We start from the raw sequence: 115,343 nt of genomic DNA on the forward strand, positions 1-115,343 counted from the left end.
CAAGGAGGGGAGCTAGTTTTAGCTCTAGCTCTAATCATCTCTATTTACTTAGCACCGCCACCCTGGCCGGGGGCGCCGTTTTGGGCCTGGGCTGGGTCGCCGGGCTGGATCTTGCCACCGTCGCGCAGGCGTTGGAGGCCTTCGGTTACTACTTGGTCGCCTTGCTTGAGGCCTTCCATCACCACAATCTGGTCGCGCAAGCGCGGGCCGAGCTGTACTTTGCGCTGGAAGGCCTTGCTGCTGTCACCGGCCACGAACACGAAATTTTCGCCCATTTGCTCCACAATGGCTTTGTAGGGCACCACCACCCGGCGGCCCGACTGCCGGTTGAGCACGCGTAGCACCGTGCTCATGCCATCCTTGAGCAGCCGTTTGGGGTTGCTGAATTGAACCCGAATGCGGACGGTGCCCGTCTGCTCGTTCACGCCCCGGTCGATGGCCAGGATGCGGCCTGGCTGGTTGTAGGCCGAGCCATCGGGCAGCACCAGGCGGAAGGTAGAGTCGTTGCGGCCCCCGCCCTGGCGCTGCAATTCGCCGAAGCGGGCCAGGTCAGATTCCGTAATCACGAAATCTACGCCCATCGGGTCTTCGCCGCTAATGGTGTTAAGCATCGTGGTGCCGGGGCTCACCTGGGCCCCGAGGCGTACCTGCGAAATACCGATGCGGCCGGTGAAAGGCGCTTTTATTAATGAATAGTCGAGGTCGGTGCGGGCCGAGGCTACGGCGGCCTGGGCTTCGGCTACCTGGCTCTGCGCCGTGGCGTAGGCTGTGGAAGCATTATCCACGATTTGCCGGGCAATAGCGTCCTGCTGAGCCAGACGCTCGTAGCGGTCCAGATTCACTTTGGCGTTCTGAACCGTGGCTTGGGTGCTGCGCAAACCAGCCAGCGCCTGCTGGTAGGAGGCCTGGTACTTGCGCCGGTCGATTTCGTAGAGCGTTTTGCCCTTGTTCACCACCTCGCCTTCCTTGAAGAAAATGCCCGTAATAAAGCCCGAAACCTGGCTGCGCAGCTCGACGCTGTTAATGGCCACCACGGTAGCCGGGTACTCGTCGTAGTAGATAGCGTTGGTGCTGCGGGCCGCTACCAGCGTCACGGGCGTGGCGGGCGGCGGACCAGCGGGCTTATCGGCCTCTTTATTGCCGCAGCTCACCCCAGCAAACAGGCCCGTGGCGTAACAAAGGGCAAGAATTATCTTCTTCATTTTGAGTGATTAGGTGATTTGGGGTGGCAGTTCTTTGGGTGACACGTGACAGATAAGAGGTGACAGGTACTTAGGGAGAAAGCGGGAGTCATGCCGAAATCAGAAAATGATAGAGTTAAGCGGGACTTATCTTCCTACAAGTCCTGGCGACTGCCTTATCACGTGTCACGTGTTATCTGAAAACCTGTCACCTAAAACCTGTTACCTCTCAATAAGCAACGGGCAAACTGCCCTGGGCACGTAGCAGGTCTACTTTGCTGCTCAGCACTTGAAATAAGGCGCTGTAATAGTTGAGCTGGGCCGTGCGCAGCGTGGTTTGGGCCACGATTACGTCGAGGTAGGTTTTGATGCCTTCCCGGTATTGCAGATTCACTACCGAATACACTTCCCGGGACAGCGCCAGGTTCGTCTGCCCAATCAGATATTCGGTGTAGTAACCTTTGTAGGTAGCCAGGGCCTGCTCAAACTCGGTGTTGATGCGGTTGCGCGTGGCTAAGATGTCTTGGTCGAGGCGCTGATCGGTGAGCCGCTCACGCCGCAGGTTTTGAAGGCGGCGCGTACCCTGGAAAATGGGCAAGGACAGTTGCAGACCGGCGTAAGAGTTGGGGAAACGCCGGCTGTACAGGTCGCTGAAGTTGTTGTTCTGAAACACCGCGTTATAGTTGCCGAAGGCCGAAAGCGTTGGCAAGAAGCCCCAGCGGTAGTAGCTGATCTGCGCACTCTGCAAGGCTTTCTGGGTCTGAAGCTGTTGCAGCTCGATGCGGTTGGCAGGTTCCAGCGTCAGGGTCGTGTCCACGAAGGCGTCGCGCATGAGTTGGATGGTATCGTATTGCAGCGTAAGTGGCTGCGGACCAGCCAGCCCCATCAACTCCTTCAGATAAGCCGACTTAGCTTTGATGCTTTCCTGGGCCTGTTTGCGCGCCGCAATGGAATTGTTGAGCAGGATTTCGGCCTGCTTGAAGTCGATTTTATCCACTACGCCCACCTCGTAACGGACCTTGGCGTCTTGCAAGCTGCGCCGCAGCCGTACAATATCCTCGTTGAGGGCGTCGAGCTGGCGCTGGGAGAGCAGCACATCATAGAACGCCTTGCTCACATCAGTCACCACGTCGATGCGGGCGCTGGTGGTGTTCTGCTTATACAGCTCCCGCGAGGGTTGGGCGCTGCGCAGGGCCAGCCGCACGTCGTTGTTATAGATGGCCTGGGTGGCGGCCAAACCTACTGTAGACGTGTTTTTCAGACCAATTTGGCGCGGCACGTTCACACCTTCCGCATTCGGAAACACCGTGAATGGCAGTTGGAAATAGTGTTGGCCCGTGGCATTGATCCCAATCTGCGGCAGCCAGCCGGCCAGCCCAATCCGAATGGTGGCCTCGTTTGCTTCCTCGTCGATGCGGGTCTGGCGCAGTACGGGCTGGTTTTGTAGCGCATACTGGAGGCACTGGTCTAGCGTCAGTTGCCCGGTGGGTGGCGGGGCCGTTGGCTGAGCCCGGAGCCCGGCCGGAACAAGCCACAGCAAACCAAGCAGCAGCCGAAGCGCCAAATTCATTCGTCTCATACAATAGGGTAAGGAAAGGCAGCTACCGCGTACGTAACGCGCGTGAGATGGTCCATCTTGAGCTCAACAATACTTTCAGCCGCGCCAAACATGCGCACGTACGCGGCCTGCGCAATGGGGGTTGTCCGGAATCACAAGGCCTATAACCAGCAAGTACCGGTTTTGATAGAGAGGGGAAGTTATTATTAACAGTTCGCGCACTGCCAGGGTCATCACTGAACAGCAACAGACACACCCAATAGCTGCGCAAAGCCAGCCAGGACTACTGATCCGGTACAAAAAACAACGGCGGGCCACCAGGGTTGCACGCCTGCTCCAGCAGCCTGTCTCACGCCGCAGGTAAACACCAAAGCGCAAAACATACTACTGGTACACTAACCTTGGTAGACACTAGTCGGAAAAAGGCAGAGCTGTCTACCAAATCAGAATGGTGCTTGCGCCAATGTGGACAGGTCTTTTTCGCCAGCACGAACGATGGTGCCTAAACCACAATAACGCGAAGCTCCGGCCTTCGCGCTGCTGGCTACAGCTCCGTTACGGTTACCAGCACGTCGGTATTGCGGCCGTGGTCGTCGGCGCAGGAGATTTTGAGCGGGCCGGGTGGGGGCCGGAAGAAGACTCGTTCCGTGGCGGCGGCAGCTTTTAGAAACTTGTCGTTGACGTACCAATACACCTGGCGCACCTCGCTGTCGGTGGTGCAGCTGAGCAGGAGCTGCTGCTTTTCGTGATGGTTGAGGACGTACTCGGTATTGGCCAGCGGCGAGGTGATGCTAGGCGCCCGTTCCGCGCCGCCGCGCACGAGCTGGCAAGCGGGGTTGTGCGCGGGCAGGCGGCGGTACGGAATGCCCTGCGCTTCCTTATAGGCGGCTACTTCGGGCAACAGGTTGGGGTACAGGGCTCGCCGGAAACCAGCCGCCGGAGCGCAGGCACGGCAATACGTGAAGCTGCCATCGGCCGAAACCAGTACTTCCCGCTGGTGCTGGCACCGCTGCCCCGACGACGCGCCCGGCAAGAAATAGTCAATCACCTGGTTGGGACAGTTCTCGCCCGGCACCAGCCCCGACTCGGTGCACACCAGCCGAAAATCCAGCGCGGCGGGCGGTATAAACCAATCGTTGGGCGAGTTGTATGCCACTGCATTGAATAGGTCGAAGAGCAGGGGCGTGGCTACATCGGCGCCGGTGAGGGCCGGGCTACCGTGGCCACTGAAGTTGCCGATCCACACACCAATGGTGTATTGCTTGTTGTAGCCGATGCTCCAGGCGTCGCGGCGGCCGTAGCTGGTGCCAGTTTTCCAGGCAATCTTAGGCAGGCGCATACTACTCGCCGCGTTGATGGGCAAATCGGGGCGCGTGAGCTGGGCGAGGATGTCGGTGGTGAGAAAGGCGGCGGCGGGGGATATTAGTTGGGTTTGTGCCTCACCCCCTAGCCCCCTCTCCTTCAGAGAGGGAGGACTAGTTTGTAGTTCCCTAGCTGTAGTAGCCTCATCCCCCCGGCCCCCTTCTCCCGTGGAGAAGGGGGAGCCAGACGACTTTTTAGCTTTAGAGCTAGTAGCTCCAGCACTAGTTTCTAGAGCTAGTCCCCCCTCTCCCTTAGGAGAGGGGGCTAGGGGGTGAGGCCCCTCGTCAGGGCCAGCCGAACCCGTCAACCTCAGAGGTGCGTACCGTCCTTCGTTTGCCAGGGCTACGTAGAGGTTGGTTAATTCTTCCAGACTCGCGCCGCAGCCGCCCAGGATGCTGCTCAGGCCGAGGCGGGGGGCGTTGCGGGTTACATTGCGGAAGCCGGCTTCTCGGAGCTTGTTCGTGAAAAAAGACACACCTACGTCCCGTAGCATGCGCACGGCCGGAATATTGAGGGACTGGGCCAGCGCGTGTTCCAGCGTTACTTCGCCGCTGCAATGCTTGTCGAAATTTTCCGGGCGGTAGCCCTGGAAGTTGGTGGGCACGTCGGGTAGCAGCAGCTTGGGCGTGGCCAGGCCTTTGTCCATGGCCAAGGCATAAAGAAATGGCTTGAGCGTGCTGCCCGGCGAGCGGACGGCCATTATGCCGTCGTTCTGGCCCTGGCTGCCGAAGTCGCGGAAATCAGCGGAGCCGACGTAAGCTTCCACCTGCCGGGTCTGGTTGTTGACGACCAGCACGGCGGCCTGCGTGATGCCCAGCTCGTGGAGGCGGCGCACGTAGTTGCGGGTCAGGTCTTCGGTTTTGGCTTGCTTGCTACGGTTGAGGCTGCTCTGAATGATGGCCTGGCTCGGGAACTGGCTTACCAAGCGCCGCGCGAGGTGCGGAGCCAGCGTGGGCGCGGCGTGGCGCTGCACGTTCAGCGGTTCCAGCAGCGCGTCGTCCACGTCCTGCTGCGGAAACAAGCCGGCGTCGCCGAACCGTTTCAGCCATCGGTTCCGCTCCCGCAGAATGGCGGCGTTGTGCCGGCCCAGCACCAGGCCCGTGGGACGATTTGGAATGATGGCCAGCGTCACGGTCTGGGCCAGGGAAAGGTAGTGGGGTGGCTGCTGGAAGTACAGCAGCGCCGCCGATTTCACGCCCTCCACGTTGCTGCCGTAGGGCACCAAGTTCAGGTAGAGTTGTAGGATTTCGTCTTTGCTGAAATGGGCTTCTAGCTGTACGGCGCGCAGCATTTCCAGCAGCTTATTGGCGAAAGTACGCTCCTTGGGTTCCAGCAGTCGGGCCACTTGCATCGTGATGGTGCTGGCCCCGGTGGTGCGGCCCGTCCCAAACACATTGCGCCCCGCCGCCTGCACCAGCGCCAATGGGTTCACCCCGAAGTGCCAGCGGAACCATCGGTCTTCTTTTTCGATGATGGTGCGGCTCAGGGTTGGGGTGATTTCGAGCAGCTCCGTTTTCATCCGCCACTTCTGGGTGGGGTTGAGGTAGGCGTGCAGCACCGAGCCGTCGGCGGCCAGTACGAGGGGCGAGTATTGCGGCGCGGGCGGCAGCGGAAACAGCCGGTCCAGGCCCAGCAACAGCAGCAGAAACAGCCCCAATCCTGCCAAAAACCGTATGCTGATGCGCCGCTTCATAGCGCCAAGATAAGGGGCAAGCAAGGTCAGTTTCAATCTTCTGCTCGGCTTCTTTACTGTATATTCGTTGGCTTTACCATCATTCTTGCTCATGGCACCCATCACCAGCTTCTCGCAGCTAGATCTTGATAAGAATTACACCTATGCTGATTATCTGACGTGGCAGCTAGATGAGTTTGTAGAGTTGATTCGTGGGAAGGTGAAACGCATGAGTCCGGCCCCTCGGGTTAGGCATCAGACTATTTCTTTCAATTTAGTCGGTAGTATTAAGCTAGCCCTGCGAGGTAAGCACTGTCAAGGCTTTGCCGCGCCATTTGACGTGCGCCTCACTACAACCTCACCCAATGGCGACGCGCAGATTACCACCGTGGTGCAACCGGATTTGTGCGTCATCTGCGATCCGCAAAAGCTGGATGAGTTTGGTTGCGTCGGGGCGCCCGACTGGATTATCGAAATCCTCTCGCCCGGCAATACCAACCACGACAGCAAAACTAAATTCGACCTCTACGAGGAAAATGGCGTGCGAGAGTACTGGATCGTTAATCCCGGCCTCAAAAACGTAGCCGTATACGTGCTCGAAGAAGGCCGTTACCAAGTGCGCGGTGAGTACTACCAGCCCGGCCCTATTCCGGTGCACACGCTAGGAAACCTCGCGCTGGAATGGACCGAGGTATTCGAAGGCGTGTAGCCACCCCGCCACTGTCATCCTTTATCTGACGTCCGCCTGCGAAGGACCTAAAGAAAGTAGAACGACTCGCGTAACAACGCCTTGTTCTTGATTTCATTAGGTCCTTCGCGCTGCTCAGGATGACAGGTTGTTTCGTTACCGCACCCGCACCACGCCGGCGCCGGCGTAGCTGTGATATTCGGCGTTGTACATGGCGTCGGCGCTTACCGGCCCTAGCCGGAACGTGCCTTTGGAAACCGCCCGCGCCAGGTAGTAGAACGATTTGGGCGAGCGATTGGCCGTGGTGAAGAAGTTGATTCGGTCGTCGCGGACATCGAGGTAGTCGGGTTGGGAGGCGTCCTTGGCCCAGGTGATTTCTCGCACGGCGCCGATGCGCGGGTTCTCGATTTCGAGGCCCGCGGGCAGCAGGTCGGTGATGGCCACGTTTTCCACGTCGCCGGCGCTTTCGGCGGCTTGAATCGTGATTTTGACGACTACCAGATCATTCTGCCGGAAGGAGGTGGAGCCCACTGAGTTGCCATTGCGGTCCAGGAACTGGCGGCGCACTTGCAGGTAGGCGTCTTCTTCCCGCACTTGGCCGGTGGGCGAAATGCCTTCCGTTTCCCAGAAATAGTAGAGGCTGCCTTTGCCGCTGGTACGCAGCGCCACCTGCCGGTTGGCCACGTTGCTCACTGTGAGGTCTTTGCCACTGAAGCTGCCAATGGCCTTACCATCGGCCAGCAGATTAGCTGTAACGGTGCTGGCGGCGTTTTTCTTAGCGAGCTTACCCAGGGCCAACAGCGCAAACGAGCGTTCCTGGGTGCTAAGCCACTGCGCCGATTTCACCTGGCGGCTCAGCTGCCGGGCCAGCGTATTCACCTGCGGGCTGGCCGGGTCGGCGGCGAGCAGGGCGTTGAGCACCAAGGCTTCGTCGCGGATGGGAGAAGAGAACGAGCCGGCCAGTTCGCGGCCGGCCATCACCTGCGTGCCGAAGCGCGTCGGCAGGGCTTCGCGGTAGCTGCGTTGGTTGCCGCTCAGCGCGTAGGCGCAGGCCAGCACCCAGCGCGAATCCTCGGCCAGCAGCTTGCGGTTGGCTTTGTAGTAGTTCAGCGCCACCGGGTCCGACTGGCCGGCCAGGGCCAGCACGTAGAGCGAGTAGGCGTTTTCCTTCTTCGCCAGCGTGAGCGGCTGAATCACGCCGCCGGTCTGGATGATGTTGTAGGTCTCGGTTTCGCGCTTCTTGACGCGGGTTTGTAAATAGCTCAGCACCCGCTCCAGCACTTTCTTGTTCACGTCGAAGCCGGCTTGTTTGGCTTCCAGCAGGAAGTGAGCGGCGTAGGCCGTGGCCCACCAGTTGTCGTAGTCGCCGCCGGGCCAGTAGCTGAGGCTGCCGTTGTACATCTGCTGGGCTTCCACTTTCCGAATGGCTTCCTGCACGTGGTAGTTGGGGTTGAAGAGACCCGCTTTGCCGGCCTTGCCAGCTTTTTGGCCCAGCGTAGCCGTCAAATCGCCATAGTAAAGCTGCGGGAAAGCCGCCGATACGGTTTGCTCCAGGCAGCCGTAGGGGTATTGCAGCAGGTAGCGCAGGTCTTTGGCAAACTCCGCCATCGGCGAGCGGCTCACTACTAGCTGGCTGCGCAGTGAGGAAGGCAGGAAATCAGTCTTCAGATTAAGCTGCTGGGTTGCGCCGCCCGCCACCACACCCGCACCGGTACGCTTTTGCAGCGGCGAAGCTGGCCGAACGGGAATCTCAATCTTCTCCGTAAATGTCTCGCTGGCGGCCTTCACCGTCGTCGTAACGCTGCCATTACCGATGCTGGCCGGCGCCACTACTCGGAACAGCACCCGCCGCTCCGCGTTGGCAGGCAAGCTGATACTCTGCGTAGCCTTGCCCACTAAGCGCAACGGGCCATCAACCGTCACGCTGGCCGTGCCCGTGGTGATTTTGCTTGTAGTGTTGGTGAGCGTAGCCGGCACATCAATAGTGTCGCCGGGGCTGAGGAAACGGGGGAGGCTGGTGCTGATGACTACCGGGTCGGCCACTTTCATGGTGTGCTCGGCGCTGCCGAAAGCGTCGTCTTTATACGCCAACGCCATTACGCGCAGGGCGCCGCTGAACTGCGGTACGCGCATTTTGTACAGCACCTTGCCGTCGCCGTCGGCCGTGAGTACACCGCTCCATTTAGCCACGAGCTGCACCCGGCGCGAAGGCACGGGCGTGGTGCGGCGAGACAGGTCGGAACCGTCGCCGCCGGTGCTGCTGGTGCCGAGTTCGGGCAGCAGGAAGGGATACACGTCGTAGGCCTGCACTTCGAGGGCGCGCTTTTGGTAGAAGTAGCCGTAAGGGTCGGGCGTGCGGTAGTCCTTCATCTGCAAAATGCCCTCATCCACCACGGCCAGCGTCACTTTGGCGTTGGGCGCGGTGTTTACTTCGATGGTTTGCCACAGCTGGGAGCGGCTCTGCTCGGGGGCCTTTACGGCCACTTGCAGCTTGGCGCCTGGTTTTTCCACCGTCAGCGGCACAAAGCCCCGAGCCACGGTGAGCGGCAGCCGGTTGTCCTTGATTTCGCGGATGGCGGTGGCCGTTACGTACACGTTCGGCACGTGACCAGCACGAATCGGAATGCTCACCCGCGCCGATTTCTCGTCGGTGTTCACGTAAAAATGGTCGAGCACGCGGTTGCGCTCCACGGTTACGAGCACCCGGCCGGGGAAAGGCGTTTTGAGCAGCAGATTGGCCGTCTCGCCGGGCTCATATTTCTCCTTATCGGCCTCAATGGTCACTTCGCCCTCGTTGTTCACTTCGAAGGAATTGCTTTGCGTATCGCCGTAGCCGTAGGCGTAAATGCGCTGGCTCACGAAGGTGCTGGCTCCCGGCCGCGCCACCCGAATCTCGTACTCGCCCGAATACGTGGGCACGAAACCCAGATTCGCATCCGAGTCGCTGTTGGCGTACACGTTGATTACGCGGTTGATGACAACTTCCTCGCGCTGCTGCGAATTATACACGTAACGGCCGCCTTGGCGCTCAATCACAGTTTCCCAGAGCAAGCGCACCACAGTTACTTGGGCCTCGGCGGTGGTAGGCTGGCCGGCAGGCGTAAGGGCCACGAGGCGCGTGGGCACGGGCTTACGGGTTTCCACCAGCTCGTCCATGTTCTTAATGCCGAACATCACCGGCTGAGTTTGCACTTCAAATGTAGCCAGACGATTTACGGGGCGGCCGGTCTCGTCGAAAACCGTAGTGAAAGCGGTGCCTTCCAGCGTGCCAAGGTCGGTGTAATCGGGCACCTCGTAGGTGGCGGTACCGCGGCCGGCCGCGTCGGTGGTGCCTTCGCGGGTGGTATTCTCGAACCGGTCTGAGAGGGGAGAAGACTCGCTGCTGTAGCGGCTGCGCCGCTGGCCGCTGTTCAGACGGAAATCGTAATCTGTATACTTGCTCGGGGCGAAGGTTTTGTCCTTCAGCGAAAACGCCACCTCAAACTTACGGTCGGCGGCGGGCGGCCCGAAAAGGTTCTGGGCCGTGATTTGCGCCGAAATCGTTTGACCCGGCTTCACCACCGACTTCGACGTTTTCACGGTCACCTTCATGCGGTCCGGGATAAACTCCTCCACGCTTACCTGGCGCGAGGTGAGCAGCACGTCGTTGCCGGTCAGCACTTCCAGCGTGTAGAGGCCCGTCATAACAGCCGGCGGCATAATGAAGCTGGCTTCGAAAGAGCCTTCCGCCGAAAGCTGCTTGCGCAGGCTGGCGTACTCCTTGCCGGTGGGCAGCAGCAGCCGAATCTTCACCGGCAAGTCTTTCGGCGGGGCCTGCCAGTTTTCGGTGCGCACCACCGTGTTGGTCCGAATGGTGTCGCCGGGGCGGTACAGATCCCGGTCGCCGTAGAGGAAGGCTTGGTAGTGGGCGGCGTTGCTTTGCAGCCCGCCTACCTCAAAGCGCGAGGTTTCGACGCGGCTGCGGCTCAGGTCCAGAAACGTGAAGTCGGAGCCTTGCTGCGCCATGATCATGCCCAGCTTGAACCGCCCATTCAGCCCCGTGCTGTCGAATTTGGCTACGCCGTCGTGGTTGGTCACGCCGGTGCTTATCACTTGGTTGTTGGTGCTGATGAAGCGGATTTCCGCGCCGCTCAGCGCCTTGGCATTCCGGATGGAGTTGGCAAATACGAGCGTGCTGCCGGCCGCGCCTTCTTTCACAATCAAGCCAATGTCGGACACCGCCACGAGCTTGCTTACTTGCAGCCACTGCCGCTCGGTATCCTGCACCTTCACGATGTAGAGGCCCTTGAGTCCGCCCGCGAATTCCAGGTCTTTCAGGTTCAGATTCAGCAGCCGCAGTCCTTGTTCCTTCTTCAGGCCCGCTACGGTGTAGGTGCGCTCCGTGAGCGCGTTGCCGAGGTTTTCCACGTCGTAGTACCGGAAGGAGTGGTCCACGTATTCCCCACCGTCTCCTTCTTCGTCTCCCTCGTAGCCGCCTTCTTCCTCGTTGTATTCGGGGTAGCCGTATTGGCTGCCGGACCGCAGCAGCTGCTGAATGTTGTTGGCGTAGACTTTGGCAATGGTCACTTTCACTTGTTGCACCTCGTTGATGCGCACGCCCAGGTTACGGGTGCCCAGAGCATCGAGGTAGAGGGCCTTCTCGGCGCTGGAAAACTCGATGGAGGGCCGCTCGTCGGAGAAGCTTACGGTTTCGGTGACATTCTCGGCCAGCTGGCCGCCGAGTCCTCCGCGCAACCCTTGGCGCAAGGTTACCTGGTAGCTTTTGCCCACCTCAAAGCCACCTTTCAGCCGGAAGCCGCTTTCCTGTTCCTCCACTTCATAAGCCACCGTTGGCGACACCGTGAGGCCACTTTGTAAATCCTGAATACTCACTGGCTGGGTGGTGAGGATGGTTACGGTGGGGTCGGCACCTTGCAGCGAGCCAGCTACGGAGCGAATTTCCAGCGCCTGTTGGTCGGGCACTTGTACCTGCTTTTCGTATTCGGTGGCAGACGCCTGGTCGCTGCCCACGGCGCGCAGGCCTTGGCCTAGCGCCACCGTCAGCGGGCTACCGGGCTGCACCTGCTGGTTGAGCGACACGCGTACTTTCTGGCCGGGCTCGTTGCCAATCACCTCAAAAGCCACCGGCTGCCCGTCCTGCGTCACGCGTAGCAGCGGCTTCACATCGGCGGGGCGCACGCTGTAGTTGAACGGCAATTCCACGCGCATTTCCGCGGTACCTGCCGCCCGGCTGGAGCGGCCCCAGAAAGCTTGGGGCTCTTCCATTTGAAGATAGGGCGTGTGAAACTTCTCCCGGTTTTCGGGCAGCTTCACGCCGCGCTTGTTGCTGGGCAACAACTCGGTGCGTAGCGAGGCTTTAAAAGCCGTGCTCGGGCGAAACGAAGTGCTTGGGGAAAAGATCAGCTCCCGGTCGGAGTTCCATTTGAATTTGCCGCGCATGGCGGGCTCAAACGCCACGTATTGCACCGTGTCCCAGCGGTCCTGCTGGCCAGGTTCTACTATGGCATCCGCGAACTGAAATACAAGGTTTTGATAGGGGTCGATTTCCTCGCCGTTGGGGTCGGCCGCGGCGTCTTGGCCGGTTTTGGAACAGGCGCACAATAAGGCCAGCACCAGCAGCAACGGCAGGCGGGAAAGGCTTCGGGAGAACATAAAGTAGGGAGGAGCTTTAAAGACGCCGGAAGGTATAGAAAAAGAGAATTGCTGCAATTAAATCTCTCCTAATTGAATGCTTATTTTTCAGGCTATAGATTGGGGGCAGATATTACTGCTGTCCTACACGATGCAAGAGCTTGTTTCTCCACCGCTGACCACGACGCCTAGTACCTGCCGAAATTGCGGCCACCAAGGAGCGGGGCGGTTTTGCCAGAATTGCGGCCAGAGCTACGCGACGCACCGTATCTCGCTCCATCATCTCAGCCACGAAGTTTTCCACCTCTTCACCCACCTCGACAAAGGCTTTCTGTACACGCTAAAAGAGCTGGCGCTGCGGCCCGGCGACATGCAGCGGGAATACCTGGCGGGGCGACGCTACCAGCACCAGAAGCCGTTCTCCATGTTTTTCGTGGCAGTTACTGTTACGGCGCTGGGGCAGTTCTTTATCAAGTCGCTCGTGTACAAGCTCTACGGCGTGAGCGACGAGTCGCAGGATTTTTTCCGGCACTACTTTGCCCTGATGCAGATGGGCCTACTGCCGCTCTACGCCGGCATTACGTGGCTGTTTTTCCGTAAGGCAGCCTACAACTACGCCGAAATAGCCGTGGTGGTGCTGTACAGTTTGTCGCTGGTGCTGCTGGTGGTGCTGCTGCTGAACGCGCTGCGGCTGCTGTTTCCGCACTTCCAGACACAATACGTGGAGCTGCCGTTTGTTGTCCTATATAACACCTGGACCTATTTCCGGCTGTTTCCTGCCACCTCGCGCTGGCAGCTTGTCGGCAAAAGTCTACTGATTAATATCGCCTGTTTTGCCATTTCCCACTATGCGGCCGAGCTAGCCGTGCACTTGCTCGAAAAGTAAGATTTGTGGCTAGCAAAGAGTATAGCTAGGTACCTCATAAGCCATCAAATATCTCATTCCATTCGATGCTTAATCCCGAGAGCGTGTGTGCTGGAATGGGGCCTGGCGTATAAAACTCGCCGCGCACCTGGTAGCGGCCGTCTTGGAGTACATACACCGCCACGCTTTGGTCGCCGGGCGAAACAATCCAGTATTCCTTCACCTCATTCTCTTCGTAGAGGTCAAATTTTTCCTTGGTATCCCGCGCCAGGTTGCCGGGACTCAAGATTTCAATAATCCAGTCAGGAGCACCGAGGCAGCCTTTTTCATCGAGCTTGGTTGGGTCGCAGACTATACAGATATCGGGTTGTACCACAGTTATAACCTCCGCGTCACCGTCAGGGCTAGCTTTAATTAAGCGCACATCGAACGGGGCGTGAAATACCTCGCAGGAGTGGGGTTTAAGTTGTGTATAGATACGACCTACCAAGCGGCTAGAAATACGCTGGTGTACCACCCGTGGCGCCGGACTCATAGGGCGCACCTTGCCCTTAATCAACTCCACCCATTCGCTGAGCTGCCAAGTGAGATAGTCAGCATAAGTGTAGCGTTTGTTGAGGTCGAGCTGGGAAATATCCGTGATGGGTGGCATAGCAGCTAGCTTAAGGTTGGTGATAAAGATACGTGAAGCTAGTGGGTGCAGCGCCGGCTATGCGGTAGCTTCTATGGGCGGAGCGGCCCCTATTCGCCGCAGCACGAACCGACGGGCTGGTTCTTCCAGGAGATGATACGAAGCCACTGAGGCTAGTAGAATTAGTCCTAATGTGCTAACAGTACTGAAGGGAAATTCTTTGCGAATCGGGTGCTCATGCCAGAGCGTATCAATCAGCATGAGCAGCGCCAATTGCCAGATGTAGAAGCCGTAGCTGATGCGCCCTAGATAATGTAGCAGACGCGTTGCTAACAACCGCGCCAACAGGCTTTGAGTTGGGGAAGCTAGGTGCATCACCGTGAGCACCAGCGCTGGGAGTACTAACACGTTATGGGCTACATAACCCTCAAAACGAGGCCCAATACGGGCTAAATAGATACCTGCTACTACCCAGGCCGCTGCCACGGTCCACCCCGGTAAGCGCCAGTTCCATTGAAACACCAATAGTCCCGCCACCATACCACTCACGAACTCGGGTAGTCGGGCCGGAGGAAAGGAGTAGACCCACCGAAACAGCGGCAACGCCGGAAACTTGGCAAAGAACAGCCCTGGCCCGCACGACAGCGCCCACAGCACTACCAGCAAAGCCAGCAACTGTTGTGGCTGGCGTACCCGCAGCAGCCAGGGCAATAGCAACGGAAACAGCAGGTAGAAAAACATTTCCACCGCTACCGACCACGAGCCGCCGCCGTACCATTCCATCGCTAGTGGTGGCAGCCAAGCATGCGTGAGCGTGAGGTTGAGCAGCAGCAGCCAGCCGAAAGAGGCGGGTTGCATGTTGGAGGCCACAACTACTGCCGCCGCTACTACCCAGCCGGCCACGTACACCGGGTACACGCGCGCCAACCGTTTAACTAGAAATTGTCGGTACTCTGGGCCGCTCGGCCACTGTCCTGAACGCGCATCATGCAAGTAGCTGTAAGTTAAGAGTAGTCCTGAAAGCACGAAAAACATATTCACCCCCAGCGCGCCCTGCGACACAATGTTGCGTAGAGGCAAAGCCAACTCAGGTAGCAGCGCGCGCTTGTAGAAGTGGAAGACTAGAACGTAAAAGGCGGCTACAAACCGCAGCCCGGTTAGGGCTCTCAGCTCACGCACGGCAGGAATAGGAGTTAGATTTTAGAAGTGCGCCCAAGAGGACAAGAATCAGCAGGGCTATTGCAGCTGAGCGTCAAAAGTTGCTTATGCGGTTCACACATCCTTAAATACCTTTTCCCATGACAGTTGCAAACCCGGTAACGTGCGGACCGGAATGTCGTCGGGGGCATAGTAGGTGCCTTGTAGCTCGTAAAGGCCCTGCTCTAAGGCGTACGCGGCAATGCTTTTCTCGCCCGGAAATACAATCCAGTACTCCGTTACGCCGCTTTCCTCGTACAGATCGAACTTGGTTTTCGTATCGTGAGAAGCTGTGCTTGGTGAGAGTATCTCAATGATCCAGTCGGGAGCGCCAAGGCAGCCTTGCTCATCCAGCTTGCTTGAGTCGCAAATGACGCATAAGTCCGGCTGCACTACGGTTTCGATATGGCCGTTGCCGTTGGGACCGGCGGTAGTTAGGCGCACGTCGAAAGGAGCGTGGTACACCTTACAGGAGCCCTCAAGCAAGTGCGTGTGTATAGTACCGAATAAATTACCCGAAATATCCTGATGAGCCCGCCGCGGGGCGGGGCTCATTAGGCGTACTTGGCCTTTGATCAGCTCAACAATCTCATTGAAGCGCCAGGTGAGATAGTCGGCGTAGGTGTAGCGTTTGTTGAGGTCGAGCTGGGAAATATCTGTGATGGGTGGCATGGCAGCTAGCGTAAGGTCGATGATAAAGATACGTGAAGCTGGTGGGCGCAAGCTATACGGGGGCTTGGCTCAAGATATTTAGCAACTCTCGTCCATCTAAACGGACGCCAACAGGCGGAACGCCTTGTGAGACATTCCGCCTGGGTAGCCTGCCTGTTCGGGCCGTTAGCTAAACAGCGCCTTATTGTTCGAAAGCCACTCTGGCACCGTTTGCGGCGCGTGGCCGATAAGTTGCTCTGCGTCGGGGGTGGTTGGAGAGAACCAGCCTTCCCGAATAGTACGCCAAATGGCAACAAACGCATCGAGCATGGGTGGCGGCAACTGCGAGCCGACTTGCTCTCGGTATGCTACTTCGTTTATTTCAGTGTAGCTAATACGCTTACCCAAAACCGAGGTTAACGTGTCTGCTACCTCGGTATAGGTATGGCTGGTGGTGCCAGTGAGCGGATAAATTTTCTGCTCATGGCCGCTGCTAGTTAGTACTTTGGCGGCTGCTTGCGCAATGTCGTGGCGGGAAATAAAGCCGACTTTGGCCTGGCCTGCTGGCACGTGAAAGCCGCTGGTAGCACTGACTTCGGCTGCCACCATAGCCAAGGCGTCGAGGTAGAGGCTAGGCCGCAAAATAGTCCAGGAGTCGGGAAAAAGCTCCCGTAATGCCTGCTCCGTGGCGGCGTGCGACTCCGCAAAAGGGAACGGACTGTCGCCGTCAGCTACCAGGAAAGACAAGTAGATAACGTGGCGCACTCCTGCGGCTTTGGCTGCCTGTAGGGCTTGCCGCTGCCGACGGATACGTACATCGTTGGGGTCGGGCGTGGAAATAAGCAGTAGCCGTTCAATGCCTTGTAGCGCAGCCGTGAGGCCCGCTTCGTCGTCGAAATCTGCTTGCACGAACTTCGCTTTGGCAACGGGGTTGACTTGCTGCGCTTCGGTGGGGTTGCGAGCCAATGCTCGGAAATGAGGGACAGTTGGGTCCGCGCCGAGCAGGCGGGTTACTTCGCGGCCTAATTTGCCATTGGCGCCGGTAAGAGCAATCATAAAGAAGAAGTAATGGTGAAAGGATAAACAAACCTACATAGCGGAGTTACCAAAAGTAAGTAGGTACTTTGCAGTAACCTTGTTACTTCATAACCAGCATCATGGGAATCTTCCACGCCAATTGCCCTACCCGCGACCTGCTCAATCTCATTGCCGACCGTTGGACAGTGCTGGTCGTGTACTTTCTGGCTCAGCGGCCCCAGCGCTTCAATGAGCTGCTGCGCAAAATCGAAGGTATTTCGCAACGCATGCTCACCGTTACGTTGCGCCGTCTGGAAATGGAAGGGCTGCTGACTCGCGAAGTGGTACCGGCTAGTCCGCCCCGCGTAACCTATGCCCTGACGCCTCTCGGCGAATCTTTGGTCAGCTTGGTACAGCATATTCAGGACTGGGCCGAAGCACACTCCGAAGAAGCTGCCCAAGCCAGGGCACAGTTTCTAGCGCAACAGCCGCTGACGCTGGAAAAGCAGCCATGAAGCAGTCAGAAGCTGCTAGCCGCCAACACTGTCCTTCAGCCTCCATTACACAGATGGCGCTTTGGCCTTCGTAGAAGTAGCTAGCTTTGGCATTACTATAGAGAGAAGCAGCCATTTCCTGGCCAACTGGACCTGAGACGATGATTAGAGACGCACGTATTATCAGCGTAATGACACGTAGGACATGCGCACGAGTATCTTCTTCTTTGTTGGTCTTGCGCTCCTGATAATCGGCTACCTAGCTTACCAGCGTAGACTGAGGCCGCATACGTCTGTTCCCTCACCACCTGTAAGTTCTATGGAAGCCAACCAACAGCGCCTGTACGCCGATGTGGAGTTTCTAACTTCGCTGCAACCAGCTCGCAACTACCGCAACCTGGTTTCACTCAACCAAGCCGCCGACTACATCAAAGCCGAGTTTGAAAAGTTGAGCGGGGAGGTGCAAGAGCAAACCTTCCGAGCTGATAGCCGGCTTTATCGCAACATCATCCTGACAACGGGTCCCGAAAATGCGCCGTGTTTGGTGATTGGGGCCCACTATGATGTTTGTGGCGACCAGCCCGGCGCCGACGACAACGCCAGCGCCGTAGCGGGCCTGCTCGAAACGGCCCGCCTGCTGCACGCGCACCGCCCAGTTCTACGCTACCGCGTAAAACTGGTGGCTTACCCAAACGAAGAGCCCCCCTACTTTGCCACCGAACAAATGGGCAGCTACGTGCACGCCAAATCTCTGCACGATGCGGGGGCGGCAGTGCGGGCCATGCTTTGCTACGAAATGATAGGGTACTTCCGCGACGAGCCTGGCTCCCAGCATTTTCCTAATGAGCAACTAGCGGCTCTTTATCCGAACACCGGCAATTTCATCACGGTAGTGGGCCGCACTGGGCAGGAAGCCTTCACGCAACAAGTGCAAAAACTCATGCAGACCAGCGCCGACGTGGATGTGCAACGCATCAACTTGCCCGCTAGCATGGGCCTAGCCGGCCTCTCCGACCATCGCAACTACTGGAACTTCGGCTACGAGGCCCTCATGATCAACGACACGTCCTTCCTCCGCAACCCCAACTATCACCAATCCACCGACACCATTGACACGCTGAATTTCCGCCGCATGGCGGAAGTGGTAAATGGCGTGTATGCTGTTATCGTGGGTTTGGAGTGAGGTAATTAGGTGACAGGTAACACGTGACAGGTGAAGGGGGATGCGCTTTTTAGTATAGATGAAGCACGAGCATTTCACCTGTTACCTGTCACTTAAAACCTGTCATCCCGCTGCTGGTACCCTTGGGTTCATTACCCGGAACCAGAGCGGCGGCAGGGCTGCTAGGAGCATCATGCCGGGGTAGCCGGTGGGCATTTGGGGGCTGGCCGGCTGAAAGCGGAGCGTGTGGTAGGGGCGGGAAGCGAGGTAGTGGTGGTCGGAATGCCGGGTGAGCTCGTAGAGTAAGATGCGGCCTACGGCGTGCTCCGAGTTCCAGGAATGGTGGGGCTGCACGCGCTCGTAGATGCCTTTTTCGGTACGACGACGCAGCAGGCCATAGTGCTCAACGTAGTTTACCAACTGAAACAACACCACGCCCACTGCCGCCGCTGCTACCCAGGCTAGCAGCGCCTTCGGGCCGAAAACCAGCCCTACTATTAGCAGCAGCGCCACTTGCGCCACTTGGAACTGTAGCATCTGATTTTGCCACGACCAAGCCGGAAGCTGCTGCCGCGTGAGGCGTTCCTGCTCCAGATGCCAGGCGGAGCGGTACTCGCCCCACACGGCGCGCGGCATGAAGCGCCAAAACGGCTCGTGCAGGCGGGCGGTGGCGGGGTCGAGGGGAGTGGCCACGTGACGGTGATGGCCGCGGTTGTGCTCGATGAAAAAGTGCAGATAAAGTGTGCTCAGCAGCAGCGCCTGGGCCAGTAGCTGCTCGTAGCGGCGCGGGCGGTGACCCAACTCGTGCGCCACGTTGATGCCCAACGCCCCGCAGCAAATCCCGATGCTGAATATCAGACCAGCAGTTTCCGCTCCGGTGAGTAAAGTATGCGTCATCACCCACAGAAACCAGCCCAACAGCCCTAACTGCAACGGCACGTTGAGGTAAAGCAGCGCATCGAAGAAGGGGTGACGGGCCGGGCCGGCGGTGGCGGGCTCATCGGAGCGGCCCGGAGAGGGTGGCGAAAGTAGCTCCAACAGCGGCACTAGCCCAAACACAAACAGCGGTGTTAGCCAGGCCCAGGGGCCCCGTAGGGCCAAGCCCGCCGCCGCGCAGGCGGGCACCAGGTAGGCCAGAAAATAGCGGAGGTCTTGGAATTGCATGGAGTGAGAAAAGAAAGTAGGGCACGGAAGATACAACACTACTGCCCGCAAATCAAGATGAAGCGTCAAGCCAAGGCTGAATGGTTTCGCCACGAAGTAGCCGAATGATGAGCTAAACTGCGTCTCGCCGCTGTGGCGCTTACCATTCCATAGCCCTGGCTTCGGGGCAATTGCGAGACATTGGCGGGCTTCACAACTACGCAATGAAGCCCGCCCTATCCTTCAACAGCGTCATTTTCAGAGTTTGGCTCTTCCGGGTCCGAGTCAAGTGGCAACGAACCGAGTGGTAGTGGTGCGAAACGGTCTTTAAAGCGGGCATACAGGGCATTCATGCCAAGCAGCAACAAGCCAATCAGAATGAAGACTATGGCGCGGGTGATGGTGCCGCTCTGGCGCAGGTCGAAGAACATCAGGCGTAGGAGGCAGATGGCAATGCCGGCCAGGGCCGCGTAGCGCAGATCCTGCCGGCGCAGCAGCAAGCTACTAACGAAGGCGGCCACAACTTCCATCATCAGCAGTACCGTGAGCACCGACCGGTCAAACGACTGGACTAGCAGCAGCGTAAGAGCCAAAAACGACGGGTACAACAGCAGCGGCACCAGCACTCGTTTCGACAATTGCCCCAAAGCGGCTAACGGCACCAACGCTGGCGGCCAGTAAGCATCTTCCAACAGTGGCCGTTGGTTGAAGAAGACGGCGGCGTAGGCGAAAAGCAGCGCCACCGCGGCGGCCGTAACCAACCAACGGGTCGTTAGAAGCTGGCCGGGGCTGAGGTAAGCCAGCGCCACGTAACTGCTCCAAAACACCGTCGCGCCAAAGAAAAACAGGCCGTATACCCGGACCCGCCGCAGCCGGTAAGGCAAGCGGCCGGCACCTAGCGTTAGGGCAAACGCCAGCAGCATCCACAGCAAGGTCTCCCATTCCACCCGGACTTCCCATTTCAGCGTGAAAACGGCTAGCAACAACGTCAGTTCCGGTAAGAAGGGATGCACGTACCGCCAGGACCGGTACACCGGCTCGGTTGTGGGAGGCCGTTGCCAGGCCAGAACAGCCAGCACCAATAGAAGCGCCCCGGCCGTGAAACGCCGAGCCGGAATGCCGAGCAGCGTATCGGTAGGTACTTCAAGCAGTAGTGCCAAATGACCGAAAAACGCAGCGGTGAGTAGGGCGAAGGTGAGGTGCAACAGGAAACGGTCGGGGTAGCCTTGGCGGGCTAGAGTAGCAGTTTCGGAGAAGCGCTGCCTTACGATGTGCGCAGCGGTGGCGGCTCCGGCTGCCAGCAAGGTCCAAAGCAGAACCGGGTAGGCTCCCGTGCGCGGGGCAAAGGCCGCCCATATGGCTACGGCCGCGTGCAGCCCCAGCAAGTACAGCCAGGGCCAGCGCACGTGTTGCTGCCGCGCCTCCCACCACGAGCAAGCCAAGCCCACTGCTGGTAGCACCAGCAGCGGCAGGAGGTAGCCTAGTACTGGTAGTGGCTGGAAAAGCAGATCCGCTGGCAACACGTGGCTCCATTGCAGCCCGGTATAGCTACCGGCCGCAAACAGCACGCCGACCCATAACCCTGGTATCACTACGAAGCGCCGGGCCAATAGCAATGTGCTGCCGAGCGCCACGGCAACCCAGCCGGCCCAGGTGTGTTCGTATACCAAGCCACCCGCCGCTAACAGGAGCAGGCCAGTCAGCGCACCTAGTAGCCGCAGGCGGTAGAGTGGGTTATAAGCCAGCGGCATTCCATCGTGCACCGGAGCACCGAGCCGATGAAGCAGCGCCTGCGTGGTGGCCGTGGCCAGCGCGGCCCCTACCAGCAGCGCGGCCCGTAAAGTATCAGGGAGAAGGTCGGGGCTAGTCCGGTACACCAGCAAGGGCAGCGCTATGGCCAGCAGCAGGGAGGTGATGAGCAGCAGGCGGTACACCAGCAGTTCGGCGCGCCAAGCCAGCAATAGCGTCATACCCAAGGTTTCGAGGTACAGCAGCGTAAGCGCGGCCGGCCAGGAAAGCCCGGCTTCGTGCAGTCCAAGGATGGCGAGAGTTAGTAGCAATTGCCCCAGTACCAGGTGCAGCGGCCGGAACCAACCGGGGCTGCCGCGCATCCACCAGGCCAGCCCGAACACCACGCCCGCCGCCGCCGCGGCACCTCCCACCAGAGCGGCTACCGATGGGGCTTCTACTTCAAACAATGCCCGACCCAGCAACCACAAGCCGCCCGCGTACAACAAACCAGTCAGCACCCGCAGGCCGCTGTGTAAGCTTCGGTCGTTGCGGTGTATGAGCAGGTTGGTCAGCCGGGGTAGGCGTACGGTGAGGTGCAGCGCCACGGAGTTAGCGAAGGCAGTGAAAAGTAGAATGATGGTATTGCGGTGCAGCACCAGAGGCATTGGCCGAGCCAGGAAAGCCGCGGCCGCCAGCAGCCAGACGCCGCTGAGCAGCGTAGCTACTAATAGCACGCGGTAAGCCGGCATCTCGGCGGCGCGACCCAGCGCCCCGGCGAGCAGCAGGCTTTCCAAATACAGCAGCATAGCCACGGCGGGCCAAACCAAGCCCGCTTCGTGCAGCCCCAGAATGGCTACCATCAGCAAAACCTGGCCAAGTAGGAGGTGCATGGTGCGGAACCACACCGGGGCCGGACGAAGCACCCAAGCCGCCGCAAACACAACTCCCGCTGCTGCCGCCGCGCCGCCCACCAAACCCGCGACGGGCGAATCTTCGACCCCGAAAAGAGCCCGCAGCAGCAAGGCCGCGCCGCCTAAGTACAGGGCCCCGACCATGCCGCCAAAGCCTCGATACAGCGCCAGGTCGTTGGTGTTTTCTTCGGTGTTAAGCAACGGCTGGCGCTGAACCAGGTAGAAATAGCCTGCTCCCAACCAGCCAACTAGCAGCAGCAGAAATGCGTTTCGATGTAGCTCCGTGGAAGTGTAAGAAGTGAGCTGGGCCACATTGAGGAGCAGCAGACCCATACCCGCCAGCAGCGCGCCGGCCGAAGCCACCTGAAACACCACCATTTCCCGCTCGCGGGCCATAATGAAGGCAATGAGCAAGGTTTCGAGCACCATAAATACGAGGATGAGCGAGCCAGTAGCGTGCCAGCCCTGCAACGAAAATGCCGTGAACAAGGCCAGCATCAAGGAAATGATGCTGTCGGTGCGGAATAGCCAGCGGATGCCCAGCTGCCGGGCCTGCCGCGCCACCCAGAACGTAAGCAGCGCACCGAGGCCCAGTGGCACCGTTTTCCAGGGCGAGCCGGTGCTGTATTGGTAGAGGTTGATGCCCAGGCAGGTCCAATTGAGCACGTGGGCCGAAAACAGCAGCGGGTCGAAGCGCAGGCTGGCGTACACGCGGCGGTATTGCACCACGGCCGCCACCACGCCCACTAGCAGCACCAGCCCCATTGCCGTCAGCCGCGTAGCGCCCGTGGCCGGACCAGCGTGGAAGTGCCAGAACTGGTGAAAGGCAAAAAAGCTGACAATGCTCAGCAGCAGCTGGTATTTCCAGCGCTGGCGGTAAGTGATGAAGATGCTGAAGGCCGTGACGCCCGCCGCTGCGGCCAACGGGAGCAGGGTAGCCGGCAGCACCGCCAACGCCACTAGACTCAGCACGCCGTGCAGCGTAGCTACCGCCTCGCGGCTGGCGCTCCAAGCCAGCCAGAGGTTCACAGCTACACCCGCTAGCAGCAGCACGTAGCTCAGCGGCGGCTCAGCCCATTGCAGACCCGGCACGTTCACGGCGCCCACGCAGGCAAACAGGAAAACGGCCGCCGCGCTGCTTTGCAGCCACACGTGCAGGCGTGCCGCAAATGGTTTGGTTTTCAGATAATGATGCCCACCCAGCAGGGCTGCCGCGAAGGCCGTAATCATCCCAAACCGAATGAGCGGACTCACGCGCAGTGCCGTGTAGATGCCCAGGAATCCAATGCCCGTCACGAGCACCACCGCTCCTAGAATGCCTGTCCAGTTGTCGAGCAGCACCTGCTCCGTGCGCTCCCACCACGTAGGCCCCGCAGGCTCGGCGGGCACCGGCGCCGGCTGCAGAATAGGCCGTGGTGGCGGCGGCGAAGGTGGTGTTGGAGCAGATGGGGTTGCCGGTGTCGCGGCTGCTACTGGTACTTTCTCTTCAACTGGGCGGGGTGCTACTACCGGTGGCACTGGCACCACTGGCGGTGTAGGCGCTGCTGGGTTTGGCGTAGCAGCCGGTACCGAAATCGGCGGAACGGCGACTGGTGGAGCTGGCACCGCCGGCTTCGGTACCGTTGGAACGGAAGCCACGGCAGGTGTTGCCGTTGCGGGCGGAATGATGGCGGCGGGGCGAGGTGGCGCTGCTACGGGCGGTGCCGAAGCCACGACGGGCGGGGCGGGTGCAACTGGAACTACCGGCGGGGTTGCAACGGGTGGCCGACTTGCCCGCTGCTGGCGTAGCTCCTCGCGCAGTTGCTCAACAAGCGTGAATAACTGAGCAAAGTCTTTTTCTCGTTGCGTTAAGCGTTGCGTGAGCCGAACTATCCGGTCAGCTAGCCTTTGATAAAACACTATGCCGAGCACACCTAGAACTAACAGTAAAAAGCTCTCCATTATTTGTGATTTGTGGTTCAATAAATAGTAAGCTGAAAGATGGTAATCTGAGCGGGCAAAAGTCAACTGAAACGACTGCAAGGCATCTGAAAGACACGCTCGCTGTATTTTGCGGTTATGCCTCAGGATGAAACTTAGTGATTTTATGACGGAAAACAGAGCGTCGACAGCACGCTAAGGCGACTTCGTACCTTTAGCGGCATCTTTTGCTTTTTCTCTTATGCGCATCCTGCACGTGTTATCTGCCAATTTCTTCGCTGGCTCGGTGAGCTATGCCGTGCATTTGGCCGAAGCACATCGGGCGCAAGGGCACGAAGTGTGGCTGCTTTCCGATGCCGCCACATTACCCACGGGTGGGCACGTAGAGCAATTGCCCATCAGCAACCGGCGGCACATGCAACGCCTGCGCAACAGTAGCCGCATCCGGGCGCTGGTGCGGACGCAGCGCATAGACGTTGTACACGCCCATTCCCGGGCCGCTAGCTGGGTGGCTTACTTCGCGTTGCGCGGCCTCAAAGTGCCGCTCGTCAGCACCGTGCACGGCCGCCAGCACCTGCACGCCAGCACCAGTCTCTTCGACATCTACGGCGACAAAGTCATTGCCATCTGCGCCAACTTGCGCACCCACCTAATTGAGGAGGTGAAGATGCGCCCGGAGAAAATAACAGCCCTTCCCAACGGAGTAGATTTCGGAGCCTCACCCCCTAGCTCCCTCTCCTTCAGAGAGGGGGAACTAGCCCTAGAACCTAGTGCTGACGCTAGCTCTAACGCTAAAACGTCTGGCACCCCCTTCTCTGAAGGAGAAGGGGGCCGGGGGGATGAGGCCACGCCAGCGCCGCTTCGTGTTTCCTTTGTCGGCCGTTTCAATGGTGGCAAAGGAGAACGGGCGGCGGCATTGCTGCAACAGGTGTTTCCGGTGCTGCTGGCGGAGTTTTCTACTCTGCGTTTGGCTTTGATAGGGGGAGAGATGGACCACCTGCCTGGCCTAGGAAAAATGGCGCTGGCAAACTTGCAAGCTCGTTTCGGCGAGCGAATTGAAGTGGTGGGTTTCACGCAGGACGTGCCGGGCTGGCTGCGTCGCTCCACGCTGGTGGTTGGAGCGGGGCGAGTGGCTATTGAGGCGCTGGGTGCTGGCGTGCCGGTGCTGGCCCTGGGTGAAGCGTCTTCCGAAGGCATCGTGACAGATGAAACCTACCGCACCGCCGCTGCATCCAATTTCGGCGACATCTCCCCGCGCTTCACCTCCACCGAAGTAGACTACGCAGCCTTGCTAGCCGAAGCACGCACCTTTTTGCAAGCCCCGCAGCCTGTACCAGAGGTGCTGGCCCAGCGCGTACGCACCGACTACAATCTGCCCCGCATCAGTGCCGAAGTGCTGGCTGTGTACCGTTCCGCTATCATGAAAAAGCGGGTGCCCGGCTTCATTCCGGTGCTCATGTACCACAAAATACCCGATGCGCCGCTGCAAACCAGGCACCGCATCTTCGTAACGAAGGACAATTTCGAGCAGCACCTGCGCTTCTTCCAGCGGCAGCAGTTTACGCCTATCACCTTCATCGACTACCTGGCTTTTGCCAACGGCGAAAAGGACTTGGCCGGCTTTCCCGCTCGCCCCATCGTCCTCACCTTCGACGACGGCTATACCGATAACTACACCAATCTGCTGCCGCTCATGCAACGCTACGGCTACCGCGGCGTGCTTTATCTGCTCGGCGACGCCAGTATCCGCTACAACCGCTGGGACGTGGACGCGGACCCCAACGAGCCGCGCAGTGAGATTATGAGCGAGGAGCAGAAGCAGGCATTCGTGGCAGCGGGCTGGGAGATTGGGGCGCACACCATGGGCCATGTCCGCCTGCCCGACCTGCCGCAGCCCCAAGCCGCCCAGGAAATTCGGGAAAGCAAAACCACGCTCGAAAAAGCATTAGGCATCACCATTGTCTCGTTCGCCTATCCCTTCGGGTCATTAGACGAAGCCACGAAGCAAGAGGTCCGGGAGGCTGGCTTTGCTTTTGGCGTGGCTACCGACACCGGCGGCATGCACATAGAAGACGACCGGTTTCAGGTTTTCAGGGTCAATATGTTTCCGGAGGAAACACCGGCTACGCTACGCAAAAAGACTTCCGGGTGGTACCGCGCCTACTACCGCTGGAAGCGCGGAAAGTAAAGCTACTCATCCTTCGAACTGATCCGCGACAACGTCAGCAGAACGTAGAAACGCGCTCCTTCACGTCTGCTTGTTGAAAGCCATTTGCTTCTGCGTCCTCTGCGCCAACTTCTGCGCCTTCTGCGGGCTAAAACACCAGCCGAATCGTAGGCTAATGCAAGCCAATGGCTGCTCATATAAGCAGGGCTTACGCACGGCGGCTTACGGGGAGCCCCAGCGGGGCGGTATATCGGTAGCAGCCAATGGACTATTAACCTGTAAGCCCCGTAGGGGCGACACCAACCGTTCAACGATTGGTGTCGCCCCTACGGGGCTTGGTTCAATAGCGCAGCTGTTTTTGCTACCGATATACCGCCCCTCCGGGGCTAAACAAGCGCCGCCGTGCGTAAGTCCTGAGTGAATAAGATGGTATTTGAAATAAGGGGGTAGAAAGTAGTGGTATGTGTTATTTTATATGATGATTTACCAAAATGCACCCTACAAAATAGGGTGGTGCTTGCAAAAATAACACGAGACAACGTATATTGACCTTAAATTTAAAACCTGGCTACTTTCGTGGTTATGATTTCTTCTGCCAAGCGCCGTACCAGCCTAAGCATGCTTGCCTTGGTGGCTTTAGTGGCCCTAACGCTGGTGTCGGCTTTCACGGAAGTTGCGCATCCATCTGCCGCACCCGGCTCCCTGAATGCCGCCGATGTAGCCTGGATGCTCACTGCCACCGCCTTCGTGCTGATTATGACGCCGGGCCTGTCGTTTTTTTATGGCGGCATGGTGCGGCCCAAGAACGTTATCAGTACCATGCTGCAAAGCTTTGTGGCGCTGGGCATCATCTCGGTGATGTTTTACTTCGTGGGCTTCTCCCTGTGCTACGGCGATTCCTGGCACGGCCTCATCGGCAATCCACTCACCTTCGCCCTGTTGCGCGACGTAGGTACGGCACCGCACCCACTGCTTTCACCCACTATTCCGTTCATTCTCTTTTTCGCTTTCCAACTCAAGTTTGCCATTATCACGCCGGCCCTTATTACGGGCTCCTTTGCAGAGCGAGTTCGTTTTAAGGGCTATTTGGCGTTTATGGTGCTCTTTGGCCTCTTTATCTACTGTCCGCTGGCCCACTGGACCTGGCACCCGGAGGGCTTCCTGCATAAATGGGGCGTGCTGGATTTTGCGGGCGGAACGGTGGTGCATATTTCGGCTGGTATTGCGGCACTGGCTGGGGCGTTGGTGCTAGGCCGCCGCTCCACGCACCTGCGCAATACGTCCTTCTCCACGCCCAACGTCCCTTACGTGCTGCTCGGCACGGGTTTGCTTTGGTTTGGCTGGTTTGGCTTCAATGCTGGCTCCGCGTTAGGCGCCAACGAACTGGCCGTAACGGCCTTCGTGAACACCAACCTGGCTTCGGCGGCGGCGCTTATTGCGTGGCTGCTGGTAGAAGTGGTACGCGGCGGCAAGCCAACGGCTGTCGGAGCGTGTACCGGAGCAGTGGTTGGATTGGTGGCTATTACGCCGGCCGCCGGCTACGTTAGCTACGGACAAAGCCTGTTGTTCGGCGTGCTGGCGGCCCTCATCAGCCACGCCGCCGTGCACTGGCAAAACAGCCGCACCACCATCGACGATACCTTGGACGTGTTTCCCTGCCACGGCCTCGGCGGTATCGTCGGGATGCTGCTCACGGGCGTATTCGCCGACAAAGTAGGCTTGGTGCACGGCACGGCCACCGTATTCGGCTACCACGTGCTAGGGCTCCTGATTGTAATTGCGTATTCGTTCGTCGGCTCGTGGGTGCTCCTGAAGCTGACCGACCGGCTATTCGGGCTGCGCGTGAAACTACAGGAAGAAGAGCTTGGCCTCGACCTCAGCCAGCACGAGGAATCCACGTATCACATCGACGAAGAATTTGAGCGCACCTACCGCCGCGAGCTGGTAGAAGAAAGCGCGTAACCCATAACCGGCCACCAGACCAACCGTGGGAAGTTGGGACGACGGTGGCCGGGTACCCCGGGTGGGGAGAAAAAGCCGTCAGGGGGGAATCTGACGGCTTTTTCGTGTGTATATGGCGCTAAAGATAGTTTGGGCAGACCCGCCCATAGTCGGCTTTCGCACCCGTCCAGCACGTTTGCGCCGTCGTCTGGCTCGCGCGAGGGGCCGTCCAGACTGCGTACGCCGCCGTTCAGCACATCAACAGGGCTGTCTAGCGCATACAACCCCCCATCCAGCTCGTTTGTATCGCCATCTAGCTCACTTTTATCGTCGTCTAGCTCACACTTAGTGTCGTCTAGCTCGTTTGTATCGCCATCTAGCTCACACTTAGTGTCGTCTAGCTCACTTTTATCGTCATTCAGCTCGTTTGTAGCGTCGTCTAGCTCGTTTGTATCGCCATCTAGCGCGTATAGATAGTAGCCGCTGTGGGAATGGTATGGCTGGTTTGAACGGTCAGGCAGAGGCGCGGCCGAAGCATCTCGCTAGGGTGGTAACTTCTTTTGATTAGCACCACAATGTCAGTACGCGAGATGCTTCGGCCGCGCCTCTGCCTGACACGGTAAACAACGCTCCGCTCCCAGGCAGGATGCCTCACGCCATCTTGCTCAGGAAAAAAGACACCAGAAAGCCCAGCACCGTAATCAACCCCGTGAAATTATGGGCTACGTCGAAAGCCTCCGGTATCATCGTGTCGGCTATCATGGCCAGCACTGCCCCGGCCGATACGGCCATCGTAGCCGCTACTACCTCGTCGGAGAAGCCGCTGAATACGGTGTAGCCCACCCATGATGCCACCCCCGAAACCAACGCAATAGCAGCCCACAGCAGCAGCACGTAACGCGCCGAGCGGCCCGCCCGCTTCATGCCCGCCGCGCTGGAAAGTCCTTCGGGTAGGTTGGAAAGGAAGATAGCCACCACGGCAACCATGCTCACGGCCCCGCCCGCTAACATGCTGAGTCCAATTACGATGCTTTCGGGAATACCATCGAGCAACGCGCCCACGGCCAGCGCCAGGCCGTTGTCGTCCTGGTCTTCGCCGCCTTGTTGGTCTTGTTGCACGGCCGCCCGCTCTTCCTCCTGCTGCGGGCCGGAGCGTTTGCGGTGCTTGGCACCGTAGCGGGCCAGCAGCCAGTTGGCGGCGGTGTACACCAAGGCCCCGCCTACAAAGCCCGCCGCCGTAGACGAAAGCCCGCCCTTGCGATACGCCTCCTCCATCATCTCCAGCGAAAGTGTCGAAATCAACACCCCGCTGCCGAAAGCCATAATAGCCGCAATCAGCCGCCGGGGCACCTTCGTGAAATAGCCGATGGCCGCTCCCAGCAAAAGCGCCGAGCCCGAAACTAGCCCCCAAAAACCCGCTTGCGCCCAGATAGGAAATGTCATAGAAAGCCGAATGTAGGGGTGAGAGACTACAGCCGGTTATACGCAAAGCCCGGTTCAGGTTGTCCGCTCGTGCCGTTATTAAGCCTGCGGAAACGCCCGAACTTCGGCCTGATTCACTCTCCGCGAGTCATCAATAAATAACACGCACTCATGTGCACAAAAGTCTATATTTGACGAGTTGCTCTGCTATCCACGATTCCCTGGCTACTGGCTAGGGTACTGCGTCTGCACACCGCGCGTTTCTCCTTGCATTTCAACTTTCTGCTGCTCATTACGCCATATTGAATGGAGGGTGAGACAGGCAGAAGGTTTCACTGCGGCCCCGCCGCGCAAAAGAACCCAGTGATGACGCGCACACGCAGTACCAGCTAACCTCTCCGAAAGGCCCGCCTCATTCAAAAGCTTGCTGCCACCCACAAGCAGAGACTTATTCCGCTCGTAGGCGCCAGCCGGTGGTTGACGCGGCCGCGAAAAATAGCCGAAGACAAAGCCGCCCCAAGTTTGCAGAGGCCAAGCTATGTGGCACGGACTTCAGTCCGTAGCCCGCCCGCTAGGCCCAGATGGAAAGCCGGCCGCGTGTGGCACGGCAGGACCCGGTAACTCCATCTAAAACGCACTTATTTCTCTCCTATGTCGCCGCAACCTACGCCGCCTCCCGCAAGTCCTGTCGTTCTTCAGTTTGAGCCGCCGTACTATCCCATCGTCTATGTGCGCGGCTACGCCATGACCCCCGATGAGCGGGAGCAGGTGTTCAACGATGGCTACTACGGCTTCGCGGCTACCTCCGTGGAAAAGCGCCAGGCCCCCACGCCGCCGGGTGCCTCGCCCAACACCGCGGGCAGCAACCGGCAGGTGGCCGACATCTTCGAGGGGCAGCTCATCCGGTTCATGAAGCTTGGCAACTACCGCTACCTCGACGCCGTGAACGAGGGCCTGCGCGAAGCCGAAAACCCGCAACGCAGCATCTGGGTGCCGCGCTTCTACGACCAGGATTTCATTAGTGGTCAGGTGCGCAGCATCGAAGCGCACGCCGAGGAGCTAGCCGATTTGATTCTGAACGTGATTCCGGCCCGCCTTCGCGCGGCCACCGGCAACCCCAACGACCCGCTCACGGGCTACAAAGTCATTCTGATAGCGCATTCTATGGGCGGCCTCGTGAGCCGCTGCCTGCTCCAAAACATCTTGCCCAACCAGTACAAAAAGGCCCCGCAGGACGTAGTGCACCGCCTCGTCACGATGGGCACCCCGCACCGCGGCATCGACCTGGGCCGGGTGCCCGATTTCCTAGAGCAGGCCATCGTGCAGGCACTGAATCCTTTTGACTCCAACATCTTTCAGGAAAAGCGCATGCGCCAGTACCTGAACCTGGAGCACAAAACCGGCAAGGAATACACCTACGACGTGCACAGCCTGGGCAAAAGCGGCTTTCCGGTCGAGAAGTGCCTGTGCATTATCGGGAGCGACTACAGTTCCTACGGGGTGGTGCGCAACGTGACGGGCACCTACTCCGATGGCCTCGTGCGCCAGGACCGCGCTTACATCGTGGCTGGTCCGCGCCCGGCGTCTGGTAAGGGGTACGAGGAACAGAACCAGGCTTTTACGGCCAATGTGCACCGGGCCCACTCCGGCTATCGGGGCATCGTGAACAGCTACGAGAGCTTCGAAAATATCCAGCGCTTTCTGTTCGGCGATGTGAAGGTGGACATCACCCTGGGCGGGCTGCAAGTGAATACGGCCCCCACTGGTAGCAACGTGAAGCTGTTCTACGACTTCGAATTCAAGCTTTCGGTGCGGGGTTCCAATGCTTATTTGCACCAGCGCAATCAAGTGCCCTGCGAAAATGCCATTCGCCTCGACCGGGCCGCCATTACCCCCGACCTGCGGCTGAAGATGCATACCGCCTTCCTGAACTCCCGGCTGGCGCGCCCCAACGATCCGGCGCTGCATTTCCTGCTGGCTTTTCGGGTGGTCGAGTTCCGGGTGAAAGATGGGTTTTTCTTCGACACCAGCTACCCCGAGCGTACCATCTACAGCGAATCGTTGGAGATGCGCGTGGCGGGTGCCAACGTGCCCGATGTGCCCACCACCGTGGCGTACCGCTGGCTCTCCGACGCGGGCGGCGACTGGACGGAAGTGCCCAATACGGGAACCAACACCGACGCGCAGGCCGCCTACGAATTCAATTTACGCTCATCGGGCTCGCTGGCCGGAAAAATCCTGCTGCGCGCCGCCGCCTGGTGAAACGGGTACTGTGCCACGTTTCCCCAGCGTTTTTTGGCTTTACAAGTGTCTCACTAATTAACCTCTACGCACGATGCCTAACCTCAAAGAATTCCGCCGCCAGTTCAGTGCCGAACTACTTCCACGCTCTCCCAGCGACCTGCTGCTCGGTGAGTTATACGAATGGAAGGGACTTTTCTCGCGCCGCCTCGACCCCACCGGCGACAACATCATCGACCACCTCGACCTGGACCGCGACACGCGCGAGGACCTGCGCCAGCGCTTGGCCGCGGTGCCCATCGTGCCTGCTTTCTTCGCCCAGATCGATCTGAAGAGTGAACTCCACACCAGTGCCGACCTGCAACTAGCCAACCTGCCGGCGCCGCTGTCAGCTAGCCTGGATGTGGAGAAGATTCAGAAGTTCGAATTCAACCAAGTGATGTCGCGGCGGCTGAATGGCGAGTTGCGCATCGAGTTGCGCCAACACCTGGACCGTCTCAAAGAAAACAATCAGAAAAAATACCGCGAGATGCTGCGCCACACCCTGGTAGCCGATGGGCTATTCTACGCTGGCGCGGTGCTCATTCATATAGAAGGCACCACGTCGCTATCGGTGGAGGCCGAAAATGCTGTGAAGCAACTAGGGGGCCAGGTGGAAGTGTTGAGCAGCAAAACCCAGCAAATCACCTTCGGCCAAGCCGATAGCCCCTTCGCGGCTGAGTTTGTAAAGGGCAGAGAATTTTGACGTAGCGGCTCCGCCAAGGGTAAGCGGCCCGTAGCGCGAAAATCCGGCTTCGCGCACGAGCAGAGCGAGTATCCGGGCCCGCGCCAGTTGAACATAGTAGCGCGAAGCTCCAGCTTCGCGCATCGTTGCTGAGGTTGAACGAGGACGTTGCTACGGCGCGGTTTCAATCGTGCAACGATGCGCGAAGCTGGAGCTTCGCGCTACGGCTCAACCGCGTAGGAACTCGCCTGCGGCTCGTCGCGGAACGGATTTTCGCGCTACTGCTTGGTCCGTGCTAGGCGGGGTCGTTGTAGGCATCGTACACGTTCCAGGCCCAGATGACGAACGGCACAATAATGGTCCAGGCGAGCAGAAAACCTACCGCGCCGCCCACGGCCCAGATGAGAAAGGCTTTCAGGATCTGGCCTTTGATGAGCTGGCCCAGGCCCGGAATGAAAAACGAAAGCAGCGCGGGTACGCCGTAGGTCTGTTTCATGGAAGAAGGATTTGTGATGGACGCTTCTGAAATGCTATTCTACGGGAAAGAGCACAGAAACTCCAACCAAACTGGCCTCCGGCTCAACTTACTCGCTTCCTTTCACCCGCGCCTGCCCAAATGGGCACTGGTCGAGCACCACGCAACGGCCGCAGGCGGGCGTGTGGAAGTAGCAGCATTTCTGCCCGTGGTACATGAAGGCTTCGTGGTGGTCATACACCTGCTGCGCGTCCCAATCGGATGGTAACAACGCCTCCAGCAGGCGGTGCGCCGCTTTTTCGTCTACCTTCGGCCCAATGAGGGCCAGCCGCTGCGCCACGCGGTGGTGGTGACTGTCGACGGGCATGGCCGGGATGCGCAGGTTGCTAAAGAGCAGCACGGCTGCGCTGGTTTTGGGCCCCACGCCCGGAATAGCTTCCAGCCAGGCCCGCGCCTCCGCCACCGGCTTATCGGCCAGCAGCGCCAGGTCGCAAGGCCCACCGCAGCGCTGGCTGATTTCGCGCAGCACGGCCTGAATGCGTGGCGCTTTCTGCTCGGGCCAGGTACAGGGGCTGATGGCTTCCTGCACCTCGTTGGTAGGCGCGTCGCGCACGGCGTCCCAGGTTGGAAACCGGGTCCGCAGCTGCTGGTAGGCGCGGTGCGAGTCTTGGTTGCGGGTGCGGTGCGAAAGCAAGGCGCTAATTAATTCGCTGAGCGGGTCTTTGGTGCTGAAAAATGGAAAAGGCGCTCCGTACTCCGCGCACAGCCGCGTGTGTACCAGGAGCGCCTTTTCTTGGCGGCTTGCAAAATCGGGATCGGCGACGGGGAAGAGGGCAGGTTTCACATCCCTTGCCTACGGCTAACACGAGAGTTCAGGTTCATTCCAGGGCCTAGATACCACTCACCTATTGCCCGCGGTTGTAGATACTAATGGCTTGCCGGACGTTGTTCTGGCTTTTGCCGCCTAGCACCAACGGCACCACGAGAAACGGCAAGCTTGCATACACCAGCGGCGAAATGCTGGGGCCACTATTATTGGAGCCGAGCGAGGTGGCCAGCCCGGCTACCAGCAGGCCCCCAGCCGCCACGTAGCTCAGAGTGGTATACGTCTGGTACTGGCGAGCCTGTAGCAGCAGGTTGGTAGCCAGTTGGTTGTCGGCGGTGGCTATGGCTAAGTTGCGCACACTCAGGCTTTCAATAGGGCCGTTATCCTTGCTGAAGTATTCGGTTTTGGTGGTGCGGTACACCGGTCCGCCGTAGCCGAAGGGGCCACCAAAGCCGCCGTAGCGGCCATAGCCATAGGGCCCGCCGAAGCTGTTGCCGGCGTATTGAGTGCTCGTGATGGAATACAGGCTGATGCGGCCAATTTTGTCGCGGCGCAATGTGGCTTCGCGGGACGAGCGGCCGGGCAGCGTAGTGCGCACGTAGAAGCCGGTTTCATCTTCGTAATAGCGCACCTGATCCAAGTCGAAACGCTGCTGCCCGTCTACGAGCAGGAAAGAGCGGCCAAATAGCGGCTGTTTTACTAGCACGTCGAAGCCCTTGTACACTTGGCCGTTTTTCAAGCCCACCGAATAGCGGGTGGTGTTGGCCGGCGGCAGCACGCCTCGCTGCTGTTGTTGCTGTTGCTGCTGGCGCACCGAGTCGGGGAGGGTAGGCGGGGAAGCCAACTGGCGCGGGGCGGCACGGCGGGCCGTATCGGCGGGAGCAGGAGCCGGGGTAGGAGCGGCGGGAGGCAGCGTGCTGAGTTGGCGGGGTGCATCCTGGGCCCGGCTGGCCGTAGGCAGTGCCAGCCATAAGCCGGCCGACAGCAGCAAAACAGAACGGTGCATCATAGCAGACGAAAAGCGAGGAAGTGAGAGAGTAAATGACGCGCGGCAGTTGAAAATTACATGAAGCCGGGCGTTTGCAGCAAGAAACGGACCAGCTACCGTTTAGAATTACCGGCACCACTTCAGCCCGAAATGCTAGCCCAAGGTCGTTATTTCAGCAGCTTTTCCAGTAGACTCATGCTGTCCACCAGATCAGAATTGGTTTCAAAATCCAAAGGTTTGAGAATGTAGCCACTCACTCCCAGGTGCTGAGCGTTGAGCCGGTCCACATCCATTGCCGAGGTGGTGATGATGAAGACTGGAATTTCGGCTAGCTGCGGGTCTTTGCGAATTTCAGCCAAAAACTCGTGGCCGTTCATTTTGGGCATGTTCAGGTCCAGCAGAATCACCTCGGGCAGCGGCCGAATGGCTTCTACGTCGTTTTCACCCCGCAACAGGTCGAGGGCTTCGAGACCGTTGAAAGCCGTGTACAGCCGGTGCTGCACGTTGAATTTCTCAAATGATTTCTTCACGGTCATCGTGTCGAAAAAATCATCCTCAACAAGCAATACTGAGCGCATAGGTTGTGTTAGTGCTTAGTTGTTGATGCCTAGTTGTTAGTGTTTGGTGCTTAGGCACTAGTAGAAGTAGCCAATGAGCAGGCTCGGACTTTTCTCTTTCACCTTGCCAAAAATGGCAGGCTCCGCGAATCTCGCTTATTTACTGGATGGAGGCACAGTCAACCCCAATTTTATTCAAGGTAAGACACCTAGAAAACATATTCGCCCACTACGTACCAACAACTAAGCACTAGGCACCAATAACCAAGCACCAACAACTCACTTCGGCCAGGTGAATACGAATGCCGTGCCTTGCCCCACTGCCGACTCGACGTGGATGGTGCCTTTCTGCTCGTCAATAATTTTCTTGACGATGCTCAGGCCAATACCCGTGCTTTCGGCGCTGTGCCGGTCACGCAGGGTCTGAAAGATGAGAAAGATTTTCTCATGGTACTCCGGCGCAATGCCCGGCCCATCGTCTTGCACCCGAAACTCGTAGCACTTGCCAATGTCGTGGTAACCGATGGTGATAGTGCCCGCGCCGGTGTGGTGGTATTTAACGGCGTTACTCAGCAGGTTCGTGAATACTTGCTCCAGGCTGAGCCGGTTGGCTAGAAAAGTTGGCAGCGCGTCCGGTATAGTTACAGTGAACGAGCGGGGCACCACCAATTCCCTCACTTCAGACACCAATTGGGCCACGTTTACTTCTTCTAGTTCCTGTTCCGTACGGCCCGCCCGGGCGTACGCCAGCAAGCCGTTGATAAGGTCTTCGAGGCGGCCCAGGCGCCCTTTTATCATGTCCAGATACTGCCGCATCTGTGCGCTCAACTCCTGGGCCAGTTCTTCCTCAATCCATTTCACCACCGTCAGCACGCCCCGCAACGGCGCTTTCAAGTCGTGCGAGGCTACGTAGGCGAATTGGTCCAGCTCGTTGTTGCGGTTTTGAAGCGCAGTGAAGGTTTCTTCCAGCGTTTGCGTCATCAGGTTGAGCGACGTAGCCAGATTGCCCAGGCTGTCCTGCTGCTCGCCACTGTTGATTTTCACGCTGTAATCGCCCTGCACCACTTTGTCGGCTAGTTGCTCGATGATGGCAATACGGCGGGTAATTTCCCGGTTCACGCGCCCTATTTCAGTTTGCAGGCGCTGATTAGCCCGCAACTCCCGCGAGATTTGCGTGAACAGCCATAGCACGATAAGAATAGCCAACACCGCCGATACAATGATGGTAAGGGGCGTGGTATTTTCGTAGAAATCCTGGTTCTCGCTTCGTTGGCGCAGCAAGGCGGTTTCAGTGGCCGTGATGTCGTTGACGAGCTTGCGCAGCCGTTGGAGCGTAGGTTGGTCGGCTAGCACCAAGTCGCGCGCCGTGTAGGGCGTTGGTACCGCGGCGGCCCACTTATCGAGCAGCATCTTTTCATCGGCCATCAACTGGCGCAACGTATCGAGACGGCTCTGCTGCAAGGGATTGTCGCGGGTGAGCATTTGCAGCGAGTCGAAGCTGCTGTAGCTGTTGGTTAAGTTAAGCTTGTAACCGGCCAGTTGCGCGGTATCGGCCAGCAGCAGGTAGCCACGGACCGCCGTTTGAGCATCGCGTACCCGCGTGCGCAGCTCTGACGTATGTTGCAGCACCTTGTAGGTGTGCTCTACCTGGCGCGTGTAAAAGGCAAGCTGCCCAATGCTGCGGTAAGCCATCAGCGACGTAAGCAGCAGCACCGCCAAAGCGATGAGGAAGCCGAGAAGGATCTTGGTACTTAACTTCAACTGCATAGAACGCGGAGGTAAAACCAGGGGCGAAGGTGCTTCCGCGGCTGCAAGAATAACGCAATAGCGTTTGAGCCCGCAACTATCGGCAACTTCCTTGGAACACCAGCCGTATCTTCGCGCCGCCGCCGCCCGCCGCCTCACCCCATGCCCGACCTCATAACTAGCCCCCAAAACCCGCGCATCAAAAACCTGCTCCGCCTCCAGCAAAAATCGTCCGAGCGGCGCGAGCAGGGCCTCACCATCATCGAAGGACAGCGGGAGCTAACTATTGCCCACGGCGCGGGCGTAGCCGTGCCAGCTCTGTTCGTGTGTCCCGAATTAGCGGGTGAAGAACAGTTGCAGGCGTTGCGCGAGCTGTTCGGCGAAGGCCAGACGCAATGGTTTGAGGTGTCGAAAGCCGTATTCGAGAAAGTGGCGTACCGCGAGGGTTCCGACGGCGTGCTGGCCCTGGCCCAGCCGCCGCGCCACAGCTTGCAGCAACTTCCCCTAACGGCCGCGCCCCTGCTGCTGGTACTGGAAGCCGTGGAAAAACCTGGCAACCTCGGCGCCATTCTGCGTACCGCCGACGCCGCCCAAGCCACCGCCGTCGTGGTCTGCGACCCGCGCACCGACCTCTATAACCCCAACGCCATTCGGGCCAGTATTGGCTGCATTTTCACGGTGCCCACCGTGGCCACCACCCGCCAGGAACTGCTGAGCTGGTGCCAGCAGCACGGCATCCGCACGTACGCCGCCGCCCTCACCGACGCGGCCGTGCCGTACACTCTTTGCGACTTTCGCGGCCCCACGGCTCTCGTAATGGGCACTGAAGCCAACGGCCTCACTCCCGAACTGCGCGAAGCCTGCGACCACACCATCATCATTCCTATGCGCGGCGCCATCGACTCGCTCAACGTAAGCACCGCCACGGCCATCCTCACCTTCGAAGCCGTACGCCAGCGGGAATCCTAGCCACATAACCTAACCTCAAGGGGTAGAACTTGCGTTTAGGACGGGCAAGTAAAATCCCGATAACGGTCTCACACCGCCACCTAAGATCAAATACAGCATAATTTATCATTCATTGAAAACTGCCTTGCATGACTCCAACACTGCCTGAAATCCGCCGACTAGCTCACTGGGCTGGCCCCTTATTAGGCATATTAGCAACCGTTGGATTCTTCACTGACCTAGGTGGCCTTACGTTGCGGCAATGGGATGAAGCTCGTTTAGCCGTCAACGCCCTAGAAATGGCGCGAAGCAACAATTGGCTGATAACCACCTACAGGTTTGAGCCTGATTTGTGGAATACCAAGCCGCCCCTCATGATTTGGTTGCAGGCTAGTCTCATTCGGCTGCTAGGACCCTCAGAATGGGCCGTGCGCTTACCAGCGGCGCTGGCCGCGCTAGGCACGGTGACGTTGATTTACCGGTTTATGGCCAAATTTCTGCGCCGCCCACTGGGGGGGCTTTTGGCCGGGACGGTGCTACTGAGTGCGCTAGCTTTTTTGGGAGAACACCACGGCCACACTGGCGACTACGATGCGCTACTCACGCTGGCGCAAACCACTACTGCCATCTCCGTGTTGCTGCTGCTCGAAACCGGGCGCCGCCGCTGGTGGCTGGGGGTGGGAGTGGGCCTTATTGTGGCTACTCTCACCAAGGGTGTAGCTGTGCTGTTACCGATGCCTGGTTTGGCGCTGTATTGCCTAGTGCGTCGGAATGGGTGGCGGCTGCTGCTTGCACCGGGTTTTTGGGTGGTAGTACTGTGCTGGGCCGCGGTGGGAGTAAGTTGGTATGTTCTGCGTGAGCATCAAGCTCCCGGTTACTGGGCCGCCGTCAACTACAACGAGCTAGGTGGGCGTTTCGGCACCGCGCTGGAAAACCACGAAGAAACCTGGTATTACTATCTGGCGCGGATGGCAGACAATAAGTTTATTCCCTGGATTTACTTGGTGCCACTGGTTGTGCCCTTTGCCCTGCGCCACCCCGATGCCCGCGCTAGGCGGGTAGCATGGTTTGCGCTGAGCTGGGTGGTGTGTATGCTACTGGTACTCACAACGGCCAAAACGCGAATAGAATGGTATGCGCTGCCAGCATATCCCTGGATAGCAGTACTGGTCGGGCTGGGGGCTCCGAGGCTGGCTACTTGGCTGCTGAGCCGACTGCCAGCTGGGCCTCAGCGGGTAAGTTTGCGAGTCCTGCTCACGGCCTTCATCCTGCTTCCACCGCTCCTTACAACCCGGCATGAACTGCGAGGTAACTGGCGTGATCCATTCGAGGAGTTGCGGGCGGGTTATGGGCTGCGGGCGCTACGCCATGAAGCGCAGCCGCCAACGCCGTTGGCGGTAGTTGCTCCTCCGGGATTTTATCAAATGCGGCAACCACCCACTGCGTTGGGCGGCGGCCCTGGCTACAACGCCTCTCTACGTTTCTACATCCTGGCCTATCCGCGTACGGTGCAGGTAGTGCCGCCAAGGGCCATAGGCTCTCTCCGCAGCCCCGGCTATATTCTTACCGCTACCGACGCCGATTCAGCAGTGGTGCGTGCGGCCTTTCCCAAGGCATCTTGCCGACCCGTAGGCCGCATAACCTGCTGGCTCTGGACATTGCCTTCAGTCCACTAAACTGCGCTGTGAGTGAACCATGCTCCCCCATATCCGCATCAGTTCTTACTGCCGATTCACTTGCAATAAGAGCCGCTATTGGACAAGGGCATCTACAGATTTGTTAGCGGGCTATTTCCAGCCAGCCTTTGTAAGTGAGGCCGCAGTCAGCGCGAGTGGCGAGGTAGTAGTATACGCCCGCCGGCTGGCTGTCGCCGTGCCATGTGTTGTCGTAGCGAGAAGCGTGGTATACCTCCTTGCCCCACCGATTGAAGACCCGCAACTCGGCGCCGCTCAACTGGTCCAGTAACTTGAAGATGTCATTTTTAGCGTCGGCGTTGGGCGTGATAATGTTGGGTGGTATAACCAAGCGTACTAGTTTCACTTCAAATCGTTGCTCGGCCGCACACTGGCCCGGTACAGCCACCGAAACCGAATAGACACCTGGTTGTTGCACGGCAATACTGCGGCTGGTGGCACCAGTCGACCAGAGGTAAGTTCCCACAATGTCGGCATCAAGCACCAGCGCCCGGCCACATTCCAGCGAGTCGGTGCGGCTGCGCACCGGCTGCGGTCCACCAGCTACCACTAGCACGGAGGTGGTGTCAGAGGTGTTTTGGCAAGCTCCCCGCGCTTGTACTTCCAGCCGCACACGGTAGCGGCCAGGCTGTGTAAAGCTGTGTTGCGGCGTAGCAGTGGTATCAATAGATGAGCCATCACCGAAATTCCAGCGGTAGCGGTTGCCGCCCACGCTGTTGTTGCCAAACTGTACCAACAAAGGAGCACAACCGGGGGCTACAGCAGGTACGGCTGCCTGCACGGGTACACTATTGGCTCCAGAAAAAGAAAATTTGAAAATAGCCCCGATGTTGCCAGCACTATTACGAACGGGCGCATAGGAGCTGGGCGTGGTGGGAAACTGGTTGGAAGTAGTGCACTCCACGTGATATAAATCGCCAGCGCGGGTTATTTGGTTGGATGCGGCATAGTGTAAGTGCGTGGTGAAACCTTGCGTCCCTCCAAAGTAACTGCCGTATAGCAACGTCTGGGCATTACCAGATAACGCGCCTAAGTAAAGGCTGCGCGGGCTACGTTGTAACGCATCAGCCGAGAGCGGACAATTCTGCGAAGTAGTGTAAGCACTAAACAGCAGTCGTCCGCAGCCATCTACCCCGAAACCTGTGATAATATTGGACTCAAGAAAACTGCTGAGAGTACCACCCAAACCAATCTGGGTAGCAAACGCGGTTTGGTTCAGCGCCGGGTTGAGGCAATGGATGAATAGCCTGCTTGGTGAGGTGTTGGTCTGAAACACACCGGCCGTAGTAGGATAATCGCCAGTAGTAGCTCCGGCTACCAAAATTCGGCCGCTGGCATCTACATCCAGAAAACGAGCTATGTCAGCTTGATTAGTACCAAGGAAAGTGCCGTTGAGTAGAGCATCGCCACTGGCACTGAGCTTCACCAAGAAGCCATCGGTATTACCTAGTAAGGTGCGGTTGAGACCAGTGCTACCCAGCGGGAAATTAAAACTGTCAGTGGACCCGCATACATAAACCGAACCGTCTGCGGCCAACAGTAGGTCGTTTATCTGGTCTTAGCCAGTTCCACCAAGATAGGTGGACCAGCGCAACGTTGAAAGGGTGCCATCAAGCCGCGTTACGAATCCTTCTCTGCTATTTGGGGAAGGTCTAGTGTTCTGAAAACCGTTTTGCGTAGGAAAATTAGAGGAATTGGTGATGCCGCCTATCAGCACGTCGCCATCTGGTGCCACTACAATGTTTGAGGCATTGCTGGATAGGGAGCCGCCTTCGGTGTTCGAGCCGCCGAGGTAGGTGGAGCCACGCAGTTGGTTGCCAGCAGTGCTTAGCCGGGTGACAACGTAATCTTGGAGACCATTAAACGTTCGGTCGAAGCCGCCAGTGGGAAGCAGAGGATAGTTGAGAGAAGACGAAATAGCAAGTAGAATAGGCTCTTGATTGCTGCTAAAAGCAATGTCTAAAGGATATTCCTGAGCAGTGCCGCCCAGATATGTAGCATAGAGCAGCATACTGCCCGTGGCGTTTAATTTCAGTAAGCCTACATTAGAACCAAGCTGTTGCGTTTGATAGGCGCCCACTGTAATCGGAAAAGGTGCCGAAATCACATAGCCCGCCGTGTACACTTGGCCCTGCGCATCGGCGGCCGCTACGTTGGCTGATAAGCCGCCTGTACTGCTCGAATACGTGCTGAATACCAACGTCGGGTCGATGGTAAGTTGCCAGCGCGGGTTATGCTGGCCCACCGCAAACCGCAGTTCCGTACCAGTGAGTGCGTAGGAGCAGGCTACAAAATGGCGTTGTCCTCGTGGATCGGTTTGCCAAGCTACTGGCGCTTGCTCCGTGATGACGCCCACTGACGTATGCAATTGCAGCATTCCATCCACTACTTCCAGCTTATCGAGGCCCTCGTACTGTAGCCGAATGAGGGCCGGATCGGTACCAGCTGCCAACTCATAATCGTATTTCAGTTGGCCGGCAGCTGTGTGCCACACCATATCCACCCCAGGATAAAGCTGTCGGTAACGTACGGCACTAAAGAGGGGCACGTTGCTGGCCCATTTAGCTGGCTCATTGCCGATAAAGTAGTTGTGGTACGTTGGTCGGAGCTGTTCGCCTATGGCTGGACTCACGGACCGAGCTCCTACCAGCTTAGTGCGGAAAGCATGGCCTTGTATTGGCCCCGCATTGGCGTCGTCGGCGTGGTAGCCAGCTTTTGGAGTCTGTAGGTTGTAGGAGAATCCGGTGGGTTCTAGAAAGAGCCGCCCGCTAGGCACATTGGCCGCAAACTGGACTTGCGCCGGCCATTGCCCCTTGTTTTGAATAAACTCGAAAGCGGTACTTGCTGGCTCGTTTGCCTGCGCACTAAGCCCCAGGCAAAAAGCCCAAAGCACGAGTAGAATTTTTTTCATCAGCACTCCTAACCGCTCGTTAGGACTATAATTGTAAAAAGATTTTGTTACTCAATTCGACAAAGATATAGGCGTAGCCACATAAATAATGCCATCTGCAAAACACGTTTTAGAGAATAAAAAGGAACGGCAATTGAAGATGCCCAGTAGATTTAAATCCGACTACAGCTGCAATAAAAAGAGGCGCGACTAAAGCCGCGCCTCCTTCACAAAAAACGACAAACGAAACGTTAGTCTACTTTCTTGGCCGAACGCAAACGCTCGTTTTCATCGAGCAGAATTTTGCGCATCCGCACCGATTTCGGAGTTACTTCCAGGTACTCATCTTTCTGGATGTATTCCATGGCTTCCTCCAGCGAGAACTGACGCTTAGGCACGATTTTTACGTTGTCGTCCGAGCCCGAAGCACGCATGTTCGTGAGCTTCTTGCCTTTCTGAATGTTGATCGTCAAGTCGTTGGGGCGAGTGTGCTCACCGATAACCTGGCCGGCGTATACTTCCTCACCTGGGTCCACAAAGAACTCCCCGCGGTCCTGCATCTTATCAATGGTGTAGGCCGTGCCGGGGCCCGTGTCCATCGAAATCAACGAGCCGGAGATACGGCCGGGGATGGTGCCTTTGTAAGGTTCGTAGGCCGAGAAGCGGTGGTTCATAATGGCCTCACCAGCCGTAGCCGTCAGCACGTTGTTGCGCAGGCCGATGAGGCCCCGAGCCGGAATGTTGAATTCCAGGTGCTGCAAGTCGCCTTTGGGCTCCATAATGGTTAATTCGCCCTTGCGCATCGTTACCAGTTCAATCACCTTACCGGCGGTTTCCTCGGGTACGTCCACTACCAAGTGCTCCACGGGCTCCAGGCGGTTGCCATTCTCGTCTTCGCGGAACAGTACCTGCGGCTGACCTACCTGCAACTCAAACCCCTCGCGACGCATGGTCTCGATGAGTACCGACAAGTGAAGAATGCCGCGGCCGTACACGAGGAACGTGTCTTCCTTATCGGTTTCCTTCACGCGCAAAGCCAGGTTTTTCTCGGTTTCCTTGAACAGACGGTCACGCAGGTGACGCGAGGTCACGAACTTGCCTTCCTTACCGAAGAAGGGCGAGTTGTTGATGGTGAAGAGCATGTTCATCGTCGGCTCGTCGATGCTGATGCGCTCCAACGGCTCTGGGTTTTCGGCGTCGGCGAGGGTATCACCAATGTCGAAGCCTTCAATGCCGGTTACGGCGCAGATTTCGCCCGAGCTAACCTCCGAAGCTTTCACTTTGCCAAGACCTTCAAATACTTGCAGGTCTTTAATTTTTACTTTCTTGATGGTGCCATCGGCCTTCATCAGGCTCATGTTGGCGCCTTCCTTCAGCGTGCCACGGTGCACCCGCCCAATGGCAATCCGGCCCACGAACGACGAGTAGTCGAGCGAGGTAACCTGCATCTGCGGCGTGCCTTCCAAGGTCGGCGCCGGCGGAATAGAGGCCACTACGGCGTCGAGCAGCGGCACGATGCTGTCGGTTTTTACTTTCCAGTCGGTGCTCATCCAGCCTTGCTTGCTGGAGCCGTACAGCGTCACGAAGTCGAGCTGGTCTTCCGTAGCCCCGAGGTTGAACATGAGGTCGAATACCTGCTCGTGCACCTCGTCGGGACGGCAGTTTTCTTTGTCTACTTTGTTCACCACCACAATGGGCTTCAGGCCCAGGTCAATGGCTTTGCCTAGCACGAAGCGCGTCTGGGGCATAGCGCCTTCAAAGGCATCGACGAGCAGCAGCACGCCATCGGCCATCTTCAGTACGCGTTCCACTTCGCCGCCGAAGTCGGCGTGACCAGGAGTATCGATGATGTTGATTTTTACGTCCTTATAACGCACCGACACGTTTTTGGAGACGATAGTAATGCCCCGCTCACGCTCCAAGTCATTGTTGTCGAGGATCAGGTCGTCGAACTGCTGGTGCTCGTCGAAAAGCTTCGAGGCGTGAATGATCTTGTCCACGAGCGTGGTCTTGCCGTGGTCAACGTGGGCAATAATGGCGATGTTCCGGATGTTCTGCATACAAAGGTTTTTCCGGCCGCAAAGGTACAGAATATTGCCGGCAAAAGCCCGTGTGATCAAAAAGTTAACGTATTGAAATAGAAACCGACAGACTCTTACTGAACCGAACGGTATGGGCGGCGCGTATGTTTGGCCCACGGAAGCGGCACGTTTGCGCCGCCTGTTCGCGAATCTATCTTCCTAACCCCATGCGTTGTTCCCTCCTGATTCTGCTGCTGTCGGTTTTCACGCTGAACTCGGCCTGCTCGCAGAAAAAGCCAGTAGCCGTCGAAAAACCGCAGGCCCCCACTCAGCCCACCGCCGCGGCCAAAGCCTACCCCAAACCCAAGCCTGTAACGGGCAAGCCCGACGAATTTCCAGTGCGCAAAACTGACGCCGAATGGAAAAAGCAACTCACTGCCGAGCAGTACTACATTCTCCGGCAGCAGGGCACCGAAAAGCCCTTTAATAATCCTTTCTGGGACAACCACGCTAAAGGCACTTATTATTGCGCCGGCTGCCACAATCTGCTGTTTTCCTCCGATACCAAGTTTGAATCGGGCACGGGTTGGCCGAGCTTCTGGGCTCCGGCCTCTGAGGCGAGCTTGAAAGTAACCGCCGATAACACCTTGGGTATGAGCCGCGACGAAATCATGTGCGCCCGCTGCGGCGGCCACCTCGGCCACGTGTTCGACGACGGCCCCAAGCCCACCGGCCAGCGCTACTGCATGGATTCCTACGCCATGACTTTCGAGAAGGCTAAATAGCCATCTATTTATTATTCGAAGCGAACCGTTGGTAATCTAAGCCGATGGCTCGCTTTGTTTGTTTTAAGATAGAAGCAATCATGCTCCTGAGTAGTACACAATTCGGATCGTGAGCTACTTATTTTCTCATGAAAACGTTGTGCAGGCTTTGTCAGCCGCGCAGCACACTTCCAGTGTCAATGCCAACTTCTCAGGACGCCATCACCGCGCTACAGCAGCAATTAGCTCCCACGCGCCAGCGTCTCACCAGCCACAGCGTGTATCAGTCGCTGCACACCCTCGATGATTTGCGCGTGTTCATGCAACACCATGTGTTTGCGGTGTGGGATTTTATGTCGTTGCTCAAGGCTTTGCAGCAGGAGCTGACCTGCGTGGAAGTGCCGTGGGTGCCGCGCGGTAATCCGGCCACGCGCCGCCTCATCAACGACATTGTGCTGGAAGAGGAAACGGATGTTGACTCCGAAGGCAACCCTGCCAGCCACTTCGAGCTGTACTTGCGTTCCATGCGCGAATGTGGCGCCGACACGGCTCCAATCGAGTAGCTCCTGGCCGCGCTGGCAGCCGGCGTTTCAGTAGCCGAAGCATTAGAAGCAGCCCAGGCCCCGGTTTCGGTGCGCGAGTTTGTGTTAGAAACTTTCCGCATCATCGACTCCGGCAAGCCACACGCCATAGCTGCGGCTTTCACTTTCGGCCGCGAAGACGTGATTCCCGACATGTTCCGTCACCTCGTGCACGATCTGCGTCAGCGTTTTCCCGGCCAACTCGATACCTTCACCTACTACCTCGACCGCCACATTCAGCTTGATGAGGAAGTGCACACGCCGCTGGCTCAGCAGATGGTGCGCGAGCTGTGCCAAGACGATGCGCAGCGCTGGCAGGAAAGCCAAGAAGTAGCTGCAGCCTGTATGCAGGCCCGCGTAAAGCTCTGGGATGGAATTCGCGCCGCGCTAGTTCAACCACAGCTGGTTTAAGTTTTAAAGGAGCTGATTTTCAACCAGGCAGCAGTATAGTCCGTTCTAGCTAGTGTGGTGCCAACGTAGGCGCCGCCTGTTGCTGCTTCCCATGAAAACGATTCGTGCCCGCGTACTTTCCGGGCTGTACATGCTGAGTACCGTTGGCTTGCTAAGTTCCTGCTTCACCACGCAAGAAACTTCCAACGAAGTGGCGCGCCCCACGGCTCCACCCACCGAAGTCCGCACCGATGCCGACCGGCAAGCCGCGTACAACAGCGGCACTGGCTACGGCGGCTCCGTGCCGGATGCCACCCCCGGCCGCGTGCCACTGGGCGAGCAGGCTAGCGGCATCAACTCCCGCAAGCGCCCCGAAAGCCTTAACACCAACGAGGCCAACACGACCACCCCTGAAACTCGCCTGCGCCGGCTGAATGGCGGTATTGTAGACACGGTGCGTCGGCCATAAGTAAGCCTCTTCCTCGCTTTTTATAAACTAAAACGAAACAGCCGGCCGCTTCCGAAGAAGCAGCCGGCTGTTAAAGCTTGCTAGAACAGCTATTCTTTAGCTATTGCTATCAGTACCCGTTCCGTCGGCTGTGGCTGCCGTACCATTAGCGAGGGTTGCAGTCAGCTTGGGCGTAACAGAAGCGCGGGATCGGCTAGGTGCGGCGGGTTTAGCGGCCGGCTTGGCTGGTGCTGATTTAGCTGCTGCCGACTTCGCCGCAGCAATTTTGGCGGCCGAAGCTGGCCGGGCCGACTTAGCGCTGGCTGCGGTAGGATTCTTGGCGGCGGGCTTTTGAGCGGCTGGGCGCGCAGCAGACTGCTTGGCCGTCTTGCTAGCCGGAACTCCGGTATCCGTCGAAATACTGTCGGAAGCAGCGCTGGTACCGTTTTCGTGGTGGCGTACGATGGTGTGCAAAGCCTGCTCGAAAAGGCGCTCCATGTCGGTATCGAGGCGGCGAGTGGCGTCTTTCACCACTTCTTTCAGCTTGGCCTTGGTTTCCTTGCGAATGCGCTTCACTACTTCGTTGATGCGCGTGTCTAGCTCTTTTTGTAGCTGTTTGGCGGCAATTCTGAGGGCTTTCTTCTGCGTGACTTTTTTGGCCGACCGGCTATCGGTGATGGTAGAAGAAGTCTCCTTGCTGGCCTTCGCGGCTTTGCGTTGCGCTTTTTCAGTAGGATCTTTCTCCTTCTTGGCTTTTTTGGCGGGTTGCTCTTGGTCGGTGTTTTTCATGTGGGGCAGAATGAGAGAAAGAAGTCAGATACGGCAACCTCCGCCGTAGACCGGATAAATATAGTGGTATTTGCACGTTGATTGGGTCAATACAGTATTAAGCCTGCACCTTTCTTCATTTTACTTGTTCCTTTGCACTCCGAATTGCGTAGCTCGCCTCGCAACTCGGCCGTATTCATTTCGATTTCCGCCTTCATGCCTGCCACTCCCCAACGTTATACCGTTACGGCCGCGCTGCCCTACGCCAACGGCCCCGTGCACATCGGCCATTTGGCCGGCGTATACCTGCCCGCCGATATCTACGTGCGCTACCTGCGCGCCCAGCAGCGCGACGTGAAATTCATCTGTGGCTCCGACGAACACGGAGTGCCCATTACCATTCGGGCCCAGAAAGAAGGAAGTACGCCCCAGCAAGTAGTCGATAAATACCACGTCCTCATCCGCGACTCATTCCAGGATTTCGGGGTTTCTTTTGATATCTACTCGCGCACTTCATCGCAAACGCATAGCGAAGTAGCCAGCGGCTTTTTCAAGAAACTCTACGAGGAAGGCAAGTTCATCGAGCAGACCTCCGAGCAGTATTATGATGAGAAGGCCGACCAATTCCTAGCCGACCGTTACATCGTAGGCACCTGCCCAAACTGCGGCAATGAACACGCCTACGGCGACCAGTGCGAGCGGTGCGGCACTTCCCTCAGCCCCACTGAACTGATCAATCCGCGCTCCATGCTTTCCGGCAACCAACCCGTGTTGCGCGAAACCAAGCACTGGTACCTGCCGCTCGACCAGTACGAGCCCTGGCTGCGCGAGTGGATAGTAGAAGGCCACAAGCAGGATTGGAAAACCAACGTCTATGGCCAGTGCAAATCCTGGATCGATCAGGGCCTGCACCCGCGCGCCGTAACCCGCGACCTGGATTGGGGCGTGCCCGTGCCAGTAGCGGGAGCTGAGGGCAAGGTGCTCTACGTGTGGTTCGACGCACCTATCGGCTACATTTCGGCCACCAAAGACCTGCTGCCCGACACCTGGGAAACCTACTGGAAAGACGCCGGCACCAAGCTTGTGCACTTCATTGGCAAAGACAACATCGTGTTCCACTGCATCATTTTCCCCACGATGCTCAAGGCCCACGGCGATTATGTGCTGCCCGACAACGTGCCCGCCAACGAGTTCCTGAACCTGGAAGGCGACAAAATCAGTACGTCCCGCAACTGGGCCGTCTGGCTGCACGAGTACCTGCAAGACTTTCCAGGTAAAGCCGATGTGCTGCGTTACGTGCTCTGCGCCAACGCGCCCGAAACCAAGGACAACGACTTCACTTGGAAGGACTTTCAGGCCCGCAACAACAACGAACTGGTTGCCAACCTCGGCAATTTCGTGAACCGGGCTCTGGTGCTTACGCACAAGTTTTTCGAAGGTAAAGTGCCTGCTGCCGTTGGTTTCACTACCGAAGACGAAGACGTACTGCGCCAGCTTGGGGAGTTCCCGCACCGCATCGGGGAATTGATTGATAACTACCGTTTCCGCGACGCCCTGAACGAGCTAATGAACCTCTCGCGCCTCGGTAACAAGTACCTCGCCGATACGGAACCGTGGAAGCTCATCAAAACCGATGAGGCCCGCACCGGCACCGTACTACACGTAGCATTGCAGTTAGCTGCCAGCCTCGTGACGCTGCTGGAGCCTTTCTTGCCTTATTCTGCCGAGAAGTTGGGCGCCATGCTCAACACCGAAAAAGGCCCCTGGCAAGCCGCCGGCCGCCCCGACGCTCTACCCACTGGCCACCAGCTAGCCGCTGCCGCGCTGCTCTTCGACAAGATTGAAGATGCCACTGTGGAAGCCCAAGTACAGAAGCTGCTCGATACCAAAAAGGCTAACGAACTAGCCGCTGCCGTGGCCGCACCGGCCAAAAACGACGTGAGCTTCGAGGAATTCCAGCGCATGGATTTGCGCATCGGCACTATTGTGGCCGCTGAGAAAGTAGTGAAAACCAAAAAGCTGCTCAAACTCTCAGTCGACCTTGGCTTTGAGGAGCCGCGCACCATTGTGAGCGGCATAGCCGAGCATTTCCTGCCCGAAGCCCTTATCGGCCAGCAGGTTCAAGTATTGTTCAACCTTGCGCCCCGCGAAATCAAAGGCATCCAAAGCCAGGGCATGCTGCTGATGGCCGAAAACGCCGACGGTACGCTGAGCCTGATGCAGCCGAGCAGCCACGTGCGCCCTGGCTCCAGCATCGCGTAGCTCTGACGGCGGGTCATTTATTCTTCACTCCAGTTAAAAGCAAAAAGCCCGATTCTTTCTACAAGAATTGGGCTTTTTGCTTTTGATGAATTAGTATGTGGTCGGCGAGTGCAACGCACGCTTACTTCGTGTTCACGACGTTCATTGTTCTTTCCAAGCCGATAGTGCCAAAGCTCAGAATAGCGTCGGCCGCTTTTTCGATGTGGGTTTGCAGATCAATCTGCTCATCGGCCGAGAAAGGATTGAGCACGTAGTCTACCTGCCGGCCCTTCGAGAAATTAGCATCCACTCCGAAGCGCAGGCGGGCGTATTCGTCGCTGCCAATGGATTCCTGGATGCTTTTCAGGCCGTTGTGTCCGCCAGCCGAGCCTTTGCCTTTGAGCCGGAGCTTGCCGTAGGGCAGAGCCAGGTCATCAGTAACGACGATCATGTTCTCTTTGTCGATCTTGAGGCTAGTGAGATAATGCGCCGCCGCCTTACCGCTCAGGTTCATGTAGGTGGTAGGCTTCACAAGCACGAACGTCTTGCCCTTGTGCTTGATTTCGGTCACGAAAGCATGACGGCCCAGCTCGAAGCGTGCATCGTGTTTCCGGGCCAGATAGTCGGCCACCATAAAGCCGATGTTGTGGCGCGTATCGGCATACTCCGGCCCAATATTGCCGAGAGCCAGAACAAGAAAGATCACGGATTAGCGCGGATTTAAGCGGATTTCACGGATTTTGTAGACGGCTCCAACGCCGCAACGCAAAGATGCGTGAAACACGCGTATTTAGTTTTGGAGCTGTTGCGTTTGATGCCATAGCTGCAACAAAACAGGCCACCTTGCGAACAAGGCGGCCTGGTAGGTAAGCGTCAGCGGGTCAGCGGCGGAATTAATCGTCCACGAAATCTGTGAAGTCCGTTTAAATCCGCGCTAATCCGTGATCTTATTTGTCGGCTTGCAGCTGGCCTTTCAGTGCACGCGGGATGGTGACGGTGGCAATAGGAGCCAGCGCGTTGGTGAGGATGGTGTAGTTCTTGGCTTCCACCTTGTTCACCTTGATGGATTTGCCGAGTGCCATATCCGAAATGTCTACTTCCACGTAGTCGGGCAGGTTTTCGGGAGTGGCTTTCACCTTCAGCTTGCGCAGTTTGCTCACCAGCTTGCCGCCGGCCAGTACGCCCGGCGAAACGCCTACGAACTTAATTGGAATGTCCATCTTCACTTCTTTGCCTTCCTGCAACTCCAGGAAGTCAACGTGCAGCAGCATTTCGTTCACGGGGTGGAACTGCGCATCCTGCACGATGGCGCGGTAATGCGTGCCTTCCACGTTCAGGTCCACGATGTGAACTTCGGGCGTGTACAACAGTTCGCGGAAAAGGATGGCCGGGGCCGAGAAGTGAACCTGCTCGGTGCCGCCGTACAGTACGCACGGTACGTACGAGTCCAGGCGCAATGCCTTGGCATCCTTTTTACCGAGATTCGCTCTTTTAAACCCTACAATCTCGAGGCTTTTCATAAGAAAGAAGTTGGAATGAATTAATCGTCGGCAGACTTTGCCGAAACGAGGCGCAAAGGTAGCCCGACGACACGGTTAAACCAACTTTGTTATCACTTTTCAACTGGCAGGCTTTTCAGCTGCTCCTCAATCAGGGCGTATTCCTGCTGGCGTACCTGTAGAGTGCGCAAGTAGCCACGAGCAGGCCGGTTGTCGCAGGTATACGCCGATTTTTTGGCCCACTCTATGGCCTCCGTCAAATTGCCGCGAACTTCGTTGGCCACCGCGAGATTATAAAAAGCGCGCCCGGCAATTTTAGAATTCAGATTTTTAGCTGCTCGCTGCCAAAGAGCAGCGGCTCCTTGCCAATCACCAGTACTGGCCCGCACGTTGGCCTGGCGCATGAGTTCATCTCCTTTCGCCTTAGGAAAATAGCTGCGCTGAAGCGTAACGTAAGAAGGCGCGATGCGACGGGCATACTTATCCCCGGCCAGGCGCGCCACCCGCAAAATGCATTCAGTAGGTGGCGGCAGTTGGCGCAACGCAGCCTGGTAATTGTCGCCTTCCCCCACAAACCCTAGCTGGTCTTCCAATCTAGCCTGGTCCACTATGAAGCCCTGAGCCCCATACGTTCGGAAGCCAGTCACCACCTTCATTAGCATGTTGACGCGCACGGTGGGCACCTTGTGCTCCTTGCCTTCTTTGTCTTTGTAAGTACGCTCTCCATTCGTACGGGTCAAACTCATATCCGAGTCGAATGCTTCGAGCACCACGAGGCCATCGACGCTGGTTTGGCGGCAAAGCGCTTTGATGGCGCGCGGCTCCAAGGGAGGTAGAAAAAACTCGCGGGAGCGGCCCTGCAATTGCAGTTGCGCCTGCGTCACCTTGAAGCGGAAGCTGTTATTGGCCAGAGCTTGTCCGACTATGTTCACGCATTCGTCGGCTCCGGCCCGGTCCACCCCAATACCTTCGCCAGTAAAGACGCCTTCCAGTACATCGAAGAATTTGCCGCGGCTTGAGGTAGGGATGATGCGGTTCGCCGTGGCAATGCTTTGCAGGTTGTCGGGCATCTGCACCGCCGCTGGGGCCAAGGCTCGAATTTGAGTGGTAGAGACGCAGGCACTCGCCAGCAAGCCGACCAGCATACTCAGAATAACAGAGGAAAAGTTTGACATAGTGTTTGCGATTTACAAGAGGAGTCAAGTAAATATTACACAAAACTGTGCCAAAGCTAAACAGCGCACTTTTGACGGAAGCAGCTCACAAACCGGCGCTCACCCCAACAAGCTGAAAACGATATAACAAGAATTGCAATACGCCGAGCCACCGAGGCCAGAAACTAATCAAAGGGCAGGCTCAATTTCCACGAAAATTGGGTCAATACTCTCGTGAGACACCACTGTTGATAGCGCAAGCAAACGCTCCGCCATCGAATTCACCCAAAGCTTATGATTCTGTTCTTACGGAGAAGCCGTATCTAAAAAGAATTCACGTTGCGCAATGAATAGTTGAGTCCCAGCGGGGCGACATATTAGTAATAAAGAACAAGTGTAACGTTAGGTAAGGCCCCATCAGGGCGACACTGATTGTTCAACAATTAGTGTCGCCCTGATGGGGCTACCATACTTTACTTAAAGTAAATAGTCTACTGTAACAGGTCGAGCAAAAATAAAAATCAAACGCAGAGGCCTCCCTGCAAACAGAGTGGCCTTTGCATTTGGTGGAAAGCAGTGCGGCGATGCATAAAAGGAACCGTCCACAAAATCCGTGAAATTTGTTTAAATCCGCGCCAATCCGTGATCCGAGGACACAGCTGCGAGCGAGGCCGCTAGTACACCCTTTGTACTGACAGCCTCGCTGCGATATCAGCTGTACACTAGAATAGGATTATTTGTCGCCATTGAATCCCCAGGTCTCAGTGCCTCTGGTGACGCTTACCGCCAAAGTGGTGTTCGAGAGCGTCATGCCGGCCGTGCTGCCATCGCTGCTTACGGTGGAGTAAGAGCCGCCAGTGCCCGACTGAAACTTCAGGTTGGTGAGGCCAGGTACGCCGTTATTAAAGCTAATAGAGTAAGTCTTGTCACCAGTTCTGGTGAGCGTGGCCGTGCCATTGTCGCTCACAGCGATAGGCGCTGCGCCAGGCTTCGTGTACGATAGGTCGCCGGTGAATGTGCCGATTACGTTGCTAGGCAACTCTACAACATTGCTGTTAGACGGGCTCGCGCCGTTGTCGTCGTCATCGTCTTTGCAAGATGATACGGCGCCGCAGAGGAAAGCAATAAGGAGTACTTTTTGAAAGAATGAAGAGAGGATGGAGCCTTTCATGACGGTGGAAAGAAATAAGTGTGCCTACTCTATAAGGTTTTCGGCTGCCCCTATGCTGTCGCGACGGTTCAAAGATGATGGGCACCTGCCGCAACTACCGCAAAAGAGGGCGTTACAAAGTATATACAAGGCTAAAAATTCTTTATAAAGCTCTCTAGGTCAACTTCTTTGCTGAGGTTCAGCTTCTGCTTCAAACGGTGCTTTCCTACCCGTACGGAGTGTGGTTCGATGTTGAGGAGGTTGGCAATTTCCTTGGTGGACAGTCCCATGCGCAGGTAAGCACAGTAACGAAGGTCAGTGGGGGAGAGAGGAATTTCGGCTTGCGTAGTGAGCGTCTGGAAGAAGCTTGGGTGCACCCCTTCGAAGTGGTGGCGGAACTGGTCGATATCATCGTCGAGCTGAAGATTCTTGTCGATGAGGCGAAAGGCCGGCTTGAGTTGCTGGTCGGTTTCGGGTACTTGTTCGAGCTCCTTGCGAAGCGTCAGCAGCAGCTCATTCTTGCGCTCCAGGTTGAGCGTCGTGGTCGTCAGTTCCCGGTGCTTGTAGTCTATCTCCTGCTGTAACTGCAACTGCTGCTGCTGAGCCAGCAGCTTCTCCTGCCGGTCTACCAGCGCCTGCTGTTCCGACAGTAGCAGCTGCTGCTCCGCCAGCCGCCGCCGGAGCCGATTGGAATATACCAAGGCGGCGGCCCCAGCTAGCAGGAGCAAGCCCAACCCGCCCGCAAGCAGTGCAAGCCGGCGCTGGTAGGCGGCTTCCTGCGTAAGAACCCGAATGTTCAGGTCTTTCTTTTCCACTTCGTACTGTATGGTCAGCCGGCGAGCTGTCTGGTCTTTTGCCTGGCTAGCCAGGGAATCCTGAATGGCGGCGTGCCGAGCTAGCCACGTATGGGCAGCGTGCCAGTTGTTTAGTTTGGCATATGCTTTTTGAAGACGCTTCGTAATAATGGCTTTTTCGCTGAGGCTGCATTCAGGTAAATAGCGGTTGGCTTGCTGAGCGGCAGCTTCGGCTTGGATGGTATGTCGCTCCTCCGCCTCAACCCCGGCCAGGATGCTATAATTATGGGCTAAAAGCTCATCGGCACCCAACACTCCAGCCAGAGAACTACTTTCCTGAAGTAGTCGGCGGGCGCGGCTCAGCTCGTTGTTCCACGCGTACCCTTCGGCTAAGTTGGTGAGAAAGGTAGGCAGGTATTGAGGTGGGAGCTTATCGGGATGTTGCCGGATGAGCGTTAGCCCCTTTTCTAAGTTGCGTAGGGCTGTTTGCAAATAAGCAGGCTTTCGTTCCCGATTATAGAGGTCGAGGTAGCTGGAGTAGAAGTCATTCATTACTACCAGTTGCTTCTCGAGGCTGCCACTTAAGTAGGCGGCTTTTTCAGCCTTCTGGTAGTAGGAAAACGCTTCCGCAAGCCGCCGTTCGTGGTACAGACAGTTGCCAATGGTCATAAGGGCGCTGGCTTGTTCCCGGTAGCGGCCGAGTTGCTCGTATACCCGCACGGCCTTCAGCAAATACTGCACGGCACCAGCGTAGTCGCTCAATTCTCCTTCTAATAGCAGGCCCCAATTGTAATGAAGCTGGGCTAAGCGAAAGGCGGCCATGCCACCAGTGGCACGCTGTAGCAAATGCTCCGCTTTCTGGTAAGCGGCTAATGCCAGAGCATTTTCACTATGAAACATATACACGTTGCCAAGCGCCATCCAGCAAAAGCCCTGTTGCTCCAAGTGTCCTGCTTCGGTAGCCAGCTCCAACGCTTCCTGGTTGAGCGCTAAGGCCTTATTCTGATTGTAAGGGCGGTACTCCCAGGCCAGCTTGGTTAAGGTCCACGCCTTTGTAGTATCTTTCTGAGTGGAAGCGGCGCGCTGTAAAGAGTCGATGAGCCGCTGATTTTGTGCCGCTGCCTTGCTGCCCAGGAGCAGCAATACAGCAAGCAGCAAGCGGAAAGGAAGAGAAGTACCTAGCATAGCAAACCATGAAAATCAATGAGTATGTATCTCTATTGACAGATACTATACCAAAAAAACAAGCTGCCAACCTAAGCTGACAGCTTGTTAAATAAAGGCATTTCGCGGAAAGCGACCTACAAAAACAAGGAGCTGATGGACTCGTGCGACACTACATTGTTGATGGCGCGGGCAAACAGCTCCGCCAGCGAAATCACGCGAATCTTGGCGTTTTGCTCTTTCAGCGGAATCGTATCGGTAATTACCAGCTCTTCCAACACCGAATTGCGAATTCGCTCGTGCGCCGGGCCCGACAGTACGCCGTGCGTAATTACGGCCCGCACCGATTTAGCGCCCCGCTCCATGAGCAGCTCCGCCGCTTTGCAGATGGTCCCGGCCGTGTCCACGATGTCATCGACGAGCACCACGTTCATGCCCGTCACGTCGCCGATTACCTGCATGGACGCAATTTCGTTGGCCCGCAGGCGCATTTTGTCGCAGACCACAATTTCGGCCCCGAACTTCTTGGCGAAGGCGCGGGTGCGGACCACGCCTCCCACGTCGGGCGAGGCGAAAATGAGGTCTTCCAGGTCCAGTGACTTAATATAAGGGGCCATCACGGTGGCCCCGTCCAGATGGTCGACGGGAATATCGAAGAAGCCCTGGATCTGGCCGGCGTGCAGGTCGCAGGTCATGAGGCGGTCGGTGCCCACGCTCTGCACGAAATCGGCTACTACTTTGGCGCCAATGCTCACGCGCGGCTTGTCTTTGCGGTCTTGGCGGGCGTAGCCGTAGTAGGGCATTACCACCGTAACGGAAGCGGCGGAGGCGCGCTTGGCGGCATCCACCATCAGCATCAACTCCATCAGGTTTTCGGCGGGCGGGTTGGTGCTCTGGATCAGAAACACGGCGCAGCCCCGCACACTCTCGTTGAAGCTGGGGCCGAGTTCCGTATCCGCGAAGCGCTGGATGCTGAGGTCGCCGAGGGGTTGGCCGAAGGCTTCCGCTATTTTCAGACCCAGTTCGTGGGAGGCATTGCCCGCGAAGATTTTTACCTGCTGTGGCATGGAGAAAAAGGAGAGGTGAGAATTGGGTAAAAAAGCGTCATTCTGAGCCGCTACAGCAATCTGAACCGTGCGCAGTAGGCAAAGGCAGATGCTTGGTTGTGCTCGGAATGACAGAAACTGAAAAAGCGAAAGGCGCCGACTCTTCCGGTTGAGGAAGAATCAGCGCCTTTCGCTTCACTTAGTCGGTTGTCCGACCAGGGCTCGAACCTGGACTTTCTTGAATCAAAATCAAGCGTGTTGCCAGTTACACCATCGGACAATTTCCCTCGGTTGCCGATACCGGCGTTCCGTTTGGGTGTGCAAATGTACCACTGCTTTTTTTCAAGCCAAACTTTCGTTGGAATATTTTTTCCTGGTCTTCTGCTGTATTGACTCGCAAAAGGCCTTTTAGACGCGCTGACCGACTGATTTTCAGAGTGGGAAGGGCAGCCAGTGAGGGGGCAAAGTTTCCTGTAAGCCTGGCTTTGGCAAAGCGGGGATTAAGCCGTAGTTTTGCGGCCTGAAACGTTGCATCCCATCCATACATAAAACGTAATGGCGAATACCGGCAAAATCACCCAGGTTATCGGTCCCGTTGTGGACGTGAGCTTCGCGGGTGAAGGCTCTAAGCTCCCCAACATTCTCGACGCTCTCGAAGTCACGAAAGACAACGGCCAGGTGGTAATCCTGGAGTGCCAGCAGCACCTGGGCGAAGACCGTGTGCGCACCATCGCCATGGACTCCACCGAGGGTCTGACTCGTGGCGCCGACGTACGTGACCTGGGCGCGCCCATTTCCATGCCCACCGGCGACAGCATCAAGGGCCGCCTGTTCAACGTAATCGGTTATGCCATCGACGGCATTCCGCAGCCGAACAGCACCACCAGCTTGCCCATTCACCGCCAGGCTCCGGCTTTCGAAGAGCTGGCTACTTCCTCGGAAGTATTTTTCACCGGCATCAAAGTAATTGACTTGCTCGCTCCTTATGTAAAGGGTGGCAAAATTGGTTTGTTCGGCGGGGCCGGCGTAGGCAAAACCGTACTCATTCAGGAACTCATCAACAACGTAGCCAAGGCCTACTCGGGTCTGTCGGTGTTTGCTGGCGTAGGCGAGCGTACCCGCGAAGGCAACGACTTACTGCGCGAATTCATTGAGGCCAACATCATTCGCTACGGCGAGGAGTTCAAGCACTCGATGGAAGCCGGTGGCTGGGATCTTTCGAAGGTAGACCAAGCCGAGCTGGAAAAGTCGCAGGCAACGCTGGTGTTCGGCCAGATGAACGAGCCCCCCGGAGCCCGCGCCCGCGTGGCCCTGTCGGGTCTGACCATCGCGGAGAGCTTCCGTGACGGCGACGGCACCGGTGCCGGCCGCGACATTCTGTTCTTCATCGACAACATCTTCCGCTTCACGCAGGCCGGCTCGGAAGTATCAGCTCTGCTGGGCCGGATGCCTTCGGCCGTAGGCTACCAGCCCACGCTGGCCACCGAAATGGGTGCCATGCAGGAGCGTATCACCTCCACCAAGCGTGGTTCCATCACGTCGGTACAGGCCGTGTATGTGCCGGCCGATGACTTGACGGACCCGGCTCCGGCCAACACCTTCGCTCACTTGGACGCTACCACGGTACTGAGCCGCAAAATCGCTGAGTTGGGCATCTACCCGGCCGTAGACCCGCTGGACTCTACCTCGCGCATTCTGGACGCCACCGTACTGGGCGCCGAGCACTACAACACCGCCCAGCGCGTGAAGGAGATTCTGCAGCGCTATAAAGAATTGCAGGACATCATCGCCATTTTGGGCATGGACGAACTCTCGGAAGAGGATAAGCTTGTGGTAAGCCGGGCCCGCCGCGTACAGCGTTTCCTGTCGCAGCCTTTCTTCGTGGCTGAGCAGTTCACGGGCCTGAAAGGCGTGTTGGTTGACATCAAGGACACCATCCGCGGCTTCAACGAAATCATCGACGGCCACCACGACCGTCTGCCAGAAGCGGCTTTCAACCTCGTAGGCACCATCGAAGATGCCGTTGCCAAGGGCGAAAGACTGATTGCGGAAGCGAAATAATGTGCTGATTTTTTGATGTGCTGATGTGCTGATTTTTTTCGGCCGTCGGCATATCCTCTTACCTGAGATGCTGAATTGATCAATGATCAACCCATAGGCACATCAGAAAATCAACCCATCACCGCATTAGCACATCAGCACATCAAAAAATCAGCACATCAAGACCATGCATTTAGAAATCATCACGCCGGACCGGAAAGTATTTGAGGGCGAGGTTTCGTCGGCTCAGTTTCCGGGTGCCGATGGGTTGTTTGAGGTTCTGAATAATCACGCTCCGCTGATTTCGGCGCTGAAAGAAGGCGACATCGTGCTCAATGGCGCGGTGGGCCGTACGGCGTTCCACATTGATGGCGGCGTGGTAGAAGTGCTGCGCAACAACGTTATCGTGTTGGCGGAAGGCGCTTCGGCGTAAGTAGATTCTATTTAGCGCAGCTCTTAAAAAAGCCTTTCCTTTGCGGGAAAGGCTTTTTTTAATGGGATAAACTTTAGTTAACGCCTCTAAAAAGCCTCGGCGGTTTGCGCTGCCGTTGGTTTTGCTTCCTGGCTTAGTGTCAAGCTTCTTGTTGTTTGTCCTGCGCTGTTGGGCACAGGTTAAAGCCCGCTACATGCACATCACCCCCAAAATCACCCCGATATACCAGACTTCCGTTTTCAAGTTTGAGGACCTCAACGAGTTGGAGCTGTACTTCGGGGAGCCGGGCAGCCGCTACCTCTACTCGCGCAATGGCAACCCAAATTCCGATGAACTGGCCGAGGCCGTTAACCAACTAGAAGGCGGCGCGGGGGCTCTGGCTACGGGGTCGGGCATGGCGGCCATCTTCGCGGCCCTCATGGCTTGCTGCCAGGCCGGCGACCATGTGCTGTGCGCGGCCGACATTTACGGCGGCTCGTCGTCGTTGCTGAACGCGGAGCTGAGCCGGCTGGGTATTGCCGTGACCTACGTGCCCTTCGATCAGCTGTACGATCTGACGCCCTTCGTGCGGCCCACTACGCGCCTGCTGCTGGCCGAAACCATCAGTAATCCCTTGCTGCGCGTTGCGGACCTGCGGCGGCTGGCTGCCGAGTGCCGGCGACTGGGCCTCAAGCTCATCATCGATAATACGTTTGCCACGCCGGTGCTCACGAAGCCCTTGGCCTTGGGCGCCGACCTCGTGCTGCACAGCGTCACGAAATACATTGCGGGCCACTCCGACGTGACGGCCGGCGTAGTAGTAGCTGCCGATGCCGAAACTGCGGTGCGACTCAAGCAGATAGGCATGCACTTCGGCCTCACCTTGAGCCCCATGGAAAGCTGGCTGGCTATGCGCGGCCTCAAAACGCTGCGCCTACGAATGCGGGAGCACAGCCACAATGCCTTGGCCGTGGCTGAATTTCTTCGCCAGCAGCCCGCCGTGCGCGCCGTGTACTATCCCGGCCTGCCCAACCATCCGCAGCACGTGCTGGCACAGGAGCAGGGTCGCGGCCTATTTGGCGGCATGCTCTCGGTTTTGCTTGCCGACGATACGGAGGTGGTAAACCGTTTCATCCGGCGCTGCCAACGGTTTCCCTTCGCGCCGTCTTTGGCTGGAGTCGATTCGTCGCTGTCATATCCATTGAGCACTTCACATCGCTATCTTACTCTAGAGCAGCAAGCTGAGCTAGGTATTACGGCCGGACTGGTGCGGCTATCGGTGGGGATTGAGCCGGTAGAGGAGCTGTTGGCGGACTTGGAGCAGGCGGTAACTGAGTAGTGATTTATGTACTGTTTGCAAGCATTTTGTGCTTGCGCTCCTAGTGTTTGTACTGGAGATACTAGGAAATGAACTTTATGTGCCGCCTCGGAATGGTTTTGTGCCAGAATTAGGGTTGAGTTTTCAGCAATATCTCTCGCACTGCCCCCGCCACCCGCTCCAAATCCGCCTCGGTCATAGCCGTGCCGCTGGGCAAACACAACCCGCGCGTGAACAACTTAGCGCACACTTCGCCACCATACATTGGCGCATCTTGGAACAAGGGCTGCAAGTGCAGCGGCTTCCAGAGGGGGCGGCTTTCGATGTTGCGGGTTTCGAGGTGCAGGCGCACCTGCTCGGGCGTGACGGTGGTTTGCTCGGGGTCTAGCAGGACGGTGGTGAGCCAGCGGTTGGAGCGGCTGCCGGCAGCTTCCGAGGGGCCGAAGGACAGGCCCGGCACGTCGCGCAGGTGTTCCTGGTACCAGGCGTAGATTTCGCGGCGGCGCTTTACCCGGTCCTCTAGTAGCTCCATCTGGCCCCGCCCGATGCCCGCGAGCAAGTTGCTAAGGCGGTAGTTATAGCCGATTTCGGAGTGCTGGTAGTGGCTGGCGGGGTCTTTGGCTTGGGTGGCCCAGAAGCGGGTTTTCTGCGCCCATTCCGCGGTGTTGGTTACCAGCGCGCCGCCGCCACTGGTCGTTAGAATCTTATTGCCATTGAAGGAGAAAACGCCGACGTCGCCAAAGGTGCCCAAGGGCTGCCCTTGGTAACGAGCCCCCAGCGCTTCGGCGGCATCTTCGAGTACCGCTACCTTGTACTCGCGGGCAATAGCCAGCAACGCATCGAGCCGAGCGGGCATGCCGTACAGATGCACGAGAAGGAGCGCCTTAGGCGGGCGCTGCCCGCCCTGTGTCCGTGCTTGTAGCGCTTCGCGCAAACGGTCGGGGCACATGTTCCAGGTAGCGGGCTCACTGTCGATGAAGACGGGCGTAGCGCCGAGGTAGCTGATGGGGTTGGCGGTGGCTACGAACGTGAATGAAGGGCAGAGCACCTCATCGCCGGGCCCGACGCCGAGTAGCTTCAAGCCAAGGTGAATAGCCGCCGTGCCCGACGACAGCGCCACGCAGTGCTGCGCGCCGGTATACTCGCAGATATCCCGCTCGAAGCCATCCAGATTAGGGCCGGCCGGCGCCACCCAGTTATCCTCAATAGCCTTGTGCAGGTAGTTTAGCTCGTGGCGGCCGAGGTGAGGCGGAGAGAGGTGAATTCGGTCGTAATCCTGGCTGCGCATTAAGTACTGAGTAGTTCGTATTGAGTACTGAGACAAAACATAAGTGGTCGAAAAAAGCTACGGCAAGCAGCTCTGGGTACTTCGTGCTCATGTCTCATTACTGAGCTATACCCAAGGTTTTGCTTGGGCCGTGAAGAAAGAAGAAGCAAATGAAATGGGCAGGGAGCTTCGTGTTCCCGCTCTTCGTTGTGACCTACGTTGTAAGCCTGGAACTTGTCGTTTCTTTTGGATCATTACGCAGACCCGGCAATACGTACGTCTGTCTCACTTCTCAGGTCCCATAGCTCAGGTCTCTTCACAACACGTGCTGCTTGATGCGTTGGGCCGGGACGCCCACGGCCGTGCAGTCGGCGGGCAGGTCGCGGACGGCTACGGCGCCAGCTCCCACGGTGGTGCGGGCACCCACCCGCACCCGGTTGATAACCGTGGCATTGGTGCCGAGGTACACGCCGGTTTCGAGGTAGGCTTCGCCGCCGACGTTGGCGTGGGGCATCAGGGAGCAGAAATCTTCCAGCACGACATCGTGCCCAATGGTGCAGCCCAGATTAAGCAGCACGTGGCGGCCGAGGATGATGTCGGTGGTAAGGATGCAGCCTTGGCTAATGATGCAGCCCGGCCCGAACTGGAGCTGCTGGTACGGCGCGCACGCTACGCTAGGATGAATGAGAGTGGGAAAGTGCAGTTGAGGTGAAGTCAGACGGCGCGCCACGGCGGCCCGGCCCTGGCTGCTGCCTACGGCCACTACCACATGCAGCGGCGTACGGGTTGCGTTGAGGTCCGTGGCCGTGCCCAGATAAGGTAAACCGTGGATAGCACCCGCAACTGGGCGCACGTCATCGTAAAAGCCGAGCAGCTCCCAGGTTGGCGTCACCTCGTTGAGTTGGTGCACCAGCATTAGTACTTCCCGGCCCAGGCCGCCCGCCCCAAAAATGACCAGCGGCTGCGGGGAAGAAGAGTTGGTGAGAGAGTAAGAAAGCGGCTGCATTAGGGAGCAAAAAATCAAAGAGAAGAAGAGCCGCGGAAAGCTTCCGTGGTGGCCTGGCCGGGGGCGTTTATGTCGCGCGCTTGGAGCACCCGCGCGGCCGTACGGGCCAGAATTCGCAGATCGAGGCTGAAGCTGAGCGCGTCTACGTACCACACGTCGTACTCGAATTTCTGCTCCCAGCTGATGTTGTTGCGGCCATTCACCTGCGCCCAGCCCGTAATGCCAGGGCGCACCTCGTGGCGCCGGGCCTGCTGCGGCGAGTACAGCGGCAGGTATTCGGGTAGCAACGGCCGGGGGCCCACCAGGCTTAAGTCGCCGCGCAGCACGTTCCAGAGCTGGGGAAGCTCGTCTACCGACGTGGCCCGTAGCCAGCGGCCCAGGCGCGGCAGGCGTTGCGCGTCGGGGAGCAGGTGGCCCTGTGGGTTGCGGGCAGAGGTCATGGTTTGGAGCTTGTAGAGAGTAAAGAGCCGCCCGTGCTGCCCCGGCCGCGGCTGCCGAAACAGCCAGGGGCCACCGTTCTGCGCGGCCAAGGCCGCCGCCGCAGCTAGCAGCAGCGGCAAAGCCAGCAGCAAGAGCGGAGCGGCCAGCACCACATCCAAGGTGCGTTTGCCCCAGCGACGGTACCAGCCAGCAGAATCAGCAACGGACATACGGGGCAGCTTGGGCGACAGATGGCGAAAGAAGCCAAAAATAGAAGGAATGCCGCGTTGACCCGACTTCCACTTCTTCGCTTTAGCTTGCGCCCTCTGCCGTTCCGGTGGCTTGCCCGTTGAGGACAAGACCAGGTAGCGGCGCAAAAAGCTTCTGCCTCATGCTCGTTTTTCCGAACGCCAAACTCAACCTCGGCCTCTACGTCACGGGTCTGCGCCCCGATGGGTTCCGCAACCTCGAATCGGTGTTTGTGCCGCTGCCTTGGTCCGACGCGCTGGAAATATTACCCGCGCCGCCCGGCGCCGAAACCACGCTCCACCTCACTGGCATCCCCATCCCCGGCGACCCAGCTACCAACCTCTGCCGCCGGGCCTACGAGCTGTTGAAAGCTGATTTCGACTTACCGCCCGTGCAGCTGCACCTACACAAAGTGGTGCCGATAGGAGCGGGGCTAGGCGGCGGCTCGGCCGACGCGGCGTTTGCGCTCCGGGCCTTAAACGAGCTATTCAGCCTGAATCTTCCTGCTGAAACCCTGGAAGGCTACGCCCGCCGTCTGGGCTCCGACTGCGCCTTCTTCATCCAGAACAAGCCAGTCTTCGCGCACGAAAAAGGAGACGTATTCGAGCAAATTAGCCTGGACCTGACCGGCATGGCCTGCCAGGTGGTGTACCCTGGCCTGCACATCAGCACCGCCGAAGCTTACTCTCGCGTGACGCCCCACCCGCCCCGCCATGCCTTGCGTGAGGCTCTAGCCCAACCCCTGGAAACCTGGCGCCACACCATCAGCAACGACTTCGAAGACGCGCTAAGTCCGGTATACCCGGTGCTGACCGACATCAAGCAGCGACTCTACGCGGCCGGAGCGGCCTATGCCAGCCTTTCTGGTTCTGGCTCGGCGGTGTACGGCCTTTTCCCCGGCCTGGGACTGCCGCCGCAGCTAGCGCTGCCCACAGAATACCTGGTCTGGAACGGCCGGTTGTAACGGCGACTACCGTACGCCGCGTGCTTACTGCACGGACGTGCGGCGCATCCTAGTAGCCAGAACGGGTTGAATGAGCACGCTTGATAGAATGACGAGCGTGCCGAGGTAGAAGCCAGTGGAAAGCCGCTCTTGCGCGAAGCCCGGCACGCGCAACGTGTACAGGACCACGGCCAGCAAGATGCCGTACACGGGTTCCAGGTTGATAGTCAGGTTCACGACGAAGGCGGAAATACGCTTCATCAACTCCACCGACGAGGAGAAGGCGTATACCGTACACGCTCCGGCCAGTAGCAGCATCCACAGCCAATCTGTCCCACTCAACGTCAGGCTCAGGCCCCGGCCATCAGTGAGGTAGCGGCTGTACACAGGCATGAAAAGGACGATACTTAGGCAGGCGCCGCTCATTTCGTAGAGCGTGATTTGAAGCGGCGAGTGGCGTTTCACCAGCGTGGAGTTAAATACGCTAAACAGCGCCGACAAACCCGCCGAAATCACCGCCACGCCTAGTCCCAGCAATTGGCCTTGCCCGGCGAAGCCAGTAGCCCCCGCCGCGGAAGGTGGGTCTGCGGGCCCATACACGGCCTGCGCCACAATGTACAGACCCACCATCGTGAGCATTCCCAAGCCGACTTCGTAGAACCGCACGCGCCGCCACAACAGCAGCGGTTCCAACAGCGAAGTCCATAAGGCTAGGGTAGCCATGCCCGCCAGACAGACGCTCACCGACGACAAGCGGGCCGCCAGAAAAAACATAATCCAGTGCGCCGCCACCAGCGCCCCCACACCCAGCAGCCGCAGCACCTGGCCTATCGGCAAACGCCAAGGCTGCTTGCGCACTACCAGCAGCGCCGCCAACCCAGTCGCGGCCAACAGCGTCCGCCAAAACACCAGCTCCACCGGTGGCACCGAAATCAGCTTGCCCAAAATAGCCGTGAAGCCCCAGAGCAGAACAATGAAGTGCAGGCGCAGGTAGTCTTTGAGCATTGGCTTTAATTGTTGAATGGCTGAATGATTTGATTGTTATATGGTTGAATTGTTACATGGTTGGTCGTTCTAGAGCCACCAGAACAATCAGCCATTTAACCATTTAACAATTCAACCATGTAACCATTCAACCATTTACCGCGGAACGATTCGGTATAGCACCAGCCCGACATTGGTGAAAATGATGCTCGGAACCCAGGCAGCCAGCATCGGCGATAGGTCCCCGACTTGGGCCAGATTGCGGCTTAGAATCACGAAAATGATGAACACGAAGGCCAGCACAAAGCCCAGCGCAATTTGCCCGCCCACGCCGGCGCGGCTTTTGCGCGCGCTCATAATCACGCCGATGATGGTGAGGATGAAGATGGCGTAGGGGTAAGCGTACCGCTCATACTTCTCGCTGAGGTAAATCTGCGTGTCGGCTGCGCCCCGGTCTATTTTCTGCTGAATGAAGGCATTTAATTCGGGCAGGGTCATGGTTTCGCTCAGGCGATAGGTACTGGCGAAATCTTTGGGGTAGAGGTTGAGCGTCGTGTCGCGGGCGGGGAGGGAGAGCAGCGTTTCTTTGGGGCCTCGGAAGGTGCGCACCAGCTGCGGCGAGAGGCGCCACACTCGTTTAGTGGAGTCCCAGGTGATGGCCTCGGCCGTCATGCGGCGCTTGAGCAGCGTGCCTTCAATGGTTTCCAGCGCGAACTTGTAGCCCACGTTGTTCACGTTGTCGTAGCTCTCCATGTAGGCGTAGCTCTTCGGCCCAATCTTGATGTGCACGTTGCGCCCACTGAAGCGGTAGGGGTTTTTGACGTACTTCCGCTCGAATTCCACCCGCGTCTTATTGGCGTACGGAATACCCCAGCCCGTCAGCGCCATGGTGGCAATGCCCAGTACCACGCTACCCATAATGTACGGCAGCAGCAGCCGCTTAAAGCTCACGCCCGAGGCCAGAATAGCCACAATCTCGGTGCGCGCCGCCAGCTGCGACGTCACAAATACCACCGCAATAAACACCGTGATGGGAGAGAGCAAATTAGCGTAGTACGGAAACAGGTTCACGTAATACTCCGTGATAATCTGCCAGGCGCCGAGGTTGTGCTGAAGAAAGTCGTCATTCTTCTCCGTGAAATCAATCACGCAAATCACCATCACCAGCACGATTACCGTGAAGAAGAAAGCCGTGAGGAATTTCTTGAGAATGTATTTGTCGAGAATTCTCACTTCGTTTTTGGTCGTTGGTTTTTGGTCGTTGGTTTTCGTTTTCCGGTTTTGGCTCTTATATAGAATTGTGGGATAAGAAGCGTTTTCTCGTATTGCTCAAGAAACGAAAAACCAATAACCAACAACAAAAAACAAGCTTACAGCCGCGTCATCACCTGCTTTACCATCTTCTCCTTCCACTCGCGGAAGGTACCAGCCAGAATCTGTTGGCGAGCCTGCTTCACGAGCCAGAGGTAGAAGGTGAGGTTGTGGATGGAGGCAATCTGCGGCCCCAGCATTTCCTGTGCCTGAAACAAGTGACGTACGTAGCTGCGCGAGTAAAACGTGCTAACGTAGCCGCCCAGTTCAGCATCAATCGGCTCGAAGTCGGTGGCGAATTTCTTGTTGGTCACGTTCATGATGCCCTGCGTGGTGAAGAGCATGCCATTGCGGGCGTTGCGGGTCGGCATCACGCAGTCGAACATGTCCACGCCCAAGGCAATGTTTTCCAGAATATTGGCCGGCGTGCCCACGCCCATCAGGTAGCGGGGCTTGTCCTTGGGCAGAATGTCGCAGACCAACTCAGTCATCTCGTACATCATGTCGGCCGGCTCGCCCACGCTCAGGCCGCCAATGGCGTTGCCTTCGCGCTGTTGCTCGGCCACAAACTCCGCCGACTTCACGCGCAAATCCTTGAAAGTGCTGCCCTGCACGATGGGAAACAGCGTCTGCTGGTAGCCATAGTGGCCCTCGGTGCTGTCGAAGCGGGCGATGCAGCGCTTGAGCCAGCGGTGCGTCATATCCAAGGAGCGGGCGGCGTAGTCGTACTCGCAGGGCCAGGGCGTGCACTCATCAAAGGCCATCATGATATCGGCGCCAATGGTGCGCTGGATGTCCATCACGCCCTCCGGCGAAAACAGGTGCTGCGAGCCATCGATGTGGGAGCGAAACTTGACGCCCTCCTCCTTGATCTTACGCGTGCCTGAGAGCGAGTACACCTGGTAGCCGCCCGAGTCGGTGAGGATGGGCCGGTCCCAGCCGTTGAATTTGTGCAGGCCGCCGGCTTGGCGCAGCACGTCGAGGCCGGGGCGCAGGTAGAGATGATAAGTGTTGCCGAGGATGATCTGGGCCTGCACGTCGTGGGTAAGGTCGCGCTGCTGCACGGCTTTGACGGTGCCGGCCGTACCGACGGGCATGAAAATGGGCGTTTCTATGGCGCCGTGGGCCGTATGCACCACGCCGGCGCGGGCTTTAGTATGCGGGTCTTGGTAGACGAGGTCGAAAGTCATGTGTGAGGTAAGGTTCCCGCAGAGGGCGCGGAAGAAGGCGCCGAAGACGCAGAACGTTCTGCGTCTTCCGCGCCCTCTGCGGGAGCTGCCGTTGAAAAGCAAAGGTACGCCGAATGTCTACTTTTGCGGGCTAATTCACCAAGAGAGGTTTTGCTGATTTCGTTTTCCCCGGCCGTTTGGGTGCTGCTGCTGTGCGTGCTGGTGCAGCTCTATTACGCGGCCTATTACTTTCTGCCCTTCGCTCACCGCCGCATCGAACCCGCCGCCGACTCGCTACGGCTGGCCGCGCCGGTGTCGGTGCTGGTGTGCGCGCACAACGAGCTGGAGAACCTGCGCCGTCTGTTGCCGCTACTGCTCAAGCAAGAGTATCCGGCTGGCTTCGAAGTTGTGCTCATCGATGACCGGTCCGATGACGACACCTTCCTGTATGTGCAGCAGCTCACGCAGTACTACCCCAATGTTCGGCTGGTCACGGTCACGAATACGCCCGAGGGGCTGGCACCGAAGAAGTATGCCCTCACGCTCGGCATCAAAGTAGCGCGCTACCCGCAGATGCTCTTCATTGATGCCGATTGTATTCCGGCTACCAACCACTGGATCAGCAACATGCAGCGGGGCTTTCAGCAGCCCGCCGACATGGTGCTGGGCTATTCGGCTTACGCCCCGGAGCATGGTTTTTTAAATAAATTAATCCGGTTTGAAACCCTACTTACCGGTGCGCAGTATTTGTCGTTCGCGTGGCGGGGTAAACCCTACATGGGCGTGGGCCGAAATTTGGCTTATACCCGACAGGTATTCAACTCCACGAAGGGTTTTGCTTCCCACATCCGCAGCCTCTCCGGCGACGACGATTTGCTTGTGCAAGACGCCGTGGCCCAGGGCGCCCGGGTGGCGGTGGTAGCCGAGCCCGCCGCTCATACCCTCAGCGAGCCGGCCCATTCCTGGGGCGCTTGGTGGCGGCAGAAGCGGCGGCATTTATCGGCTGGCCGGCGCTATCGATTTGCAGACAAACTGCGTCTGGGAAACTTTATAGGAAGCAATATGCTTTTCTACGGGGTCAGCATCGCGTTGCTGTTTTCCCGACCCGATTGGATACCTTTGGCCGGGCTGTGGGCGGTGCGCACGGGAGTGATTTGCACCGCATATCAGCGTCTCAGCCAACGCCTCGACGACCCGCTGCCGGTGGTTTTGCTGCCGGTGCTCGATGTCGTCTATTTCTTCACTTATCTCGCTCTGGGAATTTCGCTGTTCCTCTACCGCAACCTCCGATGGAAGTAAATAATCAGGAAAAACAATTCTCCGCCAAGGCCAAGCACGACTTCAAACTTATTCGCGCCGCAGTAGAGAATGGTGATGAAAAAGCGTACGCCGAGTTGATGCAGATTTACAAGAAGCCGGTGTACCACGTGGTGCTGAAGATGGTGCGCAACCCCGACGACGCCGAGGACCTGACCATCGAAGCCTTCGCGAAAGCCTTCCGCAACCTGCACAAATTCAACCCCGAGTTTGCCTTCAGCACTTGGCTTTTCCGCATCGCTACCAACAACTGCATCGACTTTATTCGTAAGAATAAAATCAAAACGATGTCGATTGACTCGGCCATCAAAATCGACAACGGGGACGAAATCACCATCGACTTCCGCGACCAGAATTTGAACCCGCAGGAGTCGACCATCAAGAACCAGAAGATTGAAATCATGCAGCACGTGGTATCACGGCTGCCCGATAAATACCAGCGCCTCGTCACGCTGCGCTATTTCGATGAGTTGAGCTACGAGGAAATCGCGCAGGAGCTGAAAGCCCCGCTCGGCACCGTGAAAGCCCAACTGCACCGCGCCCGCGAACTCCTCTACGACATGGTGAAGAACAAAAAGGAAATTATCTAATGAAAGCCCCGCAAGGGGCTTTTTCATGCCCGTGTAACGCGAAAACCCGTTTCGCGACGAGCAGAGCGAGTATCTGGGACTGCGCTACTTTGGTCAACGCGTAGGAATCCGTTTAACCACAAGCGGAACGGATTTTCGCGGTCCTGTACCTTTGCTGCTGCCATGCACATTATCAACCACTACTTCCCGCACCTCACCAATCACCAGCGCCAGCTGTTTCAGCAGCTTGACATCGAGTTCCGCAGCTGGAACGAGCGGCTCAACCTGATAGCCCGCACCGACGTGGAAAATCTGGCCGAGCGTCATTTCCTGCACTCGTTGGGCATTGCCAAGGTGATAGAGTTTCCGGCAGGCTCCGCGGTGCTGGATGTGGGCACGGGTGGCGGCTTACCGGGCTTGCCGTTGGCCATTCTATTCCCCGAAGTCAAATTCCACCTCGTAGACAGCATCGGCAAGAAAATACACGCCGTGCAGGAAATGGCCCGCGCCCTGAATCTGTCCAACGTAACGGCCGAGCAAACCCGCGCCGAGCAGCTCCGCCCCAAATACGACTACATCGTGAGTCGCGCCGTAGCCCGCCTCGCCACCTTCCACACCTGGATAGCGCACCGCTACAAGCCCAACGCCCCCTCCAATGGTGGCCTCTATTACCTCAAAGGCGGCGACTTGACCGAGGAAATTGCTGAATCCGGCCTCAAAGCCACCGTGCACAACCTAAGCGACTTCTACACGGAGGAATTCTTCGAAACCAAGAAAGTGGTTTTTGTCCCTTCGGGAAAAGATTAAAGAAGAACTTCCTAACAGCCTCACCTATCTGATTCTTCATTGCTGTACGTTCCGTTCTGCTCGCTTTTTTGCGAGCTGAACGGTCGCCGTCAGCTGACGTTGTTCCGTCTACTCGCGCTTCGTTCCAGTGGCCTGCTCCTCAACCGTTCAGCCCGCGAAAAGCGGGCAGACCGGAGCGCACAGCAATTCCTCATTCAACCCGAAGGGCTACGCTGGCACTTCGGCCGTGAGAAACTCCACGGCGCGGCGCTCAGAATAGTATTCGCCATCGGGAGAGCCTTCGGCGAAGCCGACGTGGCCGCCGGCCTGAGGCGTTTCCAGGTACACGAACTTGCTGTGGGCCGCCGCGTCGCGGGGAAAGCAGGTGGGCGGCAGGAACGGGTCGTTTTCGGCGTTGACGAGTAGAGTCGGGATGCGGATGCCACTCAGGTAGCGGCCAGAGCTGGCGTGCTCGTAGTATTCCTCCGCCGACTTGAAACCGTGCATAGGCGCTGTGAACCGGTCGTCGAACTGCGGGAAGTCCTGTAGCTGATCTAGGTCGGTGAGGTCTATCTGGTTGGGCAACAGAATGGCTTTCTCGCGGATTTTCTTGCGCAAAGACTTCAAGAAGCGTCGCAGGTAAACGCGATTCTCGAACCGGGCAATGTGGTGGGAGCTAGCTTTCAGATCGGTCGGGACGGAGAAGACGGCGGCCCGCTGCACTTCACGGGGCACTCGCTCTGGGTTTTCGCCGAGGTACTTGAGCGTCACGTTGCCGCCCGCGGAAAACCCGGTTAGGAACACGCGACTATAGCGCAGCTTGCTCAAGGCATGGCGCACCACGAAGTCCAAGTCGTCAGTGTCGCCGAGGTGGTAGGAGCGCAGCAGGCGGTTCATTTCGCCGCTGCAACTGCGGTAGTTCCAGGCCAGCGCGTCGAAGCCCGCTCTGTTCAGGGCCCGGACCATGCCGCGCACGTACGGCCGCGAAGCATCTCCTTCCAACCCATGCGACACTATGCAGAGCGTGTCGGCGGCCCGGTCCGTCAGCCGCGACCAGTCGAGGTCCAGAAAGTCACCGTCGGGCGTTTCCACTCGCTCGCGCTGATAGCGCACTTCGGGCACGTGGCGCCACAGGCTCGGTACAATGGTTTGCAGGTGGCCATTGAAAAGATAAAACGGCGGTTGATAGCGAGATTCGGTAACGAGCGGCATGGGCTGAAGCGGCTAAGTAGCGTGAAACTACGGTTGTGAATCGCTCGGTAGTTCAGGTGTAAAATTTAGTGTATCCTGCCGAATTTCTACCCATCTCAGCACAGAAAAGTTCGGCATGCCTACTTTCTAAGCGAGTGAAGGAAAACCGCCGATGGAGCTGCAAATAGGAAATTCGAATCGGGCTATTTGCACTTTCCAACCAAAGCCTTACCTTTGCCAACCCAATCCGAATCGAAACCGAGCAGAACGTTCATTTTCCATACTCATGGCAAACCATAAGTCAGCCCTCAAGCGCATCCGTTCCAACGAAGCTAAGCGCGTGCTGAACCGTTACCAGGCTAAATCTACCCGCACGGCTATCAAGAAGCTGCGCGCCACCACCGACGCTACGGCTGCCCAGGAGCTGCTGAAGAAAGTGTCGTCGATGCTGGACCGTCTGGCCAAGAAGAACATCATCCACAAGAACAAAGCCGCTAATAACAAGTCGAAGCTGGCTAAGTTCGTGAAGTCGCTGGCCGCCTAAGCAGCCCGTAACTTTCTGCTCTTTTCTATAGAGAAGGCCCCGCGCGCAAGTGCGGGGCCTTCTCGCGTTTGATAGTGTCGTATCAGTTATTTACTATCTTTTCATCGTCTTATCATTTTCTTCGTTTGTCTTATGAAACACCTGTACTGCTTTTTGATCTTGTGTGCTTGCCTGAACTGGTTGCCAGCTCAGGCACAGAACTGGCGGCCGTTCCGTGCCAACGGCGATGTACACGCCTTCCGCGGCGCCTCGCCCGACACCATTCTCACCCTGCGGCTGGACTCAGCCGCCGCGCAGGGCCCCGATTCGGTGTATTATTTCAACCGCATCATGCGGGGCAGAGGTAGCTCTCGTTGGGAAAAGGCCCGCAACAACCAGTTCGGAAAGCTCATGCGCTATCGCCGGACGCAACGCACGTACGACTTGTTCTGGGATGGCGGGCCTACTACAGGACTCACATTGGATAAGACGATGGTGTTAAAGCCCTTTGCCCGGATTGGGGAAACGTGGACGAGCGGCTTCACCGATGTTGGAGTGCAAACTACGCTGCTGTCCCGCGGAACCAGCCTCATTGATGGAGTTACCGATTCCATTGCCACATTCCGGTTGGGTAATGTTCCGGGTACACAAGTGGTGTTGAGCAAGAACTTTGGATTGGTGTCGGGCCCAGTGGATTTAAGGTTTGGAGTTCCAGGTCCTGTGAAAACGCTCACGCTCGCTCGCCGCCCCGCGCCGGCTGGTCAGAGCTACTACAACCCAGTGGGGCTGTTGGACCTGCAACCCGGTGATGAGCTAGGATATTACCAGGAGCCGATAATATTTAACACGTTCTCTTGCTACTCAGGCCAACTGCTGCGCCGCGTGCTGACCCGTGAGGTCACAGTCGATAGCGTGAAGTATACTTTCCAGCAACAGAATAGAATAGAGTATAGTAATGTGCCAGGGTGCCCGGGACTGGGAGTGGTAGTATCTCCGGTACATGTGGTGCGAGTAGCGGCATCGCTTCGTACGGGCCGTTGGGCTGGCAGGGACGTTATGATGCTAGTGGATCCTGACCTGTTAGCGTACGAATACAGAGCACAGTCAACTTCTAACTCCCTAATGATGGGCTATCCGGTAGTAACCAACCGGACAGGCAGTTCTTGCGGGGGAGCCGCGCTGCTTAAGCAGGAAAGACTGTACGGCCCTGGTGGAGCTGGTACCTACTCCCCAATCATTGATGCACCCTGGGAGCAGCTGGTAGCAGAAGGCGTTGGCCCTGTCGCACAATACGATCAACGTCTCATCTATTTCCGCCGAACGGTGAATGGCAGCACGCAGACCTGCGGTAGTCGCGTAAATTTCAGTACGCTGCTGCCTACTAAGGCCGCGCGGCGGGCAGTTACTTTCCAGCTGTACCCAAATCCTGCTGCCGAAACGGCAACCGTTACGCTGCCTGCGCCAGTTCGAGCTGCTACGGCTATTCGGGTGCTGGATGGCTTAGGCCGTGCCGTGCGAAACCATCAATTGGCGGTCGGCCAGACCACTGCTACCATTTCGGTGCAAGGCTTGGCAGTTGGCGTGTACGTGGTAGAAGTACAGACTGCCGGCGAGGCACCGCAGCATTTGCGCTTGCAGCATCAATAGACGGATAGTCGATATAAAAAGCCCATCTGATTCGTCAGATGGGCTTTTTATATGCTTGACAGTAAGCTTCGAGCCTGAGAATTAGGCTACGCTTACTTTCACCATGTTGGTCTTGCCCTTCTCATTGATGGGCATGGAGGCAGTGTTGATGAAGACGTCGCCTTTGTTGAGGTGGCCGGTGGTAGTAAGCACGTATTTGATGTCCGATACAGTGCTGTCGGTGCTCACCATTCGGTCGTAGTAGAAGCCGCGCACCCCCCAAATCAGGCTGAGCGTGGTGAGAAGGGAGCGGTTGTCGGTGAAGATGAAAATGTTGGCTTTCGGCCGATACTTGGCAATCTGGAAGGCCGTGTAGCCGCGGTGCGTCATGCCGGTGATGGCCTTGGCGCCCGTGTTCTTCGCCAAGTGGCAAGCCGCCGACAGCACGCTGTCAACCATGAATGAAGGCGAGGTTGGGTCGATGGGGAACCAGTGGTGGTAGAGCGAGTCGCGGCGGGTTTCGACGCTGAGGATGGTATTGACCATCGAGCGAATCACCTCGGCCGGGTAGGCGCCAACGGCCGTTTCGGCGGAGAGCATTACCGCGTCGGCACCGTCTATCACGGCGTTGGCTACGTCGCTGGTTTCGGCGCGGGTGGGGCGGGGGGCCGTAATCATGCTTTCCATCATCTGGGTCGCTACGATAACGGGTTTGCCGGCCTTGTTGCACTTCTCCACAATCAGCTTTTGCGCCATGGGCACCTCTTCCATCTTCACTTCCACGCCCAGGTCGCCACGGGCTACCATCACGGCATCGGTGAGAGCAATGATTTCGTCGAGATTCTTGAGGCCTTCCGGCGTTTCGATCTTGGCGATAACGCGGGCCGATTTGCCACTCTCCGCAATTAGGCTCTTGATAAAACGGATGTCTTCGCCGCGCCGCGCAAACGAGAGAGCAATCCAGTCTACATCATTCTCCAGCCCAAACTTGAGGTCCTCCATATCCTTCTCCGTCATGCTCGGGGCCGAAACGTCGGAGTCGGGGAGGTTGATGCCTTTGCGGGGCTTCACGAGCCCCCCGTAAATGACCTCTACATCCACTTCCTTGTCGCGGTCGGTGGCCAGCACGCGCAGCTCAATCTTGCCGTCGTCGATGAGAATCATATCGCCGGGCTTCACGTCGCGGGCCAGGCCCAGGTAAATTGTGCTCAGGCGCGTGGCCGTGCTGATTTCCTTTTCGCCGCACACCAGCTTGATCTTGTCGCCGGGCTTGATCTCGACGCCACCACCTTCCACCTCACCCAGCCGAATCTTAGGCCCTTGCAAGTCCTGAAGCAGGCCCACGTTCATGCGCATGTCCTTGTTGAGGCGGCGCACCGTGTTGATGACGGCCAGGTGGTCTTCGTGGCTGCCGTGCGAAAAATTGAGGCGGAACACGTCTACGCCTTCGCGCATGAGCATGCCCAGCTTTTCGTAGGTGTTGGAAGCGGGGCCAACGGTGGCGACAATCTTGGTTTTATTGAAAGAGACGCGGGGTTCCATAGAAAGAGGCACCAAGCTCCAGCTTGGCGAGTCGCCATACGACAGGCGTTAGGTGAAACAAACGGCGCGCGGACGGCCCACCAGGCTGGAGCCTGGCATTACGGGTTCAAAAGAGCAGATTTTCTTTAAACTTCAGGCTATTCGGATCAAACTGACATACGTACTGCACCACCGGCAAGGCCGCCAAGCTGGCCAGCAATGGCCCCGCGGCGAGGGAGCCGCTGCCGTTGCTCACCTGAATAAGATAGTCGTACTCCTTCACGTCGGGCGCCAGGAAGGGTTTTTTCAGAACGGACGGGTCGATGGAGCGGTTGCGCAGCAGGCGTAGCGTGAGGTGCTCGGTGGCGTGCAGATAGTTGCTGATGACGAGCCGGCCCTGGCTGAAGAGCTCATAGATAAGGTCTTGCTGCTTCACCAGACGCAGGCGCAACGCCTGGTTGAGTTGCCAAGCCAGCGTATGCTCCCGGCTCGATGACACCACCCCGAACAGGTCGAAGTCGCACTCGTATTCTACGTCCAGGGTGAGGGTTTTCATGAGCGGATGCCAAAGCAGAGGCAGGCAAAATTACGCACGCTGCTATGCGAAATGAACCGCCGCCGTTGGAATCTTGCAGCGGTAAGATTCGGGGGGGATGTTTGAAAATGTTAGGGAAGATGGTGTTATTTGTGGCGAGTTTTCTCTAAACCCCCACGGAAATGTCTGAAATTGCAGAAAAAGTAAAGGCCATCATCATCGACAAACTGGGCGTAGAGGCGTCGGAAGTAACTCCTGAGGCTTCGTTCACCAACGACCTGGGTGCCGACTCGCTCGACACGGTGGAACTGATTATGGAGTTTGAAAAGGAATTCAACGTGTCCATCCCAGACGACCAAGCCGAAAACATCGGCACCGTGGGCCAGGCTATCAGCTACCTCGAAGAGCACGCCAAATAAGCAGCTAGCACTAAGTATGAGGAATTGAGTATTGAGAAATTCTACGCTTTGGGGTTTTACCTCATTAGTCAATACCTCATACTTACTTCTACTTTTTCCGCATTCCGGCCGGCCTGCCGCCGGCCGTTTTGCTTTTCTACCTTTTTCGTAATCTCTGCCCCACCTATGGCTTTTCGGAGAGTTGTTGTTACGGGCCTGGGTGCCATAACACCGCTTGGTAGTACCGTCCCGGCGTATTGGGAAGGATTGCGCCAAGGGGTAAGCGGCGCGGCGCCCATCACCCGCTTCGACGCCAGCAAGTTCAAGACCCGCTTCGCCTGCGAAGTGAAGAACTACAGCGCAGACGACTATTTCGACCGCAAGGAAGGTCGGAAGATGGATCTGTTCACGCAGTTTGCTGTGATAGCCAGCGACGAGGCCATTCAACATGCCGGCCTGCTCGATGGCGTCAACAAGGACCGTGTGGGCGTTATCTGGGGCTCGGGCATCGGCGGGCTGAAAACCTTCCAAGAAGAGTGCTTCACCTTCGCCAAGGGCGACGGTACACCGCGCTACAATCCCTTCTTCATTCCGAAGATGATTGCTGACAGCTCGTCGGGCAACATCTCCATCAAGAACGGTTTCCGCGGACCTAATTTCGTAACGACTTCGGCCTGCGCTTCCTCGTCTGACTCCATCGTAACAGCTTATAACTTCATCCGCCTCGGCATGGCCGACGTGATGGTGACCGGTGGCTCGGAAGCAGCCATCACGGAAGCCGGCGTGGGAGGCTTTAATGCTCTCAAGGCCATGAGCGAGCGAAACGACGATGCCGCCACCGGCTCCCGACCCTACGATAAGGATCGGGACGGTTTCGTGCTTGGCGAAGGCGCGGGCGCCTTGGTGCTCGAAGCCTACGAGCACGCAGTGGCCCGCGGCGCTAAGATCTACGCCGAAATCATCGGCGGGGGCTTGTCGTCGGATGCCTACCATATCACGGCCCCGGACCCGACCGGCGAAGGCGTGGTGCTGGTGATGCAGAATGCCTTGCGCGATGCCGGCATCAGCCCCGAAGAAGTGGACTACATCAACACCCACGGTACCAGCACGCCCCTCGGCGACGGTGCCGAAATCAAGGCCATTCAGAAGGTGTTTGGGGACCATGCTTACAACCTCAACATCAGCTCTACCAAGAGCATGACCGGCCACTTGCTCGGTGGTGCGGGCGGGATTGAGGCAGTAGCCAGCATCCTCGCCATTCAAAACGGCGTGATTCCACCCACCATCAACCACTTCACCGACGACCCCGAACTGGACGCGCGGCTGAATTTCACTTTCAACCAAGCGCAGCCACGGGAAATAACCGTGGCGATGAGCAACACGTTCGGGTTTGGCGGGCACAACACGTCGGTGGTGTTCCGTAAGTTTCAGGAGTAATTGTAATGAGCCGCTTGCCCTTGTTCGGGTTTTTTCGGCGGTTGCTGGGCCAGGACAAGGCCTTCCGCCAGGCTATTGCTACGGTAACGGGCCGCACGCCTCAAAACGTGCGGCTTTACCATTTGGCCTTCACCCACTCGTCGGTGGTGAAGCAGCAGACTGCGGCCGGGCGGCACCAAAGCAACGAGCGGCTGGAGTTTCTCGGCGACGCCGTGCTAGGCACCGTAGTGGCCGAATATCTGTTCCGCAAGTTTCCGTACGAGCAGGAAGGCTTCCTGACGGAGATGCGCAGCCGCATCGTGAACCGGGAAAGCCTCAACTCCCTGGCGCTCAAGCTGGGCCTCGACAAGCTGGTGCAACTGGACGCCGGTCAGGGCCGCGCTGCCCGTTCGCGCTCCGTGAACGGTAATGCACTAGAGGCATTAGTGGGCGCTGTTTACCTCGATCAAGGCTACAAGGCGGCCCGTAAATTCGTGCTCAGCCGCCTCGTGAAGCCCTACGTGGACGTGAAATCCCTCACCGAAACCACGGCCAACTTCAAGAGCAAGCTTATTGAGTGGGCCCAGCGCAATGGTAAAGCCATTCGCTACGACCTCACCGGCGAGCCCCGCCCCGGCGGCGTCATGGAGTTTTCGGCTACCGTCTTGCTTGATGGTGAAGCCGTAGCTACTGGCATGGGCCTCTCGAAAAAACAAGCCGAGCAACTAGCCGCCGAGCGGGCATTGACTTCGTTGGGAGTATAGAACGGTCTGCGCCCTCAGCGCCTTCCTCTGCGCCCTCTGCGGGCTAAACCGTTGTTACGATTTAGCCCGCAGAGGGCGCAGAAGTTTTCGCAGAAGACGCAGAGGAAGACAACACAATCCTGAGAAAGGAGTTGTTTTGCAGGATAAACCCCTTGACTTATGCGAATAGCCGGCGCCGCCCTCAACCAAATTCCCTTCGACTGGACCCACAACCTGCGAACCATCCGCGAGGCAATAGAGCAAGCCAAAGCGGCGGGGGTGGAGCTGCTGTGTTTGCCGGAGCTTTGCCTTACTGGCTACGGCTGCGAAGACCTGTTTCTGAGTGACTGGCTGCCCGAATCGGCGCTGGCGCATTTGCAGCAGGTGCGGCCCTGGACTGATGGTATCTGCGTGGTGGTGGGGCTGCCGGTGCGGCTCCATCACCGTACCTACAACACGGCCGCTGTGCTCCGAGATGAGCAGATTCTGGGTTTTGCGGCCAAGCAGTTTCTCGCCAACGACGGGGTGCACTACGAGCCGCGCTTCTTCCATCCGTGGCCGGCCGGCGAAACCACTACCGTGCAGTGGGAAGGAGAAGAGTGGACGCTCGGGGACCTGATTTTCGAGCATCAGGGCGTGAAATTCGGCTTCGAGATTTGCGAGGATGCCTGGCGGCCCGACAACGTGCGGCCCGCCTGCCGGCTCATGGGGCGCGTGGATTTGATTGTGAATCCGTCGGCGAGCCACTTTGCCATGAGCAAGACCGATTTGCGCTATCAATTGGTGCTGAAGGCCTCGCGTAACTTCCACTGCACCTACCTCTACGCTAACCTGCTCGGCAACGAAGCGGGCCGCATCACCTACGACGGCGAGATTCTGGTGGCGCGCAACGGCCATCTGTTGCAGCGTAACCAGCTCATGAGCTTCAAGGAAGTGGATTTGGAGTATGCCGACGTGGATTTCACAACTGACTTAGAGCCGGCCGCGGATATTACGCCGCTGCCCGCACCCGACGAGTACCGGGAGCTGAATCAAGCCCTGAGCCTAGCGTTATTCGACTACATGCGGAAGGCGCGCAGCCGGGGCTTCGTACTGAGTTTGAGCGGCGGCGCCGACTCCTGCATGTGCGCGGTGGCGGTAGCGGAAATGGTGCGACTGGGCTGCGGGGAAGTAGGAACGGCCGAGTTTATGCGCCGCTCCGGCTGCTTCACCGCCGACGAAATAGCGCAACTGGCTAGCCCCGTCGCGCCCGTGCCCGACCAGCAGATGCCCGGACCCAAAGATGCTTCGCTGAGCAACCCCGACGAAGAGCAAAAAACAATCAACAAGAAGCTAACCACGCGGCTGCTCACCTGCGCCTACCAGGGCACCGTCAATTCCTCCGACGACACTTTCAACTCGGCTAAAGAGTTGGCTGATTCGTTGGGCGCAGTGTTTTACAACTGGGAAATCGATTCCGAGGTGAATGGCTACGTAGGCAAGATTGAGCAAGCCCTGAGCCGGGAGCTGACCTGGAAAACCGACGATCTGGCGCTGCAAAACATTCAGGCGCGGGTGCGGGCCCCGGCTATCTGGCTGCTGGCTAACGTGCAGAACTGCCTGCTCATCACCACCTCCAACCGCTCCGAGGCCAGCGTGGGCTACTGCACCATGGACGGCGACACGGCCGGCTCCATCTCGCCCATCGCGGGCGTTGACAAAGATTTCGTGAAGAAATGGCTGGTGTGGGCCGAGCAGGAGCTAGGTTACCCCGCGCTGCGCCACGTCAACAGCTTGCAACCCACCGCCGAACTGCGCCCGCTGGAAGAAAAGCAAACCGACGAGCGAGACTTAATGCCTTACATCTTGCTCAACCGCATCGAACGACTGGCCTTCTACGACCGGCTCAGCCCGCAGCAAGTACTCGCCACGCTCACGCAGGAAGAAGCCACCACCGACCCGGAGCTGCTGAAAACCTACGTGAAGCGCTTCTACAGCCTCTGGAGCCGCAACCAGTGGAAGCGCGAACGATACGCCCCCAGCTTCCACCTCGACGACTACAACGTAGACCCACGTTCCTGGCTGCGCTTTCCCATCTTGAGCGGCGGCTATACGGAGGAACTAGGCAAGCTGTAGTTGCTTGGTAGATTTTGACCGAGCATCAGAAGAGCGTTGCTTTTTGTAAAATACTGGCTTGTAGGTCAGATTGTTATACATAATGGAGAAGAGTGGGCGCAAGTTTTACGCGCGAACTCGGCCTAAGCAGGCATAACCTCACTAGTCGCGGGAAAGGCCAGGCGCTGAGTAGGTGTTGTCTCTATTCTTTGGTTTTCGCTTCACTGGTGTATACACTTCCGCTGCCTACCACTCACGGCGCCGTACCTGCTGCGGAGGGCTTCGCTGCTTCCGCCGATGCCGAACTGGTAGCGCAGTTGCAACAGGGCAGTGAGGCGGCGTTTCGCACGCTGGTGGAGCGATACCAGAATCGTATATACCGCACAGTAGTAGCTTTAGTACGGTCGCCGGAAGAGGCCGAAGACGTGGCGCAGGAAGTGTTTGTGGAAGTGTACCAAACAATTGGCCGGTTTCGGGGCGAAGCCGCGCTCAGTACCTGGCTCTACCGGTTGGCTACCTCGCGGGCTCTGAAACACCAGCAGCGGGCCCGGGCCCAAAAGCGCTTTGCCTATTTCACCAGCCTGCTGGGTTTCGACAACAAAGTGCTACACGAGCCGCCTGATCATGCGCACCCGCAGGCGCAACTGGAAGGGCAGCAGCAGTTGGCGCTTTTACTCGCGCACATTGCTCGGCTGCCTAGCCAGCAGCAAGTGGCTTTTACGTTGCGTCACGAGCAGGAATTGAGCTATGAGGAAATAGCTGCGGTTCTTAACACCACTGTGCCGGCCGTAGAATCCCTGTTGTTTCGCGCCCGCAAAACCCTTCGCAATCATCTTAATCTTTCCCCGCGTCATGCCTGATCCCGCTACTCGCCCTACTGCTGATGAAGAATGGGAAAACCTGCTGCACCAATGGCGTGCCCAACAACCTACTCAGCCTCAGCCGTTCTTTTATAGCCGGGTACGCGCCCGGCTCGTCGGTGAGGCCGCAATGGAGCGCCGACCGTTGCATACCTGGCTGCGCTGGCCCAGCTATGCCGTCATGCTCGGGTTGCTACTGCTGCTTAGCGGCGACGGCGCCGTACTGCGCTCAGCTACGCCTGCCAACCCATACCAACTTTATCCTGACGGCCAGCAAACACCTTTACCAACTCGCTGATCGGTTTCTGCCATTACGCACCGCTTGTGTTGGCACTTGAGCTAGAGAGCGGTTTGCAGAGCCGCAAACCGAATGTCTGAGTACTTTTGGGTCCTTTTCACCTTTTCGTAACTATGCTTTCCTTCCTCGCTTATATCACCTGGAACATCGACCCCATTCTGGCTAAACTAGGACCTCTGACGTTGCGCTGGTACGGGCTGCTGTTTATGTCGGGCTTCGTGTTCGGCACATTCATTTTGTCGCACATTTACAAGTCGGAGCGAGTATCGCCGCGCTGGGTCGACACCATCACCATCTACATGCTGGTGGGCACCATCCTGGGGGCGCGCTTGGGCCACGTACTGTTTTACGACCCCGGCTCCTACTTCAACGCGGAGCATTTCTGGGACATTTTCAAAATTTGGGAAGGCGGCCTGGCTAGCCACGGTGCTACCATCGGTATCCTGTTGGCAACCTGGCTTTTCGCTCGCAACAATAAGTTTGATTATCTCTGGGTGCTCGACCGGATTGTGATTGTAGTGGCGCTAGGCGGAGCCATGATTCGGGTAGGCAATCTGATGAATTCCGAGATTGTGGGTGAGCCAACGGACAAGCCCTGGGGCTTCGTATTCGTGCGCGACGCCGACCATTTCCAGCCGGTTGTGCGGCCACTACCTCCTGGCGCGGTGCAGGTAGCGGCGCAACCAGCGAAGCGTACTGACGGAAGTCTCACCTACCGTTTGGAGCCCGAAGGCACTCCCGTTGCACCCGACTCTCCGATGGCCGTGCCGCGCCACCCCACGCAACTCTACGAAGCTAGTTTCTGCATTGTGCTGCTGCTGGTGCTATATGGCATGTGGAATCGTACTAAGGACCGAACCCCGCGTGGGCTACTTTTCGGACTTTTTGTAGTGTTGCTCTTCACGCAACGATTCCTGGGCGAGTTTCTAAAAGAAAACCAGGAGGCCTTCGAAGACAAGCTGCCGCTCAATATGGGCCAGATTCTGAGTATTCCACTGATTCTGGTGGGATTGTGGGTGCTGTGGCGCGCTGGCAAAGATCCAAAAAACCCCTACGGCTATGCCCCCCGGGATCTGGAAGAGGAAGAGGCAGCTAACAAGAAAGTTGCTCAGACCAAGTAGCGCTACAGCAAACGAAAAAGCCGCCTCTGCTTGCAGAAGGCAGCTTTTTCGTTTGCTCTGGAGCATGTATGAGCTAGAGCTTGTAGCGGTACAGTGCCCCTTGTTCCGTGCTGATGAGCAGCGTGTTGTTGTCAAGGAAGAGGACGCCTTCGGTTTGGCCCGCGCCTTTCAGGGATACGGTTTGGGGCGTGGCTTGCAACGCACTGGCGAGGTCGGTGCCTTCAAATAAATACAGCTTTTCCCGGCCTAGTAAGGCCAGCCGGTGGCTGTCGGGGCTCAGGTCGGCGTCGGTGACTTCGCCGGCAACGCGGAGCTTGGTTACTAGCTCGGCCGTGTAGGAGCCGGGCTGGTCGGGCACCGTGTATACCTTGCTCGTGCTTTGCTGGGCCCGGTCTTTGGTGAACAAATACACCTTGCCTGCGTGCCAGAGAGAAGCTTCGCAGTCGAAGTTACGCTCTTCCTTGGGCGGCGGAAAGGCCGCTTGATCAGGATACCGGAAGTTGATTTTGCCGACTTGGTCGGGCTGGCTGGGGTTGACGCGGTAGACAACCAGGTTGCGGCGCACGTTTTCGTTGTTGCCCGCGTCCGTCACGAATAGAGTGCCTTGGCCATCGTCGGCCAGGCTTTCCCAGTCTACATTGGGTACGGGCAGCTCCCGTTGGCCGAGCAGTTCGCCTTGCTCGTTGATGAGGTAGAGAATAGGAGAGTTGCCAGCATCGCCGTTGGTGTAGAACGTGCCGGGCCGGCCACCGTGGGCCAGGCCCGAGCTTTCTGGCACGCCACCCTGCAACTCGCCCACCGGCGTCAAGTCGGCGGCGCTAGCGCCAGCATCATCCTTCTTGTCTTTCTTGTCCTTCTTACCTTTTTTCTTCTCCGTCTTGGGCCCGTCGTTCGAGTCGTTGGCAGTGTCGCTCTGGGCTTGGGAGCAGGCCGTATGGAGCAGCGTAGTGAAACTGAGAGCAAGCAGGAAGATTCTGGACATCAGGAAAGAACAGAGGTGAAGGAAATAGGCCAGGCTTTTGGGCCTCGGCGGCAATGGGTCGGCCTTATACGGGAGAAAGTGCGGCCGAGTAGTAGCGAAACAAAGGCAGCCGTAGTAAGAGCAACGCGGCTTAGGGCACGGGGTCGTAGCCGTGGCCGCCCCAGGGATGGCAGCGGGCTATGCGGCGCAAGGCCAGCCGGCCCCCGCGCCACGGGCCGTGCTTTTCGATGGCCTGCACGGCGTAGGCCGAGCAGGTGGGCGTGTAGCGGCAGGAAGCCGGAGTGAGCGGCGAAATCAAATACCGATACACCCAGAGTACCCCCAGAAAAAGCCGACGGAACAAGAAAGACATAGGAGCAAATAACTGGAAATGGCCCGGAATAAATCCGTGGTCAACCCGCAGATGCAACATCACTGCTTCGAAAAAGTCTTTAGCGGCTAGCCAGCCAGCAGTTGTAGTGCCTTTTTGTAGCTTTGAAAACCGCTAGGCAAGCCATTGTCGAGCCCTTCCATCCTCCTCATCCCACTCATTAGTTATGCGCAAAAACAACTGGGCCACCGCCCTGCTGCTAAGCTTGCTGCTGCCGCTCACGGCCCGTGCCGACGAAGGCATGTGGCTGCCGCTCTTCGTGAAGCGGCTCAACCAGGCCGACATGCAGAAGAAAGGCCTCAAACTCACGGCCGAAGAAATCTACGACGTCAATAACGCCTCGCTGAAAGATGCCGTAGTGCAGCTCGGCGGCTTTTGCACCGGCGAGTTCGTGAGCAACCAGGGCCTGCTTCTCACCAACCACCACTGCGGCTACGACGCCATTCAGAGCCACAGCACGCCGCAGAACAACATCCTGCAAAACGGCTTCTTCGCGGCCACTAAAGCCGAGGAAAAGCAGAATCCGGGTCTGTTCGTGGACATTTTGGTGCGCATGGAAGACGTGACCGGCAAGGTGCTGGAAGGCATTACGCCCCAGACGCCCGAGCAGGAGCGCGTAGCCACGGTGCAGAAGCGCCAAAAGGAAATGAGCGACGCCGCCAAGGAAAACGGCCAGTATGTAGCCTACGTGCGCGATATGTTCGGCGGCAACGAGTACTACCTCTTCGTGTACCAGCGCTTCGGCGACGTGCGCCTCGTAGGAGCCCCGCCGGAAGCCGTAGGCAAGTTCGGCGGCGACACCGACAACTGGATGTGGCCCCGCCACACCGGCGACTTCTCGATGTTCCGGGTGTATGCTTCCAAAGACAACAAGCCCACCGCCGGCCCCAGCCCCGACAACGTGCCGTACGTGCCTAAAAAACACTTGCCCGTGAGTCTGCAAGGCATCAATGAGGGCGACTTCGCGATGGTGTTTGGCTTTCCGGGCCGCACGCAGCGGTTCTTGCCCGCCGCCGGTTTGCAGCTCACGCTCGACCAAACCAACCCCGCCCGCATCAAGCTCCGCGACACCCGCCTCAAGCTGTGGAAGGAAGACATGGATCAGGACCCGGCCCTGCGCCTGAAGTACGCTTCCAAGTACGCCAACATCGCCAACTACTGGAAGTATTTCATCGGTCAGAACGAAGGCATGAAGCGCCTGAAAACCGTAGACGCTAAGAAAGCCGAGGAGAATGACCTCATGAAGTGGATTGCCCAGGAGCCCGCCCGCGCCCAGCAGTACGGCGACGCCCTCAATACTATTAATAAGGCGTACGCGGGCATTCGGGAGTACAACCTCAGCGCCCAGTACGTGAACGAAGCCGCTTTCGGGACGGAAATCGTGACGCTGGCCTCGCGCATGCTGCCGCTCTACATGGCCCTTAAAACCACGCCCGCCGATAAAGCCACGCTGCAAAAAGCCGTTACGGACCTGAAGGAGCCGGTGGCGGAGTATTTCAAGGACTACAATGCCGCCACCGATAAAAAGGTGTTTACCGCCTTGATGGGTCTCTATATGAAGGACGTGCCCAAGGAGCAGCAGCCCGACGTATTCCAGACCGTGCAAAAGCAGTACGGCGGTTCCCTGCAGAAGTACGCCGACTACGTGTTTGCTAATTCCTTGCTGACTTCCGAAGCCAAGGTGAATGCCTTCTTGGCTGCCCCCACGCTGGCCAAGCTCGAAGCCGACCCAGGTTTCAAAACCTTCAACTCGGTGTACCTGAACTACACGCAGAATATCCTGCCCAAAATGCAGGCCCTGCAAAGCAGCCTGGCCCGTGCCAACCGCCTCTACGTGGCGGCGCTCCGCGAGAAGAACAGCCAGAAAGTGTACTCGCCCGATGCCAACTCCACTATCCGGCTGAGCTACGGCACCGTGCGCCCCTACAAAGGCCGCGACGCCGTGCGCTACGACTACAAAACCACCGCGCAAGGCATAGTGGAGAAAGAAGACCCCACCAACCCGGAGTTCGTGGTACCGCAGAAGGAGCTGGACCTGCTCAAGCAGAAAGACTACGGCCGCTACGCCGATAAGGACGGCAACCTGCCCGTCGCCTTCATCACCGACAACGACATCACGGGCGGTAACTCCGGCTCCCCCGTCATCAATGGTCGCGGCGAGCTGATTGGCCTGGCCTTCGACGGCAACTGGGAAGCCATGACCGGCGACTTGGCCTACGACCCGGAGCTGAAACGCTGCATCAACGCCGACATTCGCTACGTGCTGTGGTGCATTGAGAAGCTCGGCGGCGCCAAGCATATCGTAGACGAGATGACCGTAGTCAACAACGGCCCCAACCCCGGCGTGGGCCCCGCCGCCACGGCTTCGGCTTCCACCGCCGACCTAAGCGACGTGGAGAAAATGAAAGTGAAGACCGAGGACGGGCAGAAAACCAAAGTCAAAAAGAAAAAGAACAAAGAAGGCGCTGCTGGTATGTAGGCTGGTTGCACTCTGCCCAACCCAACACGCAAAAAGCCCCGTTGCTGACGCAGCAACGGGGCTTTTTACATAAGCTAGGGTACTATTCTTTATGGGGTCGGGCAGGGGGCTGCGGCGGCGCAACAGGCCCTGGTTGAAATAGGCGGCCACGGCCTCCGGGTCGGTTTTATGATGCAGCAACAACGAGAGCAGGTTCTCGAACAGTTGTACGGCCAGCGCCTCGCGCTCCTTCGCGCCCTGCTGGCTGCCATCGGAGGCGTTGCCCGCCTCCCGTAGCTGCTCACTACGCGAATCCACTACTTGTTTCACCAGGGCGCGCACGTCGGTTTCCAGCTTGGCGCCCACAGTATCGGCCTGCGCCCGCGCAATGCCCGCGTAGCGGTTGCCGAGGGTCTCAATGTCGGCCTTGTCGGCGCGGGTGTACTCACTTACTCCCTGGGGGTAAAAAGCTTTGTAAGCGGCCGTGTCTTCGCCCCGGATTTTGCCGTCGGGACTGGTGAAAAGGTCGGCCAGCACACCGGCCTTGCGCGACAGAAAGCGGGTGAGCTGCTTGATGGCCTCGTTGTTGGTGAGGCGCTTGCTCTGGCCCTGTGCCTGGGCGGTAGCCGTGGTGCGAAGTGCCTCCAGGAATGCTTTGTGAGCGGCCTCAGTGGGAGCAATAAGCGCCGCAAATACGCCGTCGGCATTGGCGGCGCGCACCCGCTCCAAGTGGCTGGCCGCGTACTCGGCGAAGCGCCGGTTGCCGAGCGGCGAATTGAGAAAAGGATTGCTCAAGAAATGGTTGATCATGAGAAATAAGGAGTAAGAAGTTGAACAATAGCAACGAGATAGATAGAATAGTTGAGTTTTCCTAGATCGTCGTGACACGATGCCCCGCGCACGTGTACGTTGCCCTTCGCGTCACGACACGATGCCCGAAATACGAGTAAGCGCCCCTATGCGTCACGACACAATGCCCCGCGCACGTGTACGCGGGGCATTGTGTCGTGACGAGGAGGGCCTTGCAGCCAAAAACGGGCTTTCTGATGCGGAATGCCTACCTTGCCGCTGTTAATTTTTAGTCTTATATCACGTTTGACTTCCTGAGAAAGCTATGAAAAACGCCTGGGATTGGCTCAACACAGTACGGCAGCGCCTAGCCAACGGGGAGCGGCTGGTGGAGTTCGCGCTTTCGGTAGCGCCCGGCTCATCAAATGGCATGTTGAATCTGGCCGAGGATGAGAACGGCGCGCTCTACGACCTGGGCGATGACTTTATAGCGGTCCTGGAGCAGTGCTGGGTGCTGGAAATCAGCCACTCGCTTACTAACACCGAGACGCGCCGCTCCATCGCCTTTGGCCCCGGCATTAAACCGCTCTGGCGCGAAGACGACCCCTACCAGCTGAACCTCTGCGACCCCGACGACCTGGACCGCCTCGGCGAGCTGCTCGCCCGGCAAGACCTCGGCGACCCGGCTCCTGACCCCGATAATGAAGACGACTGGCGCCGGGGGTAACAAGCGGCTTTATCTATGTATCACGCTTATTCATCCGTTTTTCTATGCAAACACCTTCTTTGGAAGCCTTTCTGCATTTAGGTGCCGCGCTCAAAATTCCGCTCGACCAAAGCCAGCACACCTGGGAGCAGGAAATTGACTTTAGGGGTCGGCCGCGCAGTAAAGTGCGCTTCCGGCGCTGGCGCTTCACCACCAGCCTTCTCGACCACGCCACTTACCAGCAGTTGCTGCATCTGATGTGCAGCGATACGGCGGTGCTCGACGCGCACGTGGAGTACCTCCGCACGGACGGGCAGGGCGTGCTCTGCACGGTGTGGGGCCGCTCATGTACGGTGTGCTATGTGCGCGAGGAGTTCGACAGCCGGGGCACGGACGGCAAGATGCCGAGCTGGCGGATGCATTTTGCGCTGGCCCCGGTGGAGATGGGCCGCGAGGCGGGCAGCATCGGGCCGTTTGTCATGCCCGCGCCGCGCAGCTATGCCTACAGCGGCCCGCCCGCACCTGTGGCCGCGCCCCCGCCTGTGGCGGCCCCGGTGGTCAATCCTGATATTCCGCCCCATCTGCCCGCGCCCGTTCCTAATCCGTCGCCTGACCATAAACAGGTGCACGTAACAGCCGCCGAATGGGCAGACATCATCAAAGACCGCTGGGAGCGGAATGATGCGTCTAAAAAGAAGAAGTTCACCTTCCTCAAGCAACACCGCATGACCGAGTTTACGGTGGACGGGGACCCGTTCACCTATCGCGTCGATGAGCGAGGCAAGGTGGTGGCCGTGTACGATGCCCAGGAGCAAAAATCCTACAACGTCATCGGCACGCGCAAAGGTGTACTTCGTATACCGCTTACGCTAAGTGGAGAACCGACCTTCGTTGGTACTCCACATATGTATCCTGTGACGGGCAACCAGAAGAATGTCGTGGTAATTGAAATGATGGGTAGCCGGGATAGTGATTTCCTGCGAGCTAACCGAGCAGCTGGGCTACTTGGCGTAGTTCAAGCACAAGGACTACCAAATCATAAAGCGCCAGATGGTTACACGTGGCACCACCGCGATGACTATAAACCCTTTCCACCGCCGCATCCGCCCTATGGTACCTGCACTATGGAATTGGTGACAGAAGATGCACACGAGCGAACCTTCGTACATTATGGTTCATGTGACCAAGTGAATAAACACATTGGTCAAAAACTCTACGACTAATATGGCTGATATCACTTTTGTCCGCTCAAGCCCTGAACCGGCTACACAGTCTCACTTTGAAGCAATTGAGCAACAGTATAGCTTCAAACTACCAGAAGACTACAAAGCTCATCTACTACTGTACAATGGTGGGTATCCAAGCCGGGATACCTTCTACACTGCTGACCGAAAATATAGCGTTAACAAGTTCAAGTCAGTAGGTGGCGGAACGGGCTCGATAGAGCTAAGTTTGGACGCATTGCGAGATGATCTACACGATGACTTGGTTCCCTTCGCGAATGAAACAGGCGGCGACCAGTTTGTGCTGAGCGTAGGCCCGCAGGATTATGGAGCGGTTTACTACATCAGCCACGAATCGTATGTGCCGCCGGAATATGAATATGATGAAGAAACGGATGAGTCTACCCCGCCCGTCCCACTCGACTACGGCCAAGGTGTGTACTTTTTAGCGCCGTCTTTCACGGCTTTCTTGGAAGGATTGGTAGAGGGTCCAGAAGTTGCCTAATTCTCTTTTGTTTTCTCAATAAGAGTGCCCTCTTCTGCACAGTTTCAGAAGGGGGCACTCTTGTGCTGTAGAGATGGGCCGGCAGGCAGCGCGGCGCCGTTTGTCATGCCCGCGCCCCGCAGCTATGCCTACAGCCCGCCGCCGTAGTGCCCCCGCCCGGTGTCAGCACGCCACCCCCGGTGCCGCGCATACCGCTGGTCACGGGCGACCCGCCATTTAAGGTCACGCCTCGTAAGAAAGGCAAGCCCGACATGGACCTGGTGGAGTTCACCCGCCAGGTGAAGGGCCAGCAGGAGGGCATGAACCGGCTGACCGTGGCCGAGTTCCTCGCCAACCGTGACCACTACCTGGCCCTGAAAAATCAGAAGGGCGACGGCCGGGACCCAACGGGCGACGCGGCACAGAAAGCGGCGCGAGAAAACGCATTAAGAGATAAAATTGATGAACTGCAAGCTGAAGATGAAGACTTGACCCGTGATGAGGCCACTGCACAAGCGGAGCAATGGTTGAAGACGCAAACGGCGCTGCACGACCCGGACCAGGTAGCGGGCGGCCATCCCCACCTGATTACGGGCATGGGTGATGCGCGCGTTAACTTTGCCATCGGTGGGCAATGGCCGACACGCATCAAGGCCATCGACCGGCAAATTCGCGCCCATGCTGCGGGCATGAGCCAGCAGCAGCGCGAAAGCACCTACCTCAACATCCTCCTGCCAATAGCTTAATTGTCTCTCTCACCTACTAATTCCTCAACTATGTTTGCCAAACTACTGACTCGTTTTCCTGCTTACACTATCATTGACAAGCCCACGCCTGAGTTGATTGCACAGTATCGGGACTTGATACCGGCCGAACTGTTAGAGGTGTGGGAGCAGTATGGTTTTGGTACCTTTTGCGACGGGTATTTGAAGATCGTTAACCCCAACGATTATACTGACCTGTTAGCGGATACTTACCAACATACAAGTACACCTGCCCCCTCAACTGCCACCCCTCTCGTTCTGTTTGCTACGGCAATGGGTGATCTGCTCGTATGGGAGCGTGGCTATTTAGTGCTCGTAGACTACCGTCATGGCAATACAAATAGCGTTGCTAAAAACTTCAAATTACTGTTTCGCAACCTCATTGATGACGAGTATTTAAAACACGATTTGCTTTGGGACCCATATCCAGCGGCCCGCGAACGGCTTGGCGAACCCGCCTTTGACGAATGCTTCGGCTACGTGCCGTTGCTGGCGCTAGGTGGAAGAGAGACGGTAGACCACTTGGAGAAAGTCAAGCTACGGGAGCACATTGCTCTCATTGGACAGGTGACCGGCGTACTCGAACGCTAAGCAACACCCCACTAGACAGAATGCCCTCTTCCGAACCGGGTCAGAAGAGGGCATTCTGTCTAGTGGGGTGTTGCTTAGCGTTGCTGCTCTGGATGCTGCGCGACGCGGCGGTGCTGGACGCGCACGCCGAGTACCTACGCTCGGACGGGCAGGGGGTACTCTGCACGGTATGGGGCCGTGCCTACACTACAAGTTCGGCTGCCGAGCATTGGAGCTAGAGTATTACTAAGACAATAATCGTGGAATGGATAAGCATTCGTCTGTACAACACAATCCGTGGTAATAAAATATAATGCGGTTGGACATTAGGACGACTGCACTATTATCCATTACTTTTAATCTGGATCACAATATATTATATGGTGAAAGACTACTTTCTCGGTGTTTGCTTGCTTTTGTTGACGTTTTCGGGTGCCGCCCAGGGTAATGGGCCCGGCACTCGCGGGGCGCGCGCGGCAGCACTCGGCAATGCTTCCGTCACACTAAGCGACGTGTGGGCCATTGGCAACAACGTGGCGGGGCTGGGGCAGCTCCAGGCTCCTGCCGTGGGCGTGTATGCCGAAAACAGGTACTTACTGTCGGCCCTGAACACGGTAGCCTTGGCGGCGGCCGTGCCAATAGGCGGGGTAGAAAAAGGACAGGCCCGCCACGGGGTGGTGGGCTTCGAAGCCGAGCGTTTCGGAGGTAAGCTCTACAGCGAGCAACGCCTAGGAGCCGGTTATGGCTACCGCGGCGGGCTAATAAGCATAGGTGCGCGGGTAGATATGCTACAGGTCAGCATCGAGGGGCTGGGCAGCAAGCGTACGTTGGCCCTTTCATTGGGCGGGCAAGCCGAGCTGATTCCCAAGCGGCTGGTTTTCGGCGCCTACCTCTACAACCTCAACCAAGCCAAGCTGGCCGACTACCAGCGGGAGAGGGTGCCCACGGTGCTCAAAGCGGGGCTGTCGTATCGGCCCACTGCGAAGGTGCTGCTCAACGTCGAGACCGAAAAGGAAGTGGAGCAGAGCGCCGACTTCAAAGCCGGTCTGGAGTACCGTGTCATTGAGAAGTTGGCGCTGCGGGCCGGGCTGCGCACGCTCACGGAGGAAACTACCGGTGGCGTAGGTTTCCGGGCCGGCGCCTTGCAGATAGACTATGCGGCGGCCTGGCACGCGGCGTTGGGCTTGAGCCAGCACCTGAGTCTGGGCATTTCTCTAGCCAAGCAGCCATGAGCAGGTTCTGTGCACCCCAAAGCGGCGCTTTGACTTCCGCGCAGATAGTTTTACCAGCACTATCCAGCTCACGTGGATGTCGTCGGACGGGGATGCTGCTGGCGGCGTTGCTGCTGACTGCGGGCGTGGCGCGGGCCCAGGAATACGTCCGCCCACCCGCCGATCTGGACCGGCTCACGCAGGAGCTGTTTGCTGAAATTCAGAGCGACCAGGTGCCGTACGAGGACCTCTACGAAACGCTGCTGCAATACTACCAGACGCCGCTCAACCTCAACAACGCCACCCGTGAGGAGCTGCGCGGCCTGTTGCTGCTGTCAGAAAATCAAATCAGCAGCCTGCTTAGCTACCGCAAGCAGCGAGGGCCTCTGCTCACGCTCTACGAGCTGCAAGCCGTGCCAAGCTTCGACGTGCGCAGCATTTACCGGATAGCGCCCTTCGTGACGGTGCAAACGGCTGGCGGCGCTAACGCCCTGCGCGGTCCGCTTTGGCAACGGGTATATAAGGAAGACAACAACGCCCTTTTTCTGCGCTACGAGCGGGTGTTGCAAACGCGCAAAGGGTACACGGAGACCCCGCTCGATAGTCTCGGCAAGGGTCCTACGCGCTACTTGGGCTCGCCCGATAAGCTGTTGGTGCGCTACCGCGTGAGCCACCCCAAGGATTTCAGCTTCGGGGTAACGGCCGAGAAAGACGCGGGCGAGCAGTTCACGTGGAACACTAAAACCCGCCGCTACGGCCCCGATTTTCTGTCGGCGCACGCGCTGATTCAGGAGCGCGGAAATCTAAAGACGCTGGCCGTTGGCGACTACCAGCTGCAATTTGGGCAGGGGCTACTGCTCTCGTCGGGGCTGCAAGTAGGCAAGGGCGCCGAAACCATTACCACGTTGCGCCGCAGTTCGGTGGGGATACGGCCGTACTCGTCGGTGCTGGAAAGCACGTTTTTTCGGGGTGCGGCGGCTACGGTTTTGCTCACGCCCACGGTGCGGGCCACGGCTTTCGTGTCGCGGAAGCGGGTAGATGCCAACGTGCAGCAGGCCACGGACTCGCTGGCGCAGTTCGATGAGTTTTCGTCGGGTTTTCAGCTGACTGGTTTCCACCGCACGCCTACCGAACTCGACAACCGCCAGGCGATTCGTGAAATGGTTACGGGCGGCAACCTGGGCTATACCAGTCGGAGCGGGCACCTTGCGGCTGGCTTCACGGCCGTCAACAGCCATTTCAATACCCCACTGCAACGCAGCTCGGAACTTTACAACCAGTTCGAGTTTAAGGGGCGCGACAACCTGGCGCTGGGGGCGCACTACAGCTACGTGCGCGGCAACGTGCTGCTTTTCGGCGAAACCGCGCGCAGCAGCAGCGGCGGCTGGGGCTCCGTCAACGGGCTGCTAGCCAGCCTGGCGCCTTCCCTCGACGTATCGGCGCTGGTGCGGCACTACGGCCGCGACTTTCACACGCTGTACGGCAATGCTCTGAGCGAAAACACGCGCAACATCAACGAAACGGGCTTATACCTGGGCGCGAAGCTGCGGCCCGTAGCCCGTTGGGAGGTATCGGCGTACTACGACCAATTCTGGTTTCCGTGGTTGAAATACCAGGTCGGCGCTCCTTCGCGCGGGCACGACTGGTTGGTGCGGCTGGCTTACGCGCCCACTAAAACCAGCCTGCTTTACGCCCAAGTACGCACACGTCAGAAGGAATACGACGCCTCCACCGACCAGCCGGTACCCATGCCGGTGCCTACCACGCGCCAAAGCCTGCTGCTCTACTACGACACCAACCCCACACTCACGCTAGGCCTGCGCACGCGCGTGCAAACCAGTCGCTACCGGGAAGACCTCGGTGCCTGGCAGCGCGGCTACGTGCTGGCCCAGGACGCTTCCATAACTGTAAGCCGCCGTCTGCGCCTCACCGCCCGCTACGCCATCTTCGACACGGATAGCTACGACACCCGCCAGTACGTATTCGAGCAGGACGTGCTGTACGCTTTTTCCGTGCCGGCTCTCTCCGGACAAGGCACCCGCGTCTACGGCATCGCCGAAGTCAGCTGCACTCGTCAGCTCACGCTGTGGGTGCGCCTAGCTGAAACTCATTACCGGCATCAGCAAACCGTAGGCTCGGGTTTAGAGGAAATCCAGGGCCCCCGACGTACTGAACTGAAAGCTCAGGTGCGCTATAAGTTCTAGAGAAAACAGGGGTGGGTTTCCGGTAACGCCCGTTAAGTTTTGGCTTGACAAACGAGCCGTAGGCGGCTTCCTGCATGCTAGCGCCGCATGATTTGATGCCAGATGTATAGCAGATTTTCCTCCTGCTATCTTAAGCAGTTTGAAAGATTGCAGCAGCTCTCACTTAGAAGTACCGTTGTCATTCCGAGCAGAGCGAGGAATCTGAGAGGGCTGTTAGGTGAGTAACCCAAATTCCTCCCTGCGCTCAGAGTGACAACCGTGTCTGAAACCTTACAACACAAAAAAGCGGCTTCCAGAAGGAAGCCGCTTTTTTGTGTCTTCGGATTAGCGCGAGGCTATTGCTTCTGCAACTTCACTACGGCAGTGCCTTCCGGCATGTCCAGGTGCAGTTGGTAGAGGCCGGTGCTTAACTTGCTCAGGTCGAGGGCGTGCTGGAGTGGAGCACCACCTTTGTTGAGAGCTACACGGCTCACTGTGCGGCCTAGCGCATCGGTCACCCGGAGCGTTACAGGACCACGCTGGGTGTTGTCTACCTTGATTTCGAACACGCCGTTGCTTGGGTTCGGGTACACCTCCACGCCGCGCAGCAGAGCGGCGTTCTGGTTGGCGAGTACGTTTATGGTCACGCAGCTTTGGTTGGAGTAAGCCGAAGTGCCAGCCGGGTTCACGGACCGTACCCGGTAGCAGTAGGTGCCGTTGCCGGTGGTAATCTGATCGGCGTAGAAGGTCGTGTTGGCAGGCACCGTGGTTAGCAGCGCGAAGGTGGTGTTGTTGGCACCCGTGCGCTCCACCTGGTAGCCGGCTTCATTGGTGGCATTGTCCGTCCAAATCACGTTCACGTTGGTACCAGTGGGGGTAGGCGCACCATTGAGCTGAGTGATCAGAGTGGAGGGAGCGGTAGGCGCAACCGCTATGGTGCACAGCTCCAGGCTCCAGCCGTTCAGCTGTCCGGCGTTACCAGTGGGGTTGTTGTCCGCAATGGTCAGCGTCCAGTTGCCGTTAGCCGGGTCATTGAGCAGGCTGGCCAGCGAATTGGCGGGCCGATAAGTAGCACCACCATTGAGCGGGCAAGTCACGGCGGCGGCGGCATCTTCGTTCAGGCTCACGTTGATACCGGCAGTGCTGGAGCAAGCATTAGCCAATAGTACTACCGTACGACCGGCGGGGTTGGTGAGCGAAACGGTCAGTTCGCCTACGTTAGCGTGCGTAATATTCAAGTTACTGATCCGAATCGCACCAACCTGATCCGTGTTCTGCACACTTAGCACTGAGGTTACTGGCGCGGCGGAGCCAAGTGGAATGGTAACGGGTACTTGCGTGGCTGCCGTAGCGACGCAAGCCAGCGTACCAATCTGGAACGAGGAAGCCGGTGAATAGGGGGCCGCGCCGCAGGGGCTGTTGCCACGCACGCGCCAGTAGTAGGTAGTGCCAGTGGTCAGGGCCGGGGTTGAAACCGTAAAGTTCGTGCCCGTCACACCTGTTTGCGTGAGCACGATGGTGCCGAAGCTGGCATCGGAAGCTACCTGTACATCGTAGGTTGTAGCGTTGGGTACGGCATTCCAGCTGAGGCGCGGCCGCGGACCTACGCGCTGGTCCGATACGGGAGCTACTGGTACGGCTGCCGCCGTGGCGCTAGGCAGTACTTCGAAGGTGAACTGTTGAGTCTGCGTGACGCTGCCGCTGGTTCCAGTCAGGCCGAGGGTATAGGTGCCAGCAGCGGTGCCAGCAGCAACGGCTACTGTAGCCTGCACGGTGGTGCCGGCAGCCGTGGTAGCGTTGTTGTAGGTAACCGTTACGCCCGTAGGCAGGCTGGTGGCCGACAAAGCAACCTGGCCGGTGAACGACTGAATCTGGCCCACATTCACGTTGAATGTAGCAGATGCGCCGGGGCACACAGTCAGGAGTTGAGTGGTTGCTGGGGCCAGGAAGAAGGTTGGGGTGCCAGAATTGGTGATCGAGAAGTTCTGGTTCGACAGGTCGAAGAACACGTTGCCCGAGGCTTTCACCTTGATGCGCGCGTTGCTCGTTGCAGCTACGCTCGTTGGTACAGTTACGTTTTCGTAGCCGTCGTTGGGCGTGTTGGCTAGCAGCACCGTCGGGAAAGTCCGGCCGCCATCGGTGGAGAGCAGGATGTCTACGTTGGCCGCGTTGATGGGAGCCGCCGTAGTGTTAGCCACGTCCCAGGCCACCTGCTGTGGAGCGCCAGCCTGCCACGAAGCCGCCGACGCATTGGGTACTTTCACGAGGAAGGGGCCCGCCGTACCGATAACGGCTACGTTCATGGAGTCATAATCAACCCCACCGCCACCCACGCGGTTGTCGCGGGCAACGAAGCGGAACACTAGTTTACGGGCATACGAAGGCAGAATTTCGCCTTTAATCTGCGTGTTGGTAAGCAAAGCCCCCAGAGCGCCCGTGGGAGTGAGAGTGGCCGGGAAAGTGCGCGTGGGCGAAGCCACGGGAGCGTAAGCCCGGAAGATTGGCGCATCGCCAGTAGGCGAATTAGGAGCACCAGCAGGGCCGAGGTTGAACTGCTCCCAGTTATAGGTAAGCGCATCGGCGTCGGGGTCCGTGGCTGAGCCCGTCAGCTCGAAAGGCGTGCTGATTGGAATGCGGAAATTGGCGCCAGCATTCACTGTTGGGGCATTATTGCCGGTGGGCGTATTCACGCCGCAGTTGCCACCACCCGTTATGTGGGTCACCAACTGGTCGAAGCTGAAGGAGTGGAAATAAGGGTCGGAGAAGCCTTGCGTGTCGTCATTGCCGCAGATGCCAGCATAGGCCATGATGGTAGTGCCCGAGCCAGGCTCGTAGGCGGCCGTCGCAGATCGGTTAGCGCCGCCGCAGGAGCCTTGCGTGCCGTTGAAGGTGTGCTGCCCCCCAAACTGGTGGCCTATTTCGTGGGCCACGTAGTCGATGTCGAAGGCATCACCGAAGGGCGCTGGACGACCCGTCATGCCGCGGGCTTTGCCAACGCTGGCACACAAGCTGCGCAGCTGCGCCACGCCGCCATCGCCAGTAGCGAAAATATGGCCGATGTCGTAGTTAGCTTGGCCTACGCGGGTTGTTACCACCGTTTGGTTCTCTCCTAGCAGGGCAGACGAATTGCTGTTGGTGAACGGGTCGGTGCTGCCATCAAGGAATACGAGGGTGTCGTTGTTGGGAATCAGGAGCAGACGGGAAGCTATTTCCTTTTCGTAGACGCCGCTCACTCGGTTTACCGACGTCACCATCTTCGAGAGGGTAAGTACTTTCGTAGGCGTGGCAGGGGCGCAAACGGCCACTGCGTATTCGCCGGTGCAGGAAACCGCCAGCCGGTAGGTCCGCAGCGTAGTGCCGTTGGGAACGGCCGCGGCTCTTGGTGGCGCCAGCACCGCGCCAGCAGTTTCGGCGGAGCCCGAGGTCAGGCACTCGAAGCGCACGTTGTCTTTGTTCATCGCCACGCGGTCGAACACCAAGTGGGTGTTGTCGGTGGGCGAAACCGGATCGATGAACACGGTACGACTGCCGCTACTAATCATGGCGTGAAAACCAGCCGGCGACACGTCCAGGCGGGCTGTAGCGCTAGGGTCGTCGATGCCCTGGGCCTCATAGGTGCGGATTTGCGGATACTTGGCCGCCAATTGCGGGTGCATGACGGGCACCTGTACCACGCGGAAGCGCTGCGACGTGCCATCCGGTAGGGGCAATGATACCACCGTATTGGAATTACGAGCCCCAGCTCCGGTTTCGGCCGGAGCAGCAGCCAAAGCGTCGCGCATGGCGGGTAGTTGCACGGTCACGGCGCGATACTGACGCAGCGCCTGGGTGCTGGTCCGGGCAGCAGCAGGCAGGGCTTCCGTTGCGTTGGCCCAGAGCACGCGTTGCGCCGCCGCCGATAAAGGCATTCCGGCCGCGGCCAGGAGCAACCCGCCCAGCAGCGCTGGCTGCCATGCGTGTCGCGGGAAAGTAAAGGTTTTCGACATAGAGAAAGGGTTGGAAAAGGAGTTATTTACAGGTGGAATGAGGGTCCCTAAGGTAAGATTTTTTAGTAGAGTCGAGCTATGGTGTAAAGGACATTCTTGGGCTCCTAACTTACCGTCTTTCAAGACACTGGTCCTAAAACAAGCACACGGGTGTAGCTTGAAATAAAGGGTGTTAGTAATAGGCGCAACACCGACTTTCTACGTTGCACGCAACAAGGCCCGGCGGAAAGATTTCCGCCGGGCCTTATCATCATACACGGGACCATTAGCCTGGTTTACGCCTCCGTTTTTACGAGCACCACCTGGGCTTTGTCGGCGGCCCCAATGCGGCGGCGGAAATCTTGGTAGGCTGGGTAATCAGTGCGCGGAAAACGAGTGCGGGGCATGAGTAAGCGGCGTACGTAGAGCAGCGTGCCGTCGGGCAAAGTCTGAACCTGGCTGGAGTAGGTGCCAAACGCGGTGCTGAGCTGTACTGGAGCGGGCAGGCTTTCGGCCTTGAAGCCGGCTGGCACGTGAATCCGCACCGTATCGGCGTAGCTAAAGGCATTATCAAGCCAGATAGGCGTGCGCCGCTCGCCCACGGCAGCTGGCAGTGCGTTCCAACGGCTGAGCAGATTAGGCGTCAGGAAAGCCCGCTTGCCCGACACCGACGCCCAGCCCGGCAGCGTGAGGCCCAGCGTTTCGGTGAGCACTGGCACCGAGTTACGCCGGTCCTGCGTGTAGTTGAGCTTGCTGATGCTGAAGTTGGCCAATGGCAGGTGCTCGGCCATCGCCTTCTTTTGGTCGGCTGCATTCTGCGAACTAGCCAGCGAGGCGTAGCCATCCTGCTCCAGGCCAGTACGCCGCGTACGGATGCTGGCCGTTGCGCTGCCCTGGGCATCGAGATAGACATCGGCCAGCCGCTCCCGACGGTTGTCGGGAGCCAGGTACTGGGGGGTGCGCACCAGTTGGCCGCCCTGGGGCGTAACGAGCAGCGCGTGGCGGTTGCCGGTGAAGCTGCTCATGTAACCGAACGGATTGGTCTGGCTCGTGCATTCCAGCCATACGGTATCCGCCTTAGCGGTTTTGCCGGCTTTCTTCAGCGGCACACACAGCACCACGTGATTGAATTGCTGGCTCGGAAACTCGGTGCGAATGTCTTCCTCATCAGCTCGCACTAGGGCGCAGTACGCCGTTACGCCAGCGGTTTTGAGCAATGCCTGGCAGTAGTTGGTCAGCGCTTTGCAGTCGCCGTAGCCGTTGGCCGCCACGCTGGTGGCCGGAAAGGTCTGCCAGCCGCCAATGCCTAGCTGCACCGATACGTAGCGCGTGTTGGCTTGCAGCCACTCGTATACTTCGCGGATGCGCGCCCGCTCATCGGTTTCGCCTTGCACCAGCGCCAGAATTTTCTCCCGTACTGCCGGTGGTAGCTCGTCGCGGCCGGTGTTGAGTTGGTAATTCCACAGCCCAAGCGCCTGCCAACTCGTGAGTGTGCCGGCGTGGCCTTGCACTTCAAATTGCGAGGGAGCTGTGAATACTACGGGTGTCGTCTCGGAAATGGGCGGGCCATCAGGTTCGTCCTCTACGGCGGACAGATTACGCACCTGCCACTCGTAGGCTTGCACGTTGGCCGAAGGGGTGGTGCGCGCCACGGCGGTGCCAGTTGGCAGGTTGCGCTCCTGGTAGCGCAGCGGCAGTTCCGTGGGTGTCAGAACCCGAAACGTGGCCTGCTCCACGGCTACTTGCTCCGTGGCTTGAGGCCGCCAGGTGGAATAAAAGAGCGTGTTGGTGGAGCTGACTTCGTACTCAAACTCCACCGTGTACGGATATATCGGCTGGCGCAGGTCGGCTACCCGGCCGCGGCCATCATTGGCCAGGCTGAAACCGTCGGAGAGAGAGATGTCGCGGACTTCTGACTGCTTGAGCGTACGCAGCAGGCGGCCATCGGCGGCGTATACGGTGCCACGCAGATAATTCACGGTGTTCAGCTGGTCGTACGCAACCAGCTCCTGGGCGTAACCCGAACCCGCCTCATCCAAAATCGTGACGGCCCGGCGCACGGTTTCGATGGTGCGACCCGCCGATTTTACGAGCAGTGTCTCGTCGGCGAGGCGCACTACGGCGTGGGCATTTTCGCGCAGCGAGGCCGGAATGTCAGCCACCGGATACTTGGGGGGCGGGCCAGCCAGCGCGGAACCAGCCAGCAGCACGGATGCCAGCAGCAGGCTTGCGCGGCGGCTCGGGTTTAATAGAAGCAGTACGCGGCTCATGATTTCTTTTTCAACACAATTTGCTCGGCCTGCTTAGCGACTACTAACCGGTAGAACTCGCGCAGGTGGGCATATTCCTCCGCCGAGTACACGGGCCGGTTCAGGTTGACGCGGCTGATGAGCTGCACGGTACCATTGGCGGCGGGCTGGGCCTGGAATATAAAACGGCCGCCATTGTCGGGTAGGGTTACGGCGGCGGCTTTGGGTAGCTCTTCCACTTCGTAGCCAGCGGGCAGCGTTAGGGTCATCATCAGCGTTTCATCCACGGCGCAGCCAAAATCCACCGGAAATTGGCGCTCCTCGTGCACGAAAGGGTTTTTGCTGTTGCCGAAGTGCTGGAAGGGGCGCAGGTAAAGTGTGCCGGCCGGCGCGTCGCCACCCACTACGCTTACTTCATAATCAAGGCTCAGCGGCTTATCGAGGGCGTCGCGCTGGGCAAACTGGTATTTGGCGATATTCCAGCCTTCGCGGCCTTTGAGCAGCTCTTCCACAAACTTCTTCTCGCCTTTGTCACGGAGCCGGTCGCGTTGGGCCAGACCCGCGTAGCCGCCGTGCTCGGAGTGGACTTTGCCCGTGTAGCCGCCTTTCTCGTCCAGCGTGAGCTGAATTTGCTGGTACTCGGTGAGGCGCTGCTGCGGGACCAGGCTGATCCAGCGCGAATCCACTCCTTTCGGCATGATGAGGCGGCCCGAGCCGTTGAGGCAGCGGGCGGGCAGCATGCCGCAGGGTACTAGCTCCTCGGTGGCATCCACCAGCATTTCCTTGCCCTCGGGCAGTGGCACGTGCGCCACCACGTAATTGAAACGGGAAAGCATGGGCATGAATTCCTGGCTCACGAAGCCATGGTCGCGGGTGCTCAGCACGACGGGGTTGGCCTGAATGCCTGCTTCGCGCAGAGCTGCAATTAGCAATAGGTTCACGTCGGCGGCGTTGCCGCGGTGTTGGTCGTATGCTTTGCGGACGGTGGTCTGGCTGTAGAGCCGGTCGTGTCCGTCGTACTTCACGGACTTGCGTACCAGGGCGTGAATGGCAGCCACGCGGGCAGCCGGGTCTTTTTCCTTGGCCAACAGCGGCGTGAGCTGATCTTTTAGAAAGCCACCGCGCCGCAGCTGGGCACCAAAGTTCTCGTCGTTCAGCAGTTGGTCGCAGATGCCCTGCCAGGTATCCGTCATCGGCTTGTAGCCTTGGTTGGGCCATTTGTAGCCAGCCAGCTCAAAGTCGATGCGCGAAACATAGTCGCGGGCGGAGGTCATGAACGGCTCATTGCGGAAGGCAGGTACTTTTTCGGCGGCCCAACGGTGGTTTTTCACCTGCGCCGACACGTTTTCGGAGCCGCCCGAAGTGCGTCCACCGTTCATGCCCGGTTCAATAGAGGAACTCTAGCGCACCACAAACTGCGTTGTGCCGGTTGGGTGCTCACTCACGGCCAGCGGCACGTAGCCCTGCATCAGAATCTTGTAGTCGAAGTACTCCGGCACCTGGGCCCGGTACTCACTCCAACGCACCGGAATGCTTTGCTGAAACTGCCAGTCCTGAAAATTGAACAGGAAGTCGGATACCACGGAATAGCTGTACTCAATTACAGCTCCTTCGCGCACGTTGGGCAGCGTGAATTTGCGCGTCGTAACGTTGGGGCCGGACGCTTCGCGGAACACAGCCGACGACTCCAGCTTTTCCTTCACTAGTTGGCCGTTCACCATGTTGTAAGTGAAGCCGCGCACGCTGCTAAGCTTTTCCTCGCTGCTGCCTTGGTGGTAGAGCGGCACTTCCACGGTAGCCCAGTCGTAGCCCGATTTCTTCAGAATTTTGATGCGGGTAACGCGCTCAAATACGGTGCGGAACCCTTCGTCGGCAGCCCCCACTTCGAAACGGGAACGGCCAAAGTCACAGAGCACTACGGCTTCCGCGGCGCTGTCCGCCACAAAGCTCTTGGGGTCGAAATCTTTGGGATCAGGCTTGCCAAACTTGATAGGATCGGCTTGGCCAAAGACGGGTGCGCTGGCGCTACCAAGTAGCGCCAGCAGCAGCAATTGATAAAGTAAAGGTTTGGTCATATTGACTAGGCAATGGAGTGACAAATGGAAGAATGATTTGAGAAGAAATGAAAAGAAGGAAAGAGAGTGACAGTTGCTTTTATGTACTGGTTATTACAATTATCAAACCTATCCTGACCACCCACAATTTTCGACTGCCCGTAGTCACAGATGATTTCCGCGGAAGTCGTCGAATCGGCCATGGCGTCCGCAAAGTCAGCCTTGGTGACGGCACCAAACTTCAGGGGAGGAGCGGGACTTTTTGGGCCCATAGTGGCTCGATCAGTAATAAGATCAAGCCCAACACCCATAGGAGGCGAGTAGCGGATAGCGTCAAAAAGCACTCTAAAAAGTAAGCCAAATAGCCAGTGTCGGCGGAGCTTCAACTAAGGCAGATTAAAGGTAAAAGGAAACTATATAGCTGCCAAATAGTTGAACTATGCCTCACTGAAATTATCTTCTGATTAGGGTGTAGAAGATCCTTGCCTTACTTTTGGCGCTCCGCTCTCTATACTACACGCCTGTTGCCCCTCCTTGTTAGCTGCTCGCCTCCGCTGCGTTTCGTAGCGGGCGTTGGCAGTTCTAGGTGGGGCATTTCTGTATCCATCTGCATCTGCCTTTACCTACAGCATTTGTCCGTAGCACTACGCTCATCTGCTACCCGTTCCTGCCCGCTATATGCTTTCGTGGGTGCGGCACGGGCCTTTTGCGCGGCGCAAGCCACTAACATAACTCGATTGTATCCTATTCTATGAGCTTTTCCTACTCCGGCATTCTGCGCATCGGCGGCTACGAATGGCCGCTGCTGCGCTCCGAACAGGCATTTTTGCAACGTCTTGGGGTGCGCGGCAACCCCAATAGCAAGGTGCAGGCCCAGGGTTTTATGGCCCTGCTCGACGGGGGCGAGGCCCACACCCACTTCCTCACCGAATCCTTGCTCAACCAGCCCCAACCCATCACCTGGCCGGGCGAGGTGCTGTTTCACGACAGCCAGGGGCGCACGCTCCGGCGCATCGAGTTCGAAGACGGGCAGATAGCCCAACTCGAAACCATGTTCGAGCCGGGCCGCCCGGATGGGCTGCCCGCCCTACTGGTGCTGGTGCATATTAAAGCCCCGGTGTGGTACGTGGACGGTATACGTCACCCCTTCCTGCCTGGCACGACCCCGGCCCGCGAGCGGCCGCCCGTCAAAGAGGATAAACCTGTACCAGACCGCCAGTGCTGGGCCCTGTTCGAGCGGGGCGACAACTACCACGGCGAGTACGGCTTCGATTGGGTGACCTGGGATGAGGGTACCGGCGAGCTGAAAACAGTGCAAACCACGCCCATCGCCCACTACGAGTACGGCTTCGACGACAAAACCCAAACGTACGTGGCGGCGGCCGGCAACGCGGCGCTGCAAGCCAAGTTGCGACAGCAGTATCAGCCCCTGAGCGTGTACGGCACGCCCTACTACGTGCCCTGGCTCTCACTGCGGCCTGGCCAGGAGGTGCAGCTCAAAATGACGCTGGCCCTGCTCAACCAGGAGGCCCTGCAACAAGACTACCTCACCTTCGCGCCTAATTCGCACTACCAAGTCACCGTCAACGGGCAAGTGAACGAGGCCATCCGCCTGCCGGCCGAAGCGCAAGCGGGCCTCGTGGTCACCATCAAGTGCCTTTCGGCCAGCCCGGACACGAAGTTGCTGGTCCAAGATGAGCTAGGCACGACGGTGGGGCAGATCAATGTAGTGGACAACACGCACGTGTATACGCTGCCGCTGCGGGTGGTGTATGTGGTGAAGGAGGGGCCCAATAAGCAGGCGCATGTGGAGGCTTTGCAAAAGAAGTTTACCCAGCACCAGCCCACGCTCACGTCCTATTTCAATACGCGTTCCTTTAACCAAGCGTTCATTGAATGCAGCTTTGAACCAAGTACCGCGCAGCACGTCTACGCCGTTGACCTGGACAAGTGGAAGAAAGCTGGCTATTATGACGCGGTAACTGGGGAGTTGAAAAACGCAGGTAAAAACAAGCTATTAACCGCCTACCTCTCTAAAGATCTCAGTAAGCTTCCCAAGTTTCGAGGCATCACTATCTGCATAACGGAGATGGAATTCCAGGATAATGATCCCAAGAGTTTCACGTATGGTAAGGGACAGATGGTTCCTGATGACTCCTCTACGCTTATCATGTTCCTGCAAGGGCTAACAGGAACCAGAACGTTTGCTCACGAAATGGGCCACGTGTTAGGCCTTCAACACTCTTTTTTAGAGGCAAAAACAATAGAGGATATAGAATTGCTAAATTCCAAGAAAAAACTTATACAAACCGAAATAGCAGGGCAAAAAGAAACACTTCTTGAAATGAAAAAGAGACTTGAACTCATAAATAATCTAAAACAGAATCCCAAGCAGCAGGAAATCAATATGAGGAGTCAGATTAAATTTATTAGCGAGAACAAACGAAATATTGAATATATTGAGTATCAAATTAGATCTTATGCAGACAATTCTTTTGCATTCTCGCAGAAGAAAAGCGAAAACATAATGGATTACGACAACAATGATTTATCGTTCTGGCATTGGCAGTGGAAATTAATGCAAGAACAGGTTGTCAAATTCTACGGATCAAAGTCATGAAAAGTCTCCTGCTCCTTCTACTCATCCTGCTTTGTGTTTGCGCATCTTGCACTGCGCAAAAGATAAAAGTTGTCTCTCCTATAGTGAATTCCACGATTTACTACACATTAGATAGTCTTTATTATAGAGATAGAGAAGATAGTACGTTGATGGAGGGTGAGTATACTATCTATGAAGTGGAAGATATAGCTATTTCTTCCGATGATTTTGTTTCGGTCCTTCCTAATATACCCACAGAAAATTACAGCATAGGTACTTTTGAGCACGGCCTCAAAGTAGGCTTGTGGCAATACTTTACTACCGGTAAGCGAAAAGTGAAAGAAGAAACTTATGTCAAGGGACGGATGGTACGTAGGCGTATGTGTCCCTGTAAGCACTGACCTTTTTGCTGCGATGAAGAGATACAGAATAAAAGAAAGTATAGGGGGATGAAAGTAATTTTTTGGCGCTACTACGTCTCTGAGAGCCGTAGACGTTTACCATTTACTGTATCCGGTACTCCTAATAGTCTCAAGCAGGGACGCGGCGCGGTTAAATTGTGTGCCGAAAGTATAGTTTAAGATTAATGTTACCTACTTTCAGCCATCTTTTCACTAACCCATTTCTTCTCTTATGCCCAGTACCGACAATCTGGAAATCAGTATTTCCAACGCGGACATCCAGAAAATAAACGAGGCCATCGATACGCTCGATACCCTACTCAAGCCCTTGCTCATTACGCTCAGCGGCAAGGAAGTGCAGCGGATGCCGAAAGCCAGCAACGGCACCCTCGCCTTTATTCAGCAAGCCCTGGACCTGGCCGAGCAGCAGCCGCAGTTCGCGCCCGGCTACCTCAATATCCCCGGCTTACGGTTGGACCTCACCTCCTGGCAACAGCTGTCCAACATCCAGCGCCGTTTGCAGCCGCTGGCCGCCGACCTGGGCAGCACCACCATTAAGCTAGGCAGTGAAGCCTACGTGACGGCGCTGGCCTACTACGGCTCGGCTCAGGAAGCGGCCCGCCGTAGCGTCAGTGGCGCGCAACCCGTGGTGGACACGCTCAGAGCGCGGTTCGAGCAGAGCAAAACCAAAAAGACGGCGCAGTAGGTCGCAAAGACTCGCCTGCCCTATCCCCATATGCGGCGTCGGATGAATTTCATCCGGCGCCGCATCTTTTTGGCGGGAAGTCGGATGAAATTCATGCTCGCTCCCGCCATTTTGATTCGAGGCCGCATGAATTTCATGCACACGCCTATCATTTTCATTCGAGGCCGCGTGAATTTCACGGGAAGTCGCATGAAATTCGTGCGAAGCCAGATAAAAATCATGCTCGTTCCCGTGATTCTGGTTCGGGCCCGGATGTCCTGCGGGGCTGCCACCACGGCACAGGGTGTAGCGCGAAGCTCTGGATTCGCGCCTCGTTGCTGAGGTTGAACGACCCCGGTGAGGGTAACAGCGCTTGTCGGGCAACAAGGCGCGAAATCGGAGCTTCGCGCTCTTCCTTACGCCACCGGCTGCGCCTTCCGCACGCCCACCAGCAGGTACACCAGGGCGGCCAGCACCAGCGCCAAACTCAGGCCGTGCACGTAGGGCAGGCGGCCGAGGTGGTTGGCGAAAATCCAGCCGCCGAGCAGGGCGCCCAGGCCAATACCGGCTTCGAGGGCGATGTACATGGTGGCCACGGCCCGGCCGCGCCGTTCGGGGTGGCTCAGGTCGATGGTCCAGGCGTAGAGGGTGGGGGAGTTGAGGCCCGTAGCCAGCCCAAACAGCACCGCCGACCCCAGAAACAGCGGCACCGACTGCCCTACCAGCATCAGCATCACCAACGACACCACCATGAGCGCCGTGGACAAGCGCAGCACCGGCACCCGGCCGTACGTGTCGGAGGCGCGGCCGGCCAGCAGGCGCACCACTAGCGAGGCCAGCGTGTAGCAAGTATAGAAGAGCCCTTTTTCGGCGGCGCGCAGGCCCAGAGACTCGCTTTGGTCGGGCACCACCGTGAGAATGGCGCCGAAGGGGAACAGACACAGCAGCGTGACGAAGGCGGGGGCCAGCACCTGCGGCTCTAGTACCTCGTTCCAATTGAGGCGCAGCAAGCTCCAGCTGAATTTCTGTCGCTGGGCCCGCGGCAAGGTTTCAGTCATGGTGCCTTGCACCGCCAGGCTCAGCAGCGCCAGCCCGGAGGAGCAATAAAACAGCGTGTTGAGCGAAGTAGCCGCCGTGATTTGGGGGCCTAGTGCTGGTCCGGCGGCCATGCCCAGCGAGCCCGCCACACCCAGCAGGCCCATGGCTTCGCCCCGCCGTTCCAGCGGAATAATGTCGGCGATGAAGGCCGCCGTGCCGGTGGGCTTGAAGCCGGTGCTGAAGCCGTGCAGCAGCCGCAGAATCAGAAAGCCAGCTACGGTGGTGGCCCAGGGGTAGAAAAAGCCGCAAATGAAGCAAACCAGCGAGCCGAATACCATTACCGGAATGCGGCCCACGGTGTCGGCAAGCTTGCCGCTGAAGGGGCGCGAAATGCCGGCCGTGAGTGTGAACAACGCGATAATGAAGCCTTTGTACTCGCCGCCGCCCAGCCGCGTGAGGTAGGCGGGCAGTTCGGGCAGCAGCATGTTGAAGCTCATGAAAAAGAAAAACGACGACAGGCACATCAGCCAGAAGCCGACGCTATAGGTTCGGGGGGCACGGGTGGTGGTAGCGGGCATGGGCCGCAAAGGTAGCCGGGCTTGTTGGGATGAAGGATAAAGGATGCGGGGATAAAGGATGAAGGACTTTCTGAACGCCTAGCCCGACAACTTTTCATTGCCGTACGCTCCGGTCTGCCCGCTTTTTCGGCGGGCTGACCGGTTGAAGGGCGCGCCGTTTCGTCAATGGACAAGGAGCAAGGAGCAATTGCGGTAACTGAGCAGACGGAACAACGTCAGCAAGCGGCGACCGGTCAGCCCGCCAAAAAAGCGGGCAGACCGGAACCACCGATTAACTTCTCATCCTTTATCCATCATCCCCCGCCTCCAACCCCAAATTTTGTAACCCGTATCTTAAACAGCCTATCCCCTTACCTGGTACTTTAGGTGAGTAACCTTTTAACGTAACGCATTTATAGCCATGGCAGAAGACCAGAATCAAGCGCAAAACGGTGCTCAGGATGCTCTTTCGGGCACGGGTACGGCCGTAACGGGCGCCGGTACTTCACTGGACCCGCGCACCACCGACGGTGAAAATCCGCAGACCCTGACCACGCGCCAGGGCCACCCCGTCTACGACAACCAGAACTCGCGCACCATTGGCAATCGTGGCCCGGTGACGCTGGAAAACTACCAGCTGCTCGAAAAAATCAGCCATTTCGACCGGGAGCGGATTCCCGAGCGCGTAGTGCACGCCCGCGGCGCCGGTGCGCACGGCGTGTTCGAGGCCTATGGTACGGTGGGCGATGAGCCGATTGAGAAGTACACCCGCGCCAAGCTCTTCAGCCAGAAAGGCAAGCAGACGCCGGTATTTGTGCGTTTTTCCAGCGTAATCCACGGTGGCCACTCGCCCGAAACCCTGCGCGACCCGCGCGGCTTTGCGGTGAAGTTCTACACCGAAGATGGCAACTGGGACCTGGTGGGCAACAACCTGAAGGTGTTCTTCATCCGCGACGCCCTCAAGTTCCCGGATATGGTGCACTCTCTCAAGCCTGACCCAGTGACCAACCGCCAGGACGGCGGCCGCATCTTCGACTTCATGAGCAACACGCCGGAGTCATTGCACATGCTCACGTTCCTGTTTTCGCCCTGGGGTATTCCGGCCAACTACCGCCAGATGCAAGGCTCGGGCGTGAACACCTATAAATGGGTGAACCAGGACGGCCAGGGTGTCCTGATTAAGTACCACTGGGAGCCCATGCAGGGCATCAAAAACCTCACCCAGCCCGAAGCCGAAGCCATTCAGGCCAAGAACTTCAACCATGCCACCCAGGACCTGTTCGAAGCCATCGAGCGCGGCGACTTCCCTAAGTGGGAGCTGCGCGTGCAAATCATGAGCGACGACGACCACCCGGAGCTGGATTTCGACCCGCTCGACGATACCAAGCTGTGGCCTGAAGACCAGTTTCCGCACCTACCCGTGGGTATGATGACGCTCAACCGCAACCCCGAAAACTACTTCGCCGAAGTAGAGCAGGTGGCTTACGGAACGGGCGTGCTGGTAGATGGCCTGGAATTTTCCGACGACAAAATGCTGCAAGGCCGGACGTTCTCGTACTCCGACACGCAGCGCTATCGTGTGGGCACTAACTATTTGCAACTGCCCATCAACGCACCAAAAAAGCACGTGGCTACCAACCAGCGCGATGGCCAGATGACCTACCACGTGGACGTAGCGCCCAACCAGAACCCGCACGTCAACTACGAGCCTAGCTCCCTGAACGGCCTCACGGAGTCTCCTCGCGCCGGCGCCGACTACGAGCCGCAGTACAACGCCAAGCTAGTGCGCCAGAAAATCGACCGTCGCGGCGACATCGATTTCAAGCAAGCCGGGGAGCGGTGGCGCCTGCACAACGACTTGGAGAAAGAGGACCTCATCAACAACCTCACTGATGCGTTGAGCGCTGCCACCGAGGAAATCCAGAACCGGATGGTGGAGCTGTTCTCGAAGTGTGATGCGGAGTACGGCCGCCGCCTGCGCGAAAGCCTGGACGCCGTAGCCAAAAATCCTAGCGCCGCTACCAGCCGCTACATGGGGCGCCGCGTATCGGGTGGTAACGGCCACGCCGCGAATGGTCAGAACGGTCATGCTAACAACGGGCAGAACGGCCACGCGGCCGAAGGCCCCCACGGCCAGCGCGGCTCCGATACCGCCGTCCGCCAAGCCGAAGAAATGGCTCACGACGCCAAGCCCTACTAAATAGGTCGGAAGCGTAATCTGATAACGGCCCCGTCTCTCACTTGAGGCGGGGCCGTTGTGCGTTTAGGGAGGACAGTTGAACGAGTTTCGGAGCGCCTACTCGGAGCGCAAACCTAGAAATCTGTACTTGTGTGGTTCTTGGGTTGGTGCAGCGGCTGTAGCGCGAAGCTCCCGCTTCGCGCATCGTTGAACGATTGAAACCGCGCCGTAGCAACGTCCTCGTTCAACCTCCGCAACGATACGCGAAGCCGGAGCTTCGCGCTACAGCCGCACATCGAGCTAATGCGGGCTAGGTGAGAAAACTACGGGCCAAAACCCGTAATTACCGCAAGTCGAATACGCACTTTTCTGCGGGCTTCTGGCGAAAGCAGCCCGTACACAAGGGACTAAATCACCCTCGCGTATGACACGACACTCTTCTTCAAAGAGCCGCCAGAAAAATCGGCGTCGCTCTGCTACCGGCCCCAACGTTGGGTTGGCTGAGCGACTTTTATCAGCCGCAGCAGGCGGCCTTTTGCTCTATTATGGCCTACGACCCAAAGCCCGACCCGCCGCGGCCCTTGGTCTATCTGGCCTCGGTGCCGGTTTGGTACTGCGCGGCGCTTCGGGCTACTGCCCACTCAACGCGGCGCTAGGCCGCAACTCGGCCCGCAACCAGCAGGCCGAGCCCATCGAAATCGTGCAGACGTTTACCATCTACCGGCCCGTAGAGAAGGTGTACGACTTCTGGCGCCGGCTCGAAAACCTGCCCCGCTTCATGCAGCACCTCGAAGAAGTGCGGGAGTTGGATGAGCGCCGCTCGCACTGGGAAGCGCGCATTCCGGGTGGAATGGGCACGCTGGAATGGGAGGCCGAAATTACGGCCGAAGACCCCGGCCGTCTGCTGGCCTGGCAGTCGTTGCCCGACTCGGAAGTAGATACCAGCGGCCGCGTAAGTTTCCGCAAAGCACCCGGCGGCAAAGGCACTGAAATTCAGGCCATCATCCGCTACCGGGCTCCCGGCGGCGCTATTGGCCAGGGTATGGCCCACCTGCTGAACCCGGCCACCGCGCAGCTCGTGCGCGAAGACATGCGCCGCTTCAAGCAGCTCATGGAAACCGGCGAGCTTACCACCATCGAAGGCCAGCCTTCCGGCCGCGGCCACGACAGCCACTGGGGCTTTGGTGAGTAAACAGTAGCGCGGAAATCCGTTCCGCGCACGAGCCGAAGGCGAGTATCCGGGACTGCGCCATCCAGCGCTGCCGCGTAGGAACTCGCTGTGCTCGTCGCGGAACAGATTTCCGCGCTACCGCTCACAACCCCAACGCCCGCGTGAAGCCGGCAATCAACCGAATCAACAACCTCAACCGGCGCGTGCGACGCGCCTCTACTACGATATGAAAGCATTGTGCTGGATAGGTGCCAACCACCTCAACGTGGAACGCGTGCCCGACCCCGAAATCATCAATCCCAAAGACGCCATCGTGCGCGTCATTCTTTCTTCGGTCTGCGGCTCTGACCTGCATTTGGTGGATGGCTACGTACCGACCATGAAGGAAGGCGACATCATCGGCCACGAGTTTATGGGCGAAGTGGTGGAAGTGGGCTCGGAGGTGAAGAAGCTCAAGCGCGGCGACCGGGTGGTGGTAGCTTCCGTGGTGGGCTGCGGCGGCTGCTGGCACTGCTCCCACGACGAATGGTCGCTCTGCGACAATGGCAATGCCCACGCCGCCGTGGCCGAGAAGGCATACGGCTACTCGCCGGGCGGTATCTTCGGTTACTCGCACGCCTTCGGGGGCTACGCTGGCAGCCACGCCGAATACATCCGCGTGCCCTACGCCGACAACGGCATGTTCAAGGTTCCCGATGGCGTTTCGGATGAGTCGGCCGTATTCGTGTCCGATGGATTCCCGACGGGCTTCATGGCGGCCGATATGTGCAACATCCAGCCCGGCGACATCGTGGCGGTGTGGGGCGCGGGCGGCGTGGGCCAGATGGCCATTCGCAGCGCCTATCTGCTCGGGGCCAGCCGCGTCATCTGCATCGATAGGTTCCCGGAGCGGCTGGCTATGGCCCGCATCTACGGCCACGCCGAAACGCTGAACTACGAGGAAGTCAACATCCTCGAAGCCCTGAAGGAAATGACCGGCGGCCGTGGCCCCGACCACTGCATCGACGCCGTGGGCCAGGAAGCCGATACGCCCGGCGCCATGCACTACGTGGATCTGGTGAAGCAGCAAATCAAGCTGGAAACCGACCGGCCGCACGTGTTGCGTCAGGCTATTCTGGCCTGCCGGAAGGGCGGTACGCTCTCCATCGTGGGCGTGTATGGCGGCTACATCGACAAGCTCCCGATGGGCGCGGCCATGAACAAGGCTCTCACCTTCCGCATGGGCCAGATGTTCGCGCAGAAGTACATCCCGCGCCTACTGGAGTACGTGCAGCGCGGCGAAGTAGACCCGGCCTACCTGCTCACCCACCGCTGGCCCTTGGAAAAAGGCCCCGAAGGTTACGCCATGTTCAAGCACAAGACCGACAACTGCATGCGGGTGGTTTTTGAGCCCTAAGCAGTACGTCCTATTTTCAATCTCGCTACTTCCCTTATGCCTCTTCACCATCTGCTAGATAAGAAACTCAGCAAAACCTACGAGCCCAAATCCCGCATCGACGACGTCTTCAAAGGCTACGACATCACCTTTCTCACCAACGAGCACGGGGAGCCCGTAACGCTCTTCTTCGGCCGCCGCCGTCCCGATGGCACCATTGCCGGCGAGCGGTACACGCGCACCATCAAGCGGGAGCCAGGGAGCTTGCAAGTCAAGCACAGCCACTGGGACAATCAGGGCAGGATAATGAACTGAGAGTGCTGCTTTGAATATAGAATGCCCGGTTACTTCTTCGCTGCCCATTTATTTGGGTGTTAGAAGACGCAACCGGGCATTGTAATGTTTGCAGGTCCACTCAAAAAGGCAACGAAGTATCGCTATCGACACATGATTTCGAGCCAATTCCCGTTGTCTGCTGGATTGTCGAGATTAGATATCTGGGATGAACTCCTATGTCTATCTCATGCGCCTGTTAAGTGCAGATTTGATACGCTTTTTAGTATCGAGCTTCTTACTAGAAGCACCTGCGTCGTTCCCTCTCTGGGTAATGAATTGTAAGCACCCAGGCTGAGGAGTGCATTCACCAGAAAAAGGTAAGACCTCCTCTGGAGACGTTCTGCCTCCGCAACCATCTGCAGCAGTTTGGAACACTCTTCCTGTTCTGCATTGAGTGGCGTTATCAATTTCGCAATCACGTTGAATGTCTGTACCTGCTGCGGGGAAATCCGTTGGAGTGATTTTTATTGTGTGGTTGCCATGGACATTTTGAACCACTAACAGCGCATTTTCAATGCTAAAACGCGTTCCATCACTATGAGTGTAAGAATTAGTTCGTGATACTCCGTCTCCGTCAACTTCGAATCTCTCAGCAAACAAATTGGGACAAGTATTACCCGTCAAAGTAAAACTGGTCTCCTCTCCCAAATTGACACTGGAAGGCGCAGTGGGAGAAATTGAGCCAACTATGTTACCCGCAGACGTTGGCGTTAGGTTTGCAGCGATAGTCCAAGTAGCATTACGAGCATAATTATACTGGGATTCTTTGACAAGGCGTCGCTCGGCACCAATGGCGCTACCGTTCTTAGTTAATATCTCTTTATATATACGAACAAGTTTGCTAGTAGCATCATATTCATATTTGGTATATAAGTTATCTTCATTGAGTATGTGTGTTAGTTGCCATGTTTTTAAATCGTATACATAGGAATTTGTAGGTGCGTCAACAGGGTGAAATCTAAAGTCGTCGAAGTAGATTGAGCTATTACTAGAGCTTGTGTTTTCGCACCCCACTTGTAACAGTTGACCACTAGTAGATACTGGTAGATCAAAATAAAGATCCAGCAAATACCATTCACCTGCTCGCTTAACAGACGGGTCTGTTATAGCCATTGTTACAAGCTGGCTTGTTGAAGATCCGTTTATGAGTTTTGCGAATATCCTGCCGTTAGCGCTAGCAAGATCGGATTGATGCAGCCACACGCTCGCTTTATAAGAGCGACCGCCTTCAACTCCATCAGCGGCTCCCACTCGAGATTCAAAGACAAATCCCTTTTGCATAGAATTCAATTTAACACTATATGCGCCAGTATGGCTTTTCTCTGAGGAGCGGTGCTCTGCTCCACGTACTTCACCACCAAAATGTTGTGTGTTTCCTATTGATAGTACATCTTCAGCTCCAGAGTAAGCTAATTCTCCTACGCGTGAGTTTTGCGCATCTGCTATTGTAAGAGAATTATTATATCCACGCTTGATACTAGAGTATTTTCTATTAATCAATCTTGATTCTAATGGAGCAGAGAAATGATTGTATACCGTTACTTCATCTAAAATCTGCCAATTTCTACTAGGCGTGCCATTAGACCAAACAAAATCAGTAAAATCATCCACACTCGTTAAACCTTTTGCATTAAGCTTTTTATTTGACCACACATAGCTCTTATGGCGTCTCCAGACAGGTGTACTATTAATCTCATTTTCATATTGTTTAGAATTCATATTGTATTGACGGTATGTGTTCCAATCTTTGTTCCAAGTTTGAATAGAAGCATCCAAAACATCAGTTGGCTGGCCGGAAGCATTGAGTTTATAAGCGTAAGAAGCCGTGAACTGAGTGAGCATATTCTTGTTGCTAAGGCTTTGTGCCTTAGATCGTAATTCAGGATATTTATCGTGAGCAGGAACAGTAACCATTCGATAGCTATCGCCATGAGAGTTATCAGCTTCTTCACATAAAACTGTTCCAGTTAGAAAATCCCAAGCGGTGTTTTTATGCACTGTTGTTATACCATTTGAAGTTGTGTGTACTGAAGTTAATATATTAGGGTACGATGTCTTGAGCGTACGGCTTAGCTTAAAATGGGAAGAGGATGTATTCTCAGGGCCTTGTTGAAATTCACATAAAATTGATCCAGAGGTAAACACACCTTGGTTATTAGGTATTTCGCTACTGTAGTTAAATTGAGTATTAGCTATTTCTAAATTGGTTTTGTCTAAGATTCTTATTTTTTCTACTCTTCCAATTTTAGAAGAATAATTTTTAATGTCAAAATAGAATAGCTTAGAATCTTGAATATTTGTCCCGTAATAAGTCCAATTTAATGATTGATTGGTTAGTAGATTTTTTTCTACGCTCATAAGAGAGGCGTCCGGAGTTACGAAATTATACTCCGTTTTCTGCTTATATTCAGTATCGCTCAACAT

90 protein-coding genes, 1 tRNA gene and 1 pseudogene (1 of these 92 running past the window's edge) are annotated in these 115,343 nt (G+C 57.6%); 46 read left to right on the forward strand and 46 right to left on the reverse strand.

Annotated elements, in window-relative coordinates; genetic code table 11:
• Positions 1–44 precede the first annotated feature (44 nt).
• From ACYSMN_RS11115 to pbpC, 3 genes are all read right to left on the reverse strand, one after another.
• On the reverse strand, positions 45–1,202 hold the full coding sequence (locus ACYSMN_RS11115) for an efflux RND transporter periplasmic adaptor subunit (RefSeq protein ID WP_488923951.1): 1,158 nt from the start codon (positions 1,200–1,202) through the stop codon (positions 45–47).
• Positions 1,203–1,410: 208 nt separating this feature from the next.
• The gene (locus ACYSMN_RS11120; RefSeq protein ID WP_488923952.1) at positions 1,411–2,760 is read right to left on the reverse strand and encodes a TolC family protein; all 1,350 of its coding nucleotides are present in this window, start codon (positions 2,758–2,760) and stop codon (positions 1,411–1,413) included.
• Positions 2,761–3,283: 523 nt separating this feature from the next.
• A complete protein-coding gene (gene pbpC / locus ACYSMN_RS11125) occupies positions 3,284–5,794 on the reverse strand; it encodes a penicillin-binding protein 1C (protein ID WP_488923953.1) in 2,511 nt (836 codons plus the stop codon).
• 91 nt (positions 5,795–5,885) lie between these two features.
• On the opposite strand from pbpC, the gene ACYSMN_RS11130 reads away from it, so the two are divergent.
• Positions 5,886–6,482, forward strand: coding sequence for a Uma2 family endonuclease (locus ACYSMN_RS11130; protein WP_488923954.1), 597 nt, complete (start codon positions 5,886–5,888; stop codon positions 6,480–6,482).
• 135 nt (positions 6,483–6,617) lie between these two features.
• On the opposite strand, the gene ACYSMN_RS11135 is transcribed toward ACYSMN_RS11130, so the two are convergent.
• Complete coding sequence (locus ACYSMN_RS11135) at positions 6,618–12,113, reverse strand: alpha-2-macroglobulin family protein (protein ID WP_488923955.1); 5,496 nt, start codon at positions 12,111–12,113, stop codon at positions 6,618–6,620.
• 130 nt (positions 12,114–12,243) lie between these two features.
• Here ACYSMN_RS11135 and ACYSMN_RS11140 point away from each other — a divergent pair, with 130 nt between their 5' ends.
• On the forward strand, positions 12,244–12,978 hold the full coding sequence (locus tag ACYSMN_RS11140) for a DUF3667 domain-containing protein (protein ID WP_488923956.1): 735 nt from the start codon (positions 12,244–12,246) through the stop codon (positions 12,976–12,978).
• Positions 12,979–13,012: 34 nt separating this feature from the next.
• Here ACYSMN_RS11140 and ACYSMN_RS11145 read toward each other — a convergent pair whose 3' ends face one another.
• The 4 genes from ACYSMN_RS11145 to ACYSMN_RS11160 form a co-directional block, all read right to left on the reverse strand.
• Positions 13,013–13,609, reverse strand: coding sequence for a Uma2 family endonuclease (locus ACYSMN_RS11145; protein ID WP_488923957.1), 597 nt, complete (start codon positions 13,607–13,609; stop codon positions 13,013–13,015).
• Positions 13,610–13,666: 57 nt separating this feature from the next.
• Complete coding sequence (locus ACYSMN_RS11150; RefSeq protein WP_488923958.1) at positions 13,667–14,767, reverse strand: acyltransferase family protein; 1,101 nt, start codon at positions 14,765–14,767, stop codon at positions 13,667–13,669.
• 93 nt (positions 14,768–14,860) lie between these two features.
• Positions 14,861–15,457 carry a Uma2 family endonuclease gene (locus ACYSMN_RS11155; RefSeq protein WP_488923959.1) on the reverse strand — a complete coding sequence of 199 codons (597 nt, stop codon included), beginning with the start codon at positions 15,455–15,457 and terminating at the stop codon, positions 14,861–14,863.
• Positions 15,458–15,622: 165 nt separating this feature from the next.
• The gene (locus ACYSMN_RS11160; RefSeq protein WP_488923960.1) at positions 15,623–16,492 is read right to left on the reverse strand and encodes an SDR family oxidoreductase; all 870 of its coding nucleotides are present in this window, start codon (positions 16,490–16,492) and stop codon (positions 15,623–15,625) included.
• 101 nt (positions 16,493–16,593) lie between these two features.
• On the opposite strand from ACYSMN_RS11160, the gene ACYSMN_RS11165 reads away from it, so the two are divergent.
• Positions 16,594–16,968 carry a winged helix-turn-helix transcriptional regulator gene (locus ACYSMN_RS11165; RefSeq protein WP_488923961.1) on the forward strand — a complete coding sequence of 125 codons (375 nt, stop codon included), beginning with the start codon at positions 16,594–16,596 and terminating at the stop codon, positions 16,966–16,968.
• Between the two features lie 298 nt (positions 16,969–17,266).
• The gene (locus ACYSMN_RS11170; RefSeq protein ID WP_488923962.1) at positions 17,267–18,130 is read left to right on the forward strand and encodes a M28 family peptidase; all 864 of its coding nucleotides are present in this window, start codon (positions 17,267–17,269) and stop codon (positions 18,128–18,130) included.
• A 102-nt stretch (positions 18,131–18,232) separates the two neighbouring features.
• Here the strand turns inward: ACYSMN_RS11170 and ACYSMN_RS11175 are convergent, their stop codons facing one another.
• A complete protein-coding gene (locus tag ACYSMN_RS11175) occupies positions 18,233–19,273 on the reverse strand; it encodes an alkane 1-monooxygenase (RefSeq protein ID WP_488923963.1) in 1,041 nt (346 codons plus the stop codon).
• A gap of 215 nt (positions 19,274–19,488) precedes the next feature.
• On the reverse strand, positions 19,489–23,283 hold the full coding sequence (locus ACYSMN_RS11180) for a hypothetical protein (protein WP_488923964.1): 3,795 nt from the start codon (positions 23,281–23,283) through the stop codon (positions 19,489–19,491).
• On the opposite strand from ACYSMN_RS11180, the gene ACYSMN_RS11185 reads away from it, so the two are divergent.
• From ACYSMN_RS11185 to ACYSMN_RS11195, 3 genes are all read left to right on the forward strand, one after another.
• On the forward strand, positions 23,243–23,719 hold the full coding sequence (locus ACYSMN_RS11185) for a hypothetical protein (protein ID WP_488923965.1): 477 nt from the start codon (positions 23,243–23,245) through the stop codon (positions 23,717–23,719). The two genes, ACYSMN_RS11180 and ACYSMN_RS11185, sit on opposite strands and share 41 nt — an antisense overlap.
• Positions 23,720–24,055: 336 nt before the next feature.
• Complete coding sequence (locus ACYSMN_RS11190; protein WP_488923966.1) at positions 24,056–26,002, forward strand: polysaccharide deacetylase family protein; 1,947 nt, start codon at positions 24,056–24,058, stop codon at positions 26,000–26,002.
• Between the two features lie 561 nt (positions 26,003–26,563).
• A complete protein-coding gene (locus tag ACYSMN_RS11195) occupies positions 26,564–27,943 on the forward strand; it encodes an ammonium transporter (protein WP_488923967.1) in 1,380 nt (459 codons plus the stop codon).
• A 630-nt stretch (positions 27,944–28,573) separates the two neighbouring features.
• Here ACYSMN_RS11195 and ACYSMN_RS11200 read toward each other — a convergent pair.
• Positions 28,574–29,365 carry a ZIP family metal transporter gene (locus ACYSMN_RS11200; RefSeq protein ID WP_488923968.1) on the reverse strand — a complete coding sequence of 264 codons (792 nt, stop codon included), beginning with the start codon at positions 29,363–29,365 and terminating at the stop codon, positions 28,574–28,576.
• A 630-nt stretch (positions 29,366–29,995) separates the two neighbouring features.
• Here ACYSMN_RS11200 and ACYSMN_RS11205 point away from each other — a divergent pair.
• On the forward strand, positions 29,996–31,606 hold the full coding sequence (locus ACYSMN_RS11205) for an alpha/beta hydrolase (protein ID WP_488923969.1): 1,611 nt from the start codon (positions 29,996–29,998) through the stop codon (positions 31,604–31,606).
• Positions 31,607–31,679: 73 nt separating this feature from the next.
• Positions 31,680–32,330: a hypothetical protein gene (locus ACYSMN_RS11210; protein ID WP_488923970.1), complete on the forward strand. Its 651-nt coding sequence runs from the start codon at positions 31,680–31,682 to the stop codon at positions 32,328–32,330.
• A 274-nt stretch (positions 32,331–32,604) separates the two neighbouring features.
• Here ACYSMN_RS11210 and ACYSMN_RS11215 read toward each other — a convergent pair whose 3' ends face one another.
• From ACYSMN_RS11215 to ACYSMN_RS11235, 5 genes are all read right to left on the reverse strand, one after another.
• Positions 32,605–32,805, reverse strand: coding sequence for a hypothetical protein (locus tag ACYSMN_RS11215; protein ID WP_488923971.1), 201 nt, complete (start codon positions 32,803–32,805; stop codon positions 32,605–32,607).
• Between the two features lie 88 nt (positions 32,806–32,893).
• Positions 32,894–33,628 (reverse strand): endonuclease III domain-containing protein, encoded by a 735-nt coding sequence (locus ACYSMN_RS11220; RefSeq protein WP_488923972.1) that lies wholly within the window; start codon positions 33,626–33,628, stop codon positions 32,894–32,896.
• A 61-nt stretch (positions 33,629–33,689) separates the two neighbouring features.
• Positions 33,690–34,619: a hypothetical protein gene (locus ACYSMN_RS11225; protein ID WP_488923973.1), complete on the reverse strand. Its 930-nt coding sequence runs from the start codon at positions 34,617–34,619 to the stop codon at positions 33,690–33,692.
• A 146-nt stretch (positions 34,620–34,765) separates the two neighbouring features.
• Positions 34,766–35,176 (reverse strand): response regulator, encoded by a 411-nt coding sequence (locus ACYSMN_RS11230; protein ID WP_488923974.1) that lies wholly within the window; start codon positions 35,174–35,176, stop codon positions 34,766–34,768.
• A 258-nt stretch (positions 35,177–35,434) separates the two neighbouring features.
• On the reverse strand, positions 35,435–36,922 hold the full coding sequence (locus tag ACYSMN_RS11235; protein ID WP_488923975.1) for a sensor histidine kinase: 1,488 nt from the start codon (positions 36,920–36,922) through the stop codon (positions 35,435–35,437).
• A gap of 141 nt (positions 36,923–37,063) precedes the next feature.
• Between ACYSMN_RS11235 and ACYSMN_RS11240 the strand changes: the two genes are divergently transcribed.
• Positions 37,064–37,870, forward strand: coding sequence for a TrmH family RNA methyltransferase (locus ACYSMN_RS11240; RefSeq protein ID WP_488923976.1), 807 nt, complete (start codon positions 37,064–37,066; stop codon positions 37,868–37,870).
• Positions 37,871–37,998: 128 nt separating this feature from the next.
• The gene (locus ACYSMN_RS11245; RefSeq protein ID WP_488923977.1) at positions 37,999–39,525 is read left to right on the forward strand and encodes an ArnT family glycosyltransferase; all 1,527 of its coding nucleotides are present in this window, start codon (positions 37,999–38,001) and stop codon (positions 39,523–39,525) included.
• Positions 39,526–39,628: 103 nt separating this feature from the next.
• Here the strand turns inward: ACYSMN_RS11245 and ACYSMN_RS11250 are convergent, their stop codons facing one another.
• The 3 genes from ACYSMN_RS11250 to typA form a co-directional block, all read right to left on the reverse strand.
• Positions 39,629–40,969, reverse strand: coding sequence for a T9SS type B sorting domain-containing protein (locus tag ACYSMN_RS11250; RefSeq protein WP_488924107.1), 1,341 nt, complete (start codon positions 40,967–40,969; stop codon positions 39,629–39,631).
• Between the two features lie 132 nt (positions 40,970–41,101).
• Complete coding sequence (locus tag ACYSMN_RS11255) at positions 41,102–42,454, reverse strand: DUF7948 domain-containing protein (protein WP_488923978.1); 1,353 nt, start codon at positions 42,452–42,454, stop codon at positions 41,102–41,104.
• A gap of 230 nt (positions 42,455–42,684) precedes the next feature.
• Positions 42,685–44,493, reverse strand: coding sequence for a translational GTPase TypA (typA, locus tag ACYSMN_RS11260; RefSeq protein ID WP_488923979.1), 1,809 nt, complete (start codon positions 44,491–44,493; stop codon positions 42,685–42,687).
• A 188-nt stretch (positions 44,494–44,681) separates the two neighbouring features.
• Between typA and msrB the strand changes: the two genes are divergently transcribed.
• The 3 genes and pseudogenes from msrB (at position 44,682) to ACYSMN_RS11275 (ending at position 46,658) form a co-directional block, all read left to right on the forward strand.
• Complete coding sequence (gene msrB / locus ACYSMN_RS11265; protein WP_488923980.1) at positions 44,682–45,239, forward strand: peptide-methionine (R)-S-oxide reductase MsrB; 558 nt, start codon at positions 44,682–44,684, stop codon at positions 45,237–45,239.
• 179 nt (positions 45,240–45,418) lie between these two features.
• Positions 45,419–46,210: pseudogene (locus ACYSMN_RS11270) on the forward strand (DUF3050 domain-containing protein).
• 91 nt (positions 46,211–46,301) lie between these two features.
• Positions 46,302–46,658 (forward strand): hypothetical protein, encoded by a 357-nt coding sequence (locus ACYSMN_RS11275; protein WP_488923981.1) that lies wholly within the window; start codon positions 46,302–46,304, stop codon positions 46,656–46,658.
• Positions 46,659–46,754: 96 nt separating this feature from the next.
• Here ACYSMN_RS11275 and ACYSMN_RS11280 read toward each other — a convergent pair whose 3' ends face one another.
• Positions 46,755–47,426 (reverse strand): hypothetical protein, encoded by a 672-nt coding sequence (locus ACYSMN_RS11280; protein ID WP_488923982.1) that lies wholly within the window; start codon positions 47,424–47,426, stop codon positions 46,755–46,757.
• Between the two features lie 195 nt (positions 47,427–47,621).
• Between ACYSMN_RS11280 and metG the strand changes: the two genes are divergently transcribed.
• Positions 47,622–49,667 carry a methionine--tRNA ligase gene (gene metG / locus ACYSMN_RS11285; RefSeq protein ID WP_488923983.1) on the forward strand — a complete coding sequence of 682 codons (2,046 nt, stop codon included), beginning with the start codon at positions 47,622–47,624 and terminating at the stop codon, positions 49,665–49,667.
• Between the two features lie 121 nt (positions 49,668–49,788).
• Here metG and pth read toward each other — a convergent pair whose 3' ends face one another.
• From pth to ACYSMN_RS11320, 7 genes are all read right to left on the reverse strand, one after another.
• Positions 49,789–50,352, reverse strand: a complete 564-nt coding sequence (pth, locus tag ACYSMN_RS11290) for an aminoacyl-tRNA hydrolase (RefSeq protein WP_488923984.1) — start codon at positions 50,350–50,352, stop codon at positions 49,789–49,791.
• Between the two features lie 241 nt (positions 50,353–50,593).
• On the reverse strand, positions 50,594–51,166 hold the full coding sequence (locus ACYSMN_RS11295; RefSeq protein WP_488923985.1) for a 50S ribosomal protein L25/general stress protein Ctc: 573 nt from the start codon (positions 51,164–51,166) through the stop codon (positions 50,594–50,596).
• A 92-nt stretch (positions 51,167–51,258) separates the two neighbouring features.
• The gene (locus tag ACYSMN_RS11300; RefSeq protein WP_488923986.1) at positions 51,259–52,320 is read right to left on the reverse strand and encodes a DUF6340 family protein; all 1,062 of its coding nucleotides are present in this window, start codon (positions 52,318–52,320) and stop codon (positions 51,259–51,261) included.
• Between the two features lie 712 nt (positions 52,321–53,032).
• Complete coding sequence (locus tag ACYSMN_RS11305; RefSeq protein ID WP_488923987.1) at positions 53,033–53,470, reverse strand: hypothetical protein; 438 nt, start codon at positions 53,468–53,470, stop codon at positions 53,033–53,035.
• Positions 53,471–53,601: 131 nt separating this feature from the next.
• Positions 53,602–55,428, reverse strand: coding sequence for a helix-turn-helix transcriptional regulator (locus ACYSMN_RS11310; RefSeq protein WP_488923988.1), 1,827 nt, complete (start codon positions 55,426–55,428; stop codon positions 53,602–53,604).
• A gap of 116 nt (positions 55,429–55,544) precedes the next feature.
• Complete coding sequence (locus tag ACYSMN_RS11315) at positions 55,545–56,474, reverse strand: ribose-phosphate pyrophosphokinase (RefSeq protein WP_488923989.1); 930 nt, start codon at positions 56,472–56,474, stop codon at positions 55,545–55,547.
• Between the two features lie 186 nt (positions 56,475–56,660).
• A tRNA-Gln gene (locus ACYSMN_RS11320) sits at positions 56,661–56,733 on the reverse strand.
• A gap of 275 nt (positions 56,734–57,008) precedes the next feature.
• Here ACYSMN_RS11320 and atpD point away from each other — a divergent pair.
• The 3 genes from atpD (at position 57,009) to ACYSMN_RS11335 (ending at position 60,244) form a co-directional block, all read left to right on the forward strand.
• A complete protein-coding gene (atpD, locus tag ACYSMN_RS11325; protein ID WP_488923990.1) occupies positions 57,009–58,514 on the forward strand; it encodes a F0F1 ATP synthase subunit beta in 1,506 nt (501 codons plus the stop codon).
• Between the two features lie 166 nt (positions 58,515–58,680).
• Positions 58,681–58,926, forward strand: a complete 246-nt coding sequence (atpC, locus tag ACYSMN_RS11330) for an ATP synthase F1 subunit epsilon (RefSeq protein WP_488923991.1) — start codon at positions 58,681–58,683, stop codon at positions 58,924–58,926.
• A gap of 193 nt (positions 58,927–59,119) precedes the next feature.
• On the forward strand, positions 59,120–60,244 hold the full coding sequence (locus ACYSMN_RS11335; RefSeq protein WP_488923992.1) for a trans-sulfuration enzyme family protein: 1,125 nt from the start codon (positions 59,120–59,122) through the stop codon (positions 60,242–60,244).
• Positions 60,245–60,353: 109 nt separating this feature from the next.
• On the opposite strand, the gene ACYSMN_RS11340 is transcribed toward ACYSMN_RS11335, so the two are convergent.
• From ACYSMN_RS11340 to ACYSMN_RS11350, 3 genes are all read right to left on the reverse strand, one after another.
• A complete protein-coding gene (locus ACYSMN_RS11340) occupies positions 60,354–61,511 on the reverse strand; it encodes a DegT/DnrJ/EryC1/StrS family aminotransferase (protein WP_488923993.1) in 1,158 nt (385 codons plus the stop codon).
• A 295-nt stretch (positions 61,512–61,806) separates the two neighbouring features.
• Complete coding sequence (locus ACYSMN_RS11345; protein ID WP_488923994.1) at positions 61,807–62,496, reverse strand: acetyltransferase; 690 nt, start codon at positions 62,494–62,496, stop codon at positions 61,807–61,809.
• A 14-nt stretch (positions 62,497–62,510) separates the two neighbouring features.
• A complete protein-coding gene (locus tag ACYSMN_RS11350; protein WP_488923995.1) occupies positions 62,511–63,146 on the reverse strand; it encodes a sugar transferase in 636 nt (211 codons plus the stop codon).
• A 161-nt stretch (positions 63,147–63,307) separates the two neighbouring features.
• Here ACYSMN_RS11350 and ispE point away from each other — a divergent pair, with 161 nt between their 5' ends.
• A complete protein-coding gene (gene ispE, locus ACYSMN_RS11355; RefSeq protein ID WP_488923996.1) occupies positions 63,308–64,129 on the forward strand; it encodes a 4-(cytidine 5'-diphospho)-2-C-methyl-D-erythritol kinase in 822 nt (273 codons plus the stop codon).
• Between the two features lie 24 nt (positions 64,130–64,153).
• Here ispE and ACYSMN_RS11360 read toward each other — a convergent pair whose 3' ends face one another.
• From ACYSMN_RS11360 to tgt, 3 genes are all read right to left on the reverse strand, one after another.
• Positions 64,154–65,113, reverse strand: a complete 960-nt coding sequence (locus ACYSMN_RS11360) for a DMT family transporter (RefSeq protein WP_488923997.1) — start codon at positions 65,111–65,113, stop codon at positions 64,154–64,156.
• Positions 65,114–65,248: 135 nt separating this feature from the next.
• On the reverse strand, positions 65,249–66,325 hold the full coding sequence (locus tag ACYSMN_RS11365) for an LptF/LptG family permease (RefSeq protein ID WP_488923998.1): 1,077 nt from the start codon (positions 66,323–66,325) through the stop codon (positions 65,249–65,251).
• A gap of 137 nt (positions 66,326–66,462) precedes the next feature.
• A complete protein-coding gene (tgt, locus tag ACYSMN_RS11370) occupies positions 66,463–67,593 on the reverse strand; it encodes a tRNA guanosine(34) transglycosylase Tgt (RefSeq protein WP_488923999.1) in 1,131 nt (376 codons plus the stop codon).
• Positions 67,594–67,743: 150 nt separating this feature from the next.
• On the opposite strand from tgt, the gene ACYSMN_RS11375 reads away from it, so the two are divergent.
• The 3 genes from ACYSMN_RS11375 (at position 67,744) to rsmG (ending at position 70,265) form a co-directional block, all read left to right on the forward strand.
• Entirely contained in the window at positions 67,744–68,871 is a 1,128-nt protein-coding gene (locus ACYSMN_RS11375; protein WP_488924000.1) for a glycosyltransferase, read from the forward strand.
• Positions 68,862–69,479 carry an RNA polymerase sigma factor gene (locus tag ACYSMN_RS11380; RefSeq protein ID WP_488924001.1) on the forward strand — a complete coding sequence of 206 codons (618 nt, stop codon included), beginning with the start codon at positions 68,862–68,864 and terminating at the stop codon, positions 69,477–69,479. The genes ACYSMN_RS11375 and ACYSMN_RS11380 overlap by 10 nt, the downstream gene beginning before the upstream one ends.
• Positions 69,480–69,641: 162 nt before the next feature.
• Entirely contained in the window at positions 69,642–70,265 is a 624-nt protein-coding gene (rsmG, locus tag ACYSMN_RS11385) for a 16S rRNA (guanine(527)-N(7))-methyltransferase RsmG (RefSeq protein WP_488924002.1), read from the forward strand.
• A gap of 207 nt (positions 70,266–70,472) precedes the next feature.
• Here the strand turns inward: rsmG and ACYSMN_RS11390 are convergent, their stop codons facing one another.
• Entirely contained in the window at positions 70,473–71,456 is a 984-nt protein-coding gene (locus ACYSMN_RS11390; RefSeq protein WP_488924003.1) for a YheT family hydrolase, read from the reverse strand.
• 265 nt (positions 71,457–71,721) lie between these two features.
• On the opposite strand from ACYSMN_RS11390, the gene rpsT reads away from it, so the two are divergent.
• Both rpsT and ACYSMN_RS11400 read left to right on the forward strand, forming a co-directional pair.
• A complete protein-coding gene (rpsT, locus tag ACYSMN_RS11395; protein ID WP_264678530.1) occupies positions 71,722–71,979 on the forward strand; it encodes a 30S ribosomal protein S20 in 258 nt (85 codons plus the stop codon).
• Positions 71,980–72,111: 132 nt separating this feature from the next.
• The gene (locus ACYSMN_RS11400) at positions 72,112–73,605 is read left to right on the forward strand and encodes a T9SS type A sorting domain-containing protein (RefSeq protein ID WP_488924004.1); all 1,494 of its coding nucleotides are present in this window, start codon (positions 72,112–72,114) and stop codon (positions 73,603–73,605) included.
• Between the two features lie 81 nt (positions 73,606–73,686).
• On the opposite strand, the gene pyk is transcribed toward ACYSMN_RS11400, so the two are convergent.
• Positions 73,687–75,126: a pyruvate kinase gene (gene pyk / locus ACYSMN_RS11405; protein ID WP_488924005.1), complete on the reverse strand. Its 1,440-nt coding sequence runs from the start codon at positions 75,124–75,126 to the stop codon at positions 73,687–73,689.
• A gap of 106 nt (positions 75,127–75,232) precedes the next feature.
• Complete coding sequence (locus ACYSMN_RS11410; protein WP_488924006.1) at positions 75,233–75,661, reverse strand: IPExxxVDY family protein; 429 nt, start codon at positions 75,659–75,661, stop codon at positions 75,233–75,235.
• A 161-nt stretch (positions 75,662–75,822) separates the two neighbouring features.
• Here ACYSMN_RS11410 and ACYSMN_RS11415 point away from each other — a divergent pair, with 161 nt between their 5' ends.
• From ACYSMN_RS11415 to lgt, 7 genes are all read left to right on the forward strand, one after another.
• Entirely contained in the window at positions 75,823–76,059 is a 237-nt protein-coding gene (locus ACYSMN_RS11415; protein WP_019948606.1) for an acyl carrier protein, read from the forward strand.
• 165 nt (positions 76,060–76,224) lie between these two features.
• Positions 76,225–77,475 (forward strand): beta-ketoacyl-ACP synthase II, encoded by a 1,251-nt coding sequence (gene fabF, locus ACYSMN_RS11420; RefSeq protein WP_488924007.1) that lies wholly within the window; start codon positions 76,225–76,227, stop codon positions 77,473–77,475.
• A 5-nt stretch (positions 77,476–77,480) separates the two neighbouring features.
• Positions 77,481–78,218, forward strand: coding sequence for a ribonuclease III (gene rnc, locus ACYSMN_RS11425; protein WP_488924008.1), 738 nt, complete (start codon positions 77,481–77,483; stop codon positions 78,216–78,218).
• Between the two features lie 159 nt (positions 78,219–78,377).
• On the forward strand, positions 78,378–80,312 hold the full coding sequence (gene nadE / locus ACYSMN_RS11430; protein ID WP_488924009.1) for an NAD(+) synthase: 1,935 nt from the start codon (positions 78,378–78,380) through the stop codon (positions 80,310–80,312).
• A 206-nt stretch (positions 80,313–80,518) separates the two neighbouring features.
• On the forward strand, positions 80,519–81,151 hold the full coding sequence (locus ACYSMN_RS11435; protein ID WP_488924010.1) for an RNA polymerase sigma factor: 633 nt from the start codon (positions 80,519–80,521) through the stop codon (positions 81,149–81,151).
• Positions 81,144–81,449: a hypothetical protein gene (locus ACYSMN_RS11440; RefSeq protein WP_488924011.1), complete on the forward strand. Its 306-nt coding sequence runs from the start codon at positions 81,144–81,146 to the stop codon at positions 81,447–81,449. Before ACYSMN_RS11435 ends, ACYSMN_RS11440 begins: the two co-directional genes overlap by 8 nt.
• A gap of 113 nt (positions 81,450–81,562) precedes the next feature.
• Positions 81,563–82,570: a prolipoprotein diacylglyceryl transferase gene (lgt, locus tag ACYSMN_RS11445; protein WP_488924012.1), complete on the forward strand. Its 1,008-nt coding sequence runs from the start codon at positions 81,563–81,565 to the stop codon at positions 82,568–82,570.
• Positions 82,571–82,643: 73 nt separating this feature from the next.
• Here lgt and ACYSMN_RS11450 read toward each other — a convergent pair whose 3' ends face one another.
• A complete protein-coding gene (locus ACYSMN_RS11450) occupies positions 82,644–83,552 on the reverse strand; it encodes a hypothetical protein (protein ID WP_488924013.1) in 909 nt (302 codons plus the stop codon).
• A gap of 130 nt (positions 83,553–83,682) precedes the next feature.
• A complete protein-coding gene (gene yidD, locus ACYSMN_RS11455) occupies positions 83,683–83,904 on the reverse strand; it encodes a membrane protein insertion efficiency factor YidD (RefSeq protein WP_488924014.1) in 222 nt (73 codons plus the stop codon).
• A 184-nt stretch (positions 83,905–84,088) separates the two neighbouring features.
• Between yidD and ACYSMN_RS11460 the strand changes: the two genes are divergently transcribed.
• Positions 84,089–86,401 carry a S46 family peptidase gene (locus ACYSMN_RS11460; protein WP_488924015.1) on the forward strand — a complete coding sequence of 771 codons (2,313 nt, stop codon included), beginning with the start codon at positions 84,089–84,091 and terminating at the stop codon, positions 86,399–86,401.
• On the opposite strand, the gene ACYSMN_RS11465 is transcribed toward ACYSMN_RS11460, so the two are convergent.
• Complete coding sequence (locus ACYSMN_RS11465; protein ID WP_488924016.1) at positions 86,306–87,190, reverse strand: hypothetical protein; 885 nt, start codon at positions 87,188–87,190, stop codon at positions 86,306–86,308. The genes ACYSMN_RS11460 and ACYSMN_RS11465 overlap by 96 nt on opposite strands.
• Positions 87,191–87,494: 304 nt before the next feature.
• Here ACYSMN_RS11465 and ACYSMN_RS11470 point away from each other — a divergent pair, with 304 nt between their 5' ends.
• The 8 genes from ACYSMN_RS11470 (at position 87,495) to ACYSMN_RS11505 (ending at position 94,331) form a co-directional block, all read left to right on the forward strand.
• A complete protein-coding gene (locus ACYSMN_RS11470) occupies positions 87,495–87,896 on the forward strand; it encodes a hypothetical protein (protein ID WP_488924017.1) in 402 nt (133 codons plus the stop codon).
• Positions 87,897–87,940: 44 nt separating this feature from the next.
• Positions 87,941–89,098, forward strand: coding sequence for an HNH endonuclease (locus ACYSMN_RS11475; RefSeq protein WP_488924018.1), 1,158 nt, complete (start codon positions 87,941–87,943; stop codon positions 89,096–89,098).
• Between the two features lies 1 nt (position 89,099).
• Positions 89,100–89,603, forward strand: a complete 504-nt coding sequence (locus ACYSMN_RS11480) for an SMI1/KNR4 family protein (RefSeq protein ID WP_488924019.1) — start codon at positions 89,100–89,102, stop codon at positions 89,601–89,603.
• A 146-nt stretch (positions 89,604–89,749) separates the two neighbouring features.
• On the forward strand, positions 89,750–90,328 hold the full coding sequence (locus tag ACYSMN_RS11485; RefSeq protein WP_488924020.1) for a polymorphic toxin type 15 domain-containing protein: 579 nt from the start codon (positions 89,750–89,752) through the stop codon (positions 90,326–90,328).
• Between the two features lie 30 nt (positions 90,329–90,358).
• Positions 90,359–90,937: a T6SS immunity protein Tdi1 domain-containing protein gene (locus ACYSMN_RS11490; RefSeq protein ID WP_488924021.1), complete on the forward strand. Its 579-nt coding sequence runs from the start codon at positions 90,359–90,361 to the stop codon at positions 90,935–90,937.
• 20 nt (positions 90,938–90,957) lie between these two features.
• On the forward strand, positions 90,958–91,155 hold the full coding sequence (locus ACYSMN_RS11495; RefSeq protein ID WP_488924022.1) for a hypothetical protein: 198 nt from the start codon (positions 90,958–90,960) through the stop codon (positions 91,153–91,155).
• A gap of 171 nt (positions 91,156–91,326) precedes the next feature.
• Complete coding sequence (locus ACYSMN_RS11500; protein WP_488924023.1) at positions 91,327–92,148, forward strand: PorV/PorQ family protein; 822 nt, start codon at positions 91,327–91,329, stop codon at positions 92,146–92,148.
• A gap of 92 nt (positions 92,149–92,240) precedes the next feature.
• Positions 92,241–94,331, forward strand: a complete 2,091-nt coding sequence (locus ACYSMN_RS11505; protein WP_488924024.1) for a ComEA family DNA-binding protein — start codon at positions 92,241–92,243, stop codon at positions 94,329–94,331.
• A 335-nt stretch (positions 94,332–94,666) separates the two neighbouring features.
• Here ACYSMN_RS11505 and ACYSMN_RS11510 read toward each other — a convergent pair whose 3' ends face one another.
• From ACYSMN_RS11510 to ACYSMN_RS11530, 5 genes are all read right to left on the reverse strand, one after another.
• Positions 94,667–98,296, reverse strand: a complete 3,630-nt coding sequence (locus tag ACYSMN_RS11510; RefSeq protein ID WP_488924025.1) for a reprolysin-like metallopeptidase — start codon at positions 98,294–98,296, stop codon at positions 94,667–94,669.
• A 275-nt stretch (positions 98,297–98,571) separates the two neighbouring features.
• Positions 98,572–100,545 (reverse strand): DUF3857 domain-containing protein, encoded by a 1,974-nt coding sequence (locus ACYSMN_RS11515; protein WP_488924026.1) that lies wholly within the window; start codon positions 100,543–100,545, stop codon positions 98,572–98,574.
• Positions 100,542–101,903: a transglutaminase-like domain-containing protein gene (locus tag ACYSMN_RS11520; RefSeq protein WP_488924027.1), complete on the reverse strand. Its 1,362-nt coding sequence runs from the start codon at positions 101,901–101,903 to the stop codon at positions 100,542–100,544. Before ACYSMN_RS11520 ends, ACYSMN_RS11515 begins: the two co-directional genes overlap by 4 nt.
• Positions 101,904–101,924: 21 nt before the next feature.
• Positions 101,925–102,599: a DUF3857 domain-containing protein gene (locus ACYSMN_RS11525; RefSeq protein WP_488924028.1), complete on the reverse strand. Its 675-nt coding sequence runs from the start codon at positions 102,597–102,599 to the stop codon at positions 101,925–101,927.
• Positions 102,600–102,604: 5 nt separating this feature from the next.
• A complete protein-coding gene (locus tag ACYSMN_RS11530; protein ID WP_488924029.1) occupies positions 102,605–102,922 on the reverse strand; it encodes a hypothetical protein in 318 nt (105 codons plus the stop codon).
• A gap of 407 nt (positions 102,923–103,329) precedes the next feature.
• Here ACYSMN_RS11530 and ACYSMN_RS11535 point away from each other — a divergent pair, with 407 nt between their 5' ends.
• Together ACYSMN_RS11535 and ACYSMN_RS11540 are read left to right on the forward strand one after the other, a co-directional pair.
• A complete protein-coding gene (locus tag ACYSMN_RS11535) occupies positions 103,330–105,198 on the forward strand; it encodes a hypothetical protein (RefSeq protein WP_488924030.1) in 1,869 nt (622 codons plus the stop codon).
• Positions 105,199–105,810: 612 nt separating this feature from the next.
• Positions 105,811–106,284 carry a hypothetical protein gene (locus tag ACYSMN_RS11540; RefSeq protein ID WP_488924031.1) on the forward strand — a complete coding sequence of 158 codons (474 nt, stop codon included), beginning with the start codon at positions 105,811–105,813 and terminating at the stop codon, positions 106,282–106,284.
• 395 nt (positions 106,285–106,679) lie between these two features.
• Here ACYSMN_RS11540 and ACYSMN_RS11545 read toward each other — a convergent pair whose 3' ends face one another.
• A complete protein-coding gene (locus ACYSMN_RS11545; protein ID WP_488924032.1) occupies positions 106,680–107,879 on the reverse strand; it encodes an MFS transporter in 1,200 nt (399 codons plus the stop codon).
• A gap of 400 nt (positions 107,880–108,279) precedes the next feature.
• Between ACYSMN_RS11545 and ACYSMN_RS11550 the strand changes: the two genes are divergently transcribed.
• From ACYSMN_RS11550 to ACYSMN_RS11565, 4 genes are all read left to right on the forward strand, one after another.
• Positions 108,280–110,058, forward strand: coding sequence for a catalase (locus tag ACYSMN_RS11550; RefSeq protein WP_488924033.1), 1,779 nt, complete (start codon positions 108,280–108,282; stop codon positions 110,056–110,058).
• A gap of 403 nt (positions 110,059–110,461) precedes the next feature.
• A complete protein-coding gene (locus ACYSMN_RS11555; RefSeq protein WP_488924034.1) occupies positions 110,462–111,229 on the forward strand; it encodes an SRPBCC family protein in 768 nt (255 codons plus the stop codon).
• Positions 111,230–111,434: 205 nt separating this feature from the next.
• A complete protein-coding gene (locus ACYSMN_RS11560) occupies positions 111,435–112,604 on the forward strand; it encodes a zinc-dependent alcohol dehydrogenase (RefSeq protein WP_488924035.1) in 1,170 nt (389 codons plus the stop codon).
• A gap of 36 nt (positions 112,605–112,640) precedes the next feature.
• Positions 112,641–112,898 carry a hypothetical protein gene (locus tag ACYSMN_RS11565; protein ID WP_488924036.1) on the forward strand — a complete coding sequence of 86 codons (258 nt, stop codon included), beginning with the start codon at positions 112,641–112,643 and terminating at the stop codon, positions 112,896–112,898.
• Between the two features lie 201 nt (positions 112,899–113,099).
• Here ACYSMN_RS11565 and ACYSMN_RS11570 read toward each other — a convergent pair whose 3' ends face one another.
• Positions 113,100–115,343, reverse strand: partial view of a hypothetical protein gene (locus ACYSMN_RS11570; RefSeq protein ID WP_488924037.1) — the final stretch only. It continues 3,312 nt past the right edge of the window; only the last 2,244 of its 5,556 coding nucleotides appear in the window; its start codon lies off the right edge, out of view; it ends in the stop codon at positions 113,100–113,102.

Source organism: Hymenobacter sp. M1-2 (assembly GCF_057808495.1).

Bases quoted from the DNA above. Each gene is read 5' to 3' on its own strand.
- ACYSMN_RS11115 (WP_488923951.1), bottom strand. From the start codon at position 1,202: ATGAAGAAGATAATTCTTGCCCTTTGTTACGCCACGGGCCTGTTTGCT.
- ACYSMN_RS11120 (WP_488923952.1), bottom strand. From the start codon at position 2,760: ATGAGACGAATGAATTTGGCGCTTCGGCTGCTGCTTGGTTTGCTGTGG.
- pbpC (WP_488923953.1), bottom strand. From the start codon at position 5,794: ATGAAGCGGCGCATCAGCATACGGTTTTTGGCAGGATTGGGGCTGTTT.
- ACYSMN_RS11130 (WP_488923954.1), top strand. From the start codon at position 5,886: ATGGCACCCATCACCAGCTTCTCGCAGCTAGATCTTGATAAGAATTAC.
- ACYSMN_RS11135 (WP_488923955.1), bottom strand. From the start codon at position 12,113: ATGTTCTCCCGAAGCCTTTCCCGCCTGCCGTTGCTGCTGGTGCTGGCC.
- ACYSMN_RS11140 (WP_488923956.1), top strand. From the start codon at position 12,244: ATGCAAGAGCTTGTTTCTCCACCGCTGACCACGACGCCTAGTACCTGC.
- ACYSMN_RS11145 (WP_488923957.1), bottom strand. From the start codon at position 13,609: ATGCCACCCATCACGGATATTTCCCAGCTCGACCTCAACAAACGCTAC.
- ACYSMN_RS11155 (WP_488923959.1), bottom strand. From the start codon at position 15,457: ATGCCACCCATCACAGATATTTCCCAGCTCGACCTCAACAAACGCTAC.
- ACYSMN_RS11160 (WP_488923960.1), bottom strand. From the start codon at position 16,492: ATGATTGCTCTTACCGGCGCCAATGGCAAATTAGGCCGCGAAGTAACC.
- ACYSMN_RS11165 (WP_488923961.1), top strand. From the start codon at position 16,594: ATGGGAATCTTCCACGCCAATTGCCCTACCCGCGACCTGCTCAATCTC.
- ACYSMN_RS11170 (WP_488923962.1), top strand. From the start codon at position 17,267: ATGGAAGCCAACCAACAGCGCCTGTACGCCGATGTGGAGTTTCTAACT.
- ACYSMN_RS11175 (WP_488923963.1), bottom strand. From the start codon at position 19,273: ATGCAATTCCAAGACCTCCGCTATTTTCTGGCCTACCTGGTGCCCGCC.
- ACYSMN_RS11190 (WP_488923966.1), top strand. From the start codon at position 24,056: ATGCGCATCCTGCACGTGTTATCTGCCAATTTCTTCGCTGGCTCGGTG.
- ACYSMN_RS11195 (WP_488923967.1), top strand. From the start codon at position 26,564: ATGATTTCTTCTGCCAAGCGCCGTACCAGCCTAAGCATGCTTGCCTTG.
- ACYSMN_RS11200 (WP_488923968.1), bottom strand. From the start codon at position 29,365: ATGACATTTCCTATCTGGGCGCAAGCGGGTTTTTGGGGGCTAGTTTCG.
- ACYSMN_RS11205 (WP_488923969.1), top strand. From the start codon at position 29,996: ATGTCGCCGCAACCTACGCCGCCTCCCGCAAGTCCTGTCGTTCTTCAG.
- ACYSMN_RS11210 (WP_488923970.1), top strand. From the start codon at position 31,680: ATGCCTAACCTCAAAGAATTCCGCCGCCAGTTCAGTGCCGAACTACTT.
- ACYSMN_RS11215 (WP_488923971.1), bottom strand. From the start codon at position 32,805: ATGAAACAGACCTACGGCGTACCCGCGCTGCTTTCGTTTTTCATTCCG.
- ACYSMN_RS11225 (WP_488923973.1), bottom strand. From the start codon at position 34,619: ATGATGCACCGTTCTGTTTTGCTGCTGTCGGCCGGCTTATGGCTGGCA.
- ACYSMN_RS11230 (WP_488923974.1), bottom strand. From the start codon at position 35,176: ATGCGCTCAGTATTGCTTGTTGAGGATGATTTTTTCGACACGATGACC.
- ACYSMN_RS11235 (WP_488923975.1), bottom strand. From the start codon at position 36,922: ATGCAGTTGAAGTTAAGTACCAAGATCCTTCTCGGCTTCCTCATCGCT.
- ACYSMN_RS11240 (WP_488923976.1), top strand. From the start codon at position 37,064: ATGCCCGACCTCATAACTAGCCCCCAAAACCCGCGCATCAAAAACCTG.
- ACYSMN_RS11245 (WP_488923977.1), top strand. From the start codon at position 37,999: ATGACTCCAACACTGCCTGAAATCCGCCGACTAGCTCACTGGGCTGGC.
- ACYSMN_RS11255 (WP_488923978.1), bottom strand. From the start codon at position 42,454: ATGAAAAAAATTCTACTCGTGCTTTGGGCTTTTTGCCTGGGGCTTAGT.
- typA (WP_488923979.1), bottom strand. From the start codon at position 44,493: ATGCAGAACATCCGGAACATCGCCATTATTGCCCACGTTGACCACGGC.
- msrB (WP_488923980.1), top strand. From the start codon at position 44,682: ATGCGTTGTTCCCTCCTGATTCTGCTGCTGTCGGTTTTCACGCTGAAC.
- ACYSMN_RS11275 (WP_488923981.1), top strand. From the start codon at position 46,302: ATGAAAACGATTCGTGCCCGCGTACTTTCCGGGCTGTACATGCTGAGT.
- ACYSMN_RS11280 (WP_488923982.1), bottom strand. From the start codon at position 47,426: ATGAAAAACACCGACCAAGAGCAACCCGCCAAAAAAGCCAAGAAGGAG.
- metG (WP_488923983.1), top strand. From the start codon at position 47,622: ATGCCTGCCACTCCCCAACGTTATACCGTTACGGCCGCGCTGCCCTAC.
- ACYSMN_RS11295 (WP_488923985.1), bottom strand. From the start codon at position 51,166: ATGAAAAGCCTCGAGATTGTAGGGTTTAAAAGAGCGAATCTCGGTAAA.
- ACYSMN_RS11300 (WP_488923986.1), bottom strand. From the start codon at position 52,320: ATGTCAAACTTTTCCTCTGTTATTCTGAGTATGCTGGTCGGCTTGCTG.
- ACYSMN_RS11305 (WP_488923987.1), bottom strand. From the start codon at position 53,470: ATGAAAGGCTCCATCCTCTCTTCATTCTTTCAAAAAGTACTCCTTATT.
- ACYSMN_RS11310 (WP_488923988.1), bottom strand. From the start codon at position 55,428: ATGCTAGGTACTTCTCTTCCTTTCCGCTTGCTGCTTGCTGTATTGCTG.
- ACYSMN_RS11315 (WP_488923989.1), bottom strand. From the start codon at position 56,474: ATGCCACAGCAGGTAAAAATCTTCGCGGGCAATGCCTCCCACGAACTG.
- atpD (WP_488923990.1), top strand. From the start codon at position 57,009: ATGGCGAATACCGGCAAAATCACCCAGGTTATCGGTCCCGTTGTGGAC.
- atpC (WP_488923991.1), top strand. From the start codon at position 58,681: ATGCATTTAGAAATCATCACGCCGGACCGGAAAGTATTTGAGGGCGAG.
- ACYSMN_RS11335 (WP_488923992.1), top strand. From the start codon at position 59,120: ATGCACATCACCCCCAAAATCACCCCGATATACCAGACTTCCGTTTTC.
- ACYSMN_RS11340 (WP_488923993.1), bottom strand. From the start codon at position 61,511: ATGCGCAGCCAGGATTACGACCGAATTCACCTCTCTCCGCCTCACCTC.
- ACYSMN_RS11345 (WP_488923994.1), bottom strand. From the start codon at position 62,496: ATGCAGCCGCTTTCTTACTCTCTCACCAACTCTTCTTCCCCGCAGCCG.
- ACYSMN_RS11350 (WP_488923995.1), bottom strand. From the start codon at position 63,146: ATGTCCGTTGCTGATTCTGCTGGCTGGTACCGTCGCTGGGGCAAACGC.
- ispE (WP_488923996.1), top strand. From the start codon at position 63,308: ATGCTCGTTTTTCCGAACGCCAAACTCAACCTCGGCCTCTACGTCACG.
- ACYSMN_RS11360 (WP_488923997.1), bottom strand. From the start codon at position 65,113: ATGCTCAAAGACTACCTGCGCCTGCACTTCATTGTTCTGCTCTGGGGC.
- tgt (WP_488923999.1), bottom strand. From the start codon at position 67,593: ATGACTTTCGACCTCGTCTACCAAGACCCGCATACTAAAGCCCGCGCC.
- ACYSMN_RS11380 (WP_488924001.1), top strand. From the start codon at position 68,862: ATGGAAGTAAATAATCAGGAAAAACAATTCTCCGCCAAGGCCAAGCAC.
- rsmG (WP_488924002.1), top strand. From the start codon at position 69,642: ATGCACATTATCAACCACTACTTCCCGCACCTCACCAATCACCAGCGC.
- ACYSMN_RS11390 (WP_488924003.1), bottom strand. From the start codon at position 71,456: ATGCCGCTCGTTACCGAATCTCGCTATCAACCGCCGTTTTATCTTTTC.
- rpsT (WP_264678530.1), top strand. From the start codon at position 71,722: ATGGCAAACCATAAGTCAGCCCTCAAGCGCATCCGTTCCAACGAAGCT.
- ACYSMN_RS11400 (WP_488924004.1), top strand. From the start codon at position 72,112: ATGAAACACCTGTACTGCTTTTTGATCTTGTGTGCTTGCCTGAACTGG.
- pyk (WP_488924005.1), bottom strand. From the start codon at position 75,126: ATGGAACCCCGCGTCTCTTTCAATAAAACCAAGATTGTCGCCACCGTT.
- ACYSMN_RS11410 (WP_488924006.1), bottom strand. From the start codon at position 75,661: ATGAAAACCCTCACCCTGGACGTAGAATACGAGTGCGACTTCGACCTG.
- ACYSMN_RS11415 (WP_019948606.1), top strand. From the start codon at position 75,823: ATGTCTGAAATTGCAGAAAAAGTAAAGGCCATCATCATCGACAAACTG.
- fabF (WP_488924007.1), top strand. From the start codon at position 76,225: ATGGCTTTTCGGAGAGTTGTTGTTACGGGCCTGGGTGCCATAACACCG.
- rnc (WP_488924008.1), top strand. From the start codon at position 77,481: ATGAGCCGCTTGCCCTTGTTCGGGTTTTTTCGGCGGTTGCTGGGCCAG.
- nadE (WP_488924009.1), top strand. From the start codon at position 78,378: ATGCGAATAGCCGGCGCCGCCCTCAACCAAATTCCCTTCGACTGGACC.
- ACYSMN_RS11440 (WP_488924011.1), top strand. From the start codon at position 81,144: ATGCCTGATCCCGCTACTCGCCCTACTGCTGATGAAGAATGGGAAAAC.
- lgt (WP_488924012.1), top strand. From the start codon at position 81,563: ATGCTTTCCTTCCTCGCTTATATCACCTGGAACATCGACCCCATTCTG.
- ACYSMN_RS11450 (WP_488924013.1), bottom strand. From the start codon at position 83,552: ATGTCCAGAATCTTCCTGCTTGCTCTCAGTTTCACTACGCTGCTCCAT.
- yidD (WP_488924014.1), bottom strand. From the start codon at position 83,904: ATGTCTTTCTTGTTCCGTCGGCTTTTTCTGGGGGTACTCTGGGTGTAT.
- ACYSMN_RS11460 (WP_488924015.1), top strand. From the start codon at position 84,089: ATGCGCAAAAACAACTGGGCCACCGCCCTGCTGCTAAGCTTGCTGCTG.
- ACYSMN_RS11465 (WP_488924016.1), bottom strand. From the start codon at position 87,190: ATGATCAACCATTTCTTGAGCAATCCTTTTCTCAATTCGCCGCTCGGC.
- ACYSMN_RS11470 (WP_488924017.1), top strand. From the start codon at position 87,495: ATGAAAAACGCCTGGGATTGGCTCAACACAGTACGGCAGCGCCTAGCC.
- ACYSMN_RS11475 (WP_488924018.1), top strand. From the start codon at position 87,941: ATGCAAACACCTTCTTTGGAAGCCTTTCTGCATTTAGGTGCCGCGCTC.
- ACYSMN_RS11480 (WP_488924019.1), top strand. From the start codon at position 89,100: ATGGCTGATATCACTTTTGTCCGCTCAAGCCCTGAACCGGCTACACAG.
- ACYSMN_RS11490 (WP_488924021.1), top strand. From the start codon at position 90,359: ATGTTTGCCAAACTACTGACTCGTTTTCCTGCTTACACTATCATTGAC.
- ACYSMN_RS11495 (WP_488924022.1), top strand. From the start codon at position 90,958: ATGCCCTCTTCCGAACCGGGTCAGAAGAGGGCATTCTGTCTAGTGGGG.
- ACYSMN_RS11505 (WP_488924024.1), top strand. From the start codon at position 92,241: ATGCTGCTGGCGGCGTTGCTGCTGACTGCGGGCGTGGCGCGGGCCCAG.
- ACYSMN_RS11510 (WP_488924025.1), bottom strand. From the start codon at position 98,296: ATGTCGAAAACCTTTACTTTCCCGCGACACGCATGGCAGCCAGCGCTG.
- ACYSMN_RS11515 (WP_488924026.1), bottom strand. From the start codon at position 100,545: ATGAGCCGCGTACTGCTTCTATTAAACCCGAGCCGCCGCGCAAGCCTG.
- ACYSMN_RS11520 (WP_488924027.1), bottom strand. From the start codon at position 101,903: ATGAACGGTGGACGCACTTCGGGCGGCTCCGAAAACGTGTCGGCGCAG.
- ACYSMN_RS11525 (WP_488924028.1), bottom strand. From the start codon at position 102,599: ATGACCAAACCTTTACTTTATCAATTGCTGCTGCTGGCGCTACTTGGT.
- ACYSMN_RS11535 (WP_488924030.1), top strand. From the start codon at position 103,330: ATGAGCTTTTCCTACTCCGGCATTCTGCGCATCGGCGGCTACGAATGG.
- ACYSMN_RS11540 (WP_488924031.1), top strand. From the start codon at position 105,811: ATGCCCAGTACCGACAATCTGGAAATCAGTATTTCCAACGCGGACATC.
- ACYSMN_RS11545 (WP_488924032.1), bottom strand. From the start codon at position 107,879: ATGCCCGCTACCACCACCCGTGCCCCCCGAACCTATAGCGTCGGCTTC.
- ACYSMN_RS11550 (WP_488924033.1), top strand. From the start codon at position 108,280: ATGGCAGAAGACCAGAATCAAGCGCAAAACGGTGCTCAGGATGCTCTT.
- ACYSMN_RS11555 (WP_488924034.1), top strand. From the start codon at position 110,462: ATGACACGACACTCTTCTTCAAAGAGCCGCCAGAAAAATCGGCGTCGC.
- ACYSMN_RS11560 (WP_488924035.1), top strand. From the start codon at position 111,435: ATGAAAGCATTGTGCTGGATAGGTGCCAACCACCTCAACGTGGAACGC.
- ACYSMN_RS11565 (WP_488924036.1), top strand. From the start codon at position 112,641: ATGCCTCTTCACCATCTGCTAGATAAGAAACTCAGCAAAACCTACGAG.